This window comes from Agrobacterium albertimagni AOL15, from assembly GCF_000300855.1.
GTDB classification, from domain to species: Bacteria; Pseudomonadota; Alphaproteobacteria; order Rhizobiales; family Rhizobiaceae; genus Allorhizobium; species Allorhizobium albertimagni.
The window spans coordinates 56,405-171,261 of the sequence record NZ_ALJF01000010.1 but is presented as its reverse complement, the minus strand read 5'-3'; the positions used below and the strand labels follow the sequence as shown (position 1 = coordinate 171,261).

102 protein-coding genes, 1 tRNA gene and 1 other annotated feature (2 of these 104 running past the window's edge) are annotated in these 114,857 nt (G+C 62.0%); of the genes, 47 read left to right on the top strand and 56 right to left on the bottom strand.

Annotation, left to right across the window (positions count from 1 at the left end; genetic code table 11):
* Together QWE_RS12580 and QWE_RS12575 are read left to right on the top strand one after the other, a co-directional pair.
* Positions 1-653, top strand: the 3' portion of a protein-coding gene (locus QWE_RS12580; protein ID WP_040300183.1) for a hybrid sensor histidine kinase/response regulator. 2,512 nt of this gene lie to the left of the window's left edge; only the last 653 of its 3,165 coding nucleotides appear in the window; its start codon lies beyond the left edge, outside the window; its stop codon occupies positions 651-653.
* A gap of 155 nt (positions 654-808) precedes the next feature.
* Entirely contained in the window at positions 809-1,582 is a 774-nt protein-coding gene (locus QWE_RS12575) for a CPBP family intramembrane glutamic endopeptidase (protein WP_006726510.1), read from the top strand.
* 7 nt (positions 1,583-1,589) lie between these two features.
* Here the strand turns inward: QWE_RS12575 and QWE_RS12570 are convergent, their stop codons facing one another.
* Genes QWE_RS12570 through QWE_RS12540 form a run of 7 tightly spaced genes read right to left on the bottom strand, consistent with a single transcriptional unit; the run spans position 1,590 to position 9,464 of the window.
* Complete coding sequence (locus QWE_RS12570) at positions 1,590-3,377, bottom strand: ABC transporter ATP-binding protein (RefSeq protein WP_006726509.1); 1,788 nt, start codon at positions 3,375-3,377, stop codon at positions 1,590-1,592.
* Positions 3,374-4,333 carry an acetamidase/formamidase family protein gene (locus QWE_RS12565; RefSeq protein ID WP_006726508.1) on the bottom strand — a complete coding sequence of 320 codons (960 nt, stop codon included), beginning with the start codon at positions 4,331-4,333 and terminating at the stop codon, positions 3,374-3,376. Before QWE_RS12565 ends, QWE_RS12570 begins: the two co-directional genes overlap by 4 nt.
* 8 nt (positions 4,334-4,341) lie before the next feature.
* Positions 4,342-5,958 (bottom strand): ABC transporter substrate-binding protein, encoded by a 1,617-nt coding sequence (locus QWE_RS12560; RefSeq protein ID WP_006726507.1) that lies wholly within the window; start codon positions 5,956-5,958, stop codon positions 4,342-4,344.
* 27 nt (positions 5,959-5,985) lie between these two features.
* A complete protein-coding gene (locus QWE_RS12555; RefSeq protein ID WP_006726506.1) occupies positions 5,986-6,906 on the bottom strand; it encodes an ABC transporter permease in 921 nt (306 codons plus the stop codon).
* Complete coding sequence (locus QWE_RS12550; RefSeq protein WP_006726505.1) at positions 6,906-7,805, bottom strand: ABC transporter permease; 900 nt, start codon at positions 7,803-7,805, stop codon at positions 6,906-6,908. Before QWE_RS12550 ends, QWE_RS12555 begins: the two co-directional genes overlap by 1 nt.
* Positions 7,780-8,391: an ANTAR domain-containing response regulator gene (locus QWE_RS12545; RefSeq protein WP_006726504.1), complete on the bottom strand. Its 612-nt coding sequence runs from the start codon at positions 8,389-8,391 to the stop codon at positions 7,780-7,782. The genes QWE_RS12550 and QWE_RS12545 overlap by 26 nt, the downstream gene beginning before the upstream one ends.
* Positions 8,388-9,464 carry a transporter substrate-binding protein gene (locus QWE_RS12540; RefSeq protein WP_006726503.1) on the bottom strand — a complete coding sequence of 359 codons (1,077 nt, stop codon included), beginning with the start codon at positions 9,462-9,464 and terminating at the stop codon, positions 8,388-8,390. Before QWE_RS12540 ends, QWE_RS12545 begins: the two co-directional genes overlap by 4 nt.
* Before the next feature lie 396 nt (positions 9,465-9,860).
* On the opposite strand from QWE_RS12540, the gene QWE_RS24430 reads away from it, so the two are divergent.
* Positions 9,861-10,367: a phosphatidylglycerophosphatase A family protein gene (locus tag QWE_RS24430; RefSeq protein WP_006726502.1), complete on the top strand. Its 507-nt coding sequence runs from the start codon at positions 9,861-9,863 to the stop codon at positions 10,365-10,367.
* A 64-nt stretch (positions 10,368-10,431) separates the two neighbouring features.
* On the opposite strand, the gene QWE_RS12530 is transcribed toward QWE_RS24430, so the two are convergent.
* Positions 10,432-10,896, bottom strand: a complete 465-nt coding sequence (locus QWE_RS12530; protein WP_006726501.1) for a hypothetical protein — start codon at positions 10,894-10,896, stop codon at positions 10,432-10,434.
* A 305-nt stretch (positions 10,897-11,201) separates the two neighbouring features.
* Here QWE_RS12530 and mbhE point away from each other — a divergent pair, with 305 nt between their 5' ends.
* Genes mbhE through QWE_RS12485 form a run of 9 tightly spaced genes read left to right on the top strand, consistent with a single transcriptional unit; the run spans position 11,202 to position 20,513 of the window.
* Positions 11,202-13,520 carry a hydrogen gas-evolving membrane-bound hydrogenase subunit E gene (gene mbhE / locus QWE_RS12525; RefSeq protein ID WP_006726500.1) on the top strand — a complete coding sequence of 773 codons (2,319 nt, stop codon included), beginning with the start codon at positions 11,202-11,204 and terminating at the stop codon, positions 13,518-13,520.
* Positions 13,521-13,526: 6 nt separating this feature from the next.
* Complete coding sequence (locus tag QWE_RS12520) at positions 13,527-13,931, top strand: Na(+)/H(+) antiporter subunit B (protein WP_006726499.1); 405 nt, start codon at positions 13,527-13,529, stop codon at positions 13,929-13,931.
* Positions 13,928-14,314, top strand: a complete 387-nt coding sequence (locus QWE_RS12515) for an NADH-quinone oxidoreductase subunit K (RefSeq protein WP_006726498.1) — start codon at positions 13,928-13,930, stop codon at positions 14,312-14,314. Before QWE_RS12520 ends, QWE_RS12515 begins: the two co-directional genes overlap by 4 nt.
* Positions 14,307-15,812, top strand: a complete 1,506-nt coding sequence (locus QWE_RS12510; protein ID WP_006726497.1) for a Na+/H+ antiporter subunit D — start codon at positions 14,307-14,309, stop codon at positions 15,810-15,812. The genes QWE_RS12515 and QWE_RS12510 overlap by 8 nt, the downstream gene beginning before the upstream one ends.
* Positions 15,809-16,144, top strand: a complete 336-nt coding sequence (locus QWE_RS12505) for a Na+/H+ antiporter subunit E (protein ID WP_006726496.1) — start codon at positions 15,809-15,811, stop codon at positions 16,142-16,144. The genes QWE_RS12510 and QWE_RS12505 overlap by 4 nt, the downstream gene beginning before the upstream one ends.
* Positions 16,141-16,431, top strand: a complete 291-nt coding sequence (locus QWE_RS12500) for an MrpF/PhaF family protein (protein WP_006726495.1) — start codon at positions 16,141-16,143, stop codon at positions 16,429-16,431. The genes QWE_RS12505 and QWE_RS12500 overlap by 4 nt, the downstream gene beginning before the upstream one ends.
* Positions 16,431-17,672 (top strand): monovalent cation/H(+) antiporter subunit G, encoded by a 1,242-nt coding sequence (locus tag QWE_RS12495; protein ID WP_006726494.1) that lies wholly within the window; start codon positions 16,431-16,433, stop codon positions 17,670-17,672. The genes QWE_RS12500 and QWE_RS12495 overlap by 1 nt, the downstream gene beginning before the upstream one ends.
* A 59-nt stretch (positions 17,673-17,731) precedes the next feature.
* Positions 17,732-19,171 carry a sensor histidine kinase gene (locus QWE_RS12490; protein WP_006726493.1) on the top strand — a complete coding sequence of 480 codons (1,440 nt, stop codon included), beginning with the start codon at positions 17,732-17,734 and terminating at the stop codon, positions 19,169-19,171.
* Positions 19,172-19,175: 4 nt separating this feature from the next.
* The gene (locus tag QWE_RS12485) at positions 19,176-20,513 is read left to right on the top strand and encodes a sigma-54-dependent transcriptional regulator (RefSeq protein ID WP_006726492.1); all 1,338 of its coding nucleotides are present in this window, start codon (positions 19,176-19,178) and stop codon (positions 20,511-20,513) included.
* Positions 20,514-20,602: 89 nt separating this feature from the next.
* Here QWE_RS12485 and mnhG read toward each other — a convergent pair whose 3' ends face one another.
* Genes mnhG through QWE_RS12455 form a run of 6 tightly spaced genes read right to left on the bottom strand, consistent with a single transcriptional unit; the run spans position 20,603 to position 26,609 of the window.
* The gene (mnhG, locus tag QWE_RS12480; protein ID WP_006726491.1) at positions 20,603-20,968 is read right to left on the bottom strand and encodes a monovalent cation/H(+) antiporter subunit G; all 366 of its coding nucleotides are present in this window, start codon (positions 20,966-20,968) and stop codon (positions 20,603-20,605) included.
* Positions 20,965-21,246 (bottom strand): K+/H+ antiporter subunit F, encoded by a 282-nt coding sequence (locus QWE_RS12475; protein ID WP_006726490.1) that lies wholly within the window; start codon positions 21,244-21,246, stop codon positions 20,965-20,967. The genes mnhG and QWE_RS12475 overlap by 4 nt, the downstream gene beginning before the upstream one ends.
* The gene (locus tag QWE_RS12470; RefSeq protein WP_006726489.1) at positions 21,243-21,719 is read right to left on the bottom strand and encodes a Na+/H+ antiporter subunit E; all 477 of its coding nucleotides are present in this window, start codon (positions 21,717-21,719) and stop codon (positions 21,243-21,245) included. Before QWE_RS12470 ends, QWE_RS12475 begins: the two co-directional genes overlap by 4 nt.
* A complete protein-coding gene (locus tag QWE_RS12465) occupies positions 21,716-23,353 on the bottom strand; it encodes a monovalent cation/H+ antiporter subunit D (protein WP_006726488.1) in 1,638 nt (545 codons plus the stop codon). Before QWE_RS12465 ends, QWE_RS12470 begins: the two co-directional genes overlap by 4 nt.
* A 2-nt stretch (positions 23,354-23,355) precedes the next feature.
* Positions 23,356-23,688: a Na+/H+ antiporter subunit C gene (locus QWE_RS12460; protein WP_006726487.1), complete on the bottom strand. Its 333-nt coding sequence runs from the start codon at positions 23,686-23,688 to the stop codon at positions 23,356-23,358.
* A complete protein-coding gene (locus tag QWE_RS12455; RefSeq protein ID WP_338058788.1) occupies positions 23,688-26,609 on the bottom strand; it encodes a monovalent cation/H+ antiporter subunit A in 2,922 nt (973 codons plus the stop codon). The genes QWE_RS12460 and QWE_RS12455 overlap by 1 nt, the downstream gene beginning before the upstream one ends.
* Before the next feature lie 113 nt (positions 26,610-26,722).
* On the opposite strand from QWE_RS12455, the gene QWE_RS12450 reads away from it, so the two are divergent.
* Positions 26,723-26,983 (top strand): helix-turn-helix domain-containing protein, encoded by a 261-nt coding sequence (locus QWE_RS12450; protein ID WP_052018166.1) that lies wholly within the window; start codon positions 26,723-26,725, stop codon positions 26,981-26,983.
* Positions 26,984-27,022: 39 nt separating this feature from the next.
* Here the strand turns inward: QWE_RS12450 and secD are convergent, their stop codons facing one another.
* Together secD and QWE_RS12440 are read right to left on the bottom strand one after the other, a co-directional pair.
* Complete coding sequence (gene secD, locus QWE_RS12445; RefSeq protein WP_006726484.1) at positions 27,023-29,539, bottom strand: protein translocase subunit SecD; 2,517 nt, start codon at positions 29,537-29,539, stop codon at positions 27,023-27,025.
* A gap of 84 nt (positions 29,540-29,623) precedes the next feature.
* Positions 29,624-30,031: a hypothetical protein gene (locus QWE_RS12440; RefSeq protein WP_006726483.1), complete on the bottom strand. Its 408-nt coding sequence runs from the start codon at positions 30,029-30,031 to the stop codon at positions 29,624-29,626.
* 426 nt (positions 30,032-30,457) lie between these two features.
* On the opposite strand from QWE_RS12440, the gene ugpB reads away from it, so the two are divergent.
* From ugpB to QWE_RS12420, 4 genes are all read left to right on the top strand, one after another.
* A complete protein-coding gene (gene ugpB / locus QWE_RS12435) occupies positions 30,458-31,765 on the top strand; it encodes a sn-glycerol-3-phosphate ABC transporter substrate-binding protein UgpB (RefSeq protein WP_006726482.1) in 1,308 nt (435 codons plus the stop codon).
* Between the two features lie 77 nt (positions 31,766-31,842).
* A complete protein-coding gene (gene ugpA, locus QWE_RS12430; RefSeq protein WP_006726481.1) occupies positions 31,843-32,724 on the top strand; it encodes a sn-glycerol-3-phosphate ABC transporter permease UgpA in 882 nt (293 codons plus the stop codon).
* Positions 32,725-32,733: 9 nt separating this feature from the next.
* Entirely contained in the window at positions 32,734-33,582 is an 849-nt protein-coding gene (gene ugpE, locus QWE_RS12425) for a sn-glycerol-3-phosphate ABC transporter permease UgpE (RefSeq protein ID WP_006726480.1), read from the top strand.
* A complete protein-coding gene (locus tag QWE_RS12420) occupies positions 33,582-34,631 on the top strand; it encodes a sn-glycerol-3-phosphate import ATP-binding protein UgpC (RefSeq protein ID WP_006726479.1) in 1,050 nt (349 codons plus the stop codon). Before ugpE ends, QWE_RS12420 begins: the two co-directional genes overlap by 1 nt.
* Before the next feature lie 84 nt (positions 34,632-34,715).
* Here the strand turns inward: QWE_RS12420 and QWE_RS12415 are convergent, their stop codons facing one another.
* From QWE_RS12415 to QWE_RS12350, 14 genes are all read right to left on the bottom strand, one after another.
* Complete coding sequence (locus tag QWE_RS12415) at positions 34,716-35,924, bottom strand: MFS transporter (protein WP_006726478.1); 1,209 nt, start codon at positions 35,922-35,924, stop codon at positions 34,716-34,718.
* 149 nt (positions 35,925-36,073) lie between these two features.
* Complete coding sequence (locus QWE_RS12410; protein WP_006726477.1) at positions 36,074-36,928, bottom strand: universal stress protein; 855 nt, start codon at positions 36,926-36,928, stop codon at positions 36,074-36,076.
* 15 nt (positions 36,929-36,943) lie between these two features.
* On the bottom strand, positions 36,944-38,410 hold the full coding sequence (locus QWE_RS12405) for a SulP family inorganic anion transporter (protein ID WP_202802985.1): 1,467 nt from the start codon (positions 38,408-38,410) through the stop codon (positions 36,944-36,946).
* Positions 38,411-38,663: 253 nt separating this feature from the next.
* Positions 38,664-38,715: a sequence feature (sul1 is cis-regulatory element that is thought to sense ions involved in sulfur or methionine metabolism; They are found in Alphaproteobacteria), on the bottom strand.
* A gap of 172 nt (positions 38,716-38,887) precedes the next feature.
* Positions 38,888-39,706 carry a phosphonate ABC transporter, permease protein PhnE gene (phnE, locus tag QWE_RS12400; RefSeq protein ID WP_006726475.1) on the bottom strand — a complete coding sequence of 273 codons (819 nt, stop codon included), beginning with the start codon at positions 39,704-39,706 and terminating at the stop codon, positions 38,888-38,890.
* Positions 39,706-40,518, bottom strand: a complete 813-nt coding sequence (gene phnE, locus QWE_RS12395; RefSeq protein ID WP_006726474.1) for a phosphonate ABC transporter, permease protein PhnE — start codon at positions 40,516-40,518, stop codon at positions 39,706-39,708. Before phnE (QWE_RS12395) ends, phnE (QWE_RS12400) begins: the two co-directional genes overlap by 1 nt.
* A complete protein-coding gene (gene phnC, locus QWE_RS12390) occupies positions 40,515-41,354 on the bottom strand; it encodes a phosphonate ABC transporter ATP-binding protein (protein WP_006726473.1) in 840 nt (279 codons plus the stop codon). Before phnC ends, phnE (QWE_RS12395) begins: the two co-directional genes overlap by 4 nt.
* A gap of 75 nt (positions 41,355-41,429) precedes the next feature.
* Complete coding sequence (phnD, locus tag QWE_RS12385; RefSeq protein WP_040300170.1) at positions 41,430-42,383, bottom strand: phosphate/phosphite/phosphonate ABC transporter substrate-binding protein; 954 nt, start codon at positions 42,381-42,383, stop codon at positions 41,430-41,432.
* Positions 42,384-42,681: 298 nt separating this feature from the next.
* Positions 42,682-43,488, bottom strand: coding sequence for an inositol monophosphatase family protein (locus tag QWE_RS12380; protein ID WP_006726471.1), 807 nt, complete (start codon positions 43,486-43,488; stop codon positions 42,682-42,684).
* The gene (locus tag QWE_RS12375) at positions 43,488-44,336 is read right to left on the bottom strand and encodes a glycerophosphodiester phosphodiesterase (protein WP_006726470.1); all 849 of its coding nucleotides are present in this window, start codon (positions 44,334-44,336) and stop codon (positions 43,488-43,490) included. Before QWE_RS12375 ends, QWE_RS12380 begins: the two co-directional genes overlap by 1 nt.
* The gene (locus tag QWE_RS12370; RefSeq protein ID WP_006726469.1) at positions 44,326-45,372 is read right to left on the bottom strand and encodes an ABC transporter ATP-binding protein; all 1,047 of its coding nucleotides are present in this window, start codon (positions 45,370-45,372) and stop codon (positions 44,326-44,328) included. The genes QWE_RS12375 and QWE_RS12370 overlap by 11 nt, the downstream gene beginning before the upstream one ends.
* A 25-nt stretch (positions 45,373-45,397) precedes the next feature.
* The gene (locus tag QWE_RS12365) at positions 45,398-46,222 is read right to left on the bottom strand and encodes an ABC transporter permease (RefSeq protein ID WP_006726468.1); all 825 of its coding nucleotides are present in this window, start codon (positions 46,220-46,222) and stop codon (positions 45,398-45,400) included.
* A 5-nt stretch (positions 46,223-46,227) separates the two neighbouring features.
* Positions 46,228-47,067: an ABC transporter permease gene (locus tag QWE_RS12360; RefSeq protein WP_006726467.1), complete on the bottom strand. Its 840-nt coding sequence runs from the start codon at positions 47,065-47,067 to the stop codon at positions 46,228-46,230.
* Between the two features lie 35 nt (positions 47,068-47,102).
* Positions 47,103-48,254 carry an extracellular solute-binding protein gene (locus QWE_RS12355; protein WP_006726466.1) on the bottom strand — a complete coding sequence of 384 codons (1,152 nt, stop codon included), beginning with the start codon at positions 48,252-48,254 and terminating at the stop codon, positions 47,103-47,105.
* A gap of 263 nt (positions 48,255-48,517) precedes the next feature.
* Positions 48,518-49,549 (bottom strand): LacI family DNA-binding transcriptional regulator, encoded by a 1,032-nt coding sequence (locus QWE_RS12350; RefSeq protein ID WP_040300106.1) that lies wholly within the window; start codon positions 49,547-49,549, stop codon positions 48,518-48,520.
* Positions 49,550-49,875: 326 nt separating this feature from the next.
* Between QWE_RS12350 and QWE_RS12345 the strand changes: the two genes are divergently transcribed.
* On the top strand, positions 49,876-51,201 hold the full coding sequence (locus QWE_RS12345) for a hypothetical protein (protein WP_006726464.1): 1,326 nt from the start codon (positions 49,876-49,878) through the stop codon (positions 51,199-51,201).
* Between the two features lie 62 nt (positions 51,202-51,263).
* Positions 51,264-51,995 (top strand): COG3904 family protein, encoded by a 732-nt coding sequence (locus QWE_RS12340; protein ID WP_052018178.1) that lies wholly within the window; start codon positions 51,264-51,266, stop codon positions 51,993-51,995.
* A 29-nt stretch (positions 51,996-52,024) separates the two neighbouring features.
* Here QWE_RS12340 and QWE_RS12335 read toward each other — a convergent pair whose 3' ends face one another.
* Both QWE_RS12335 and QWE_RS12330 read right to left on the bottom strand, forming a co-directional pair.
* Positions 52,025-53,344, bottom strand: a complete 1,320-nt coding sequence (locus QWE_RS12335) for an ABC1 kinase family protein (protein WP_006726462.1) — start codon at positions 53,342-53,344, stop codon at positions 52,025-52,027.
* 29 nt (positions 53,345-53,373) lie between these two features.
* Positions 53,374-54,558: an FAD-binding domain-containing protein gene (locus QWE_RS12330; protein ID WP_006726461.1), complete on the bottom strand. Its 1,185-nt coding sequence runs from the start codon at positions 54,556-54,558 to the stop codon at positions 53,374-53,376.
* 256 nt (positions 54,559-54,814) lie between these two features.
* Between QWE_RS12330 and QWE_RS12325 the strand changes: the two genes are divergently transcribed.
* Entirely contained in the window at positions 54,815-55,714 is a 900-nt protein-coding gene (locus QWE_RS12325) for a helix-turn-helix transcriptional regulator (RefSeq protein ID WP_006726460.1), read from the top strand.
* A 48-nt stretch (positions 55,715-55,762) separates the two neighbouring features.
* Here the strand turns inward: QWE_RS12325 and QWE_RS12320 are convergent, their stop codons facing one another.
* Positions 55,763-57,913: a TonB-dependent siderophore receptor gene (locus tag QWE_RS12320; protein ID WP_006726458.1), complete on the bottom strand. Its 2,151-nt coding sequence runs from the start codon at positions 57,911-57,913 to the stop codon at positions 55,763-55,765.
* 316 nt (positions 57,914-58,229) lie between these two features.
* Here QWE_RS12320 and QWE_RS12315 point away from each other — a divergent pair, with 316 nt between their 5' ends.
* The 5 genes from QWE_RS12315 (at position 58,230) to QWE_RS12295 (ending at position 63,187) form a co-directional block, all read left to right on the top strand.
* Complete coding sequence (locus tag QWE_RS12315; RefSeq protein WP_006726457.1) at positions 58,230-59,225, top strand: iron-siderophore ABC transporter substrate-binding protein; 996 nt, start codon at positions 58,230-58,232, stop codon at positions 59,223-59,225.
* Between the two features lie 62 nt (positions 59,226-59,287).
* Entirely contained in the window at positions 59,288-60,265 is a 978-nt protein-coding gene (locus tag QWE_RS12310) for a FecCD family ABC transporter permease (RefSeq protein WP_006726456.1), read from the top strand.
* Between the two features lie 32 nt (positions 60,266-60,297).
* Positions 60,298-61,311 carry a FecCD family ABC transporter permease gene (locus QWE_RS12305; RefSeq protein ID WP_040300165.1) on the top strand — a complete coding sequence of 338 codons (1,014 nt, stop codon included), beginning with the start codon at positions 60,298-60,300 and terminating at the stop codon, positions 61,309-61,311.
* Entirely contained in the window at positions 61,308-62,138 is an 831-nt protein-coding gene (locus QWE_RS12300) for an ABC transporter ATP-binding protein (protein WP_006726454.1), read from the top strand. Before QWE_RS12305 ends, QWE_RS12300 begins: the two co-directional genes overlap by 4 nt.
* Complete coding sequence (locus QWE_RS12295) at positions 62,135-63,187, top strand: DUF2218 domain-containing protein (protein WP_006726453.1); 1,053 nt, start codon at positions 62,135-62,137, stop codon at positions 63,185-63,187. The genes QWE_RS12300 and QWE_RS12295 overlap by 4 nt, the downstream gene beginning before the upstream one ends.
* Positions 63,188-63,323: 136 nt before the next feature.
* Here the strand turns inward: QWE_RS12295 and QWE_RS12290 are convergent, their stop codons facing one another.
* Both QWE_RS12290 and QWE_RS24715 read right to left on the bottom strand, forming a co-directional pair.
* A complete protein-coding gene (locus QWE_RS12290; RefSeq protein ID WP_006726452.1) occupies positions 63,324-63,770 on the bottom strand; it encodes a pseudoazurin in 447 nt (148 codons plus the stop codon).
* A 180-nt stretch (positions 63,771-63,950) separates the two neighbouring features.
* Positions 63,951-64,283, bottom strand: coding sequence for a helix-turn-helix domain-containing protein (locus QWE_RS24715; RefSeq protein WP_040300099.1), 333 nt, complete (start codon positions 64,281-64,283; stop codon positions 63,951-63,953).
* A gap of 273 nt (positions 64,284-64,556) precedes the next feature.
* Between QWE_RS24715 and QWE_RS12280 the strand changes: the two genes are divergently transcribed.
* Both QWE_RS12280 and QWE_RS12275 read left to right on the top strand, forming a co-directional pair.
* Complete coding sequence (locus QWE_RS12280) at positions 64,557-65,492, top strand: FecR domain-containing protein (RefSeq protein ID WP_006726450.1); 936 nt, start codon at positions 64,557-64,559, stop codon at positions 65,490-65,492.
* Positions 65,493-65,531: 39 nt separating this feature from the next.
* Positions 65,532-68,366 carry an EAL domain-containing protein gene (locus QWE_RS12275; protein WP_006726449.1) on the top strand — a complete coding sequence of 945 codons (2,835 nt, stop codon included), beginning with the start codon at positions 65,532-65,534 and terminating at the stop codon, positions 68,364-68,366.
* Here the strand turns inward: QWE_RS12275 and QWE_RS12270 are convergent.
* Positions 68,335-68,703 (bottom strand): YbaN family protein, encoded by a 369-nt coding sequence (locus tag QWE_RS12270; RefSeq protein WP_006726448.1) that lies wholly within the window; start codon positions 68,701-68,703, stop codon positions 68,335-68,337. The genes QWE_RS12275 and QWE_RS12270 overlap by 32 nt on opposite strands.
* A gap of 165 nt (positions 68,704-68,868) precedes the next feature.
* Between QWE_RS12270 and QWE_RS12265 the strand changes: the two genes are divergently transcribed.
* The 4 genes from QWE_RS12265 to aguB all read left to right on the top strand — a co-directional run bounded on the left by QWE_RS12265 (position 68,869) and on the right by aguB (position 73,954).
* On the top strand, positions 68,869-70,122 hold the full coding sequence (locus QWE_RS12265) for an NAD(P)/FAD-dependent oxidoreductase (RefSeq protein WP_006726447.1): 1,254 nt from the start codon (positions 68,869-68,871) through the stop codon (positions 70,120-70,122).
* Between the two features lie 284 nt (positions 70,123-70,406).
* Entirely contained in the window at positions 70,407-71,765 is a 1,359-nt protein-coding gene (locus QWE_RS12260; RefSeq protein WP_006726446.1) for a glutamine synthetase family protein, read from the top strand.
* Positions 71,766-71,774: 9 nt separating this feature from the next.
* The gene (locus QWE_RS12255) at positions 71,775-73,073 is read left to right on the top strand and encodes an NAD(P)/FAD-dependent oxidoreductase (RefSeq protein ID WP_006726445.1); all 1,299 of its coding nucleotides are present in this window, start codon (positions 71,775-71,777) and stop codon (positions 73,071-73,073) included.
* A gap of 11 nt (positions 73,074-73,084) precedes the next feature.
* Positions 73,085-73,954 (top strand): N-carbamoylputrescine amidase, encoded by an 870-nt coding sequence (gene aguB, locus QWE_RS12250; protein ID WP_006726444.1) that lies wholly within the window; start codon positions 73,085-73,087, stop codon positions 73,952-73,954.
* A 10-nt stretch (positions 73,955-73,964) separates the two neighbouring features.
* Here aguB and QWE_RS12245 read toward each other — a convergent pair whose 3' ends face one another.
* The 3 genes from QWE_RS12245 to rirA all read right to left on the bottom strand — a co-directional run bounded on the left by QWE_RS12245 (position 73,965) and on the right by rirA (position 76,878).
* The gene (locus tag QWE_RS12245; protein ID WP_006726443.1) at positions 73,965-74,492 is read right to left on the bottom strand and encodes a gluconokinase; all 528 of its coding nucleotides are present in this window, start codon (positions 74,490-74,492) and stop codon (positions 73,965-73,967) included.
* A 50-nt stretch (positions 74,493-74,542) separates the two neighbouring features.
* Positions 74,543-76,207 (bottom strand): GMC family oxidoreductase, encoded by a 1,665-nt coding sequence (locus QWE_RS12240; RefSeq protein ID WP_006726442.1) that lies wholly within the window; start codon positions 76,205-76,207, stop codon positions 74,543-74,545.
* Positions 76,208-76,389: 182 nt separating this feature from the next.
* Positions 76,390-76,878 carry an iron-responsive transcriptional regulator RirA gene (gene rirA / locus QWE_RS12235; protein WP_006726441.1) on the bottom strand — a complete coding sequence of 163 codons (489 nt, stop codon included), beginning with the start codon at positions 76,876-76,878 and terminating at the stop codon, positions 76,390-76,392.
* A gap of 173 nt (positions 76,879-77,051) precedes the next feature.
* On the opposite strand from rirA, the gene QWE_RS12230 reads away from it, so the two are divergent.
* Complete coding sequence (locus QWE_RS12230; RefSeq protein WP_006726440.1) at positions 77,052-78,089, top strand: Fe(3+) ABC transporter substrate-binding protein; 1,038 nt, start codon at positions 77,052-77,054, stop codon at positions 78,087-78,089.
* Positions 78,090-78,186: 97 nt separating this feature from the next.
* Here QWE_RS12230 and QWE_RS12225 read toward each other — a convergent pair whose 3' ends face one another.
* The 4 genes from QWE_RS12225 to QWE_RS12210 form a co-directional block, all read right to left on the bottom strand.
* Positions 78,187-79,245: a M48 family metallopeptidase gene (locus QWE_RS12225; protein WP_006726439.1), complete on the bottom strand. Its 1,059-nt coding sequence runs from the start codon at positions 79,243-79,245 to the stop codon at positions 78,187-78,189.
* On the bottom strand, positions 79,235-80,305 hold the full coding sequence (locus QWE_RS12220; RefSeq protein WP_006726438.1) for a YjgN family protein: 1,071 nt from the start codon (positions 80,303-80,305) through the stop codon (positions 79,235-79,237). The genes QWE_RS12225 and QWE_RS12220 overlap by 11 nt, the downstream gene beginning before the upstream one ends.
* Before the next feature lie 219 nt (positions 80,306-80,524).
* A complete protein-coding gene (locus tag QWE_RS12215) occupies positions 80,525-82,021 on the bottom strand; it encodes a CoA-acylating methylmalonate-semialdehyde dehydrogenase (RefSeq protein WP_006726437.1) in 1,497 nt (498 codons plus the stop codon).
* A gap of 105 nt (positions 82,022-82,126) precedes the next feature.
* Positions 82,127-83,032, bottom strand: a complete 906-nt coding sequence (locus QWE_RS12210; RefSeq protein ID WP_006726436.1) for an NAD(P)/FAD-dependent oxidoreductase — start codon at positions 83,030-83,032, stop codon at positions 82,127-82,129.
* A gap of 139 nt (positions 83,033-83,171) precedes the next feature.
* On the opposite strand from QWE_RS12210, the gene QWE_RS12205 reads away from it, so the two are divergent.
* The 4 genes from QWE_RS12205 (at position 83,172) to QWE_RS12190 (ending at position 86,508) form a co-directional block, all read left to right on the top strand.
* Positions 83,172-83,633, top strand: a complete 462-nt coding sequence (locus QWE_RS12205; RefSeq protein ID WP_006726435.1) for an Rrf2 family transcriptional regulator — start codon at positions 83,172-83,174, stop codon at positions 83,631-83,633.
* A gap of 31 nt (positions 83,634-83,664) precedes the next feature.
* Entirely contained in the window at positions 83,665-84,546 is an 882-nt protein-coding gene (locus QWE_RS12200) for a LysR family transcriptional regulator (RefSeq protein WP_006726434.1), read from the top strand.
* Positions 84,547-84,641: 95 nt separating this feature from the next.
* On the top strand, positions 84,642-85,247 hold the full coding sequence (locus QWE_RS12195; protein WP_006726433.1) for a HupE/UreJ family protein: 606 nt from the start codon (positions 84,642-84,644) through the stop codon (positions 85,245-85,247).
* 157 nt (positions 85,248-85,404) lie between these two features.
* Entirely contained in the window at positions 85,405-86,508 is a 1,104-nt protein-coding gene (locus QWE_RS12190) for a branched-chain amino acid aminotransferase (protein WP_006726432.1), read from the top strand.
* Positions 86,509-86,604: 96 nt separating this feature from the next.
* Here QWE_RS12190 and QWE_RS12185 read toward each other — a convergent pair whose 3' ends face one another.
* From QWE_RS12185 to QWE_RS12175, 3 genes are all read right to left on the bottom strand, one after another.
* Positions 86,605-86,898: a PilZ domain-containing protein gene (locus QWE_RS12185; protein ID WP_006726431.1), complete on the bottom strand. Its 294-nt coding sequence runs from the start codon at positions 86,896-86,898 to the stop codon at positions 86,605-86,607.
* A 178-nt stretch (positions 86,899-87,076) separates the two neighbouring features.
* Positions 87,077-87,153, bottom strand: a tRNA-His gene (locus tag QWE_RS12180).
* 163 nt (positions 87,154-87,316) lie between these two features.
* A complete protein-coding gene (locus QWE_RS12175; protein WP_006726430.1) occupies positions 87,317-87,757 on the bottom strand; it encodes a phasin in 441 nt (146 codons plus the stop codon).
* A 246-nt stretch (positions 87,758-88,003) separates the two neighbouring features.
* On the opposite strand from QWE_RS12175, the gene QWE_RS12170 reads away from it, so the two are divergent.
* From QWE_RS12170 to QWE_RS12160, 3 genes are all read left to right on the top strand, one after another.
* Positions 88,004-91,744, top strand: a complete 3,741-nt coding sequence (locus tag QWE_RS12170) for an ATP-binding protein (protein WP_040300096.1) — start codon at positions 88,004-88,006, stop codon at positions 91,742-91,744.
* A gap of 35 nt (positions 91,745-91,779) precedes the next feature.
* Entirely contained in the window at positions 91,780-92,421 is a 642-nt protein-coding gene (locus tag QWE_RS12165; protein ID WP_006726428.1) for a LysE family translocator, read from the top strand.
* 154 nt (positions 92,422-92,575) lie between these two features.
* Positions 92,576-94,198 (top strand): ABC transporter permease, encoded by a 1,623-nt coding sequence (locus QWE_RS12160; protein ID WP_006726427.1) that lies wholly within the window; start codon positions 92,576-92,578, stop codon positions 94,196-94,198.
* A 251-nt stretch (positions 94,199-94,449) separates the two neighbouring features.
* Here QWE_RS12160 and QWE_RS12155 read toward each other — a convergent pair whose 3' ends face one another.
* Complete coding sequence (locus tag QWE_RS12155; protein ID WP_420804556.1) at positions 94,450-96,333, bottom strand: acetoacetate--CoA ligase; 1,884 nt, start codon at positions 96,331-96,333, stop codon at positions 94,450-94,452.
* Between the two features lie 222 nt (positions 96,334-96,555).
* On the opposite strand from QWE_RS12155, the gene QWE_RS12150 reads away from it, so the two are divergent.
* Complete coding sequence (locus QWE_RS12150) at positions 96,556-98,439, top strand: AsmA family protein (RefSeq protein WP_040300095.1); 1,884 nt, start codon at positions 96,556-96,558, stop codon at positions 98,437-98,439.
* A gap of 52 nt (positions 98,440-98,491) precedes the next feature.
* A complete protein-coding gene (locus QWE_RS12145; protein WP_085942934.1) occupies positions 98,492-98,764 on the top strand; it encodes a DUF6460 domain-containing protein in 273 nt (90 codons plus the stop codon).
* A gap of 18 nt (positions 98,765-98,782) precedes the next feature.
* Here QWE_RS12145 and QWE_RS12140 read toward each other — a convergent pair whose 3' ends face one another.
* The 4 genes from QWE_RS12140 to QWE_RS12125 all read right to left on the bottom strand — a co-directional run bounded on the left by QWE_RS12140 (position 98,783) and on the right by QWE_RS12125 (position 102,869).
* A complete protein-coding gene (locus tag QWE_RS12140; RefSeq protein ID WP_006726423.1) occupies positions 98,783-99,604 on the bottom strand; it encodes an ABC transporter permease in 822 nt (273 codons plus the stop codon).
* A gap of 10 nt (positions 99,605-99,614) precedes the next feature.
* Complete coding sequence (locus QWE_RS12135; protein ID WP_006726422.1) at positions 99,615-100,520, bottom strand: ABC transporter permease subunit; 906 nt, start codon at positions 100,518-100,520, stop codon at positions 99,615-99,617.
* A 10-nt stretch (positions 100,521-100,530) separates the two neighbouring features.
* Positions 100,531-101,685 carry an ABC transporter ATP-binding protein gene (locus tag QWE_RS12130; protein WP_006726421.1) on the bottom strand — a complete coding sequence of 385 codons (1,155 nt, stop codon included), beginning with the start codon at positions 101,683-101,685 and terminating at the stop codon, positions 100,531-100,533.
* 83 nt (positions 101,686-101,768) lie between these two features.
* On the bottom strand, positions 101,769-102,869 hold the full coding sequence (locus QWE_RS12125) for a polyamine ABC transporter substrate-binding protein (RefSeq protein ID WP_006726420.1): 1,101 nt from the start codon (positions 102,867-102,869) through the stop codon (positions 101,769-101,771).
* Between the two features lie 300 nt (positions 102,870-103,169).
* On the opposite strand from QWE_RS12125, the gene QWE_RS12120 reads away from it, so the two are divergent.
* Positions 103,170-104,216 carry a P63C domain-containing protein gene (locus tag QWE_RS12120; protein ID WP_006726418.1) on the top strand — a complete coding sequence of 349 codons (1,047 nt, stop codon included), beginning with the start codon at positions 103,170-103,172 and terminating at the stop codon, positions 104,214-104,216.
* 5 nt (positions 104,217-104,221) lie between these two features.
* Here QWE_RS12120 and QWE_RS12115 read toward each other — a convergent pair whose 3' ends face one another.
* On the bottom strand, positions 104,222-105,649 hold the full coding sequence (locus tag QWE_RS12115; protein ID WP_006726417.1) for a helix-turn-helix domain-containing protein: 1,428 nt from the start codon (positions 105,647-105,649) through the stop codon (positions 104,222-104,224).
* Between the two features lie 242 nt (positions 105,650-105,891).
* Here QWE_RS12115 and aceA point away from each other — a divergent pair, with 242 nt between their 5' ends.
* Both aceA and QWE_RS12105 read left to right on the top strand, forming a co-directional pair.
* Entirely contained in the window at positions 105,892-107,181 is a 1,290-nt protein-coding gene (gene aceA / locus QWE_RS12110; RefSeq protein ID WP_006726416.1) for an isocitrate lyase, read from the top strand.
* A gap of 162 nt (positions 107,182-107,343) precedes the next feature.
* Positions 107,344-107,592 carry an SMc00767 family acetate metabolism repressor gene (locus tag QWE_RS12105; protein WP_006726415.1) on the top strand — a complete coding sequence of 83 codons (249 nt, stop codon included), beginning with the start codon at positions 107,344-107,346 and terminating at the stop codon, positions 107,590-107,592.
* A gap of 113 nt (positions 107,593-107,705) precedes the next feature.
* Here the strand turns inward: QWE_RS12105 and QWE_RS12100 are convergent, their stop codons facing one another.
* Positions 107,706-108,581, bottom strand: a complete 876-nt coding sequence (locus QWE_RS12100; RefSeq protein WP_006726414.1) for a LysR family transcriptional regulator — start codon at positions 108,579-108,581, stop codon at positions 107,706-107,708.
* A gap of 88 nt (positions 108,582-108,669) precedes the next feature.
* On the opposite strand from QWE_RS12100, the gene QWE_RS12095 reads away from it, so the two are divergent.
* Positions 108,670-108,894, top strand: a complete 225-nt coding sequence (locus QWE_RS12095; protein WP_006726413.1) for a hypothetical protein — start codon at positions 108,670-108,672, stop codon at positions 108,892-108,894.
* Between the two features lie 54 nt (positions 108,895-108,948).
* On the opposite strand, the gene QWE_RS12090 is transcribed toward QWE_RS12095, so the two are convergent.
* From QWE_RS12090 to QWE_RS12085, 3 genes are all read right to left on the bottom strand, one after another.
* Positions 108,949-111,477: a methyl-accepting chemotaxis protein gene (locus QWE_RS12090; protein WP_006726412.1), complete on the bottom strand. Its 2,529-nt coding sequence runs from the start codon at positions 111,475-111,477 to the stop codon at positions 108,949-108,951.
* 281 nt (positions 111,478-111,758) lie between these two features.
* Positions 111,759-111,908, bottom strand: coding sequence for a hypothetical protein (locus QWE_RS25275; RefSeq protein ID WP_157790709.1), 150 nt, complete (start codon positions 111,906-111,908; stop codon positions 111,759-111,761).
* Positions 111,909-112,082: 174 nt separating this feature from the next.
* Positions 112,083-113,264: a BaiN/RdsA family NAD(P)/FAD-dependent oxidoreductase gene (locus QWE_RS12085; RefSeq protein ID WP_006726411.1), complete on the bottom strand. Its 1,182-nt coding sequence runs from the start codon at positions 113,262-113,264 to the stop codon at positions 112,083-112,085.
* Between the two features lie 122 nt (positions 113,265-113,386).
* Between QWE_RS12085 and QWE_RS12080 the strand changes: the two genes are divergently transcribed.
* Positions 113,387-114,823 (top strand): glutamine synthetase family protein, encoded by a 1,437-nt coding sequence (locus QWE_RS12080; RefSeq protein WP_040300092.1) that lies wholly within the window; start codon positions 113,387-113,389, stop codon positions 114,821-114,823.
* 13 nt (positions 114,824-114,836) lie between these two features.
* Positions 114,837-114,857 carry the beginning of an NAD(P)/FAD-dependent oxidoreductase gene (locus QWE_RS12075; protein WP_006726409.1) on the top strand. The gene runs 1,266 nt beyond the window's last position, so 21 of the gene's 1,287 nt are visible here — the first part of the coding sequence; it begins with the start codon at positions 114,837-114,839; its stop codon lies beyond the right edge, outside the window.

The window sequence follows — 114,857 nt, the reverse complement described above, 5'->3', positions numbered from 1 at the left end:
TCGCTCGCAAGGCCAAAGCACTCTTTCCGCACATGGCGATCCTCTTTACGTCGGGCTACACCGAAAACTCGATCGTGCATGGCGGGAAACTGGACGCCGGCGTCGAGCTCTTGTCGAAGCCCTACACGCGTGAGGCTTTGGCGCGCAAAGTCCGTCATGTCCTCGGCAATGCACAACAGCACCGTATTGCAGTGGAGCGCCTGGAGCGTCACGAGCAGGCGCAGACAAGCATCCCATCCGCGCCCGTACCGGCGCCCGCTCCCGCATCGGTGCCCGAACCGAGCAGCATGCAGAACGCACGCACGCGCATCCTCGTCGTGGAAGACGAACCGCTCATTCTGATGTCGAACGTGGACATGGTGGACGAGCTCGGACATGAGGTCGAAGAGGCGAGTTCTGCCGAAGATGCGCTGAAGATCATGGAGAAAGGACACATCGACATCCTGTTGACCGATGTGGGGCTTCCCGGAATGACCGGGATGGAGCTGGCACGGACCGTTCGGGCACGATGGCCTGATGTGAAGATCATATTCGCCAGCGGCGACAACACGGCCCAAACGACCTCGGGCATCGATGACGCCTTGCAACTGTCCAAACCCTTCACGCTCGATGCGCTCAAGACCGTCCTGATACAGGCGCAGGACAAGACCTGACGGATCTTGCTTTGGGCGCTCCGGCTTCCCGCGCAGTTGAAAACGCGGGGACCTGCCGCCCCGGTACGCGCCGCGGCTTGCGTGAGACAATGAAGATCCGCTTGTTCCCTGGGTGAATTGAAGTAGTCTCTACTTCAAGGCAATTGGGGGCACTCGTGGATCATTCGACGTCTGCAGCGGCGCGGCTGGTGCTGGAGCCCAAGGGGCCTGATTTCCCGTACTACTCCGACAAGCCTCCGACAATATCGGGGGCTGGCTGGCTTTCGGTGCTCCTCGCCGCCGTCGCCGGATTTGCGGCGCTGGCAACCCCGATGCCTTTCGAGGACACCATGGTCACGGGCTGGCTGCGGGCCGCTTTCCTCGTGGCTTTACCGCTGATCGCTCTCGCAATCGCCGCGCCTCGTCGCTGGCACGCGATCTTCCGGCGCGTCGGCATCCGCGAGGTGCTGTTGATGTTCGGCTTTGCGCTCCTCAACATCATCGTCTCGCTATCCGTCGGGGTACTGGTGCAGGCTTACGGCTCTGTCAACGCCAATGCGGCGATTGCAGATGCGGCCAACCTCGGCGGCGTGCAGCTAGCGAGCTTCTTTGCCAAAGTCGGGCTGCAGTTGCTCGGCGAGGAGCTGATCACGATCCTGCCGTTCCTCGCCATCCTTGCCTATCTGCACAACAAGATGGAGATGGGCCGCAACGCAGCGGTCCTGGCGGCGTGGCTGTTGTCGGCGGTCATTTTCGGGATGCTCCACTTGCCGACCTATGACTGGAACTTCGTGCAATGCTTCGTCGTGATCGGCTGCGCCCGGCTGGTGCTGACCTGGGCCTATGTCTGGACCAAGAATATCTGGGTCAGCACGGGCGCGCATATCATCAACGACTGGGCACTGATCGGTTCAACCGTCTTCCTGGCGCCGCTTGCAACGGCAGCCTGAAACGAGATCATGCTTCCTGGTGGCTGACTTCCGCGACGAGATGTCCGCCCCCGATGTCCACGAGATGCGCCCGCTTCGGGGCCTCTCCGACCTTCCACACCGGGCTTGGGATCTCCCCTGCCAGGCGCGGGACGGTTGATCTCTCGCGGCGCGGGTCCGGAACCGGGACGGCTTCGAGGAGACGCCTGGTATAGGGATGCTGCGGATTGCCGAAGAGTTGCGCGCGTGTTCCCATTTCCACGATCTGGCCGAGATACATGACCGCGACACGGTCGGAGATGTTCTCCACCACGGCCATATCGTGGCTGATGAAGAGATAGGTCACGCCGCTTTCCTTCTGCAGGTCACGCAGAAGATCAAGCACCCTGGCCTGGATCGACACGTCCAAAGCGGCAACGCTTTCATCACAGACGATCAGCTTCGGCTTCAGCGCCAGCGCGCGCGCGATGCAGATGCGCTGCCGCTGGCCGCCGGAAAACTGGTGCGGGTACCGGTTGTAGACGCTCGGCGACATCTCGACGCGCTCCAGCAGTTCGCGCACGCGCGCCTTCTGTTCGGCCGGCGTTCCAATCTTGTGGATGACCAGCGGTTCGCGGATGAGTTCGCCGACGGTCATGCGCGCATCCAGCGCTGCCATGGGGTCCTGGAAGACGATCTGCAGATCACGCCGGATCGCCTTGCGGCCGGCAGCACCGAGGTCTCCCATTGCCTGGCCGTTGATCTCGATGCGGCCTTCATGGGGCACCAGTCCGACCAGCGCCTTAGCCATGGTCGACTTGCCGCAGCCGGACTCGCCGACCAGAGACAGGGTTTCGCCACGGAATATCTCGAGCGAAACATGCTCGACCGCATGCACACGCGCCGCAACGCGCCCGAGAAGCCCTGTGCGGATCGGGAAATTCACTGAGACATCGTCATAGCGCACGAGCACATCGCGGGTCTCAGGAGCGGGACGCGCCGCCCCGCCGCCGATGCGCGGCACGGCTGCAAGCAAGTCGCGCGTATAAGGGTCCTTCGGCGCATCGAAGAGATCGACCGTGCTCGCGGCCTCGACCATCTTTCCCTTGCGCATGACGATGACGCGGTCTGCCATCTCGGCGACGACGCCCATGTCATGGGTGATCAGGATGACGGCGGTTCCGAGTTCCTTCTGCAGGTCGCGCAGCAGATCAAGAACCTCGCGCTGCACCGTCACATCGAGCGCCGTCGTCGGCTCGTCGGCGATCAGAACGGCCGGGCGCAGCGCAATTGCCATGGCAATCATGACGCGCTGGCGCATGCCGCCGGAGAGTTCATGCGGATATTGTTCGAGCCGCTTCTCGGGCTGGGAGAGACGCACCGCCTTGACCGCTTCGAGGGCTCGCGCTCTCGCCTGCGATACCGAAAGCGGTTCATGCGCGCGGATCGCTTCGACCAATTGGCGGCCGATGCTCATGACCGGATTGAGCGCAGTCATCGGCTCCTGGAAGATCATGGCGATGCGCGCGCCGCGCATCGCCTGCATCCGTTTCTCCGGCAGGGTGGTCAGTTCCGTCTCGCCGAAACGGATCGAACCGCCTGTCACCCGCACCGCAGGTTCTGGCAGGAGACCCATGCAGGCGAGCGAGGTGATCGACTTGCCCGAACCGCTCTCTCCCGCGATCGCAAGCGTCTCGCCTCGATGAAGATCAAAGCTCAGCCCATCGACCAGCGGCAGAAGCCCCTGGTCCGAGCGGGCAGAGACCTTGAGGTCGCGGACCGACAGGACGACGTCTCCTGTCGGCTCCACCACGGGAGAAAGCATGGATGCGGTCATTCGAAGACAGCCCTCGGGAAGTAGAAGCTCACCACGACATTCGGCATGTCGACGATTTCGGAAATCCGAAGATCGCCGCAGGTCGACACGAGCATATAGGCGTCGACCGGGTCCATCTTCTGCGTCGTCGCAAGAAGATCGACCATGCCGGAAACGGCATCCCGGGCCGCTGCCCAAAGGTCGGGACCGATGCCGGTCGTGACCTCATAGCCCTTGGCATCGAGGTGACGGGTGACAGGCCCCGGCGTCGTGAAACGTGGCATTTTCAGAGGCTGGTCCTTGATCAGGTCGAGTGTCAGAACGACATCGAAGGGGCTTTCGATGGCAGTGCCACACACCTCGCCATCGCCTTGGGCGGCGTGGGTATCGCCGACGGAAAACAGCGCACCTTCGACCTCGACCGGCAGATAGAGCGTCGTTCCAGCGGAAAGATCGCGGATGTCGAGATTGCCGCCGACGCGCCGCGGCGGAACGACCGTATGATGGCCCTTTTCGGCAAGTGCATTGCCGATGGTGCCCGCAAACGGCTTGAGTGGCACGCGCCCGTTCTTGCCGAACAGCGCGGGCTCCATGCTCGCCGCATCGAACTTCCAGATGTTGAGCGCTGGCACGGTGAACTGATCGGCCAGCAGCCCGAAGCCCGGGATATTCGCCGTCCAGCCGAAGCCTGCGCCGTCACGCAGCTGCGGCGTGAAGCTCTCGATCGTCACCTTCAACACATCGCCGGGCTTGGCACCATCGACGTAGATCGGCCCCGACACCGGGTTGATCTTGGCAAAATCGAGCGCCTGCACATCCTCGACGGTGGACTGGGGGCCAAGCTGGCCCCCAGAACTGTCGAGGCACTGGAACAGGATCGTCTCGCCCGGGGCAGCGATCAGCGCTGGAGCAAAGGAATTGTCCCAGCCGAAGTGATGCTGATGGGCGTGGATCGTGTGGTTGCAGTGCTTGCACATGGCTTCCATCACTCCTTGATGTAGACGTAGTCGTAGTTGACCGGGATCGACACCGGATCGACGAAAAGGGCGTCATCGCCACCCATGCGGGCAGACTTCATCGTGTAGCGCTGCTCGTTGAATACCGGCGCCCAGGGCGCGTCTTCCATCACCTTCATGTAGATATCGGACCACTTGGCGAGGCGTTCGTCGACCTTGGCAGGATCGACGATGGAATCGGCGTCTGCGGCCATCTTGTCGAGGTCGGCATTGCAGTATTTCGACCAGTTCCAGCCACCTTCGCCGGCACCGCCGCATCCGAGGATCGGTCCGTAGAAGTTTGCCGGATCCGGGAAGTCAGCAATCCAGGCCATGCCACCCGACCAGATCATCGGGGCATTGCCGGCGCCGCCAGCCTCGATGACGTTGGCCTGTGCCAGCGACTTGATCGACGCGTTGATGCCAACAGCCTTCAGGTCCTGCTGGATCGCCTGGGCAATACGCGGGTTCGGATCGGTGTTCATGACGAAAAGTTCGGTCTCGAAACCGTCCGCGTAACCGGCGTCGGCCAGAAGCTTCTTTGCGCCGTCCTGGTCGAACTTGTAGCCTTCATACCCTTCGGTATAGCCCGGCATGGACGGCGGAAGCGGCTGGGTTGCCGGAACGGCGCGACCGTTGATGACCTGGACGATGCGATCCTTGTTGATCGCCATGTTCACGGCACGGCGCACCTCGACCTTGTCGAACGGCGCCTTGGTGACGTTCATGGTGATGTAGCCGGTGTGCAGCTGGCCGCCTTCGACCACGAGGCTTTTCTGCGCCTCATCCTGCATCACTTCGACGAATTTCGCCGGCGGAATGCCGTCACCTGGAATGTCGACTTCACCATTCTGCGCACGTAGCAAGGCGACGACCGGCTCCTGACCGACTTCAACCGTGAAGCTGTCGAGATAGGGCACGCCGGAGATCCAATAATCGGCGTTCTTCTCGAACACGAGCCGCTGGCCGAGCGACCATTCGGTCAGCTTGAACGCACCGGTGCCGACCGGCTTCTTGCCGAAGTCTGCGCCGGCTTCTTCAACTGCCTCCTTGGGCACGACGAAGGAGAAATTGAGCGCCATCACGTGCAGGAAAGTTGCGTCCGGGCGCGAGAGCTTGAAGACGACGGTGCTCGCATCTGGCGCGGAAACACCCGAGACGGTCTCGGCCTTGCCCTCGGCGGCCGCGTCATAGCCGTCGATCATCGCGAAGAAACCCTGGCCCGGCGACTGCGTGGCCGGGTTGATCACGCGGTTGATCGAGTAGACGACGTCGTCAGCCACGAGTTCGCGGCCATTGTGGAACTTGACGCCGGGACGCAGCTTGAACGTATAGGTCAGGCCATCCTCGGAAATCTCATGGCTCTCGGCAAGACCCGGGCGCAGGTTGGTGGTGCCGGGCTCGTAGTCCATGAGGCCGTCGAAGACCGACTTGATCATCGACCAGTTCTGCCAGTCGTAACCGATCGCCGGATCGAGCGTCGCGACGTCGTCCTTGTAGGTCACCACCATATTGCCGCCGTGCTTCGGTTCCTGGGCCGTGGCCGGGGCAAAGGCCGGCAGGGCCATGAGGGTTGCGAGCGCAGTTGAAAGTATAAGCTTCTTCATTGGCCTTACTCCTGTGGGTTGACGGTTTCAGCGCAGCTTGATGCGCGGATCGATGAGCGGCGAAATCAGGTCGGCGATCAGATTGCCGATGACGATGCCGCAGGCTGAGACGAGCGTGACGCCCATGATGATCGGAATGTCGACGCGCTGGATTGCCTGCCAGGCGAGCTGACCGATGCCGGGCCAGCCAAAGACACTCTCGACGACGACGATGCCGGACATGAAGAGCCCGATGTCGATGCCGATCATGGCGATGATCGGCAGGATCGCGTTGGGCAGCGCATGGCCGAGAATGACCTTGCTGCGGCCGAGCCCCTTGGCGCGGGCGGTGCGGATGAAGTCGGCACGCAATACGTCGACCATGGAGGATCGCATGATGCGCGAGTACCAGCCGGATCCGAGAATACCGAGTGTCACCGCCGGCAAAACGAGATGGGCGAAAGTGCCGTAGCCGCCGATCGGAAACCAGCCGAGCTTGACCGCAAAGACGAAGAGCAACAACAGCGCAACGACGAACTGCGGCGCGGAGACCGTCAGGAAGCTGGTCAGCATCAGCCCGTTGTCGATCGCCTTGCCGCGATTGAGCGCCGCGACAATGCCGAGCGGCAAGCCGATCAGCAGCTCGCAACCAATCGCGGCGACGAGCAGGAGCAAGGTTGCCGGCAGACGCGAAAAGAGGAGTTCGGCAACTTCGGTCTTCTGCAGATAGGAGCGACCGAAATCACCCTGGACGAGGTTGAAGAGATAGTTGCCGTATTGAACGAGGAAGGGCTGATCCAGTCCGAGCTGCTGCCGGATGCTTTCGACGGTTGCCGCCGTTGCGGAACGACCGGCGATCTGGCGAACCGGGTCTGCCGGCAGCACGTAGAGCAGCACGAAGGTGATGAAGGATACGCCGAGCAGGATAAGCGCCGACTGAACGAGACGTCTGAGGATATAGGCAGCCATCAGTCACGCCCCTGCTGTGTCGGATCGAGAATGTCGCGCAAGGCATCGCCGACGAGGTTGAAGGCAAGCGCCAGCAGCAGGATCGCCGCCCCGGGGATGAAGACCAGCCAAGGTGCAGACTGGAAGTAGGTCTGGTTCTCGAAGATGATGTTGCCCCAGGACGGGATCGGCGGCTGAACGCCGATGCCGAGGAAGGACAAGGTCGCTTCCAAGAGGACCGTGGTCGAGATCCCGAGCGTGCCCCAGACGATCAATGTCGGGATCAGATGCGGCAGGATATGCTTGAATAGGAGGCGGCCATGGCCGGCGCCAAGCGTCTTTTCCGCAGCGATATAGTCGCGCTCTGCGAGGGACGAGGTCTGGGTGAAGATCACGCGTGCCGTCTGCACCCAGTTCACGAAGGCAATCACCATCGCAACGATCCAGAGGGATGGAGAGAAGATTGCGGCCAGGCAGATCGCCAGGAGCAGGGCCGGAAAGGCCATCATCAGATCGGTGAAGCGCATCAGCACGGCACCGATGATCCCGCGGAAGTAACCTGCGGTTACGCCCACCAGTGTGCCGATCAGCAAGGCGGCGCCGTTGGCAACCAGCCCGATCACGAGCGAGGTCTGCGCGCCGTAGAGGATGCGCGAGAACAGGTCTCGACCAAGAAGATCCGTGCCGAACCAGAACATCGCGTTCGGCGGCAAGGGGGCGCCTTCAATGGTAAGGCCGTCAAAGAACTGCTCGTAAGGATCGTAAGGCGCAAGCCACGGGGCAAAGATCGCGCCGCCGACGCAGACAAAGGTGATCAGGAGCCCCAGCAGTGCCAGCTTGCGTTCAGCCAGTTGCCGCAGCACGGATGGCCCGCTTTCCGGTATGACCAAGGGTTCAGGCGGGATCGATGCGTCTGCCATCGTCGGCACCCCTTTCATGCGAGTGGTTGGCGACCAGCCGCTCGGCGGCAATTTCGATCGTCACGCGCCATGCCATCGCGGTCTGGCGCAAGAGGTCATACGCCTCGGCTTCCGTCTTGCCCTTCATCACGAAGAGCATGACGGCGCGCACGATTGTCTGACGTGCCGAAAGGCGGCTCTGCAGATCGGCGATCAGGGCGTCAGAGGCATTGGCCCGATCGAAATTGCTGCGCGCGACGAGGAGGGCCGCATAGACGCCCTTGTCGCTCATCGGCTTCAGGAGCTGGGCGTGTGCGCCCATCTGCATCGCCCAGCGCAAGCGGCCCGGCGCTTCCGATCCGATCAGCGCAATCATCGGCATTGGTGACTGACCAGGCGCCCAGGGAAATTGTTCGTCGTGGCCCATGTCTGCATCGTAGAAGATGAAGTCAGCCTCGATCGTTTCGGCCGGCAGCTCCGGCCACGCCTTGTGGACCTCAAGGCCGATGACCCCGAGTTGGCGGACAAGCCCATTTACGGAGGGGTGAGGTCGGTGCAGAATCCATGCGGTTGCTCCACCCAGGTTTTCAGTCCTGATCCGCGTCATGACACCACCTTCAGGTGGGCGCCCGGATGCAAAGGCTGCGACCTTTGCGTGAGGTACGGATCGGCGCGCGTTACAGGCAATTGCCTGATCTCCTGGAACCGTCCATTTTCCAGACGCGCGATGATCGCCGGCTGGCGCGCATGCAGGTGCACCGGATCAAGCCGCGTGGAGCGGCCGGCTCTGAGTGCCGTGTGCAGCAGTTCCGCCAGGGGGAGCTCTTCTGCCTCGGGGCGACCATGAAGCAGCCGGGCCAGTTCGTGCACCGATTGGCGCGCCATCTCGTAAAACGATCCACCTTTCCCGCCGTCGGGCTCGAACCAGGGACCTGCCGAGACAAGCCCTTCTGCCGCCTCGCCTGCCGCCTCGATCTCGCATTCGGTGAAGTTGCACGACAGCACGGTCAAGCCATCGGCGAATTCGGCTTCCTGCTTCAACTGGGCCAGCCGCCCCAGAAAGGCGTAAGAGCTGTCGCCAACGAGCGAGTTCAGGATGAAGCTCGGCTTCAATGCCCTGATGTCGCTGATGATATGGTCGAGTTCCGTGTCCCCGATCGGCAGGTAGCGGTCCCCCAGAACCTGTCCGCCCGCGGCTGCGATCTTTTCGCGCGCGATTTGGGCCATTTCCCAGCCCCAGATGTAATTGGAGCCTACGAGATAAGCGCGTGTGCCGAGTGTCGGCAGCGCCCAGTCCAGAAGCGGCAGGAGATGCTGGTTCGGGCACGCATGCATATAGGCGACGCGCTCTGACGCCTCGAAGCCCTCATAGGGGACAGGGTACCATAAGACACCGTCGAACCGCTCGAGCTCGGGAATGACCTCCTTGCGGCTCGCAGACGTGATGCAGCCGAAGATATGGCGCACGCCGGAGCCACGCAGGATTTCGCGGCACAGCGGCGCATAGCGGTCTAGCCGCCCGTAGGGATCACGTTCCGTAACGCGGAAGGATAGATCGAGGCCCTGATCGGCATTCACCTCCGCGACGCCGCGCAACACGCCGTCGCGGCTAGCGCGCGACAAGGCGGCATACATGCCGCCGCGTGACAAGAGCACACCAATATCTACGATCCGCTTCATCAGATCCCCAATGCAAAAAGCCCCGCCGATGCACGTCGGTGACGCGATCGAAGCGGGGCTCAGGTGCCGAATATTTCTTTCAGCTTAGTGCCGGAAATCAGAGATTGGAAGCATAATTTCGAATTTGGGCCACGAAACTGCATGAATACGTTTCACAGACCCAACATCGCGCAACAAATGTGCATTTGCCGTTTTTTCACCCGCCGACGTCTGGAGTTCGCCGCTTGGTCACCTGCCCTCACGGGCCCGCGAAGCCCCGGCTGCGGCAGAGCCTGTGGGAGAAAAAACTTCCCGTTACCGTCTCGAATTGCAGGGGCCGGCGCATAAGTTGGGTGCTATGCCGCTCGCGTCCTGCGGGGGACGAGCGCTTATCGCGACAACCTCTCCGGGGAGCCCATGATCGAATTTCACATTCTCGAACCGCCAGGCATCGGTCTGGTTCCGACCTGGCAATGGCTGATGGCCACGTGGTTCGGCATGGGCCTGGTCGTTCCGCTCCGTGCGGGGCTTGCGGTCTTTGCGCTCTTGCCGCTGCTGGTCTTGGCGATCAAGTTGCCGAGGCTCGTCGTTCCGGTGTCTGGCGTGGTCATATTCGCCCTCGGCGTCCATGTGTCGTCAGCGATCGAACTGGCGACCGGTGTCAAGGATGACCGCCGCATCGTCATCGATGAAGTGGCGGCCTTTCTGATCGGGGCCTCAATGATCCGTCAGGCGGGCTGGCGGATGCTGGTCCCGTTTGCAGCGCTCTTCCTCTTCCTCGACCGGGTAAAACCGTGGCCGGTGGCCTATGTCGAGCAAATCCCATCCGGCTGGGGCGTCATGCTGGATGATCTGGTCCCGGCGGTCGCGGTCGGTCTTCTGTTTGCGGTTGCCCAGCATTTCTGGAACCGCCAATCGCGGTGAGGCCGACCACCAGCAGCTCGACCGATTTACCGAACGGGGCCGGTGCGCGTGGCGCATCCCCCCTTCACGGCGCGAGATAGATCGTCACTCGTTTTTCGGACGTCAGACCACTGTCTCCGTCTGCGAGATCCGCACCGATGACGTCGCTTGCCGCGACGCCCTCGCTTCGCATCGCCGTGTAGAACAAGGAGCTGCTCTCGACGGCTGCCTGCAGCTCCAAGACGTCGGATTGCCTCTTGGCAAGTTCCGGCTCAACAACCTTCATGCTGTCCGGCTTCAGCGCCACGAACTCGAAACGCGTGGCTCCGAAGACCATCTTGATTTCTTCAGCCGTCTCTCCGGCCCGCTGCACGGCCCGCAAAGCGTTCTCGGCGACACGCTCGCTATCCGTTTCACTGACCTCGATGTCGTATCCAAAGAGTTCGGCAGGGTCGTCCCCCGGGTATGGTGAGGATTGCGCCAGAGCTGGAGAGGCCGCAGCGCCGCAGGCGACCAGGGTCAGCACCGCGATGATCCGCTTGGATGTCATGATAGTTTCCTTCCGTTTCATAACCGCTTTCGTCATCCTGGTTTGATGTCTGGGGAATTGTCTCGGAAGGCAGATGGTTCCCTCGGCCAAGTCCGGACGGCGGTTCGGCACTGTCGCAATGCGTCGTCGGATTGGGACGCTTGCCGGAGGGAAAACATGTTCGGAATTCCGAATTCCGACAGGCAGCCATTCGGAAATCCGAACACGCCGAAAGGATGGCGCATCATAAGTTACTGATTTTCATATGATTTCAAACTGGCACACCTCTTGCTGTCTTAGAGTGGACAACAAGAGGAACTTGTACCGTGAACTTTGAGTGGACCATACTAATCGCACTGGCCGGGGCAATCATCGCCAAACCGGCCTCGTCGCTGCTCGGGCGATACACCGGCTGGGTGGTGAGCCTCATACCTCTGTTCATCTTCGCCTCGCTACTCATGCATGTCGCGCCGGTGGCAGACGGACAGGCCCTGATTGCCCAACTGGCGTGGGTGCCATCACTCGGTGTCGAACTCGCGTTCCGTCTGGACGGCTTTTCATTGCTGTTCGGCTTGCTGATCAGCGGCATCGGAACGCTGGTGGTAATCTATGCAGGGGCCTACTTTGCCGAAAAGCCGAGCGGCGAGATCGGGCGCTTCCTTAGCCTCATCATGCTGTTCATGACCGCGATGCTGGGAACCGTGCTCTCGGACAATCTCATCGTCATGTTCGTCTTCTGGGAGCTGACGAGCCTCGCCTCCTTCCTCCTGATCGGCTTCGACGGTCATAAGGAAGCCGCACGCAAGTCGGCGCTGCAGTCGCTGATCGTCACCGGTGGCGGCGGTCTCGCGCTGTTTGCCGGCATCCTTCTCATCGGCATGACGCTCGGCACCTTCTCCTTCACGGAAGTGCTGGCACGCTCGAACGAGCTGGTCGCCAGCAGCTGGGCTATCCCGATCGCGATCCTCATCATGATCGGCGCATTCACCAAGAGCGCGCAGTTCCCGTTCCACTTCTGGCTGCCCAATGCCATGGCCGCTCCGACGCCCGCCTCCGCCTATCTGCATTCGGCGACCATGGTGAAGCTCGGCGTCTTTCTGCTCGCCCGCTTCGACGGTGTGTTTGCCGGCATGCCGGGCTTCGGACACACGCTGGTGGTCTTCGGATCTCTGACGATGATCATTGCCGCCCTGCAGGCGCTTCGCGCTGAAGGTTTCAAGGCAGTTCTCGCCCAGTCCACCGTCGCCTCGCTCGGCATTCTCGTGATGCTGATCGGCCTTACGGGCGAAGTCGCCGCTGTGGCCACCGTCGGCTTTATCCTCAGCCATGCGCTCTACAAGGCGGCCCTGTTCTTCTGCGCCGGCACCGCCATCCATGCGACGGGCGAAACCCGTCTGCACAAGCTGGCCGGCCTCGCCCGCTTCCTGCCGGTTACCGCCGTCGCAGCAGTCCTCGCAAGCCTCTCGATGGCCGGCCTGCCGCCCTTTGTCGGCTTCATCTCGAAGGAATATCTGTTCGAAGCGCAGCTCGCCAATGACTGGAACATCCTGCCGATCGCAGCCGCGGTTCTCGTCAACGCCGTCATGGTCGGCGTGGCGGGTGTCGTGTCGATCCGTCCGTTCTACCTCAAGTCCGAGACCACACGTGAGATCCATCATGGCGAGACATCAGGCCTTCTGGCAGGACCGTTGCTGCTCGCAGCCGGCGGCATTCTGATCGGTCTCGTCCCCGCGCCAGCTGGACAGTGGATCATCGGTCCGGCCGCCTCGGCACTCCTCGGTCAGCCGGTCGACGTTTCGTTCAAGCTCTGGCACGGCCTGACGCCGATGCTGGTCCTGTCCATGCTCGTCGTCGCCATCGGCGCGGTCATCGTCATCCAGTGGACCCGGATCCACAACGCGCTCCGTCGTTACGACAAGCTGTATGCCTTCCTCGGCGATCGCTTCTACCACAAGACCCTCAACGGCGTTCTGGCGACGGCACGCCTGTCGACGAGGGTGCTCCAGAACGGCGATCAGCATCGCTACACCACACTCGTGGTCCTGGTGGTCACCCTGGGCCTTGCGATCGCCTTCCTGGCTGCACCATCGGCCGACTTCCTCGCCTCCGAGGGCAGCATCCGCATCTCGGTCGCACTCGTCCTGATGCTGACGGTGGTCGGCGCCTTGGCGACGATCATCGTCCGCTCGCTGATTGCAGGCCTTGTCTCCGTCGGCATCGTCGGCTTCGGCTCGGCCGTGATCTTCATGCTGAACGGCGCTCCGGACCTTGCTCTGACACAGATGGCGGTCGAAACGTTGATCGTGATCCTGATGACGGCGGTGCTCCTCAAGCTGCCATCGCGACGTCGTCATTCGCGCACGCTGTCCGAGCGGCGGCGTGACGGCGTGATCGCCGTAGGCTTTGCCGGGATGATGTTCATCGCGCTTGCCTCCATCGGCGTCACGCCCATCGACCTGCGCCTTTCCGACTTTTTCGGCGAGACCAGCTACCTCGAAGCTTACGGGCGCAACGTCGTGAACGTCATTCTCGTCGATTACCGCGCCATCGATACGCTCGGCGAGATCGTGGTCGTCGCCATTGCCACCATTGCCGCCTGGGGACTGCTGCGCGGCTCCCTCAAACCCGCCCGCAACAAGGAGTGACCGACCATGTCCGTCATCTTTTCCACCATGTCCCGCCTGTTCTTCGTGCTTCTGCTGGGCGCGGCTGTCTTCATGCTGTTTCGCGGCCATAACGAGCCGGGCGGCGGCTTCATCGGCGGGCTGTTCGCGGCTCTCGCCTTTGCCCTGCTTGCTCTCTCTGACAGCGTGGCAAAGGCCCGCAAGGCCCTGATCGTTCACCCGGTTGGCCTGATCGGGGCCGGCCTCGTGCTCGCCTTCGTCAGCGGCCTCCCCGGCCTCATCTCGGATCGATCGTTCCTGACGCATTGGTGGTTCGAGCTCGGCTCCACGCATCTCGGCACAGCAACCGCCTTCGATATCGGCGTCTTCATGGTCGTGATCGGCGGCGTGCTTTCCCTGGTTTTCCGTTTTTATGAAGGAGTAGAACAGTGAGCCTGATCTACGCGTTTGCCGTCGCCGCCCAGATGGGTGCCGGCATCTACCTCCTCCTGTCGCGCCATGTGATGCGCATCCTGTTCGGGGTCGTCCTGCTGTCCACCGCAGCGAATCTTCTGATCTTCGTCGCAGGCGGCCTGCAGTTCACAGCGCCCCCCGTCATCGAACAGGGATCACAGACGCTGGGCGAAGGGGCTGCAAACCCCCTGCCCCAGGCACTCATCCTGACCGCGATCGTCATTGGCTTTGCGCTCGTCTCTTTCGCCGCAGCCCTGGTGCTCAAGGCCTACTATACGCTCGGATCGGTCTTTACCGACGAGCATAACGATGCCGAAGACCTCGGCTCGCCCTTCGAAAAGGAGGCCATCCGCAATGGCTGACACACTTCTTCTGTGGCCCGTCGTCTTGCCGCTCATCGGGGCGGCACTGGCTGCCGCCTTTCATTCGCGGCCAGAGGTGCAGCGCATCATCGCGCTCACCGTCATGATCCTGACGCTCGGCGCCTCCCTTGTCCTCGCCAATGCGGTGATGGCAGGCGGCATCCTGACCAAGATATTCGGCAGCTGGATGCCCCCCTTCGGTGTCGTGTTCGTCGCCGACCGCTTCAGCGTCGCGATGGTGGTGATCTCCAGCCTTCTGGCACTTTGCGCGCTCATCTTCTCCGTTGCTGACCTTCGCCAGCGCCAGGTCCGTGCGGGCTTCTATCCGCTGTTCCTCGGCTTGATGATCGGCGTGAATGGCGCCTTTCTGACTGGCGACATCTTCAATCTCTATGTGTGGTTCGAAGTGATGCTGATCGCAACACTCGGCCTGATCACGCTGGATCGGACCCGCGCCCAGCTCGACGGGGCGATCAAATATGCCGTCCTCAACCTCTTTTCGACCATCCTCTTCCTGATGGCGATCGGGTTGCTCTACGGTGCGACCGGCACCTTGAACATGGCAGACCTGGCCATGGTGCTTCCGCAGACGGAGTCGTCAGCTGCGCTGACGCTGTCGGCGATGCTGTTCCTGCTCGCCTTCGGCATCAAGGCCGGATTCTTCCCGATGTTCTTCTGGCTTCCGGCCTCCTACCATACGGCATCGATCATCGTGTCGGCCGTGTTCGCAGGCCTCCTGACCAAGGTCGGTGTCTACGCACTCTTCCGCGTCTTCACGCTGCTGTTCGAAGTCGACAACGGGATCTTGAAGCCGCTGATCGCCTTGTTTGCCGCAGGCACCATGCTGTTCGGCGTTTTCGGGGCGGCCGTGCAATGGGATGTGCGCCGCATCCTGTCGTTCCACATCATCAGCCAGATCGGCTACATCATGCTGGGCCTTGCGATCGCCACGCCGCTCGCCATGGCAGGCGCTGTCTTCTACATCATCCACCACATCGTGGTGAAGGCGAACCTGTTCTTCATCGCAGGCGCCATCCACCGGGCGACCGGGTCCTTCGATCTGCGCAAATCCGGCGGACTGATGAAGTCCTCGCCGTGGCTGGCGGTGCTGTTCGCCATCCCTGCCCTGTCTCTCGCGGGCATTCCGCCGCTTTCCGGCTTCTGGGCGAAGCTGATGGTGGTCGACGCCTCCTTCCAGGGGGACGAGGCGTGGCTTGCGGGCATCGCGCTCTTCGTCAGCCTCTTGACGATCTTCTCGATGAGCAAGATCTGGATCGAGGCCTTCTGGAAAGAGCCCGTGCGCAAGACCCGGGTCCGCCGTGTGCCGGCTGCCATGATGGCGCCGATCGTGGTGCTTGGAGCCATCACGCTGGCCATCGGCATCAATCCGGAACCTCTGGTCGCGTTCTCCAACCTCGCCGCCGACAGCATCGGCAACCGTACCGAGCTGATCAGCGCCATCATTGACCAAAACACCACAGCAGGAGTGTCGCCATGACCATCGTCACGCGTATCGGCAGATCCATGACACTGGGACTGGTTTTCATCGGCGAACTCGTCCGTTCGTCCATTGCCGTCGCCCGTCAGGTGCTCGGCGACAGCTCGCAGCTCAAGCCCGCGATCCTCGCCGTGCCGCTTGATCTGCGCAGCAGAGCGGGCGTCACGACGCTCGCAAACTGCGTAAGCCTGACACCGGGCACGACCTCGCTGCATGTCAGCGAGGATCTGAGCACACTCTATGTTCACGTTCTGGATGCGCCACAGCCCGAGGCTGTGGTGGACAGCATCAAGAACACGTTCGAGACACGCATAAAGGAGATCGAGGGATGATTGCGCTTCTGGATGGGTTTCTATCAACATTCGCCGCCATCATGATCGCCGTCCTGATGGTACCGCTGCTGCTTGCCGCCGTTCGCATGGTGACCGGACCCGGCTATGCCGACCGCTTCATTGCGCTGGACATGCTGACCGGCATTGCAGTCGCGATCGCCGCCTTGACGATGATCGTCACCGGCCGACGCGAGTTCCTCGACGTCGCCTTTGGGATCGCCTTGATCGGTTTCCTGGCGACATGTTCGCTGTCGGCACTTCTCGAGAAGAAAAAGGAGGATTCGTGATGCTCGCGATCCTGTCCATTCTGTTCAAGCTTGCGGGCGTGGGGTTTCTCTGCATCGCCGCTCTCGGTGTGATCAAGCTTGCCGATCCGTTTCAGCGGATGCATGCCGCCACGAAAGCCGGAACGCTGGGTGCCGGCCTGGTGATCATCGGCAGCGTTATCGCCCACGGCGCGCTGGACGCGACGGTGATGGGTATCCTGACCGTCGTCTTCCTGCTGCTCACCGTGCCGGTCGCCGGCCATCTTCTCGGTCGCGCCGCCTATGTCTCAGGCGCGCAGCTGACGCTTTCGCATGATGACGCCCTAGACGGTGTTCTGACACGGGCCGACCAGTCGCTCGGCAAGCGAAGCGACTGGATTTCCGTGGCTCCGAAAGTGCAGACCGTCGACCACAGGGACAAGGCGCCCCAGCCGAAACCGGCGCCGCGCAACGACATGCCGGTGCTGCCGGCTCTCGAGGCTGTCCGGTTCGCCGTCATCGATGGACAGGTTGCTCACGTTGCGGAACGCGCTTGCGCGATTGCCCAGAGAAGCGGCGCCAGCCTTTCTGCACACACCATCATCGACACGCATGCGATCCATGCCGCAGCCGATCAGGCGCGACTGCGTCGGTTGATCCGGGAGCGGGCGAGCGACGCGATCAGCGATCTCAAATCCGCCACCGCAGGAACGGACGTGGCTTCGATCCTGCACTATGATGAAGGCGATCCGGAAGCCATTCTCCGCTGCGAGACGCAACCGGGCCAGACCCTCCTCGTTCTGCCCTGCCAGGGCTGGTTCCATCATCAGGTCGAAGCCCGGATGGACCGCACGACCTGGGATCCGGATGGTCTTTTGCGTCTGCCGAGCTGCCATGGCGGCCCGGTGCTCTTCGTCGGCAAGACACCATTGCCCGACACGGCACGCACGCTCGTGGTACGCGACTGCGGCGAAGATCACCTGGCCCCGCTCGTGGAATGGTCCCTTCTCAACAATCTCTGGGAGGTGACGGACATCGTCCATGTTGCGGAGAAGCAGATCAAGGATGGTGGTGTGCCCGAGGTCGCCGATCGTTTCGGCTGCGGCTACACGCGTCATGCAGCACCGGACAGCGTCTGCGGCATACCGCCCGGCATCGTCGGTCTGCGCGCCGTCGTCCTGGGGCGAACTCCAAGGCCGCTGCGGACGAACTGGTTTGGCGCGCCCTGGCTCAACCGCATCACACCGGACATGGCAGGTGAAGTCCTGATCATGGAAGGTTGAGGGCTCGCTCAAGAATTATGTGCTGGCAGGCAAAGCGCGACTTGGTCTAATCAGTCTGCATGTCCTCACTTTCGCGTCCCAAACTGCCTCTCTCCGTCGCGCTGCCACTGTTTGTGGCAGTCGCGATGTTCCTGGTGGCGGTCGGCACGACGCAGATCGGCATCATGGCTCTGCGGTCGAGCAACGAGACGGGTCTGCGCGATCAGGCGCTGGTCTTCCTCGATGCCGTCGCCGGCAACATCGCGGCCGAAATCAAGGAGACCGATGCTCGACAATCCGTGCAGCGGACCCTGGCGGCGTCGCTCGAGTTTCGCACCGCGCTTCTCGAAGAGAGCATTGCCGCAAGATGGACCGATCCATCGGGCCAGGCGATCACGGTGGCGCTCGCCGAGAGCGATGGAGATCTCCTAGACGCCGCCTTGACTGGGGCCCAAGCCAGCGACCCCGACGATGTCAGCGCGCAACTGGTTCCGGACAGATCCGTTCTTCTGGTCGCACGCAGTTATGGAATGGCCGAGGGACGTCTCTATCTCGCTGCGACATTCGACACGCAGCCGCTCGAGGCCGCCAGCGATGCAGCGTCCAACGCCGCACTGGGCATCGATATCCTGGTGGCCATCATCGCTGCGGCTGCGGCTTACGCCGTGACAAGGCGCTCGCTCAAACCGCTCGACGGGTTCATTGACCGACTGGCGGATGCGGCGGGCTCCTCGACGAACGGGGCCGACTGGCGCCGCGGCAACGAATTGCGCCAACTAGAAGCGGCTCTGGCGATGCGCGAGCAATCGGAAGCCCAAAGGGTCACCATCCTCGAACAGATGGCACAGCAGGAACGTGACGGGCTGCTGGCACGCATGGCAGCCAGCATCGCGCATGAGGTGCGCAATCCGCTGGCCGGGCTGAAGAACGGGATATCCACGCTCAAGCGCTTTGGCGACCGCGAGGATGTGCGGCAGGAAACGCTGGCATTTCTGGAGAACGGCCTCGACAGTATCGGCCGCGTGGTCGACGTGACGCTCTCCACCTATCGTCGGCGGTCCGGTTCCAGAATGATCACCGCTCAGGATATTCGCGACCTCGAGATCCTGATCGCTCCGGAAGCCGGCCGTGCCGGCGTTGGGCTTGCCTGGACCTTCGAGGAGCCGACCGAATTTTGGGTCGACGTCGATGCCCTGCGCCAGATCCTGATCAACCTGATGCTGAATGCGGTCAGGGCGTCGCCGCCCGGATCGACTGTCACCGTTTCTCTCACGCGCAAGGATGCCCAGACGGTGGTCCTCAGCGTCGCTGACGAAGGACCGGGGATGCCGCCCGAGATCGTCGCCGCGATGATTTCGGGCCGTGTCAACGATATCCCCGTGGAGCGCAGCATCGGGATCTGGATCGTGGCCTCCCTGGTGGAGCGAATGGGAGCCGATTTGTCGATCCGCAGCGACAGCACGGGAACCAATGTCCAGCTGACGCTGGTGACGGCGCAGAAGGGCGGAGCGGAGACATGACATCATGACGGCAGGTCGCATACTGGTGGTCGAGGACGACGCGACGCTCGGCGTGTCGCTGCAACAGAGGCTGGTCCTGGAAGGCTTCACCGTCAGATGGGCGCGCTCGGCAGCGGAAGCCGATGCAGCGCTGAAGGGCGCAGCACCCGACATCATCCTGTCGGATATCCGTCTGCCAGATGGCGACGGCGAGACCATCATGCGCCGGCATTTCGAACGTTTCGGACTGGTCCCGGTCATCTTCATGACGGCCTATGGCGATATCGACCAGGCCGTTCGGCTGGTGCGGGACGGCGCGGTCGACTACGTCAGCAAGCCCTTCGACCTCGACAGGCTTGTCGAGACCTTGCAGGGTATCAGCCGCCGCACGAGCAGCGGGCCACAGGTTGGTGCTGCGTTTTCCGGCAGCAATGCGATGCGCAAGATCGGCGCGACACTGCTACGTGCCGCAGACATCGATCTTCCGGTTCTGATCCTCGGTGAGACGGGCACCGGCAAGGAAGTTGCGGCCCGCTATGTGCATGAGGCCGGTTCGCGCAAGACCCTGCCCTTTGTCCCCGTCAACTGCGGTGCCCTGCCGGCGGAGCTCGCGGACTCCCTGCTTTTCGGTCACGAGCGCGGCTCCTTTACCGGCGCTTCGGGCATGCATCGCGGCTTTTTCGAAGAGGCGGACGAGGGCACGCTGTTTCTGGACGAGATCGGCGATCTTTCCCCAGTTCTGCAGGTGAAGTTGCTGCGCGTTTTGGAAACGCGGGAGTTCCGCCGGCTCGGCGGAAGCGAGACACGCAAATTCGGAGCACGCCTCGTCTGCGCCACCAACAAGGATCTCGGCGCCATGGTGGCAGATGGCCAGTTCCGCGAGGATCTCTGGTTCCGCATCAACGTCATTGCCTGCAAGCTTCCGCCGCTCAGGGAAAGACGGGAAGAGTTGCCGTCGCTGCTCGAGAGCTTCGCATCTGCTGCGGCAGCGCGGCTGGGACACGGCTGCATCGTCGTCGACGCGGCGGCGCATGAGGCTGCCAAGCGCCACCGCTGGCCCGGCAACATCCGCGAGCTGATCAACCGCGTCGACCGCGCCGTTGCCATGGGTGACGGTCATGTCTTGTCCGAGGCGGAGCTGTTCCCCGAAGGTCTGGTCGCAACGGACATGGGCTTTGGCAGCACTCCAGACGTGAATGCCACACTCGCGGACGTGCGTGACGCCGCCGAACGTGCCCATATCAAGGCTGCCCTGGCACGCGCCGACGGATCGCCCAAGGAAGCCGCCGAAACACTGGGCGTGTCGCGAACGACCTTGTGGGAAAAGATGCGGCGACTGAATATCGGACCGGACGACACCTGAAACGGCTTGCCTTGCTCTGACTTCGGGGCGGTCGAAGGCACCGTGCCGCTCTGCGCGCCAACGGTCGGGCATGTCTCTCAGGGGAAAGTTCAGGGCTGGTCTTGCGGGGGATTGGCCGATGGGACGGTGTCGTTGCCCTCAGCACGGTCGCGGTGCAGTGCGGCTCTTGCCAGCAGGATGAGGGTGACCGGCGTTGTCAGCGTCACAAAGACACCGATGAGGATCTCGTGCAAAACGGCGCGCGAACCGACGATCGAGAAATAGAGGATCGACGCCAGCATGATTGCGCCCGTGCCCCAACTCGTGCCGAGGGTCGGCGCATGGATCCGCTGATAGAAGGTGGGCAGACGCAACAGCCCGATGGCACCGAGCAACGTCAAGCCCGAGCCGAGGAGCAGAAAGGTGGAGACCGCGATCACCACCCACAGCGGAAGATCGGCGACTGGCATGGTCATTCGATCACCTCTCCGCGCATGAGGAACTTGGCGAGCGCCACGGTCGCCACGAAGCCCAACAAGCTAATCACGAGGGCTGCCTCGAAATAGACCGAGCGGCCGCTGCCGATCCCGAAGGTGACGAGCATCAACATGGCGATCACATAGCTTGCATCAAGGGCAAGGATGCGATCCTGGGCACGCGGGCCGATGAAGATGCGTACGGCCGCGATGATCAAGGCGAGCCCGAGCAGCACCAGGGTAATCGAGACGGCGGTGAAAAGAATGATGGCACTCATTCGATGATCTCCAGCAACAGGCGTTCGTATCGATGCTTGATGTTTTCGATCCATTGTTCCTCGTCGATCAGGTCCAGAACATGGATCAGGACGGTCTTCCTGCGTTCATCATAGGCGAGCCAGGCCGAGCCCGGCGTGCTCGTGAGGATGACGGCCATGATGGCAAGCGCGGTCGGATGCTCGATTTCGAGCGGGACCGTGATGAAGCCCGAGGTCTGTTTCCGGCGCTTGCCGCTGATCATCAGCAGGGCGACGGCAAGATTCGAGCGGATGATGTCGACGAAGACGATCAGAAAAAGCTTCGGCAGCAGATACCACTTCTTCATCTTCGGCTTGTCGGGTCTGAGCGAGGCCATGGCCCAGCCGCCGAAGATCGCCACGACCGAACCGAGGACAAGATGGCCGAGCGTGAAGTCGTTGAGCAGCAGCCACATCAGAAGCAGCGCCATGCTGAGAAGCGGATGAGGGATCATGGCGCGCTTCCTCCGTCAGCTTTGGCGTCGGAAGGGCTTTGGTCCTGTACCACATAGGCATCGCGCACCGCGTCGATGTAAGCGGACGGGTTGGAGAGTGTCCGGATCGTCGTGTCCATGTAGGTCATCGCCGGTCCTGCCTTGATGGTCAGCCCCAGTGTGATCGAGAGCAGCAGCATGACAGGAACCAGTTCCACCACGAGGACGCGCGGCACCGCCCCTTCGATCGATCCCCAGAAGGTTCGGATGCCCGCACGGGTCATGGAGATCAGGGCCGCGACACCTGAGAGAATGACCAGCACGATCAGGGTCCAGACGGCAATATCCGGTGTCGTCCCGATCGAGCCCGTGCCCATCATGGCAGACAGCATGGCGAACTTGGCGATGAAGCCCGACAGCGGCGGCAGGCCGGCAAGCAGGATGCCGCAGGCGGCAAAGCAGATACCGAGGATCGCCATGGTCCCGGGCATGGTCGTGCCCTCGCCGTCCTCCATGTCCGCCTCCTCGCCGTCGCCATAGGCCTCCATCGTGACGGCAAGGACGTTCGCGCCAGCATCCTGTCCGCGCTCCACCAGTTCGATCAGCATGAAGAAGGCGCTGATCGTCAGTGTGGAACTGACGAGATAAAGCAGGGCACCGGAGGAGACGACGCCATCATTGATGCCGAGCACCATCAAAAGCGTGCCCGACGAGACGAGGACCGAATAGCCGGCTAGACGCCCGAGGGCCTGGGATGCGAGAACGCCGATGGTGCCGAAGACGAGCGTCGCCATGCCGCCGAGCAGAAGGACCTCCGCCCCGAAACCGGCCGAGGGACCATCACCGAAGAGAAGCATGGTCAGGCGCAGGATAACGTAGATGCCGACTTTGCTCAGGATCGCGAACATGCCCGCCACCGGGGCGGAAGCGGCACTGTAGGCGGTCGGCAGCCAGAAGCAGAGCGGCCACATGCCGACCTTGATCAGGAAGGCGACGCCCAGCACCGCAGCGCCAGCTTCCATCAGGATCAATCGGTCTGGCTCCATTTCCGGCATGCGCAGGGCAAGGTCGGCCATGTTCAGCGTGCCGGCGGTTCCGTAGACGAGGCTGACCCCGATCAGGAAGAAGAGGGCAGCGACCAGATTGACGGCGATGTAGTGGAGCCCGGACTTGACGCGCAGCGTGCCCGTGCCGTGCAGCAGCAATCCATAAGAGGCTGCCAGCATGACTTCAAAAAAAACGAAGAGATTGAACAGGTCGCCGGTCAGCAGCGCGCCGTTGACGCCAACCAGCAAGAGCTGGAACAGGGTGTGGAAATGGGCTCCGACGGCATGCCACTTGGCCATGGAGAAAACCAGTGCGGCGATGGCGAGGACCGCGGTCAGCAACAGCATCATCGCCGAAAGCCCGTCGATGACGAGCACGACGCCGAAGGGGGCGGCCCAGTTGCCGAGCAGATAGACATTGTCGAAACTGTTCGGTCCGCTCTCGATCAGGAAGAGAACGAGTGCATTCGCGAGCAGCAGAACCGTCGCCGTCAGGCTGACCAGCGCCTTGGTCGTCCTGTTGCGTTCGTCGATGAACAGCAGGATCGCTGCCGTCATCATCGGCAGGAGGATCGGGGTGACGATGAGGTGGTGGCTCCAGGCGATCACGGTTACTCGTTCCTCCCGTCGACATGGTCATTGCCAGTCAGTCCGCGGGCGGCGAGCAGCACGACGAGGAAAAGAGCCGTTGTGGCAAAGCCGATGACGATGGCGGTCAGCACCAGGGCCTGGGGCACGGGATCGCTCAGCGTCGTCGACACGACGCCATCCTCGAGGATCGGCGGCATGTTGCTCTTCACCCCGCCCACGCCGAAGATGAAGAGGTTCACTGCGTAGGACAGCAGCGACAGTCCGATGATCACCTGATAGGTGCGCGGACGCAGGATGAGCCAGACGCCACAGGTGGTCATCAGTCCGATGGCGAGCGACAGGATGATTTCCATCAGCGCTTCTCCCCCTTGGCTTCCAGTGCTCTCAAGCGGTTGATGCGGATCGACTGGTGGGCGAGCGCCGTGAGGATCAGCACCGTCGCGCCGACCACCAGCGAAAAGACGCCGAGATCGAAGAGAAGCGCCGAGGCCGCGGGAACCTTGCCGATGAGGGGTATTTCCAGATAGCGGAAATGCGAGGTGAGGAAGGGATAGCCGAGAAGCCATGCCCCGATACCCGTGGCCGACGCCGTGAGAATGCCGGCTCCCATCCAGCGCAGCGGCAGGATGCGGATGCGATCTTCCGCCCAGCGCGTGCCGCCCGCCAGATATTGCAGCAGGAAGGCGATCGACAATGTCAGACCGGCCGAGAAGCCGCCGCCGGGCATGTCGTGACCACGCATGAAGAGATAGACGGAAAGCGTGATGATGACCGGGAAGAGCCACTGCATCAGCACCGAAGGCACGAGCAGATAGTCGCGCATCATGTCGCCCGGCGAGCGCTCCGGCTGGTCCGCATCGAAGCGGTTCTGGCTGACCTGCTGCTCGGGCAGCGCCATGCTGTCATCAGCCGGACGGAAACGGCGCAACAGGCCATAGACGGTCAGGCCGACGATGCCGAGCACGGCAATCTCTCCCAGCGTGTCGAAGGCCCGGAAGTCGACCAGGATGACATTGACGACATTGCGTCCGCCGCCCTGGGTGTAGGCGTTCTCAAGGAAGTAGGTGGCAATGGCATCCGGCACCGGCATGGTCATCACCGTGAAGGCAACAACCGACATGCCGATGCCGCAGGCGATCGCCAGTGAAAGATCGCGGAAACGCCGGAACCGACTTTTCAGGGTCATGATCTCGCCTCGGTCGGGGCTGCGCTTCGGCAACCAGCGCAAGCCGAGAAGGATCAGAACCGTCGTGACGATCTCCACCAGCAACTGGGTGATCGCAAGGTCAGGCGCAGACAGCCAGACGAAGGTCATGCAGACGATCAGCCCCACCCCGCCGAGCATGATGAGGGCTGCTAGACGATGGTATTTGGCGGAAACCGCAGCGCCGATCGCAAGCGCCATGCCGACCAGCCAGAGAAGGCCGAAGGCCGGATCGATGGCGGAAAAGACGATCGGCCGGCGTTCGAAGCCCGAAAAGTAAAGCGGCAGGGTTGCCGCGACAAAACCGCTGACCACGATCCAGCGCAGTTGCGGCTGCAGATTGCGGGTGCCGAGCCGGCTTTCCGCGAGACGCGCCCAGCGCCATGAGACTGTGACCAGGACCCGTTCGAACAGGCGCTGGCCACGCAGACGACGGAGATAGGGGGGCCCATCCTCGCAACGCGACAGATAATCCCGCATCGCGACATAGAGCACGATACCACCAAGCAGAGCGACCAGGCTCATCAGCAGCGGTACGTTGAAGCCGTGCCAGACGCTCAAGCTGTATTCCGGGGTTTGGTCACCCAGCACGCTCTCAACGGCCGTCTGCAGGAACGGGCCGATGGAAAGGGCGGGCACGATGCCGACGATGAGGCAGACCACCACGAGGATCTCGATGGGAACACGCATCCAGCGCGGCGGCTCATGCGGCGTCTGTTTGGGGAGATCCTTCGGCAGGGGGCCGAAGAAGACCGTGTGGATGAAGCGGAGCGAATAGACGACGCTGAAGACGCCGGCGAGCGTCGCGACATAGGGCAGGATCACATCGAGCCAGGAATCCGCATGGGTCTCGACGGCTTCCGCAAAGAACATCTCCTTGGAGAGAAACCCGTTCAGCAGAGGCACGCCGGCCATGGCAGCACTCGCGACCATGGCCAGTGTGGCCGTTGCCGGCATGAAGCGGTAGAGGCCGCTCAGCCGCTGCATGTCACGCGTGCCCGTCTCGTGATCGATGATCCCGGCCGCCATGAAGAGGGAGGCCTTGAAGGTCGCGTGGTTGAGCATGTGGAAGATCGCCGCCACCGTCGACAATGGACTTCCGAGACTGAGGAGCGTCGTGATCAGACCGAGATGGCTGATTGTCGAGTAGGCGAGCAAGCCCTTCAGGTCCCGCTGGAACATTGCCAGGAAGGCGCCGAGCAGCAGGGTCGAGATGCCGGCCAGGCCGACGATAATGAACCACTCATAGGTCCCCGACAGCACCGGCCAGAAGCGCACGAGCAGGAAGACGCCCGCCTTCACCATGGTTGCGGAATGCAGGAAGGCGGAGACCGGCGTGGGGGCTGCCATCGCATTGGGCAGCCAGAAATGGAACGGGAACTGGGCGCTCTTCGTCAAGGCACCGAGCAGGATGAAGATCAGCGTCGGCAAATAGAGCGGATGCTCGCGCACCAGCTGGCCCGAGGCGAGGATCTTGTCGAGATCGTAGCTACCGACGATCTTGCCGAGGAGGAGCATGCCGATCAGCAGGCAGAAGCCACCGATCCCGGTGATGGTCAGGGCCATGCGCGCACCGTCGCGGGCTGCGGCATTGGTGTGCCAGTAGCTGATCAGCAGGAATGAGAAGATGCTGGTCAGTTCCCAGAAGATCGAGAGCAGGATGACATTGCCGGAGACGATGATGCCGAGCATCGCCCCCATGAAGGCCAGCAGAAAGGAGAAGAAACGCGGGATGGGGTCGTCCTTGCCCATATAGTAGCGGGCATAAAGGATGACGAGAAAGCCGATCGACGTGACCAGCATGGAAAAGATCCAGGCGAAGCCATCGAGCCGCAGCGAGAAATCCAGCCCGACCTGCGGCAGCCATACGGCCGTGAACCGCAGGACGCCGTTCTGCGTCACGAAGGGATAGGCCGATGCCGTGAGGATCAGGGTCAGGAGCGTCGTGGCGCCCGCGACGAAGACCGGAAGATCACGGGACGTCGTGTTCAGAATGAAAGCCGAGCCAAGGCTGCCGACGAACGGAAGGACCAGCAGCAGAAGCAAAAGGCTCGAAGCGTCCAGCGTTATCCCAAATCCATATCCCCCGACGAAATCTGCTCGGATGACAAAAAGCGCAGACTGGAAAACCCGCTGCAATCACCCTAAATGGTCAATATCCGCTTATATGGTCAGTTATGATGATGGTTCAATCCGCTCACCACATTGTTTTTTCGCCTGCCCTCTGTCGTGCGGCCCGTGGTTACCTGGGCTGGACGCAAGAGGAGCTGGCACTGCAGTCGCTTGTCTCCCGCAGCACCATCCGTGACTACGAAGGCCAGCGCCATGGCGTGCACCGGTCGACCGAGGCGCAGCTTAAACTGGCATTCGAGAAGGCAGGCCTCCGCTTCACCAGCGAGAATGGTTTTCCCGGCATCTTCTGCTCTTCTCAGCCTGAAGCCTAGACGAGGCGGGCTATAAAACCAGCCCGCCTCGTGTCTTGATCAGACAGGCTCTACCTGCAGAGCCTCCTGATTGCGGATCTGTCTGCGGCTCCGCCAGTCTCCGAGGAACGACACGATCGGCGCGGCAATGAAGACCGAAGACGATGCCGCGATGAAGATGCCGAAGACCATTGGCACCGCAAAACTCTCGACCGCACTACCACCCCAGATCGCCATGGGCAGCATGGCGAGGAAGGCCGTCGCAGACGTGTAGAGGCTCCGGGCCAGCGTCTCGTTGATCGAGAGATTGATCAGGTCCCGGAAGGGCATCGCCTTGTAGAGGCGCATGTTCTCGCGCATTCGGTCATAGACCACCACCTTGTCGTTGACGGAATAGCCGACCAGCGTCAGCAATGCCGCGATCGCCGTCAGGTTGAAGTCGAGCCCTGTCAGCGCAAAGAAGCCGATCGTCTTCGTAACATCGAGGATCAGGGTCGCGATCGCACCGACGGCGAACGGCCAGTCGAAGCGCACCCAGATGTAGACGAGCATCGCCAGCGACGCGAGGATGACCGACGTCAGTCCCGCCGTCGCCAGTTCGCCGCTGACCTTGGGGCCAACCACCTCGGTCCGCTCAATCCTGGCCGAGGCGTCGATCGTCTGGATCGTCTGGCGGACCTTGGTGACCGCGTCCGTCTGGGCCTGCTCTCCCCCCGGCTGCCGCTCGAGGCGCAGCATGACGTGGTTGCTGTCGCCGAATTCCTGCAAGGCGACTTCGCCGAGGTTCAGCCCTTCGATGCCGGAGCGCAGACGGCCAAGGTCGGCCGGCCCGGTTGTCGAGAGTTCGAGCTGGATGCCGCCCTTGAAATCGACGCCGTAGTTGAGGCCGGGCGTGATGAACAGGATGATCGACGAGATCGACAGGAAGGCCGAAACGCCAATGCCGAACATGCGCGCCTTCATGAAGTCGATCCTGGTGCCGTCCTTGATCAGCTTAAACGGCAACAGCGGCTTGATGGTGATCGTCTTCAGCTTCCAGCGGCGAGCGATGGCGACCATGGCGACGCGGACGACCGAGACAGCGGTGAACATCGAGATTGCGATGCCGAGGCCCATGGTGACGGCAAAGCCCCGGACCGGGCCCGAGCCGAACCAGAACAGGAGCACGGTTGCGATCAGCGCCGTGACATTGCTGTCGATGATCGTCGAATAGGCCTTGGCAAAGCCGTGGTCGATGGCCGCGAAGGCCCCTCGCCCCTTGGCGGCCTCCTCGCGGATACGTTCGTTGATCAAGACGTTCGCATCGACCGCAAGACCGATGCCAAGCACGATCCCGGCGATCCCGGGCAAGGTGAGCGTCGCCCCGACGATGGTCAATCCTGCGAAGGTCAGGATGACGTTCAGCGTGAGAGCCAGGACGGCGAGCAGGCCCCAGGCGCCATAGAGCGCGACGATGAAGGCGACGACGAGGCCGAAGCCGGCAAGACCCGATGCGATGCCCATTTCGATCGCATCGCCGCCGAGGTCGGCGCCGACGGTGCGCTCCTCGATGACGGTGAGCTTGGCTGGCAGCGCACCGGCGCGCAAGAGTGCCGCGAGCGTATTGGCCTCATCGACCGAGAAGTCGCCGGAGATCTGCCCGGCGCCGCCGGTGATGGGTTCGCGGATGACCGGTGCGCTCAACACCTTATCATCGAGGACGATGGCGAAGGGGCGGCCGACATTGTCACGGGTGATCCGGGCGAAGCGGTCGGCACCGACGCCGTCGAAGCGGAAGGAGACCACGGGCTGGCCGCCACCCTGCTGGTCGAACTGGACGCGCGCATCGGTGAGCCGGTCACCGGCCAGCAGGACCGTTGCCTGTACCGGATAGCTGCGACCTTCGTCATCCTTCAACGTCTCGACCCCTGCGGCACCCGGTTCGCCGAGCAGATGAAAGCTCATCTTCGCGGTGGTGCCGAGAAGCGCCCGCAGCCGTGACGGATCCTGCTCTCCGGGAAGCTGGACGAGAACACGATCGCCGCCGACGCGCTGGATGGTGGGTTCGGCCACCCCGACCTGGTCGACACGCTGGCGGATGACTTCGAGGCTCTGGTCGACCGCATGGCTGAGGCGCGCGGTGATACCCTGTTCGGTCGGCGCCATGCGCAGCTTGTCGCCGCCGCTTGTGGAAACGTCGAGCTCCGGCAGACCGTGTCCGGTCACCGTGACGGCAGGGTTATTGAGCACCGCCAGCGCTTCTCTCGCTGCCGCAAGTTGGGCTGGATCAGCCAGCGTGACATTGAGGGCCTTGTCCTCCCGACGGATGCTGCGCGTCTGGATGCGGGCTTCGAGCAGGGTGGTGCGCGCTTCCTGGGCGAGGCTCTGGAGCCATTCATCGACCATGGCAGGACGATCCACCTCAAGAACAAGATGGGAGCCGCCGCGCAGGTCGAGACCGAGAGAGACGCGCTCGTGGGGCATGAACGAAGGAAAACGGGACAGGGTTGCGTCGGAAAGCACGTTCGGCAGAGCCACGAGCAGGCCGAGCACGATGACGAGCATATAGCCCATCACCTTGGCGATAGAGTTCTTCATTGGACAATCCAGCATAATGCGGCCGCTGCTTGACGAGCAGTGGCGCAAACGGTTCGAGCCATCACGAGGATGGCGGCAAAACGGTCAGGCGAAGGGCTGTATCGTCGGGGGTGCGCGCGACCGATAGGCAAGCGGCGGGCGAATGACGGCGCGGTCGGAAAGGAGCCGTTGAACGAGATCGCCGTGACGGCTCGTCTGGAAAGCGTGGATCTCGGTGACAACAAAGCCATCACCCGCCTCGCCGGGCTTCAGCTTCGGTCGTGAAGACCGTTCGGAGGCGCTGACATAGCGCGTGTCGCTCACGGCGCCGGCGACAAGCTGCCCGGCATCCGAGAGGGTCAGGACCCTCGCGTTGGAGGATCCGTGGTGAAGACGACCGAAAGCATCGCCGCCGAACACCAGGAGCAGCGAGGCAAACAGACTTGCAATGACGGCTTTGAGGTGAGCGCGGTGCCGAAGCGGCACATGATGCCTCAAGTCTTGATCGTCCATGACCATCCTTCCGGGGATGGATGTGACACATTCGAAAGCACATTTCCAGCCGGCAAGCTCGAGGCTAGACAATGGCGGAGGGGTAGTCGTCAGCCGCGATGAGGACGACGACCCGCGCTTTCACGTGTAAGTGATGGGAGTGCCGCAGACCCGACGCCCGCGAAAGTGGTCATGACGGCTGGAGAGAACCCGACACAAGTCTCGCCGAACCGCTCTTCGCCCGCCTTTTCAATATCATCCAATCACGATCTTTGATTGTGCACAGCTCGAGACAACCGACTGTCACAATTTCGTTGCGGGTTCATATGTTTTCGTTTTGAATGCGGGACGCTTCAAACGAAGCACGCTCACGCAGATCTGGGAGGATCTTCGTAGGGCTAGTCTGGCCAACCTGTCGTTGGCCAGGTGGAACATCAGGGAGGCACCATGTCCACGAAACGTTTCGCTGCATCCGCGGCGACCCTCGCCCTTTCGCTTTCTTTCGGCTCTTCTGCCTTTGCCGCCACCGAGCTGCAGTGGTGGCATGCCATGACCGGCGCCAATAACGAAGTTGTCGACCAACTGGCCAAGGAATTCAACGAAAGCCAGAGCGAGTACAAGATCACGCCCGTCTTCAAGGGCACCTATCCGGAAACGCTGAATGCCGGCATCGCCGCATTCCGTTCCAAGCAGCCGCCGGCCATCATTCAGGTCTTCGACGCTGGTTCGGGCGTGATGATGGGCGCTGAAGGCGCTGTCGTTCCGGTCGCAGAGGTGCTGCAGAAGGGTGGCTTCGAGTTCAACAAGTCCGACTATCTGGCCGGCATCGTTGCCTATTATTCGAAGCCGGACGGCACCATGCTGTCCTTCCCCTACAATTCGTCCTCGCCGGTTCTCTACTACAACAAGGACGCCTTCACGAAGGCCGGCCTCGACGCTGAAAACCCGCCGAAGACCTGGCCGGAAGTCTTCGAAGCCGCACGCAAGATCAAGGACAGCGGTGCTGCTCCCTGCGGCATGACGTCGACGTGGCTGACCTGGATCCAGACCGAGAACTTCGCCGCCTGGAACAACGTTTCCTACGGGACCAACGAAAACGGTCTTGCCGGCGGCACCGTCGAACTGAACGTCAATTCTGATCTCTACGTCCAGCACTTCCAGTCGATCGCCGACCTGGCCAAGGACGGCGCGTTCCGCTACGGCGGCCGCACCTCGGAAGCCAAGCAGCTGTTTCTCTCGGGCGAATGCGCGATCATGACCGAGTCCTCCGGTGGCCTCGGCGACATCGTGAAGTCCGGCATGAACTACGGGATCGGCCAGCTTCCCTACTACGAAGGCAATGGCCCGCAGAACACCATTCCGGGCGGCGCCAGCCTCTGGGTCTTCGGTGGCAAGAGCGACGAAGAATACAAGGGCATCGCCCAGTTCTTCAACTTCCTGTCGCAGACGGAAATCCAGGCACGCCTGCACCAGGTTTCCGGCTACCTGCCGGTGACCAATGCAGCCTACGAGGCGACCAAGGCCTCGGGCTTCTACGAAAAGAACCCGGCGCGTGAAACGCCGATCCTGCAGATGACCGGCAAGGCACCGACCGAAAACTCCAAGGGCGTGCGCCTGCCGAACCTGCCGCAGGTTCGCGACATCATGAACGAAGAGTTCGAAGCCATGCTGGCCGGCTCGCAGGATGCCAAGACGACGCTCGACAAGATCGTCGAGCGTGGCAACGCCGCCATCGCTTCCGTCTCCAGCAACTGATCTGACCGACTGACGACACTGCCCGCATCTGATGATGCGGGCAGTGCTTTTTCTCTGGCCGGCTGAGGAGCTTCACCTTGCACACGGTTCACTTCCCGAACAAAATCCTGCCCTACCTGCTGCTCGCACCCCAGATCATCCTGACGCTGGTCTTCTTCTTCTGGCCCGCAAGCCAGGCGATCTACCAATCGATGCTGCGGGAGGATCCGTTCGGGCTCAAAAGCACCTTCGTGGGCTTTGCCAATTTCTCCAACATCCTGTCGGATCCGAATTACCTGCACGCGTTTCAGGTGACGATCGTGTTCAGCGCGCTGACGGCTCTCGTCTCGATGGCGGTCGCGCTGCTTCTGGCGACGGCTGCCGACAAGGTGGTCCGCGGTCAGACCTTCTACCGCACGCTGCTGATCTGGCCCTATGCCGTGGCACCTGCCGTTGCCGGCATGCTGTGGCTCTTCATGTTCAACCCGGCCATGGGAACGCTTGCCTATCTCTTGCGCTCGACGGGCTTCGACTGGGATCCGCTTCTGAAGGGCGATCAGGCCATGGCGCTCATCGTCTTTGCCGCCGCCTGGAAGCAGATCAGCTACAATTTCCTCTTCTTCGTTGCCGGCCTCCAGGCGATCCCGAAGTCGCTGATCGAAGCGGCCGCCATCGACGGGGCCCGCGGCAGCCGACGGTTCTGGACCATCATCTTCCCGCTTCTGGCACCGACGACCTTCTTCCTGCTTGTCGTGAACACCGTCTACGCCTTCTTCGACACCTTCGGCATCATCCATGCCGTCACCGGTGGTGGTCCGGCCAAGGCGACCGAAACGCTGGTCTACAAGGTTTACAACGACGGCTTCGTCAACCTGAACCTCGGCTCATCCGCAGCGCAGTCCGTGATCCTGATGATCATCGTGATCGGCCTGACTGCCTTCCAGTTCCGCTTCGTCGAGAAGCGGGTTCATTACGGCTGAGGACCGGACATGATTGAAAAACGCCCCATCGCCAATCTGATTGGCCACCTGATCCTCGTCATCGGCATCATCGTCGTTGCCTTTCCGATCTACTACACCTTCATCGCGTCCTCGATGAGCTCGCAAGAGATCATCCGGCCGCCGATGTCGCTGCTGCCCGGCGACCATCTGGTCGAAAACTACACGGAAGCCATGTCCGGCGGCGTCGAGCGCGTCGTCGGCGTGAGCCTCGAACGGTTGCTGTTCAATTCCTTCGTCGTCGCGATCGCGATCGCCGTCGGCAAGATCATCATCTCGTTCCTCTCGGCCTTCGCGATCGTCTTCTTCCGCTTCCGGTTCCGGATGTTCTTCTTCTGGATGATCTTCATCACCCTGATGCTACCGGTCGAGGTGCGCATTCTGCCCACCTACAAGGTGATCGTGGATCTCGGGCTAATCGACACCTATGCGGGGCTCACACTCCCGCTGATGGCGTCGGCGACGGCAACCTTCCTGTTCCGACAGTTCTTCCTGACGATACCGGGCGAGCTGGTGGAAGCCGCGCGCATCGATAATGCCGGGCCGTTCCGCTTCATGAAGGACATCCTGTTGCCGCTGTCGACGACCAACATCGCAGCTCTTTTCGTGATCCTCTTCATCTATGGTTGGACCCAGTATCTCTGGCCGCTTCTGGTCACGAACGATGCCAAGATGAACACCATCATCATCGGCCTTCGCCGCATGGTCGATTTCACCGACGCCTCCACGCCCTGGAATTACGTCATGGTTACGGCGATCCTCGCCATCATCCCTCCCATCATCGTTGTCGTTCTGATGCAGCGATGGTTCGTCAAAGGTCTTGTGGAGACAGAAAAGTAATGGCCCAGATTGTTTTGAACGATGTCCGCAAGATGTATGGCAATGTCGAAGCCATCAAAGGCGTGTCTCTGGAAATCGCCGATGGCGAGCTTGTGGTTCTCGTCGGGCCATCCGGCTGCGGCAAGTCCACGCTGTTGCGCATGATTGCCGGCCTTGAGAGCATCTCAGGCGGCGAGATCGCGATCGGCGACCGGGTCGTCAACCAGCTGGAACCATCCGAGCGCGACATTGCCATGGTGTTCCAGAACTATGCGCTCTATCCACACATGACCGTCCGCCAGAACCTGGCCTACGGTCTGAAGAACCGCAACACGCCGAAGGACGAGATCGACCGCCGCATCGAGCAGGCGGCTAAGGCACTGGAGATCGAGCAGTTCCTGGAGCGCAAGCCCCGCCAGCTTTCCGGCGGCCAGCGTCAGCGCGTTGCCATGGGCCGCGCCATTGTCCGCGAACCGGCGGCCTATCTCTTCGACGAACCGCTGTCGAACCTCGATGCGAAGCTGCGCGTGCAGATGCGCGTCGAGATCAAGCGGCTGCAGCGGTCGCTCGCCACAACCAGTGTCTACGTGACCCATGACCAGATGGAAGCCATGACCCTTGCCGACCGGCTCGTGGTGCTGAATGCCGGGCGTATCGAACAGGTGGGCACGCCGATCGAGCTTTACGAGCGTCCGGCGACGACCTTCGTGGCAACCTTCATCGGTTCACCCTCGATGAACCTGATGCAGATGACGAAGGCAACCGACAGCTGGTCGATGACGTCAGATGCGTCGGTCCCGTCAGGCACTGCCACCCTCGGCATTCGCCCGGAAGACCTCCACCTGATCACGGCCGGCTCGGGGGACGAGATCTTCACCGCCAGCGTCAAGGTCGCCGCAGTCGAACTGGTCGGCGCCGAGAGCTACGTGCATGGAACGCTTGCCGACGGCAGCGACATCGTCTTCCGCGTGGCGGGTCGCTCGCGGATCGAGATGGACGACATGGTGCAGATCGGCGCGAAGGCATCGGACCTGCACTACTTCGATGCAGACGGCGCGCGCCTCAATTGAGGCCACCCTTCGCAACCTCAGCGGGGCCTTTCGGCCCCGCTCGAGTGGGCGATGAACCGGCGCAGATCCGGATTGCCCGTGCAATCAGAGCTCGGTGCTCGAAGTCCGCTTGACCGTCGATGCCATGAGCGAGGCCAGCAAGGCATAGGCGAAACATCCGAGCGCCTGGCTTTCCAGCGAAACGCCTGCATCGATCAGCAGACCCATGATGATCGGCGAGGCGCCGCTGGCAACGACCGTGCCCGCTTCGACGAAGGAGCGCACCCGTGCAAGTTCCAGCGGACCGAAGAGGTCGACCCACAAGGCGGTGGCCAGCGTCGAGGCAAGCGCCATCGAGGTTGCCATGAGCAACATGTAGAGGGGCGCGATCCAGGGGGCGCTGAAGAAGCCCAGAACCAGCATGGCGAGCGCCTGCGGCAGCAGGAAGAAGGGCAATAGTCGCCTAGGGCCGAATTTGTCGATGACCGGGCCGACGACGACGGAGGCGATCGCCTGGACGATCGCGAATACCGCAAAGCTGGCCGCTACCGTTGCAAGATCCCATCCCTTCTGCTCGGCCAGACGGGCCTGGTGGAAGAAGAAGCCGGTGACGATGAAAGGACCTGCCAGGATCGCCGGAAGGGTGAGCAGAAGGCGGGCATCGCGCCAGACCGGTGGGCTCTTCGAAGCGCTGCCTTCAGAGCGGTCTTTCCGGCTTCGGATGGCGTTGTCTCCCTGGCGCGGCAGAAAGATGAGCGCGACGGAGACACCAGCCAGAACCAACAGCGCATTCACGCCCCAGGCCGTGCGCCAGCCGAGATGTTCCATCATGGTGACGCCGGCAATCGGAAACAGACCCTGAGCGACGGACAGACCAAGCGCGATCACCCCAAGAGCCTTGCCGGCATCCTGGGGAAAGGCGCGCGCTGTTGCGGTGAGCGCCGTGTGGGTCATGAGGCCCTGTCCGCCGAGGCGCAGGAAATAGAATGCGAAGGCGAGCATCACGAAATTGGCGCTGACCGCCACCAGGAGGCAGGCGGTGGCGAGCAAGACGGCCACGCCCCAGGTGAAGCGCCGCACGGTCGTATAGTCGATCAGCCTCCCCGCCCAGGTGAGCGTCAAGGCGCTGGCGAAGGTTCCGGCGGCATAGGTCGCACCCAGCCCACCATCGCTGAGCTGAAATGCCTCCCGGAAGTAGGAGCCGGATACCGATACGAAATAGGTCTGCCCGAAGCTCGAAAGTGCCATCAGGAGGGCACCGAAAAGAAGCTGCTGCCAGTTGGTGCTGGCGAATTGGAGATAGCTGCGAACCATTGGCATTTCCAAGGGAGAGGCGCCCGAGGCAGGGCCTGGACGATGACAAGACGTGATCGAAACGGGTGAGCATGGTCTGTTTGGCGCAGCAAGTTCCAGGGCGCCATCTTGCATTGAAAGGGCGGGCAACCTGCCCGCCCCAGCCGTTCTCAGCGGAAAATGACGACCGGCACCTTGCAGGAGCGGATCATCTCGGTCGTGGTCGAGCCGATGAAGAGGGACCGCAGCCGCGAATGGCTGTAGGCGCCCATCGCGAGGAGATCGAAACCTTCCTTCTCGACCATGTCCGAGATCACCTTGTCGGCAGAGCCCTGAACGAGTGCTGTTTCAGGTGCATAACCGGCGGCCTTCAGGATCACCGCTGCGTCGTCGAGCTTCTTGCGGTTCTCGCTCGTGTCGGTGCCGGCCATGACAACCTTTACGCCAAGACCATCGAGGATGGGGCTGCGGGACACATGGTCCACCGTCTTCATCGCCATGCTGCCACCGTCATAGGCGATCAGCAGCTTGGCCACCGGCTTGAAGGCGCGGGACGCAATCACGATCGCCTTTTGCGTCGAGCGCACGACGCGCTCCAGATTGGAGCCGAGATGGCCCTTGGCGAAATCAGCACCCTCGCCGCGCTTGCCGATGACGATGATGTCGGCATTGGCTTCGAATTCGAGCACGGTGTCGACGAGATCGCCATTGCGAAGCCTGGTTTCGACATTCGCAACGCCCGCTGTCTGCAATCGCGCCTTTGCCTCATCGAGCAGGAGACGGCCGCGCGCCTGGGCAACCTTTGCCTTCTGGGCGTCGAGTTCTGCGAGTTCCTGGAGCAAGGCGGTGCGTGCGCCGAGGCCGATATTGCCGCTGAGGTTGACCGGTTCGCTCGAAAGATCGCGGCGACCGATGACATGAAGCAGTTCGACGGTCACGTCGGTCTTGGCCGCAATCCAGGCGATGTGATCACAGACGCTCTGGGCATAGGCGGAGCCGTCGATCAGTCCAAGTATTCTTGTCATTCTTCTATCTCTCCCTCAGTGACCCATCAGGCGTTCCATGGCGCCGGGCTTATCGTGAATGGCAAGCTTGTCGACGATCGTCTCGCTGGCCTCGTTGAGGCCGATGATCTCGACATCGGCGCCTTCACGGCGGAACTTGAGAACGATCATGTCGAGGGCTGCAACACTGGAAATGTCCCAGATATGAGCATGGGTGACGTCGATCGTGACCTTCTCGAGCGTTTCCTTGAAGTCAAAAGCCTTGTTGAAGTCTTCGACAGAGGCGAAGAACACCTGCCCCTGAACCGTATAGGTTCTGTGCATTCCGTCTGCCGACAGGATGGAGGTGATGCGGAAGATCTGCGAGATCTTCCAGGCGAAGAACACAGCAGAGAGCAATACGCCGATCAGTACGCCGATCGCCAGATTATGGGTGTAGACGACGCCGACGACGGTGGCGATCATGACGATCGACGACGAGCGCGGATGATCCTTGAGGTTCTTGATCGACGACCAGGAGAAGGTGCCGATCGAGACCATGATCATGATGGCGACGAGGGCAGCCATCGGGATCTGGCTGACGAGATCGCCCAGCACAAGAAGCAGGAAAAGCAGGAAGACGCCGGCGCAGAAGGTGGAGAGACGTCCGCGACCGCCCGACTTCACGTTGATGATCGACTGGCCGATCATCGCGCAACCGGCCATGCCGCCGATGAAGCCGGTCGCCGTGTTGGCGATGCCCTGGCCGATGCATTCCCGGTTCTTGTTGCTCGGCGTATCGGTCAGATCATCGACGATCTGCGCCGTCATCAGCGATTCCAGCAGGCCGACCGCTGCGACTGCGACGGAATAAGGCAGGATGATCATCAGCGTTTCGAGATTGAACGGGATCTGCGGGATCAGGAAGATCGGTAGCGTCGACGGCAACTCGCCCATGTCGCCCACGGTGCGGATATCGAAGCCGAACCAGAGCGAGAGCGCCGTGAGAACCACGATGCAGACGAGCGGCGACGGCACTGCCTTGGTGACATATGGGAAGAGATAGATGATCCCGAGACCGGCTGCGACCATGATATAGGTCAGGACAGGCACGTCGATCAGTTCCGGCAACTGCGCCATGAAGATCAGGATCGCCAGCGCATTGACGAAGCCGGTCATCACCGATTTCGAGACGAAGCGCATCAGGTAGCCGAGCTTCAGCAGACCGGCGACGATCTGCAGGAGACCGGCGAGCACCGTGGCTGCCAGCAGATATTGCAGGCCGTGATCACGCACCAGCGTGACCATCAGAACGGCGGTTGCGGCCGTGGCCGCCGAGATCATGCCCGGACGACCGCCGACGAAAGCAATCAGCACGGCGATCGAGAAGGAGGCGTAGAGGCCCACCTTCGGATCAACGCCGGCAATGATCGAAAAGGCAATCGCCTCTGGAATGAGGGCGAGCGCCACGACGAGACCGGCCAGGACATCCGCCCGGATGTTGCCGAACCATTCGGCTTTCATGGTTCCAATAAAATCGCGATTCAAGTTTCTGTTCTCCATGCCGGTGACGCCTGGGAGACCGTCCGACCGGCGGGTTCAAGATCGAAATGGTGAGTGACGTCGCGCGCACGGATCGTGAGCGTGTGGGCGCGGCAGGCGCCGCGCGGCCATCAACGTCCGTTCTATGGCGTGGTCAGGCCGTCTTGGTCATTGGGAAGGTCCAATCGGAAGACTCGCGGCAGTGATATCGGGAAAGATATGTGCAGGAGTTAGCTGGTTGCCGGGGGATAGGCGCCCGGAGAAGCCACCCGCGCCGCGGGTCCGGTTGATCGCGGCTATATTGCGGCAAAAGCCTTCAAGATCAAGCAGAAAATCCCCCCGGGGGAATCCAGCCCTTCGCCTCTAGAACATACATCAGGCTCAACTCAGGCCTGAGCCTTGCTCTGAGGCTCAGGCTCTCTTCACGAGTACAGGTGCTGCGCTGGAGCACGCAAAGGATCAGGTGATCGCCTTGCGCACCTTGGCGGAGACCCATTCCGACACGACAACCGTTCCCAGAATGACGATGAAAATCATCGTCACCTGCGGCCAGGCGAGCATGTTGAGCGACGATTGCAGCTTGAGGCCAAGGCCACCCGCGCCGACCAGACCGAGGATCGCGGATTCGCGGATATTGATGTCCCAGCGAAACACGGTGATGCCGAGGAAGGACGGCAGGACCTGCGGCACGATCGCATAGTCGATGACCTGCAGCCCGCTTGCACCCGTGGCCGAGACGGCCTCCACCTGTTTCTCGTCGATTTCCTCGATCGCCTCATAAAGCAGCTTGCCGACGAAACCGATCGACCGCAGCGCGATCGCGATGATGCCGGCCAGCAATCCGGGGCCGAGGATCGAGACCAGCAACAAGGCCCAGATCAGCGAATTGATCGAACGCGAGGCAACGATCAGGAACAGGGCGACCGGCCGGACAAAGACCCGGCTCGGCGTGGTGTTGCTGGCAGCCAGAAAGGCGATCGGCACGGCGATGATGGTCCCGGCCAGCGTGCCGAGCGTTGCCATGTTGAGCGTGTCCCAGAGCGGCACGAGCAGTTCCGGCAGATATTCGAAGCGCGGCGGAAAGGCACGAGCCAGGAGATCGCCGCCCTGCTTGGGCGCGTCATAGACAAAGGCCCAGATCGTGTCCTTGGTCATCACCTGCCAGCAGAAAATGAACAGCGCAACGAGCACGAGCCAGCCGGCCCATTGCAGGATTTCAGCCCGGGTCGTCTGATGCTGCCAGACCTTGCGGCCGTCGGAATTCGTTGAAATGGGCATCACTGGATCCGTTTGCGTATGAGGCCGGAGCCGTATTCGGCGAGCATCACGATGACGATGATGAGGATCAGTACCGCGCCGGCGCTGTCATATTCATATCGATCGATCGAGGTGTTGAGCGTGGCGCCAATGCCGCCGGCACCGACGATGCCGATAACAGCCGATTCCCGGAAATTGATGTCGAAACGATAGAGCGACAGGCCGATCAGGCGCGGCATGACCTGAGGCTGGACCGCGTAGTTGACGAGTTGCAGCCAGGAGGCACCGGTGGCGCGCACGGCCTCGGCCTGGGCTTCGTCGATCTCCTCGATGTCTTCGGCGAGAAGTTTGGCGATGAAGCCGATGGTGGCGAAGGTGAGCGTCAGGAACCCGGCGAAGGGGCCGAAACCGAACATCGTGACCAGCAGAATGGCGATGATGATTTCCTGAAAGGCGCGCGATACGGCGATGATCGAGCGGCAGACATAATAGACGGGTGCCGGCGCCATGTTGCGGGCCGCGCCGACGCCGATCGGGATCGAGATCAGGATGCCGACAATCGTCGAGCAGAGCGTCATCGTCAGGCTTTCCTGCAGCCCGGACACGATATCACGCCAGCGCGAGGTGAAGTCCGGCACCAGGAAGCCCTGGAGGAAACGCCAGCCACGGTCGAGACCTTCATAGGCGCGGGCCCAATTCACCTCGACCGTCGAGGCGGCGAGGATCAGATAGACCAGAAACCCACCGTAGATGAACCAGCGCAGGGTCCGATCCTTGATGAACAGGGGCGGCCGACGCCACTGCGTCGGATAGGTGCGAACCGAGGCTGTCACACGACACCTGCCATGCGCTCGTCGGCGCGCAGACGCTCCGCATGGGCCGCACGTTCTTCCTCGGCATCGTCGGAGGCCTGCTTGCGCATGGCGTCCCAATCTTCCTCGCCATAGATGCGGGTCAGGGCTGCGGTGTCCAGCGCTTCGGGCGGACCGTCAAAGACGACTTCACCGGCCCGCAGACCGATGATCCGCTCGACGAAGGCTTGTGCGAGGAGAACGTCATGAATGTTGATGATCGCCGGTAGCTCGCGTTCCCGGCAGATCTCGACGATCAGGCGCATGATCTGGCGCGACGTCTTCGGATCGAGCGATGCGGTCGGCTCGTCGATCAGCAGCAGCTCGGGGTCCTGCTCGAGCGCGCGGGCAATGCCGACACGCTGGCGCTGGCCACCGGACAGCGCGTCGGCGCGCTTGTCGGCATGGTCGGTCAGGCCGACGCGGTCGAGAAGGGCAAAGGCATTGGCGACATACTCTTCCGGATAGCGCCGAAAGAAGCTGCGCCAGAAGGGGACATAGCCAAGCCGGCCGGACAGCACGTTTTCCATGACCGTCAGCCGCTCGACCAGAGCGTATTCCTGGAAGATCATGCCGATGCGGCGACGGGCGAGCCGGAGGTCACCGCGCGACAGACCGGTGACGTCGAGCGAGTTCAGGAACACCTTACCTTCGCTCGGCTCGATAAGCCTGTTGATGCAGCGGATCAGGCTCGACTTGCCGGCGCCCGACGGACCGATCAGCCCGACGACCTGGCCGGCCGGCACTTCGAGCGTGACGCCTTTCAGGGCCTTATCCCCGGTCCTGTAGGTCTTGGTCAGTCCCTGAATCCTGAGCATCCGGCATTCTCCATTTCAAAAACAGGAAAGGCACCGACCCTTGGGCAAGGGTCGGTGCCTGGCACGGCTAAGCGCTTACTTGCACTCGTAGGAAACGCCGTTGGCTTCGTCGATCTGGCGGATGACCGCCCAGTTGTCCTTGAAGGAGATCGGGATGAAGCTTTCCTGCGGCGGCTCGGAGGTTTCGAACTCCTTCAGGAGTGCCGAACCTTCCCAGTTGAACGAGAAGAAGGCGTCCTTGATCTTTTCCTGCAGTTCCGGCGTCAGGTTGTGGGCAACACCGTAACCGGTGGTCGGGAAGGTCTGTGACTTGAAGATCGAGACGATCTGGTCTGCCTTGACGACGTCACGGGCAATCATGCGATTCATGACGGAGTTGGCGACGGCTGCCGCCGGATAGTCCTTGTTGGCGACGCCGAGCACGGAGTTGTCGTGCTTGCCGGAGAAGACCGGTTCGAAATCGGTACCGGCTTCCAGCTTGTATTCAGACTTCAGAAGCGCCGACGGCGCCTTGAAACCGGAATTAGAGGTCTCGGAGGTGAAAGCGAGCTTCTTGCCCTTGAGGTCTTCGATCTTTTCGACGCCGGAGCCCGGATAGGTGATGATTTCCATCTCGTAGCCGAACTCACCTTCCTTCGACGCCATCATGGCAAAGGGGCGGAAGCCGGCACAGGCGACGGCGATCGGGTTCGAGCCGGTGTTGAAGCCGGAGACATGCAGACGACCAGCGCGCATGGCTTCGATCTGAGCGGCATTCTCCTGGACGGGGAAGAACTGAACCTTCTTGCCGGTCTTTTCGGCGAGGTGGTCGAGGAAGCCCTTCCAGACATCGGCATAAACGGCCGGATCTTCAACCGGCGTGTAAGCAAAGACCAGCGTGTCGGGATCGACGAGCTGGCTTGCATCGGTCGGGATATCGGCAACCATATCGCCATCTGCATCGGCGTAGCGGGCGTCCAGCTTGAATTCGGCATGGGCCGGCAGGGTGAAGGCCACCGAAATGGCGAGGGCTGCGATAAGCTTCTTCATGGCAATCTCCAGATTGGGCATTGTTCGGTCCAAGTGTCCGCAGCCTTATTCGACATTTCCGCAAAGGTTTTGTGACAGGATTGAAACAAGTCACGGATGCGCCAAAGGTTTTTGCCTTCAGCCACCTTGCGCGGCGCTCCCGGAAACAGGCGAGGTTCTTGTGTTTAGTCGGCGCGCCAAGGCTGCGCCGCCAATCCGGCGGCGCCTTACAAGGAGCCGTGTGCCACAATCATATGTCCGTGATCAGCTTGAGAGCCCTACGGGAGAACGCAGGGGGCGCCGTGCCTTTGTCTGAAGCTCAGTCCGGCCGTTCGACCTTCGACAGGTGGCTGAGCAGAAACCCGTGCGTGCCGGGATTGGCGACGATCAGCAAACCGGATTTCTCGAAATACTCCGGTCCCCGCCCCCACCAGTCGGTCACGACCCCGCCGGCTTCTTCCACCAGGAGAATGCCGGCTGCCGTATCGACGAAACCGGTCTGCTCGAAGTAACCGGTGAAACGACCGCAGGCGACATAGGCGCAACAATTGGCGGCACTGCCGAGAACGCGGACAGCACCGATCGGTGCACGGATCGCATCCAGTCGCGCATAGGCGCCGGGATGCATCGAGAGGTTCGGGGTGGGAAGGCCGGTTCCGACCACCATCTGGCTGACATCGGCGCTGTCGCGCATTTCGAGCCGCCTGCCGTTGAGATGAGCACCCTGCCCCTTCTGGGCCGTGAACATCTCGTCCGTCACCGGATTGTAGATGAGGCCACAGATCGTCTCGCCGGCCCGCCGCAAGGCGATCGTGATCGTGTAGTCGAGACCCCAGAGGAAATTGGTGGTTCCGTCGATCGGGTCGACGAGAAAGCGGTAGGTGTCATCCACGCCCTTGACCGGGGGGAACTCCTCCCCGCTCAGGCTCCAGTCGGGATAACGGGTAAGCAGGTAATCGCGGATCAGGGTCTCGGACTGCTCGTCAGCAATGCTGACGAAATCGCCCGGTCCCTTGACGCCGATTTCAAGCGTCTCCCTGCGATGAAAATGCTCGAGCGTCAGCGCGCCGGCGCGCCGCGCGGCCTCGATCATGTCGGCCAGAACGATTGCGGGATCGATGGACATCAAGCGGCTCCTTCGGCCAATGCAAGAAGGAGACCCTCGGGGTCATCCGTGGTGATCTGATCGACCCGCAGGTCGAGGAGACGGCGGACCTTTGCAAGCGTGACAGGCGTGATCGCCCGGATCGTCCAGGCGTCGACATGCCGGTTGTCGTCGTGGACGGCGCCGATGAGATCGACGCCCGCTGCATCCGCCGCCAGAATGAGCTCGTACTCGAGATAGATCATCGCCGCTTCCGGTGTCGTCTTCAGGGCAGCTGCGATAAAGCGCAAGAAGTCCTCCCCGGATTGCAGGTCGTCGAGCACGCCGACATAGGTCGGGTCGTAGCCGGTTCTGAGTCCCGGCGTGGCGGCAGCCAGGGATGCGACGGCGGCGCTATCGCCACCCGAAAGGATCATCGTATGCGCCACCTTGGAGACGGTCGCCGCGAAATTGGCGATGACGGCCGGCGACAGGCGCGACAGGTCTTCCTTGTAGTCGAGTTGCAGCAGGGCATCGGGATGGGCAGGGTTTGCAGCTAGAAGGTCACAGAGATCCTCGAGCAACATCACCCGGTCAGCGATCGGCTCCCCGTCATTGCCGCGCAGGAAAAGCTGGCGCAGCGTTTCGGCTGATGTCTCGCAGACCAGGCCGGATCCGGTGGTCCCGTGATCGAGTTTGAGATCATGCAGGATCGCAAAACCCTTGTCGGCATGGACCACGAGATCCACCTCGACACTTGCGCCGAGACGCATGGCGTCGAGGATGCGGGTCGGAGTGAATTCGGCGTCGGACGCCTTTCTCCGCGCCCGGTGCCACTTGATGAGGGTCCGCTGGCCTTGGTGGTCGATGAAGATCGGATCAGGCTGCATCGGAGGACCGGTAGAGTTTGACGTTGTCGCGGAAGGCGGCAAAGGCGCGAGGGCGCAGATCCACCGCGTGGCCGGAACGGAAGGGTTCGGGGCTGCGCACCAGGGATTTGAGCCGGGTGCCATCGGAGAGATGCAGATCGACGAGACCATGGGTTCCGAAATCGGTGACGCGGTGGACGACTGCCGCGCCGTCTTGCGTGCTGACCAGGTCAAGTGCCTCCGGCCTCACGGCCAGAGTGACCGGGCCATCCGAGACGGGCATGTCGACAGACAGGTCGGGATGCACGAAACGGCCGTTCTCGACCCTACCGTCGACGAAGTTCATCGTGCCGATGAAGCCAGCAACAAACGGTGTTTGCGGATCACGGTAGATGATCTCCGGCCGATCGGCCTGCTCGGTCCTGCCATTTTGCATGACCACGATCCGGTCCGCCATGGAGAGCGCCTCGTCCTGCCCGTGGGTGACGAAGAGCGTCGTGATCTTCAGGCGAAGCTGGATGTCGCGCACCTCTTCGCGCAACCGCTCCCGAAGGTGCTGGTCGAGGCTTGCGAAGGGCTCGTCCAGCAGCAGGATCTTCGGCTCGAGAATGAGAGAGCGTGCGAGTGCGACGCGCTGCTGCTGGCCGCCTGAGAGCTCGTTGGTCATGCGTCGGTCGTAGCCCTTCAGGCCGACCAGCTCGAGCACGCCCTCGACCCTGTCACGGATCTCGGCAGCCGGACGCTTGCGGAGCTTGAGGCCGAAGGCGAGGTTGTTGAAAACGTTCATATGCGACCAGAGCGCATGGCTCTGGAACACCATGCCTGTCGGACGCTGCTCCGGCGGCAGACGCGTCACGTCCTGACCGTCGATCGCGATCGTTCCCGATGTCGGCTGCTCAAAGCCGCCCACCAGGCGCAGCAAGGTCGACTTGCCGGAACCGGAAGGGCCGAGCAGGCAGACCAGCTCGCCATCCGCCACATCGAGCGAGACGCTGTCGACGGCGGTGGTTCCGGCCCCGAAGACCTTGGAGACCGCCCGTATGCTCAGTTTGGACATCTTGGTATTCCTGTGAGGCTGTTGTTCATCCCCCAAAACCCTTGGCAAAGGCGTTGCCGCCGATCACCCGGCGGGCGAACATCAGGGCGATGAAGGACGGGACCCAGAGCATGACGGACAGGACCGCACCGAACTGGATGACCATCTGGTTGTTGATGAAACTGATCATCAGCACGGGCATGGTGCGGATGCCCGGCGCGCCGATCAGCCAGGCGCCTTCCGTCTCGTAGAATGTGCCGACGAATGTCAGGAGAAGGGCCGCCGCAATTGTCGGCGCGGCCTGGGGCAAGGTGATCGACCAGAAGACACGGAACGGGCCGGCACCCACGTCGCGGGCGGCCTCTTCCATGCGACGATCAACGGCCTGGAAGGCCGCAACCGGGATCCAGATCATGAACATCAGCGTGTTGACGAGCTGGATAAGCGCCACACCCCAGAAAGTGCCGATCAGGTCGAGCTGCAGAAAGATCGCGGCGATGGCGACGAGGAGACCGAATTTCGGGAAGGCATGGCCTGCGAGGAACGAGAAGAACAAGAGGTCACGACCGGGAAAGCGCATCCGCGCAAAGGCATAAGCCGCCGGCAGGCAGATGACCGCGGAGGCAAGCGTCACCACGGCCGAGAGCGTCAGGCTCAGCCATAGCGCGTTCCACACGTCCGCGCGGTTCAGCGTCTGCTCCCAGAACCGCAGACCGAATTGCTGCGGCAGGACGTTGGGATAGCGCCAGACCTCGGTAAAGGCCCAGACGCCGACCACAAGCAAAGGCAGGACGACGACGATCGAAAGCACGAGCGCAAGCAGGATGCCAGTGCCATCGATCCGGCGTGGTGGGGCAATGGGTAGGTTCATGGGCCTCATCTCCCCTGGTTGCGGGCGACGGAGCGCACGTAGAACAGGCCAAAGACGATGCAGAAGCCGAAGGTGATCACAGCCTGGGTAATGGCGCTGACGGGGTCATTCAGATCCCTGAACGTTCGCTGCATGAAGGGTCCCATCATCTCCGGCGAGGCAGGCCCCAGCAGATAGGGCAGCGTGAAGGCGGAGAAGATGCCGAGCACGGCAAAGGACAGTGCCACCAGAATGGAATTGGTGATCTGCGGCAATATGATGTGCCGGAGAACCCGAAGCCGGCTTGCGCCGACATCACGCGCCGCCTCGATCGCCATGTTGCTCACCGAGCCGAGACCCGAGAGCAGGATCAGCACCGTCAGCGGAATATTGTCCCAGACCAAGCCGATCACCGGCCCCCAGGGCGTGAGATACGGTGTTCTCAATTTCGGCAGGCCGGCGAAGTTCAAAAGCAGGTCGACCATGCCGTTCGGCCCGAGCACGCGGATCAGGGCATAGGCGAGAATGATCGACGGCACGAACATCGGCAAAATCGCGAGCGCCTGCACATAGGAGGAGATGCCGCCTCGGGCAAAGCGCAGATAAAGCGCGATCGGAAGCGACACGACCAGGAGCAGCAAGGCACAAACCGCCGTGGTCCAGAGTGTCAGGCTGAGATTGTTGAGACTGTAGGCGTCGGAAAAGAAGAAGATATAGCTCGACAGGTCGAAGCCCGCCTCACCATCCGGCGACGTCCGCCACACCGTGCGCAGGACGGCACTGATGATCGGCCAGATGACCAGCCATCCGACGAGCGAAACCGGCAAGGCGACGAGCAGGAGGCCAACAAGCCCCCTGCCCGCCATGGTTCTGGATATCGCAGACGATGTCACGCCTGAACTCACGACTTCCGGTCGATGGTCGGCGCGACGTTGCGGTACCAGCCGTCATTGACCGCAACTTCCCAGGCGCCAGCCGGGAAGGTCGGAATGCTGTTCGGGATAATGTCGGCGAACTTCTCGCGCAGATCAGCGGAGACATGTTCCCAACTGACACCGGGGAAGCCGCCAAGTTCGGAAAGAATGGCACCCTGGATCTCTTCGGTCAGAATGAAATTGGCCAGCTTCAGGGCTGCGTCGCGGTTCTTGCCGTTGGCGAGCACCACGGCGCGCGAGAAGTTGCCGCAGAGAGCCAGATCCTGAAGCTGTACGATGCCGGTCGTTTCCGGCAAGACGCCCTGATCGATCGCCTGGAGAACCTGGTCGGACCAGACCGGGGTCATGGTTACAACGCCTTGGGCGAGCAACTGGATCGACTGTGTGTTGCCGGAGGAGTAGGCGCCGTTGTCGTAGAGCGACGGGGCGATGTCCTTGAGCAGCTCCCAGGCCTTGCCGAGGGCCTCGTTGCCGAAGGCTTCGGTGTAATTGTCGACCGTGAAGGCCTTGGGGTCGAGGCCGTTTGCCTGATGGATGGCACGACGCACGAAGTTTCCGCCCGAACCACCCTTGTCAGGGCGGTTGTAGACGAACTGGCCGGGGCTGGCCTTGATCCAGGCGACGAGCGCATCCCAGGTCTTCGGCGCATCGGCAGCCGACAGCTTGGTGGTGTCGTAGGCGAGCAGCACCTGGCTGCCGCGATAGGGAAGCGAGTAGTCGCTGTCGATGGCGAGCGGGTTGACCTTCGAATAGTTCGACAGGCCAGCTTCCTTCATGTTGACGTAGAGGCCAGCCTCGATGGCGCCCTTCGGCAGCCGCGGATCGGTATGCTCGAAGTAATCGGCCTGCGGGTCGGTGTTCGTCTGCATTGCCGCGATGGCGCGCTCGGCGATCGACTGGATGCCTGCATTGTCGCCGGCATCGACGAGATTGAGCTTCACGCCCGCATTCGCTGCTTCGAAAGCCGGCTTGACCGTGTTGGTCCAGAAATCGAGGACATTGGCATCCGAGCCGGTATACCAGTCGATCTGACCTTCGGCTGCAAAGGACAGCTTCGGTAGAATCATCATTCCGGCAACGGTGCCGGCCGTGGAAATCAGGAATGCGCGACGCTTCATCGTCTTCTCCCTTGGCTGCCGCGCCACCCGGCGTCGGCTCACAATCAAACCCCGAGACACAGCGACATTGACCCCGACGGGCCTGCAGCCTGCATCTCTCGAAATGCTTGCCCGGGCACGCCTGCAGAGGGACCGCCGCCTCGGCCCCTCTGCAGACTTGCACCATGCGCTTGCACATGCGTGCAACGCGCTTAATCGGGCATTTCCGTCCTACAGGGATTAGACGAAGGTTTGATGACACCGGGAGAATGCACACGCGTGCATCAGGTCGACCCGGGATGGGGACGAACGGAACGGCGCCAGACGGCGACCGGCTCGAAGACGGCTCCGTCCGGCTGAGAAGTTCCAGTCGGGTCTTCTGCTTCCGTCAGGAGGGTGACCACATGCTGTGCGATCCGATCGAGCGGCTGCTGGAAGGTTGTGAGCCGATAGGCTTCCCAGGATGCCTGTTCGATATTGTCGAAGCCGATGACGCAGAGATCCTCCGGGATCCTGAGGCCGAATTCGAGGCGTGCCCCATCCATGAAGCCGATCGCGAGCAGATCGGTGACGGCAAACACACCGTCTGGAGGCTCCGACCGGGCATAGACGCGTTTGGCAGCTTCGAAACCGGCGCGATAGCTGGTCGCGTCCGCCTCGACGACGGTCACCGTAATCGCTTCAGCGGCGGCCGCCTCGAGGAAGCGCTCTTCTCTCTCCACCAGGCTCGGGGTGCGGGCCGCCGAGGTCACGATCCCGAGACGCCGGCACCCGGCCCGTTTCAGGAGGAAATGCGCCTCTCTTGCTGCCGTCGCATTGTCCAGCCCGACATTGTCGCAGCCCTCCAGACCGTCGTCGCGGTTGATCAGGATGACCTGCTGGCCGTTGGCAAGCGCCGTTTTCACCAGTCCCGTCGATGGCGTTCCCGACAGGACCACCGTCGCATCGGCACGGTAGTGCAAGGTGAGCTTCAAGGCGTGATTGACGCTTGCCTCGTCACTCTCCGTGTTGAGAACCACAGTGATCTTGCCTGCCGCCTGAAGCTTGCGGGTCAAGCGGTCGACCATTGCCGCTCTGACGGGCGTGGTCAGATCCGAGACGATCAGACAGACGATGTTGCTACGCTCGCGCAGCTGGCGGGCCAGATGATTGACGTGATAGCCGAGCGCCTCGGCCGCTTCGACGACCTTTCGACGCGTCTCCTCCGAAACGCTCGCGCCGTCGGTAAAGGTGCGCGATACAGCGGAACGGGACACGCCGGCGCGCTCGGCCACCATCCTGGCACTGACAAAAAGCGGCGAGCCATTCTTACGCATGCAGCAAAACCAACAGAGAATGAGGGCTCGTACCGAGGGGCCTGATTGCGGGCCTCACGGTACGCGACAGAGGGCGCATTACGCTTCTAGTGTGACACAAATTCGTGAGAGGGGTGAAGAAGACGGCTCATCCACCGCTCCTAAATATGTGCTCATCGCGGCTAGACGCATCCGGCAAGCCCGAATTGGTTGCAAATCACACCGATTATGGGTGTTTTTGCATGAACGACAACGTCCTTCGCCGAAGGAAAGGCAACTCAGCCTCAGCCTTCATTTCGCCCGCTTCTTAAGAGCTTGTTAAGAATTCATTCCTGTCGGAGGTCTCCATGGCGCTTGGCGCATCGCATCGTTTGCAGGATGGCGTCCTTGCCGTCGAAACCATGACCCGCTTTGCGCTCGCCGTTCTGGCCCTTGCGTCCGGTGTCTACACCTATCTGGGGGTCCGTAGCCTTCTCGACGGCTCACCGACCGCGGTCTTCTTTGCCGCCATCATCTATTCAGCCTCGGTCTCGGTGGCGATCTATGCCTTCTGGTCCTACATGGCGCGTTTCTACCCCCATGTGACCGGCGCTGCGGCACGCGGGGCCCTGATGGGCGTGATGGCGCTCGGCTGCGCCATGATCATCGCCATGTCGAGCTGGCTGAATGCGGCGGCGCTTGCAGGATCTGCCGCACTCGAACAGCATCTCGCGGAAACGGTGCAGGACTACACGGCGGATCTCGATCAGGCGCATCAGAACGCACTTGCCGCCCAAAGCCTGCTGCCCGACATCCAGCGGACATCGGAGCGCTTTTCGCGGCTTGCCGAGGACGAACGGCAAAATGGCGCGCTCACAGGCACCACGGGTGCGGGCAGCGTCGTCCAGCTTCTGACGCAGATGTCCGCCCAACTCGACGAGTTGGAAACCGGCATCACCGCCTCGCGCGAGCGGGTGACGACGCTCTTCGACCAGGGGCGCGCTCATCTGGCGACCATGCGCACGCTGGTTTCGGCGCCCGGTGCAATTGCACCCCGCAGCGACGAATTCTCCGCCGAAGTCGTCGCCCTTTCCGGCGTCATCACGTCACTGGAACAGACCTCGATTGCCCCCTCCGTCAAGCGGGCGGCCGACGACCTCTCCCTCGGCTTTATCGCGCCTGTTGCCGATGGTCGAGCAGCCGATCTGGCCGAGCGCCAGGACCAGGTCATGCAGACGATCCGGACCTCTGTTTCCGCCCAGTCGCAGGTTCTGTCGCAGGCCGCCGACGAAATCCTCGCACGCGAGCCGGTCGCCGAACGGCGCTTCGTCCCGCTCTCCTCGGCAGAGGCTGTCCTGCGTTATGCTGCGGATTTCATTCCGGCCTGGGCGGGGGCGATTTCGATCGATCTCCTTCCTGCCGTCCTGGTCTTCATCCTGACCGTGGTGCACGGAGCGATCCGGCGACAGGAGGAGCAAATGCCCTTCGCACAGCGGATCACCGCAGCCGAACTGCTGGAGGCGCTCGAAGTGCAGCGGGCGCTCGAAGTGCAGCGGGCGCTCAATCGACAGGGGATCGATGTCGAACAGGCGCTCCACTCCGCAGAAGCGGAAGACGAGCGCGGGCGGATCGATTCCAACATCACCAGCCTCGACATGGCCGCCAAGGCGCCACGCAAGGGACCCCCGGCGTGAAACCATCTTCGCTCGCCCTGCGCCTGAAGACTGCCATTGTGCGTGCCGATGACGGGCTCTTGATGCGTAGCGCCTTCTTCGGGCTGCTGGCGGCTGCGGGTGCTTTCCTGTTCACGGACCTCCGGGAGATGAGCCTCGCGCAGGCTCCCCTTCCCGGCCATGATCCGATGACGACGGACGCACCCGTCCTTCCGCCAGCGCTGACGGACGGTACTCCCCAGGCGCCTCCGGTGGACCCTGACAGTTCTCCGGAAATCCTGCGCCAACCGATGCGGTTCGAATTGCTGACGGGCGGCGTGCTCAAGGCGGAAGGTTCGATCGACCTTGGTGCTGCAGAGCGATTTGCCGAGGAGATCGCTGCTCGCGGCGAATATGTTCAGGCGGTGTCGCTGAATTCGCCGGGTGGCTCGGTCAACGATGCCCTGGCCATGTCGAAGCTGATCCGGGAAAAAGGCATCAACACCAAGGTGGCGAGCAAGGCGCTCTGCGCCTCCTCCTGTCCTCTGGTGTTTGCCGGCGGTGTGGCCCGCGAGGCAGAACAGGATGCCATTCTCGGCGTGCATCAGGTCTTCAATGCCGGGCAAGACCGCCCCTCACCCGAGCAGGCGATGTCCGGCGCACAGAGCACCACGGCACGCATTGCCCGCCATCTCGAGGAAATGGGCATCGGCAACGGGCTTTGGATCAACGCGCTGGAAACGCCTCCGGACCGGCTCTACTACCTGACGCCGGAAGAGATGGCTGAGTTCAAGCTGGTCACGGCCCCGGTCGCAACCGCGAAGCAGGCAGACTGAAAATTACTGCAGTAGCCCTGCGATACGCGTCAGGCATAGTCTCGAAGCATGGCCGAAAGCGGCATGCGGACGCGCAGCTTCATGCTGAGAAGCGCAAGCCCGGTGATCTTGCGTTGCAGGAACATCTTGTCCGGAGCCGGCAGCGCCCAGAGCGCGCGATCGGCAAAAATCGGCACTGCGCGCTCGCGGATTTCCACGAGCGGGCCACGGTCGCTGAAATCGACGAGCCCCTCCGGCGCCTTCAGGACATGGTCGAGGACGACGCGTGTCATTTCATCCAGCGTCCGTCCGTAGCGCTCCGTCTGCGCCCGGGACAGATAGCGCATCTGCATCAGCGCATCGCGCACGGCTTTGGGATCTCCGCCGAGAGTCGCCTGCAGGAGGAGATGGTAGTCTCTGGCGCTTTCCGGGGAGACCGGTCGTACCGCGCCGAAATCGAGAAGCGCGACCCGCCCATCCGAAGGCCTCCAGAGATAGTTGGCGAAGTTGGGATCCGTCTGCATGTGACCGAAGACGAAAAGCTCGCGCAACGCCAGCTCGGAGATCGCCTGCATGGCCGCATCTCTTTGCGTCTGGGGTGCATGGGCCAGGGTTTCGAGCGGAGCCCCCTCGACGAAATCCATGGGCAGGACTGTCGGCCGCAGGAGATCCTCCACGGGGGCCGGCACCACGAAGCGGTCGTCATCGGCGAGCAGGCTGCCGAAGCGACGCATTTCCTCCGCCTCGCGCAGATAATCTGCCTCTTCCCGCAACTGCCGCTTGGCTTCCGCCAGATGCGGCGCAATGTCGAGACCTGCGGGAAGAAGGCCCGACAGACGCAGGAAGGTCGCGACATTGTCGATGTCGGAATCGATGCTCTGGAGCACGCCTGGATATTGAACCTTGACGGCAACCGGACGGCCTGAGGACAGAATACCCCGATGGACCTGCCCGATCGAAGCGGCTGCGATCGGTGTCGTCTCGAACTGGCTGAAATGGCGTCGCCAGTCCGGGCCCCAGGCGCTGGACAGTGAGGCGGAAAGCTGGCTCGGCGGCATGAAATGCGCCGAGGACCGGAGCTGCGCAAAGATCGACTGGAGCTCGGGCGGCAGGAATTCGCCGGGTTCCAGCGAGATCATCTGGCCGAGCTTCATCGCCGCGCCGCGCATGCGCGACAGCTGCTCTGCAGCCTTCAGCGCGTTCGATGGCGTCAACAGCAGATCTCTTAAGTGCGGACGTTCCCCTTTCGCCAAGCGGCTCAAGCCTTCCGCGACCATGCCCGAGGCGACACCACCGGCAATCTGGCCAAGTGCCGCAAGCCGGCTGAGACGCCCCTGGGGCACGGGCCTGTATCGATCACGATCACTCATCACTATCCTTCCGAGGATTGGAGCGCATGTCAGCGGTGCTCAGCCTGCAGGAGAGCCGGAATCTTCTCCTTCAGCCCGAAGAAGCCCTTCCGGCAATGTGGCCAAGCCATCCGATCCCAATCGCGCAGATATTCCGTGAAGGCGATGCCGAACCTGTCGACCTCGGCGCGTAGCGGGGCGATGGAGGACGCAACCGGGCCGACGGGCAGGAAAGCAGTTGCGATCTGTTTGCAGCCTGCCGCCTTGGCTGCTGCGGCCAGTTCGCCCGGGGCGAGAGCCCCGCAGACTTCCGCATCCGGCCACACCTGTGCGGCACGGGCAAGACCATCAGCAAGCGCAGCGTCATCCCACTTGTTGCGACCCCTAAGGAACGCGATGGCCTTGACCGGAAGCGCACGCATCGTGCCAACCTGCTCGACCGACAGATCCTCCGTGGTCAGCAGGAACAGAGTGGCCGCGGATGGATCCGGCGAAGAGGCCAGCCGAATGGATGAAGGTGAAGGGGTACGCACACTGTCTGCGGGAATGCGGGCCGTGCGCGCCAGGCCGGCGGGCGAAAAGCGGCCATCTGTCATGGAACGGATGCGCTCGGCATCGGCGAGATAGGCCTTGCCGGCCGTGTGCAGCCCCGCCACCCAACGCCAGGACAGGGTGTTCGATGCCGGATCGGCGTCGATCAGGCGCTCGAACATCGAGGCGGCGCCGAGTTCCCAGGGCAGGCCGAGCGTGAAGATCCAGATCGAGGCAAACTGCATGCGCGCCCAGTTGTGCAGATAGCCCGTCTCATTCAGTTCTCTTGCCCAGGCGTCGAAACAGTCGATGCCGGTCGATCCAGCGATCGCCGAGGCATAACGCTTGCGCAGTCCCGACAGTGCGTCCAGCTGCTCCAGCGCCCGTTCGACGGCTGCGTTATAATCCTCCCAAACGGTTGGACGCTGCTCGAGCCAGCCCTTCCAGTAGGTGCGCCAGAACACTTCGCTGACGAATTTTTCGGCGGCCGACAGGCCATGCCGTGCCAGTACTGCATCGACCACCTCCTGCTCGGAGATCAGCCGTCTGCGCAGCGCAGCGGACAATCGCGATACATGCACATGCTGTCCCTGCCCCTGTTCCTTGTTGCGCAAGCGTGCATAGGCAGCCCCCGCATGCGGCAGAAAATCGTTAAGGCGTTGAAGGGCGTCGCTGCGGGTCAGGGGGAAGTCGAAGTCTGCCATCGTTACTCCAGATGCGTTCAATCCGGCTGGCACTGACTGATGCCCACCGAGCAACACTACGGCTCAGCGTCGAAGGCGGACCTGCGCTCCTTCGTCACGATCCAAGCCGTGGGCAGAACAGCCACAGCAAAAAAGTCGAGATCAAAAATATGATTTATCAAGTCATCTTTATTGACCCGGCGCCAGCATCCGGCCAATAGTGCGCCGCGCCATGACGCATGTGCAGGTCACCGAAACCGGGTGAGAGGCCAGTGGTTTGACATATCTCCATTCGATGCAGTCCGAAATCGAGGGTATCCGCGCCCTCATGCCGCCCAAATGGCGTTCCCTCGACGGCGTCGTCGGCGTCCACTGGGAAGCGGAAGGCCATGCTGGGGCAAACGGCTATTATCTCTCGCCGGATCCACGGATCGTCTTCTTCTTCAACGACGTCAGCACCCAGATCCGGGTGGCGGACCGGGCGGAGGAACTGGACCGGGGCGAGCGGGGCATGGCGCGGGCCATCTATGTGCCAGCCGGCATGCCCATGTGGACGAAGTTCAGCAGCCGCCACCGCTTTTCCCACCTCGACCTGCATCTGCACACCGAACGCCTGATGCGCTATCTGACGCCGGCTGTCGGCTCATCGGCGGCACGCGCCATCATCAAGCAACCGGTCGAACTGCAGGATCCCGGTCCACTGGCCAGCCTTGCGACACTTGTTGTCGACGAGCTTTCGACGGATGGCAGGCATCCCGCCTTTGCCGAGAACCTGGTGGGCAGCATCGTCACCGGACTTCTCGATCTGCGGATCAGCGACGATCGAACGGCGGCGCATGCCGGGCATCTCACCAAGGCGCAACTGAACCGGCTTTCGGGATATTTCGCCAATTGCGGCGGGCGTCGTTTGAGCGTTCGAGAAATGGCAGATGTCGTCGGCCTGTCGGAGAGCTGGTTCGCCACGGTTTTCCGTCAGACCACGGAGATGACGCCGCTGCAGTGGCAACTGTCACGCCGGATCGACATGGCGCGGCAGATGCTTTCGGAAACCGAGATGAGCATCGCTGACATCAGCGCGCAACTCGGCTTTTCCGACCAGGCGCATCTGACCAAAGTGTTCCGCAGCATCACCGGGGATACCCCGGCCGTCTGGCGACGCAAACACCATTCCATCTAGATGGCACGAGGGCTCGCCACGCTTTGCGCTGCGAGCCCTCGCCGTTTCTCACCAGGTCTGGCGGAGGGTCGCGTAGATGGCGCGACCGGGGTTGTAGTAGAGCGCACCGCCATCATTGTTGGCGACATGCTTTTCGTCGAACAGGTTGCTGACGTTCAGCTGGAAGCTCGTGTTCTCCTTGATCGCATAGGTGAAGGAGGCATCGAAGATCACTGCGCCGTCAGATTTGCGGGTGTTCGCGTTGTTGAAATAGTAGGAGCCGACGAAGCGCGCGCCTGCCCCGAAGGTCATGTCGCCGCGATCGCCGTTGCCTTCGAGCGTGTACGTGCCCCAGATTGATGCCATGTGCTCGGGGACCTGGGCGAAACGCTTGCCATCGACCGAACTCGAAGTGGTGCTCGTGTCCTCGATCTTCGAGTCGATGTAGCTATATCCCGCAATCAGCCCGAAGCTCGGCGTGACCTCGACCTTTGCTTCAAAATCCAGACCGCGATGGCGCACCTTTTCGACCGTGGCCGCAAGGTAGAACGGCCCCTCGGATGTGGTGATGTTTTCGAGCGTGAGGTCGTAGATCGAGGCGGTGATCAGGCCGGGGAAGGCGTCCGGACGATATTTGACGCCCACCTCGTACTGCGAGCCGTAGAGCGGCTCGTTGCCCGTGCTCGGCGGGGCGACGGACTCGGCATAGCTGACATAGGCCGCCAGTTCCTCGGTAACCTTGTAGCTCAGACCGACGCGCTTGCTGAACTCGCTGTAGTCTCGCGACTTGGACACCCGGGTCGCCAGATCGGTCTCTTCGAGATCCAGCCAGTCGTTGCGCAGGCCGACACTGGCCGTGACGCGGTCCGAGAAGATCAGATCCTGCTGCAGATAGATGGCCCGGGTGCTGCGGTCGTTGCTCTTGCGGGTCGTGAGCGGGATCGCCGACGGCAGACCTGCATAGACGGGATTTTGCCAATCGATTGATGGCGTCCCTGCGCCCCAGAGATAGCCGGACTCGTTGCTGGACTCGATGCTGTTGTAGTCAACGCCAGCCAGGGTTCGGCTTTCAACCTGGTCGAAATTTGTCTCGTACAGCAGATGGGCATCTACAATGAACTGTTCGCTCGAACTGGAGCCGACAGAATAGATGCGGTCTGCCCTGGTGTCAGCAAGGCTGGAGGCGCCGGCTGAATCATAGATATAGGCAAAGCCGGTGTCGCGGTTGGCATTGCTGTAGCGCGCACTGGAATTGAAGCTCAGGCCGTTGCCGAAATCGTGGTCGAACAGCATCGTATAGGTGTTGCGGTTCGTCGCATCATAGTTGAAATCCGGCTCTCCGAAGAACCGATCCCGGTCAAAGTCGGTGTAAAGCGGATGACCGCCACCGCTCGGGGTCGCGTTGCGATCGAGGTGATCGAAGACGAATGTCAAACTGGTCATGTCGGTGGGACGCCAGGTCAAACCGCCCATGATGAAGTTCTCGTCGTTCTCCGAGAAATCATACTCGCCATCGGCCCGCTGGAACTTACCGGTCAGGCGATAGGACAGGGTGTCGTCTTCCGTCAGATTGTCGCCGAAGTCGAAGCCCGTCTCCTTGTGGGCGAAGGATCCGGTCGTGCCATAGACTTCGCCAAAACGCTCGCTGCGCGGCGTCTTCGTCACATAATTGATGGCACCACCCGGATCGGAAACGCCGAAGCCGGTGGAATTCGCGCCCTTCAGGATCTCGAGCCTCTCAAAGGCATAGGGTTCTTCCTTCACACCCAGCCAGGTTCTGCCGAGGGCCAGACCGTCGCGGTAGGTGTAGGGCGAGAAGCCCCGAATGGTGACGTAATCGAAACGATCGTCCGATCCGTAGAAATCGGTGGTTACGCCGGCGGTGTACTGCACCACCTTCTCGACGCTGTCGGCACCGCGCTGCTCGATTTCCTTGGATGTGACGACGGAAACGGTCGCCGGTGTCGTCAGGATTTCGCCGGGCATCTTGCCGACGGCGCTCGATTGGGTCGCGACGATCGATCTGGAATCCGCGTCGGCCTTGCCGGCCCCTTCAACGGTGATCGTCTGCAGAACGGTCGTGTCCCCTTCGGTATCGGCGTCCTGAGCGACGGCAAATACCGGCACCAGGGCCACGAATGCCGTGCAGCCCAGAAGGATGCTGATGCGATGGCGAAGGGACACACGCGTGGCGCCCCGGGCGGGAATGGCTCTGATCATGTTGTTTCCAGAATTTGACGTTCCGACATTCCCGCACGATGAACAGAGAGGATCATCGTCGGGCGCCGACCGACACCGGATTTAGGCCTGCAGTCTCTTGCGGCCCTATCCCTGAGCCCCGGCCGCTGCAGTCCAAGATCGGATCGGTCTGCACGCCTTTAACTGGATAATTTTCATCCAGTATTGTAGATTTCTCTTTTTTGTAAGATTCCCCGGAAAATCAAGAGCCGATGTCGTCAGCTCGGTCCAAATTGCTTGACCCCATGAATTGAAGCTGAGAGGGAAAGTCAACTTAACCAAGGGATGATTGGGACCCATGCGGATCAATTTGCATCACCTGGCGCCTCTTGCAGCCGTCTTCCTCTCTGTCTCCGGCTCGATGGCCTTCGCCGCCGAGGAGGCTCGTTTTCCCCTCGAGCTCAGCCATGCGCTCGGGCAGACGACTGTTCCTGCGAAACCGCAGCGGGTTGCCACCGTGGCCTGGGCCAATCACGAAGTCCCGCTTGCCCTCGGCATCGTACCGGTTGGCATGGCGGCTGCGAATTTCGGTGATGATGACGGCGACGGGCTGCTGCCTTGGGTGTCGGAGCGTCTGAAATCCCTCGGCGCCGACGCGCCTGTGCTGTTCGACGAGGGGGACGGGATCGACTTCGAGGCGGTTGCCGGGACGGCACCAGATGTCATTCTCGCCGCCTATTCGGGCTTAAGCCAATCCGACTACGACACCTTGAGCCAGATCGCTCCCGTCATCGCCTATCCGCAGGCGCCCTGGTCGACGGATTGGCGTGAAACGATCCGCTTCGACAGCGCCGGCATGGGCATGTCACCTGATGGCGAAGCATTGATTGCCGATATCGAGCAGAAGATCGCAGCCGAGGTCGCCAAGTATCCTGAACTCAAGGGCAAACGGGCGATGTTCGTCACCCATCTCGACGCGACCGACCTCAGCATTGTCAATTTCTACACGACCCAGGACACCCGCGTTCGGTTCTTCGCCGATCTCGGGCTTTCGATGCCGAAAAGCGTGATGCAGGCATCGACGACCGGCAGCTTCGCTGGTTCGATCAGCGCCGAGCAGATCGATCTCTTCGATGACGTCGATATTCTCGTGACCTATGGCGACCAGGCCTTGATCGAGGCGATGAAAGCCAATCCTCTTCTGTCCCACATGCCGGCCGTGAAGCATGACGCGATCGTCACGCTCGGCCGGGATCCCGTAGGGACCGCAGCCAATCCCACGCCGCTGTCGATCACCTGGGTATTGCCTGCCTATGTGGAGAAGCTCGCAGAAGCGGCGCGAAAGACGGAATGATATCCGCCCCTTCCCTTTCCTCCGCCCACCGACCGTCTCTTGCAAAGACAGGTAGAGGTGGATTGGTTTGGCTGGCCGGGGCGATCGTGGTCTGCATCGGCGTCGCCTTGCTGTCCCTCACCATCGGCACTCGCGATGTGCCGCTCTCGGAGGTGCTGGCGGCTCTTTCCGGAGACGCAACGACGCTGGACCGCGCCGCCGTGGCCACGCGCGTGCCGCGCACCGTTCTGGCACTGCTTGCCGGTGCGGCTCTCGGCCTTGCCGGGGCCGTGATGCAGGGCGTGACGCGAAATCCGCTCGCCGATCCCGGAATCCTCGGCATCAATGTCGGCGCATCGCTTGCCGTTGTGGTGGGCGTGGCGTGGTTCGGCATCAGCTCGGCCCATGTCTTCATCTGGGTTGCCATCGCGGGTGCCGGCGCCACGGCCGTCTTCGTCTATGTCATCGGCTCGATGGGACGCGGTGGCGCAACGCCGCTGAAGCTTGCACTTGCCGGTACGGCAACCGCGATCGCCTTTTCATCGCTGGTGATTGCCGTCGTCTTGCCACGTGCAGACATTGCCGGCGGCATCCGCTCCTGGCAGATCGGGGGCGTCGGGGGTGCGACCTTCGAGCGGATGGAACACATCTATCCGTTCCTTCTGGTTGGGTTCTTGCTCTGCCTGCTTTCAGCCCGACGCCTGAATGCCCTGGCGCTCGGTGACGAACTTGCCGCGGGGCTTGGCGAGCGCGTGGCATTGGCGCGCGGCATGGCCACGCTCGGTGCTGTCGTGCTGTGCGGCGCGACGACGGCCGTCTGCGGCCCGATCGGCTTCGTCGGCCTCGTCGTCCCGCATGCCTGCCGGCTGCTGGTTGGCGTGGATCATCGCTGGCTTCTGCCATTCTCCGCCATTGGCGGGGCCATCCTTCTGACGGCGAGTGACATTCTCGGTCGCCTTGCGGCCCGCCCGTCCGAACTCGAGGTCGGCGTGGTGACCGCCCTTATCGGCGCGCCGGTCTTCATCTTTATCGTTCGTCGGCAGAAGGTGAGAGATCTGTGACCCTTCTTCGATCCGATGCCTCATTGGCAGCAATGGTCGCGACAAACCGCAAACACCGGACGCGCCGGCGGCTGATCAAGCTAGCCCTTATTCTGGTCCTCATCCTTGCAGGCTTCACGCTGACGCTGATGGCCGGTCGCACCTTCACGCCTTTGGGAGACGTCATCCGCGTCCTCATCGGAGAACAGGTTGCCGGCGCGGATTTCACGGTCGGGCAGCTGCGCCTGCCGCGCGCCGTGCTGGCCATTGCCGCCGGCATGAGTTTCGGCCTCGGAGGAGCTGCTTTCCAGACGCTCTTGCGCAATCCGCTCGCCAGCCCCGACATCATCGGCATCACCTCCGGCGCCAGCGCGGCAGCGGTCTTTGCCATCGTGGTGCTCTCACTCAGCGGGCCTGTCGTCTCTCTTCTGGCCGTAGGTGCCGGCCTTGCAATCGCACTTCTGGTGCATGGCCTCTCCTCGAAGAACGGGGTTGCCGGACCGCGGCTGATCCTTGTCGGGATCGGCGTCTCTGCCATGCTCGAAAGCATGATTGCCTACATCCTGTCGCGCGCGCCCGCCTTCACGCTACAGGAAGCCATGCGCTGGCTGACCGGGAGCCTGAACGGCGCCAAGCTCGATCAGGCCCTTCCGCTGATCGTTGCCCTCATTGCGCTGGGCAGCCTGCTTCTGGCCAAGGCGCGCGATCTCGATGTCATGCGGGCAGGCGACGAGACGGCGACCGCGCTCGGGGTGCATGTCTCCTCGACCAAGCTCATGGTTATCGTCTGCGCCGTCGGGCTGATCGCCACCGCGACCGCGGTCACGGGCCCGATCGCCTTCGTCGCTTTTCTTGCAGGCCCGATCGCGAGCGGCGTCTTCGGACGACGCAGTTCGATCCTTCTGCCGGCCGCCGTGGTCGGCGCCTTGCTGGTGCTCACCGCAGATTTCGTCGGCCAGTTTCTCTTGCCCAGCCGATACCCGGTCGGCGTGGTGACCGGAGCGCTGGGAGCACCCTACCTCATCACCCTGATCATCAGGAGCAATCGGCGGGGAGCCGCGACATGACCGATCACCGCCTCGAAGCAAAAGCTCTTTCGGCCGCTTACGGTGACAACCTCGTCCTTAGCGATCTGGACCTCATCCTCCCATCCGGCCAGATCACTGCCATTGTCGGCGCCAATGCCTGTGGCAAGTCCACCCTACTCAAGGCACTGTCGCGGCTGATCGAGCCCAAGGCTGGCGAGGTTCTGCTCGACGGCAAGGCGATCCACAAGGTCCCGACCCGCGAACTCGCGCGCCGGCTGGGACTTCTGCCACAATCCCCGATCGCGCCGGATGGGATCACGGTCATGGATCTGGTGAGCCGCGGCCGCCATCCGCATCATGGCCTGTTTCAATCCTGGACCAAGGGGGACGATCAGGCGGTTGCCGATGCCCTGGCGGCCACACAGACCGCAGAGCTTGCAGACCGGCCGGTGGATGAGCTGTCGGGTGGCCAGCGGCAGCGGGTCTGGATCGCGATGGCTCTTGCCCAGGAGACCGAATTCCTGCTGCTCGACGAGCCGACGACCTTTCTCGACATCAGCCACCAGATCGACGTCCTCGATCTCCTGACGGACCTCAACCGCAGCCGCGGCACGACCATCGTGATGGTCTTGCACGACCTGAACCTTGCGGCTCGTTATGGCGATCATCTCGTCGCGATGCTGGGCGGAAGCCCCTTCAAAAGCGGCAGCCCGGAAACCGTCCTGACCGAAGACATGGTCCGCCGGGTGTTCAACCTCGAGGCCCGGATTCTCACCGATCCGACATCCGGCCGACCGATGATGCTCCCGATCGGGCGGCACCACATGCAATCCTCGTCCTCCCTCACGCGACTGGCACAATCATGACCGATCTTCAGCCCACCAAACTCACCGGTATTGCCCGTCCTGCCGATGTCGGCGCCATGCTTGCTGAAATCTGCGAACACTTCGTCGAGCACTCGGACGTGGCTCACGCCGATGGCGTTGCCACGCTGAAATCGGAGGACTGGACGATCCACATCGTGACGGCCGAGGACGTGCTGCAGATCGAAATCAGCACCTTGGGGGAAGAGGCGCTCGCCGTCACGCGCACCATGTTCGCCGAACATCTCTTTTACTTCGCCGGGGATGAGCCCTTCTCGCTCGAGTGGTCGAAGCCGGCCGCGAAGGTGAAACCGCCGGGTTTCCACGAGGCGACCGTTGTCGGCGTCGAGGATGTCACCCCAAGGATGCGGCGGGTGACGCTCTCCGTCGCCGACGTCTCGCCCTTTCTCGTGCGCAACATGCATGTGCGGCTGCTGGTGCCGCCGCAGGGTCAGACACCTGTATGGCCTCACCTGCAGGAAAACGGACGCATCGGCTGGCCCGACGAGTTGCTTGTGCGGATCTACACGATCCGCTGCGTCGACGCGCAAGCACGCCACATTGCCCTTGATATCCTGCAGCACCCGGCCGAGGGCGTGGCGACACCTGGCGCGGATTTCGCACGGGACGCTGAGATCGGCCAGCAGGTGGCGATCATGGGACCGGGCGGCGGCGGCTTGCCCGATGCGCAGAACATCTTCTTTGCCGGCGACGAAAGTGCGCTGCCAGCCATCGCCCGGATGGTCGAGGAAGCGCGGCCTGGCGTCGCGATGCGGGCGATCATCGAGGTCGAAGATGCCAGCGAGGAGCAAGCCTTGCGCGGTCAGGCTCCAATCCATGTCGAATGGCTGCACCGGTCATCCTATACGGGCACCGATGCCCATCCTCTGGTGGACAAGGTGAAGGCTGCACTCGAGGATGTGAACGCCGAAACCTTTGTCTGGTTTGCCGGCGAAAAGGCTGATGTGCGGACGATCAAGCGGCATCTCGCGCAAAAAGGTCGCGACCGCCGGAAGCAATACGTTGCCTGGTATTGGGAAAAAGAGAGCTGAGAGCCGCCGCGAATTGCGCAGTGCGTCCGAGATGAGAGAACTCGGGGAGCGGGCGTCAATCCATGCCGCCCGCTCCCCGGTACTGTTGCCCCTGTGATGCGGTCGATCGCGACCCCATCACAGGCAGAGTGCCTTGTTACTGCGCGGCAGCGACGGCAGCGTCGATGCGCTCGCGGGCCTTCTTCGGCAGCTTGGCTGCGTTGAAGGCGTCGAGATTGGCGGCCGGCGCATCACCGACGAGGATGGCGGCGACCATGCCCATGCCGACATGCGGCGCGCATTTGATGCCGTAGAGACCCGGCACGTCAAAGGTCACCTTGATCTCCTCGTTCATCTTGCCCTTGAACTCGGCCGCACCCTCCGGGATCATGCCCTTGATGGCTTCGGCATTGTGGCCCTTGTCGGTGGGGATGAAGGTGACGGTATCGCCGGGGGCGATCTTCAGGCCGGCCGGTTCGAAGACCATGGCGCCTTCCGCCCCCTTGTTGAGCATCTTGACCTCGAAATCGGCCGCTGCGGCAAAACCAGGAAGGGCAAGAGAAAGCGCAGCGATAGCGGCAAATTTCGTGAAGCGGCGTGTCATTGTCTGTCTCCTTGAATCGGGAACGTCAGCATTCCCTTGCCGAAGACTTATGCTGAGCTGTGCACCGCTTCTTTGAGCAAAATCAAATCGGCAGAAGGAAGATCAGACGACGGCGGTCACGCGCTGATGGCCAGGAAATCCGCGCGGCATGGCCGGTCTCCCGGCTAACGGACGATCGTTTCAGCCTCCGGCACCGAATGGACCGTTCTTCGCCATCTCTGGATATTGGACGGTTTCGTCGTCGTCGGTATCGAGCGATTGGGAAGCGGGTACGGACAGGCGGACACCAAATCCACCGGCAGCGCTTGTTGTCCGCTCATCAATGAAGGTGACGCCCGCATCCTCCAATGCCGCCCTCACCCCAGCGAGCACACCCGCTTCATCCTCGCTGCCCGGAGCCGAGTTCTCCAGTCGCTCGACCGTTGACACAGAAAGGCCGGCGCGCTCGGCGAGCTGCTCTTGCGTCATGCCGAGCAGCATTCTGGCGGCTGAAACCTGTTTTCCGGTGTGCACGGGAAATCCTTTCGGGTTCGGTTGATGCAAGCGCCGACATCACTCGCCCTACGCTAACTAGAACCGGGCGACCGCCGATCAAGCTTCGCCGCAGCCGCTGAGCGGCGGGTAGCCACATAGGCGGTGCAATCTGAACTGGTCATGCCGACCGGGGCACGTCAGGCTTCGTGCGTTTTCCGTCCAATAAACAGGCGTTTGATAAAACCGGCACAGCAAATTCAGAAGAATCTTAAGGAACGCGTGCTGAATTAGGTGCTCAAGGGAGCACCTATCATGCGCTTTATCGTTTCAACCATCCTTTGTCTTTTCCTGACCTGCCTTGCCGGAGCGGCATCGGCCGCGGGCGAGGCATGGACGGCCGCGAAAGCGACGGCACAGGTCGCCTACACCGTCGACAAGAAGACCTGGATTCCGCTGCAGAAAGGCATGGAGGTGCCCAACAAGGCCTGGATCTCGACCGGGCCGCGGGGGCGACTGCAGCTGGTGCGCGGTAAGGAAAGCATCGCCTTTCAGCCCAATACGCTGGCCGCGATCATTACCCGGGGCCAGGACATGAGTCGCAAGACCGAAGTGGTCCAGCAGGTGGGCGAGATCAGCCTTGAAATCGAAAAGCGGCAGCGACCGCATACAACGGTGCAGACGCCGTTTCTGGCAGCCGTGGTCAAGGGTACGCAATTCACCGTCAAGGTCGGCAAAACCAACGCGGCCGTCGCTGTCGACCGAGGTCTGGTCCAGGTGACCAGTTTCAGTACCGGTGAACGTAGCGACCTCGGTGCCGGCCAGGGTGCCCAGGTAACCTCATCCGGGATGACGGTCGCCGGTCTTTCCGGAAAGCCGCAGATTACGCGTGTGGCGCCCTCGAACGCCAAGGTCCCGGCCGCCGGCGCCGTGAACAAGGCGACATCGAGACCCGAAGAAGCCAAGGGCGCCATGGGCGCGAGCAAGTCCAAGGACACGGCTGGCGGCAACAGGGATACTGGGGGCAATGCCAGTGCCGGCGGCAACGGCAACAGTGGCGGGAACGGCAACGCCGGCGGCAATGGCAATGCTGGCGGAAACGGCAACGCTGGTGGCAACGGCAATGCCGGCGGGAACGGCAACGGCGGCGGAAACGGAAACGCTGGCGGCAACGGCAATGCCGGCGGCAACGGCAACGGCGGTGGTAACGGCAACGCTGGCGGGAATGGCCGCGGCAGAAACGGCGACTGATGATGAGAGCGTTCGCCACACCACCGCCAGGATGCGCGCATGACGGATAGCATTCGCCCGGCATCCGGTTTCCTGGCACGGCTGGTATCGCTTCGGGTCGCCATGATCGCCGTGATCATGGCGCTTCCGCTGTTGTTGCCCTCCTTGTCGGTGGTGCAGCATCTCGACAACGATCTGATGGCCTATCGTGCCGCTGCGGCTCCCAGGGCTGCCAGCGGCGACTTCGTATTCGTTGCCATCGACAAGAAAAGCCTGACCGAGATTGGCACCTGGCCCTGGCCGCGCGCCGTGCATGCCGAGCTGATCGACAGACTGGTGGCGGCCGGTGTTCAGGACATCTTTCTCGATATCGACTTCAGCACGCCCTCCCAGCCGGAACACGACTCGCGGCTTGCGAAAGCTCTCGAAGAGGCCGGTGGCGGTGTCATCCTGCCGATTTTCCGCCAGCAGTTCGGTGCCAGATCGGCAGATCCGCTGACCGTGACTGCACCTTTGCCGATCTTTGCGGACCATTCCTGGCCGGCTCTGGTCGATGTTGCGCTGGATGACGATGGCCTGCTGCGCTCCTTCCCGGTGACGGAGATAATCGACGGCATCCCGACGCAGTCGGCGCCCGCAGTCCTTGCCGGCTATAGCGACGCTCGGACCGGCAGGCTCGAGATCGACTTCTCCATTCGACCGGAAACGGTACCCACCTATTCGGTCGCCGATATCCTCTCCGGCTCCATCGGACGCGATGCCATCGATGGCAAGTCGGTTGTGGTCGGCGCCTATGCGACGGAGTTGAAGGACCTGTTTGCGGTGCCCGTCTATGGTATCCTCAGCGGCCCGATGCTGCATGTGATGGCGACGGAGACGCTGGTTCAGGACCGAATTCTGCGGCCGCTGCGCACCAAACCCATCGGCCTGCTGCTCGCGGCCCTGATCATTGCCTATACCCTCACCTTCCACCGACAGTCCCTGGGCGTGCCGCTCGCAGCATCCGCGGCCCTGTTGACGATTGCCGAGGCGGTCTCATTCCTGTTCTACAAACACGAGGCCCTGGTCTTCCACACCGCCAGCCTGTGGCTGGTGTTCGCCTTCGGCTTTTTCTTGCTGATGGCCGAGAAGGTGGGGCTGAGCGGATGGCTGGCAGAGCTCGCCGTGACGGAAAACCGCGACATTCGCCGTGTCCTGAAACGCATCATCAATGACAGCATCGACCCGGTCATCGTGCTTGATCAAAAGCGCAACCTGCTCGATGCAAGCCAGACCCTGAGCGGCGTGCTCGAACGCGACGAAGCGGTTGTGCGCGGCAGCAATCTGAGTGCGTTCGCGCCCCCTGCCCTGACCGAGGCTTTGCTCTCGCTTGAAGCGATCCACATCACAGAGCCCCAGCAGATTCACAGCAAGACCGTTGCACTCGATATTCCGGGCCGAAAGGGCCGGCGCCATCTCGAAGCCGTTATCACGATCTCGCCCTTCGAAAGCCGTGGCGGCCAGGGGCTGTCATCGGTCGGCTCGCATGTGACCTGCATCAGCCTGCGGGACGTGACGGCCCGCCGCCTCTACGAGACCAAGCTCGAAGAGATGACACGGATCGACGACCTTACAGGGCTTTTGACCCGACGTGGTCTGATCGACGCGATGGCGGCCACCGGGCGCGGTTTTTCCGTCTTTGCCATCGACCGCCATCGCTTCGGTCATCTCAATGAAATGCTCGGCCGGGAAAAGGGCGACGGCGTTCTGCAAGCCGTCGCGGCCCGACTGCGGCGCCATGCGGGCATCGACGGGCTGACCGCCCGGCTCGCGGGCGACGTTCTCTGTTTTGCCACCCCCGGCATCGAGGGTGAGGACGCGCTTGCCGACAGTGCGGCTGACTTGCTCGCGCTCTTCGACACGCCCTTCGGCATCGACGGGATCAAGATCGAACTCAACGCCCGCATCGGCGCCTGCAGCGGCTCGGACAATCTCGGCCACCCCGGGAAATGGGTGGAAGCGGCGGAACTTGCGCTCTTAGATGCAAAGCGGGTCGGAGGAAGTGGCTGGCGGGCCTATGACCCGGCCTCGACGCTGCGCAGGGCTCGCTCAAGGCTTTTGGAAGCAGAGTTGCGCACCGGGCTCGATCAGGGCCAGTTTTTCCTGCTCTTTCAGCCACAGGTCTCCCTCACCTCCGGGCGGCTCGCGGGAGCCGAGGCGCTTTTGCGGTGGCAGCATCCAACACTCGGCATGATATCGCCGGCAGAATTCATCAGCATCTCGGAAGCCAACGGCTTCATCTGCGATCTCGGCCAGTTCATGTTCCGGGAGGCCTGCAAGGCCGCCACGAGCTGGCCCTCGCATGTGAGCGTTGCCGTCAACATTTCTCCGGTCCAGTTTTTGCGCGGCGATCTGCTTTCCGACATCCGTGCGGCGCTGGCTGCGAGTGGCCTTGCGCCGCATCGGCTGCATGTCGAAATCACCGAATCCATCTTCGTCGAGCGCTCCGAAGAGCTCTTCTCCAAACTGGATGCGCTGCGCGATCTCGGCGTGACGATTGCGCTCGACGACTTCGGCACAGGCTATTCATCGCTCAGCTACATCTCCAGCCTGCCGCTCGACAAGCTGAAGATCGATCAGTCCTTCGTCCGCGAGATGGTCAGCGATCCTGCGACCCAGAGCATCGTTCAGGCTGTCATGACGCTCGCCCATGGTCTCGGGCTCAAGGTGGTCGGCGAGGGCGTCGAAAATGCGCTGCAGTCGGAAATGCTCGCGGCCATGGGCTGCGAAGAAGGACAAGGTTATCTCTTCGGCCGGCCGCAGTCGGCTCGACAGATCCAGGCTCTGTCGGCCGCCCACTCGCTGCTTTCCGGCGGCCATGACGTCAGCCTTGGCGCCCTGGCGCAGGCCGGGTGAGCACGAAGGCGGCAGAGCAAAGCAGGATGAGGCCGATCAGAGCCTTCAGCCAGATCTGCGGCGGTCCGAAGAATAGCACGATGCCGAAGCTTGCCGCCATCGCCGACACTGAGGCGATCTTGGCCCTGCGCGAAATCGCTCCCTCCCGACGCCAGTCGATGAGGGGCTGGCCATAGCGCGGATGGTCGATCAGCCACTGCTCGAAACGGGGCGAGGAACGCGCGAAGAGCGCAGCGGCGAGGATCATGAAGGGAGTCGTCGGCAGAACCGGCAGGAAGATGCCGATGACGCCGATCCCGACCATCAGCCAGGCGCAGCCAAGAATGAGCAGGCGCATCAAGTCCCCTTCGTTGGCTGCCTTCGCTTCGACTGGAGATATGGCATGATTCGGGATCGACAAGGATTTTGAGGATTGCGGCAAATGCGGCGATTTTTCGTTTGCGCCGCAACAGGCTGAAATGCATCCTTGCCCAGCAATCCCACCTTCAGGAATTCAACTGACATGTCCAAGGTTACCCTCGTGCTCGGCGCCGGCATTATCGGCGTTTCCACAGCCATCCATCTCGCCCGTCGCGGGCGCTCGGTGGTGCTGGTGGACCGCCGCGGCGCCGGCGAGGAGACCTCTTTCGGCAATGCGGGCCTGATCCAGCGTGAGGGCGTCGTGCCCTATGGCTTCCCGCAGGAACTCGGGATGCTGATCCGATACGGCTTCAACAACCGGATCGACGCGCATTATCATGCAAGCGCCATCCTGAAACTCGTGCCGTTCCTGTCACGCTACTGGTGGCATTCGAACAAGAGCCGGCATCAGGCGATTGCACGCGCCTACGCGCCACTGATCGAAAACTCGATCACCGAACACCAGGACCTTATCCAGGCCGCAAATGCCGACCATCTGATCCGTCGGGACGGCTGGATGGAGATCTTCCGCACCACCGGCAAACGAGACACGGAATTGGCCGAGGCCGAGCGCCTGGCGCGCGAATACGGCGTCAGCTACCGGGCGCTGAGCCGCGAGGAACTGGCCAAGGAAGAGCCGCATATCCGGGGCGATTTCGTTGGCGGGCTGAAGTGGAACGATCCCTGGTCGGTCACCAGTCCGCATCGGCTGACGATGGCCTACCTCGCATATTTCCAGTCGCTTGGCGGTCGTTTCGTCAAGGGCGATGCAACGACGCTTGAGACCGGTGCCTCCGGCCGCGGCTGGAAAGTGAAGACCGATGACGGCATGGTCGAAGGCTACGATGTGGTGCTTGCACTCGGGCCGTGGTCCGAGGAAGTGACCCGCAAGTTCGGCTATCGCTTCCTGCTCGGCGTCAAGCGCGGCTATCACATGCATTACGCGCCGGAAGGCAATGCCGTCCTCAACAACTGGACCATGGATGCCGAGCGCGGCTATTTCCTGGCACCGATGGAAAAGGGCATCCGCCTGACGACAGGTGCGGAATTTGCCAATCGAGACGCGCCGAAGTCGCCCGTCCAGCTCGCCCGGGCGGAAAAGGTGGCACGCGAGATCTTCCCGCTGGCCGATCGGCTCGATGCCGAACCCTGGATGGGTGCACGGCCCTGCACGCCCGACATGATGCCGGTCATCGGCAAGGCTCCGCGCCACGAGGGCATGTGGTTCGCCTTCGGGCATGCACATCACGGGCTAACGCTCGGTCCGGTGACGGGTCGTCTGATCGCCGAAATGATGGACGGGGAGAAGACATTCCTCGACGCAAAGGCCTGGAGCCCTGAGCGTTTTCGCCCCTGAAAACCCAAGCTTTTCTAGCCCCTCCCCAGGGGGCTAGCCTTTTTGGCGCCGAGATGGTACTCAGTCTCGCATAATTTGATCAAATTGTTTCGCGGTGGAAACAGGCCGGAACGCAGCACGCGTTGCAAGAACGCCGCCGGTCGAGGGGATCAGGAAAAGACGGACAGTGGCATGCGCCGGTGTTTGATCCATAACGCGAAAAGCGTCTATCGTTAGCGGACCAGCATCCGTTCGCGCACTATCGCGCGTTTCGAACCCGATCGACATCAGCCACACGGTGATCCATGGACATGGCCGAAGAGGCACGCGAATTCTTCGCGGCAAATCCCGATATTGAAGTACTTGAAGCCTTCGTCATTGACGTGAACGGCGTGCCTCGCGGCAAGTGGATCCCGCGGGAACGCGCGATCGATGTGTTGACCAAGGGCATGGCCATGCCGCGCTCGGTCTATGCACTCGACGTCTGGGGCCGCGACGTGAATGCCGCAGGCCTTGCCGAGGGAACCGGCGATCCGGATGGCATCTGCTTCCCGGTGCCCGGCACGCTGTCGCGCGTGACCTGGCTGTCGCGCCCGACGGCGCAGGTTCTCCTGCAGATGCATACACAGGAAGGCGAGAGCTTCTACGCCGATCCGCGTCAGGTGCTCGGCAATGTGCTGAAACGCTTCACGGCGGCCAAGCTCACGCCCGTCGTTGCCACAGAACTCGAATTCTACCTCATCGATCCTGTGCGCTCGGCGCTCGACCCGGTGCGTCCGCCAAACACGCGCGACGGTCGCTGGCATACCGGCCAGACGCAGGTTCTGTCGATCTCGGAACTGCAGGACTTCGAAGAGGTCTTCCACGGCATTTCGACGGCCGCCCGCGCCCAGAAGGTGCCGGCCGATACGACGTTGCGCGAAAACGGTCCCGGTCAGTACGAGATCAACCTCAACCACGTGCCGGATGCACTGGCGGCTGCGGACTACGCGGTATTGCTCAAGCGCATCGTCAAGGGCGTGGCGCGCGCCAGCGAACTCGACGCCACCTTCATGGCCAAGCCCTATGGCACCCAGGCCGGCAGCGGCATGCATGTGCATTTCTCGATCCTGAACGAAAAGGGCGAGAACATTTATGTCGGCGAGGATGGCCCCTCGGACGCCCTCTTCCATTCGGTCGGTGGGCTCCTGGAAAGCATGGGCGAGAGCATGGCGATCTTTGCGCCGCACCAGAACTCCTATCGCCGCCTGCGCCCCTCTGAACATGCGCCGACCTATGCATCCTGGGGCTTCGACAACCGCTCGGCTGCCGTGCGCGTGATCACCGCGTCGAAGCCTGCGACCCGCATCGAGCATCGCGTCGCCGGATCCGACACCAATCCTTATCTGGTTCTCGCCATGATCCTGTCGGCGGCGCTCGCCGGCATGAAGGAGAAGCTTTCGCCGGGTGGCGCGATCTCCGGCGACGACCATGCCGTCAACCACGAGCCCCTGCCGACCAACTGGGACTATGCGCTTCAGCGCTTTGGCAAGTCGAGCTTTGCCTATGCGGCGCTCGGGCCGAAATATCGAAGCCTTTATACCGCCTGCAAGCAGCAGGAACTCTCGGAGTTCTCGCTGCGAGTGACCGACGTCGAATACGACGCCTATATCCGGACCGTGTGAGGTGAAGCCATGACGAAGTCGATCGGACCCAATCCCGGCCATGCGGCCACCTATTATGCAGCCTCTGCGCGCGACAAGCGCGTGCGCCCGAAGCTTGATGGCCAGCACACGGCCGACATCTGCATCATAGGCGCCGGCTTTACCGGCATTTCGGCGGCACTCGAGCTTTCGGAAAAGGGCTATGCCGTGATCGTGCTCGAAGCCGATCGCATCGGCTTCGGCGCCTCGGGCCGCAATGGCGGCCAGATCGTCAACGGCTATAGCCGCGATCTCGAGACCATTGCCAAGCGCTACGGCCAGGAGAAGGCAGATCGGCTCGGTGAGATGTCGCTCGAAGGAGGCCGGATCATCCGCGAGCGCGTGGCCAAATACGGGATCGAATGCGACCTCGTTAACGGCGGCTTCTTCGCAGCCTTCACCGACAAGCAGGTCAAGGAGATGGCGGACGTCCGGGCAAACTGGATGAAGCATGGCCATGACGGGCTGGAGATGGTCTCCAAGGCTGAAGTTTCGAAATATGCCAAGACCGACCGTTATGTCGGCGGCATGATCGACCGTCACGGCGGCCACATCCATCCGCTCGATCTGGTGCTCGGCGAGGCGGCAGCGGCCGAGAGCCTCGGCGCCAAGATCTTCGAAAAGTCGAAGGTCGTGCATCTCGACACCGGCCCGCAGCCCTTCGTGTGCACCGAAGGCGGGATCGTCCGGGCCAAGCACATCCTCGTCTGCGGCAATGCCTATATGGCCGGCATCGCGCCGAAGGTGACCGAGAAGATGATGCCGGTTTCCAGCCAGGTGATGGCGACGGAGCCGCTCGACGCCAAGCTGATCGAGGAACTGCTGCCGGCCAATTACTGCGTCGAGGATGCCAATTACGTGCTCGATTACTACCGCCGCACCGCCGACAACCGCCTGCTCTATGGCGGCGGCATTGGCTATGGCGGCCAGGATCCGAAGAACCTGACGGGCGTCATCCGCCCGAACATGCTGAAGACCTTCCCGCAGCTGAAGGACGTGAAGATCGACTATGCCTGGAGCGGCAATTTCGCGCTGACGCTGACGCGCATCCCGCATATGGGCAAGCTGTCCGACACCGTCTACTTCTCGCATGGCGACAGCGGCCATGGCGTGACCACCACGCATCTGCTCGGCAAGATCCTCGGCGAGGCCGTGCATGGTCAGATGAGCCGCTTCGACGTCTGGTCGTCGCTGCAGGCCTATCCCTTCCCCGGTGGGCGCATGTTCCGCGTGCCGTTCACCGCACTGGGCGCGTGGTATTACGGCCTGCGCGACAAACTTGGCGTTTGAGGAGAGAAAAGATGACCCGCACCGTCACCGTCGCCGCCACCCAGATGGCCTGCACATGGGACCTCCCCGCCAACATCGCCCGGGCTGAGAAACTCGTGCGCGAGGCTGCGTCCAAAGGCGCGCAGATCGTCCTAATCCAGGAGCTGTTCGAGGCACCCTATTTCTGCCAGGACCAGATCGCGGAGTTCTTCGATCTCGCCAAGCCTGCGCATGACAATGCGTTGATCGAGCATTTCTCAGCACTCGCCGAAGAGCTCAACGTCGTCATTCCCGTCAGCTTCTTCGAAAAGGCGGGGCAGACCTTCTTCAACAGCGTGGCGATCGTCGATGCGACCGGCGACGTGCTCGGCATCTATCGCAAGAGCCATATCCCCGATGGCCCCGGCTATACCGAGAAGTTCTACTTCTCGCCGGGCGATACCGGCTTCGAGGTCTGGGAGACGCGGCATGCGGCGATCGGCGTCGGGATCTGCTGGGACCAGTGGTTCCCGGAAGCCGCACGCGCCATGGCGCTGCAGGGCGCCGAACTTCTGTTCTACCCGACCGCGATCGGCTCGGAGCCGCAGGATGCGAGCCTCGACAGCGCGGGACATTGGCAGAGGGTAATGCAGGGCCACGCGGCCGCGAACATCATGCCGGTCGTCGCCTCCAACCGCATCGGCAAGGAAGACGGTCGCAAGGGCACGTCGCTAACCTTCTACGGCTCGTCCTTCATCTGCGACCAGACCGGCGCGATGGTGGCGACCGCCGACCGGGAGACGGAGACGGTGCTGACCGCGACGTTTGATCTCGACGGCATTGCAAGGCAACGCGCCAGCTGGGGCCTGTTCCGAGACCGCCGGCCGGAGCTTTACGGTCCACTCCTGGGCTACGAGGGCTGAGGCTCAGGCTTTATCTTTTCAGACCTTCGAGCGCGTCGGCGACGATGCCCTCGACCGGCTGGTCGATGGAAACGGTGACAACGCCGGACTCGCCGGTCGGCACTTCGAGTGTGGCGAGCTGACTGTCGAGAAGCCCAAGCGGCATGAAATGGCCAGTGCGCGCGCCCATGCGGCGGCCGAGCAGTTCCCGTGAACCATCGAGATAGACGAACGAGAGACGACCGCCGGTCGCGGCACGCAAGTGCTCGCGATAGATCTTCTTCAGCGCCGAGCAGGAAACGATAATCCCCTCCCCGCGTGCCAAAGCGTCCGCCATGCGCTCGCCGATCACCGTCAACCAGGGCCAGCGATCCTCATCGGTCAGCGGCGTACCGGCGGCCATCTTCGCGACATTGCTTTCGGGATGAAGCACATCCCCCTCGATGAAGGGAAGCCCGAGACGGGCCGCGAGCGCCTCGCCGACCGACGACTTTCCGCAGCCGCTGACGCCCATGACGATCACCGCCTGCGGGGCGGTCAGCTTATTGTCCTGCGGCATGTTCTTCCTCTTGCCTAACCCTCATCCAAGGGTCGCGACAATAGGAAGGTTCAGGCGAAATGCAATCCGCTCTTGCTGGCGGCCTCATTGCCTGAGCGTCGCTCCCTGGTGGCCCGGAGTTCGGACCGGATGGATGCCGCAGTCTTTTCCGCCATCATGATGACAGGAGCATTGGTATTGCCGCCGATCAGGCGCGGCATGACCGAGGCATCGACGACGCGCAGTCCCTCGATGCCCTTCAGCCTGAGATCGGGATCGACCACCGCATCGACATCCGAGCCCATGCGGCAGGTGCCGACGGGGTGATAAATCGTATCGGCCCGGGCGCGGATGGCCGCGTCCAGCTCCGCATCCGAGTTGCCTGCCGGATAGAGTTCCGGTCCGCGATAGCGATCGAATGCGGGGGCAGCCATGATCTCGGCCATCATGCGGGCGCCCTTGCGCAGGGTTTCCAGGTCGCGCGGATCGGAGAGAAAAGCGGGATCGATGAGCGGCGCGGCGGACGGATCGGAACTTGCAAGCCGAACGGCCCCACGCGAATGCGGGCGCAGCACGCAGACATGGCAGGAATAGCCATGGCCCCAGTGCATCTTGCGCACGTGGTCGTCGACCATGGCGACGAGGAAATGTAGCTGGATGTCAGGCCGATCGAGCGACGGATCGGTCTTCAGAAAAGCACCCGATTCCGCGCAGGTCGATCGCAGATGGCCCATGCGCTCCGTGCGCCATTCATTGGCCGCCCGCATCAGATCGCGCGTCGCCATAACCCCCATGCCGAACATGTCGGTGTCCGGCGAGCGGAAGATCATAGTGTAGTCGAGGTGATCCTGGAGGTCGGCGCCTACCTGCGGCCGATCGAGCACCACGGGAATGCCGAGAGAGGTCAGATGATCGGCCGGCCCGATCCCGGACAACATCAGGATCTGTGGCGACTGCAGCGCCCCTGCCGACAGGAGCACCTCGCGTCCCGCACGGACGGTCCGCTCTTCCTTGCCGAAGCGATAGGAGACGCCGACCGCCCTGCCCTGCTCGACCAGGATGCGCGACACATGGGCTTTGGTGATGACAGTCAGATTGCGCCGCGCCATCACGTCGTGGAGATAGGCGGCCGCCGCCGAGCAGCGTTCGCCGCGCTTCGGGCCGTTCCAGAACTGGGTGCCCTGATAGACGCCGGCCCCCTCCTGCGTCGGGCCGTTGAAATCGTCGTTTTGCCGATGCCCCTTCTGCTCGCAGGCCTTCAGGAAGGCCTTGTTGATCGGGCGGGTCCAATTCTGGTCACAGACCTGCAGCGGGCCGCCTCGGCCATGCAGATCGTCGGCGCCACGAATGTTGTCTTCCGACTTCTTGAACCAGGGGAGAACATCGGCCCAGGACCAGCCGTCACAGCCGAGGGAGGCCCATTCGTCGTAATCGCTGGAATGGCCACGGACATAGAGCATGGCGTTGATCAGGCTGGAGCCGCCGAGCCCGCGACCACGCGGCTGGTAGCCGCGGCGACCGTTGAGGCCCGCCTGCGGCACGGTTGAAAAACGCCAGTTGCCGCTCTTCACATGGCCCGGCACGACAGCGGCTGCCGCCATCGGCACTCGGGCGAAAACGCTATCACCCCGACCGCCGGCTTCCAGCAGGCAGACGGTGACCGAAGGATCTTCGCTCAGCCGCGCCGCGAGGACGGAGCCGGCCGATCCGCCGCCGATGATCACATAATCGTACATGCTCCCCCCAGAGACCTGCACCCCGCGGCCCGCCCGCCCCAGACCAATCAGGCAGACTTAAACTGCCGTGTACGTAAACGTAGCAGAGTGTCGAAAGGAAGCAAGACCGGCGCCAGCGACCCCACCGGCAACAAAAAAACCCGCCTTCCGGCGGGTTTGATCAAGTGCAGAATTGAAGATCTTCAGGCGGCCGGTGCGGCAGCCGGTACGCCGGCGACACGGCGCGGCTGCAGATCGTCGATGCCGAGCAGGAAGTTGATCTGCGGACGCGCCTTCACCAGGTCGTCGATCGTGTATTCGGAAAGCACGTCGAAGAAGGCGTTCAGCGCCTTGCGCAGGGCCGAGTTCAGGCCGCAGCTGTCGATCAGCGGGCATTCGACGTCACCGTCATCCTCAAAGCATTCTGCCATGGCGAAGCTGTCTTCCGTCACCTTCACCACATCGAACAGCGTGATCTTTTCGGCCGGGCGGCCAAGGCGCACGCCACCGTTACGACCGCGGACCGTCTCCACCAGACCCGCCTTGTTGAGCGGCTGCAGGATCTTGAACAGGAAGAGTTCCGACACGCCATAGGCCTTGGCGATCTCCGGGATCCGGCTCAGCTGGTCGCTATTGGCTGCGCAATACATCAGCATGCGCACGGCGTAATTTGTCTGTTTTGTCAAACGCATGCACGATTCCTCTGTTTTCTTGCGGCTTATATAGCGCCTTTTGCAGTTTTGAACAATTCCAAAATACTCAAGTTCTGCGACTCACGTGTTGGTGAATAAACTGGACTGCAATTGACAGCTTATCCTATTTCATGAATATGCCCCTCAACAATCCGCGAAGAGGGAGGCCTACCATGACATCCATCCGTACCATCGCACTCGGCGCAGTTTCCGTGCTGGCCCTTTCGGCCGGCTCGGCACTGGCCGACGGCGAAGTCAACATCTATTCCTATCGTCAGCCGGAACTGATCCAGCCGCTGATGGACGCCTTTACCAAGGAAACGGGCATCAAGACCAACGTGCTGTTCCTGGACAAAGGCCTTGTCGAGCGCATCACGGCCGAAGGCGCGAACTCGCCGGCCGACGTCATCCTGACCGTCGACATCGCTCGCCTCACGGAAGCCAAGGATGGCGGCGTGACCCAGCCGTTGAACGACGACGACATCAACAACCAGATCCCGGCGCAGTATCGCGATACGGATGGCAACTGGTTCGGCCTGACGACCCGTGGCCGCGTGCTCTACGCTTCCAAGGATCGCGTCTCCGAAGATGCCATCACCTATGAAGAGCTTGCCGATCCTAAGTGGAAGGGCCGTATCTGCATGCGCGACGGCCAGCACTCCTACAATATCGGCCTGTTTGCCTCGATGGTCGCCCATCACGGTGCCGAATACACCGAGAAGTGGCTCGCTGGCCTGAAGCAGAACCTGGTCAAGAAGCCCGACGGCAATGACCGCGCCCAGGCCAAGGCGATCCATGCCGGCGAATGCGATCTGGGCCTTGCCAACACCTACTATCTCGGTCTGATGAAGACCAACGAGAAGGAGCCGGAAGAAAAGGACTGGGCGGCTTCCGTCAAGGTTCTGTTCCCGAACGCTGCCGACCGCGGTACGCATGTCAACATTTCCGGCATGGCACTTGCCAAGAACGCTCCGAACAAGGACAACGCCGTCAAGCTGATGGAATTCCTGGCTTCCGACGAAGCGCAGACCATCTATGCCGAGCAGGTCTTCGAATATCCTGTTGGTCCCAATGCCAAGGTCTCCGAGATCGTTGCTGGCTTTGGTCCCCTCAAGGCCGACACTCTGCCGCTCGTCGATATCGCCGCAAACCGCAAGACCGCTTCCGAGCTGGTCGACAAGGTCGGTCTGAACGACGGCGCAACGCAGTAAGCTTCGTCAGACTGGTCAAAACAGAAGGGGCGGTCTCGAACCGCCCCTTCTTGCATTTCGGCATATATCATCAGCCGCCTGCCGCTTGGCCTCCGCCTCAGGAGCCGCCGGCCTCTACAGTTTTCGCGTGATTGTCGATCGCCTCGCGGCGCTCACTGGTGCCCGGGTGGGTGGACAGGAAGGAGGAGTCTCCATCGAGACCGAGCTTTTCCTCCAGCCGCGCGAAGAAGCGGCCGATGGCGCGCGGATCGCGGCCGGCCTTGGCCATAAGCTCCACCGAAATGCGGTCGGCTTCGTTTTCCGCATTGCGCGAATGGGAGAGTGACATCAGGGCGGCGCCGTTCGTCAGTATGTCCTCGCCGGCCGCACCGATGTCACCAGCAATCAGCATGATGAGACCCGCCATGCCGGCGGCGCGATAGAGCTGGCGGAGCGAGTGCTCCTCCTCGACATGGCCGATCTCGTGGGCCAGAACCCCGATGATCATGTCCATGTCGCCATCGGCCAGCTCGATCAGTTCGTCGGTGATGACGAGCGTTCCGTCGGGAAGGGCAAACGCGTTCGGGCCGATCGGGCCGCCGTAACGGAAATTCAGGTTGTAGCCGGCAGTGCCCCGGGAGGAAAGCGACGCTACCTGATTGAAGGCCTCGAGGATCTCCGTCTGCCGGGCTTCGGGCAGTCGGCTTTCGCTGAACACCGCCTGGTCGAGCGACAGTAGCGTGCCGCTTGCCATCCACTGGGTGACCGCCGGCGGCGTGACCAGAACGGCGACTTCGACCAAGGCAGGGACCGCATAGCGGTAGATCAGGCCTGCAAGCACGACGACGGCGATGACGAAGGCGACCAGACGGGGGTGAAACCGCTCCATTTCATGAACGCCCCCCTTCTTGCCATGCTTCCTCAGCCAGAGATCAATGGCATCGTTGTCATCGGTCTCGAAGAGCGAGCCGTCTGCGAAAGTGATCCTGCGGGGAACGCGACCGACGCGGGCGGATATTTCCGTCCGCGCCAGGTCTCCCAGCGACACCGGATCGCCTCCGGCGTCGAGCCGGACAAAGAGGGTCTTGCCCTCCGCCAGGAGGACCGCCGGCTCCGACCGGCTTGAGCCGGGAGGATGCCAGCGACCGGAGGCGATGCGCTTGTCGTCAGAAGCCAAAGTCGAACCCTTCGAGATCGAGATATTCTGCCGTCACGGCGGAGCCGGACGCCTGCATCGAGGATACCACATCACCGAGTTCGCCATCGACCACGATGCCGGAATGCTCGATCACATAGCGATGCTCGCGGACCGCTGCCCAGGGCCGCATCAGGCTGAGCGTGAGGACCGTGACAACGAGGTTGGAAACTACGATCCAGAAATAGCGCAGACGGCCGAGGTCGGAAAACAGATGGTGACGTCCGTCAAAGCGGGCAGCATTCATCACCACGTTGCGAACCCCGATGCGGTAGAAGATCGCAGCGATCCCCCAGAGCACCAAGAGCGGGATCAGGGCACCGTAGATGGCCATGATGATCTGCATTTCCAGATCGTTGAAGGCCTCACTTGCTCCTTCGACGGCGCTGTAATAGCCGAAAATGGCGATCCCGCCGCCGATCGCAGCACCGACCAGCATCAGCAGGAAGGCCGGCAGCCAGACGCGGTAGAGCGCACCGATCTTCGGATCCGTCTCGAAGGCCCGGTCGCCGTAGCGAAGGTTGTTGAAGATGTAGCGATAGAGCCAGCGGCTGGCGAAGGGCGCCAGGATACCGAGCGAGAAGAAGGCGATGAGCCCGCCGAAGATGATCGCGACGAAAGCGCCCCAGGTCTTGCCGACGAAATCGAAGCGAATGTTGCGATAGCTCGTGACGCGCGCATTGAAGCGCAGGCTGCGCATGGCGATCCACGGCAGAAGCACGAACATCAGAAGCGCCAGGATACCGCCCGCGATCGGGCTGAAGGTGAGGAGAATGTTGTAGCCAATGATGTAGCCGAAAACGATGGCACGGCCGATGAAGATCTGCAGACCACGGGCGTGGTAATCGAAGGAGTGGCCGTCGATGAACGAATTGCCGTAGAAATAGCGATTGCGCCGGACCTTGGCCCAGGCCGAATAGATCCCGAGCGTCACGATGGTCAGCAGGATGTTGACGATCCAGATCCCGAAATACTCACCGGCGCTGCCGCGAAATTCGCCGCGCCGCAAATTAACCGCACGGCCAAAAACTGCCTCTTGCATGAAATGTCCCTCATAAAATCAAAACCTGCACGTCGCTATCCCCCGCGACGCGCGCCTGAACATTGATCATGAGAGGAACACGCACTCAAGTGCGCTAGGACACTTCCTGTGGCCTTCGGAGATCCCGATCCCAGAGCGTCGATTGCGCTGCCTCACCGCATGCAAACGCCACCCCCTCTTTCGAACGGGTGGCGCTGACATAACCCAAAGCAGGTAGGCTTACTTCATCGTCGGCATGACGAATTCGGCGCCGTCCTTGATGCCGGACGGCCAGCGCGAGGTCACCGTCTTGGTGCGGGTCCAGAACTTGATCGAGTCCGTGCCGTGCTGGTTCAAGTCGCCGAAGGAGGACGACTTCCAGCCACCGAAGGAGTGGTAGGCGAGCGGAACCGGGATCGGCACATTGATGCCGACCATGCCGATGTTGATGCGGCTGGCGAAGTCGCGGGCAGCGTCGCCGTCGCGGGTGTAGATCGCAACACCGTTGCCGTATTCATGCTTCATCGGCAGGTCGAGGGCTTCTTCATAGGTCTTGGCGCGCACGACCGAGAGGACCGGGCCGAAAATTTCTGTCTTGTAGATGTCCATGTCGGGCGTGACGTGATCGAAGAGGCAGCCACCGACGAAATAGCCGTTCTCATAGCCCTGGAGCTTGAAATCGCGGCCATCGACCACGAGCTTGGCGCCGGCTTCGACACCGCTGTCGATCAAACCACGGATGCGCGCCTGGGCTTCCTTGGTGACGACGGGACCGAGATCTGCCTTGTCATCGGTGTAAGGGCCGATGCGCAGGCTTTCCACCATCGGGGTCAGCTTTTCGATCAGGCGGTTGGCGGTTTCTTCACCAACCGGAACGGCGACAGAGATCGCCATGCAGCGCTCGCCGGCCGAGCCGTAGCCGGCGCCCATCAGCGCCTGGGCGGCCTGGTCGAGGTCGGCATCCGGCATGATGATCATGTGGTTCTTGGCGCCGCCGAAGCACTGGGCACGCTTGCCGTTCATCGCCGCCGTTCCATAGACATAACGGGCGATCGGGGTCGAGCCGACGAAGGAGACGGCGGAGATATCCGGATGGGTCAGGATGCCGTCGACGGCCGACTTGTCGCCGTTGACGACGTTGAGGATGCCGGCCGGGAGACCTGCCTCGATCATCAGTTCGGCCAGACGTATCGGAACGGACGGGTCACGCTCGGAAGGCTTCAGGATGAAGGCGTTGCCGCAGGCGATAGCAGGCGCAAACATCCACATCGGGATCATGGCCGGGAAGTTGAACGGCGTGATGCCGGCGCCGATGCCAACAGCCTGGCGGATCGAGTACATGTCGATGTTCGGGCCAGCGCCTTCGGTGAATTCGCTCTTCGACAGATGCGGGATGCCGATGACGAATTCGCAGACTTCCAGACCGCGGACGATATCACCCTTGGCGTCTTCGATGGTCTTGCCGTGTTCGCGCGAGAGAGTCTCGGCGAGTGAATCCATATTGTCGTTCAGGAGCTGAACGAACTTCATGAAGACGCGGGCACGGCGCTGCGGGTTCGTGGCGGCCCACTTGGCCTGGGCTTCCTTGGCATTCTCGACGGCAGCGTTGAGTTCCTCGGCGCTTGCGAGCGACACTTCGCCCTGCACTTCGCCGGTTGCCGGATTATAGATGGGCTGCTTGCGGCCCGAGGTGCCGGCGACATGCTTGCCGCCGATGAAATGACCAACCTGATACATGGGTGTCCTCCTCAATTGTTATGGAGGCAGTATGCGCTTTGATTTCTACAAATCAACGCGATGATTTACGCATCTGTTGTGCAAAAATTAAAGTCACTAAGCTTTTCATGGCCAGAGCGAGGCCTCGATCAGGGCGCGATGGGCGGCGATCCCGGCCATGACGCCGGATGCGCTTGCGAGCGTCGCATTGTGCATTGGACTGGTCGCATCGCCGGCAGCGAAGACACCCGGCTGGCTGGTCACGCCCATCTGGACCTTGATGTGCAGACCCTGCGGCCCTTCTTCGAGCTCCAGGCCGAGTTGCGACGCAAAAGGCGACGAGATCGAAACCTTCGACTGAGCGAACAGGGCATGGATTTCAACCACTCTGCCGTCGGCAAGACGAACAGCCTCCAGTTGCTCTCCTTCACCGATCAGTTCCACCACGCGCTCGGTCTCCATCACTACGCCTCGGGCGAGCAGCATGGCGTGCTGCTCCTCGTCAAAGGTAATTCCGGGTTCAACGAACATGGTCGTCCGGCCCCAATCCGGCAGCATGCTTCCCTGATGGGCTGCAAGCGGCGACGAGGCGAGGATGCCGATCGGACCGCCACCGATCTCGTAGCCGTGGCAATAGGGGCAATGCAGGACCGTGCGGCCCCAACGTTCGGCAAGTCCGGGAATGGATGGCAAGGTGTCGGTCACGCCCAGGGCCAGGACAAGGACGGATGCCTCGATCACTGCGCCGTCAGCCATTGCAAGCCTGAAGCCGCCCAAGCATCGCTCGGCCAAGGCTGCCTCCCCTTCCAGAAGAGTGAAGTTCGGGTAGCGCGCGAGCTGCTGGAGCCCGAGCTGAAGAATGTCTGCGGGGGCGACGCCATCCTGCCCCAAAAAGCCATGCGAGGCTTCGGCAAAGCGATTCCGCGGCTTGCCGGCATCGACCAACAAGACGCGCCGGCGCGCCCGGGTGAGCTGCATGGCGGCCGAGAGACCCGCGAAACTCCCACCCACAACGACTGCATCATACTTCATCGTGCATTCCATCATGTAACTTTCAAAGTCATGTATCTTATTAAGTTACATGACGGAGCCCTGTCAAGTGATGTAACTCGACTTGTTGCGAGAGCTGGCATGGGCTACCGGTGTATGAAAGCAAACCAAGGAGAACCCGATGCGCGGGGATAGCCGCCTGTCCCGCATGCTGCATGTGCTGATCCATCTTGGACGGCGCAGCGAGCCTGCGACCTCCGAGCTGATCGCCAAGATGCTGAACACCAATCCCGTGGTCGTGCGCCGCACCATGGCAGGCTTGCGCGAGCGCGGCTATGTGCAGTCCGAGAAGGGGCATGGCGGCGGGTGGACGCTCACCAAGAGCTTGGACGAGATCAGCCTGCTCGACGTGTATGAAGCGCTCGAGCGACCGGAACTCTTCTGCCTTGTCAGCGCGTCGGACCACGCAGGTTGTCTCGTCGAGATATCGGTCAATGAAGCGCTTGAGGATGCACGGCGGGAGGCCGAGGCGCTGTTGCTTTCCCGGTTTGCAACGCTCAAACTCTCGGACATCGCTGATAACTTCGACCGGCGGTTAGAGATGCTGGGCTTGAGCAGCGGCGCACAAGGTTTCGAAACATGATGCCTCGACCTCAAGCCGAGGAGGCCCGGGCATGAACTGGGATGACGTTCGCATCTTTCTGGCCGTCGCCAGAACCGGCCAGATTCTGGCGGCGTCGCGGCGGCTCGGCCTGAACCATGCGACGCTTTCGCGGCGGCTTACGTCGTTGGAAACCGCCCTCAAGACGCGGCTCTTCATCCGCCGCACGAATGGCTGCGAACTGACCGCCGAGGGCGAGGCCTTTCTCGGATCTGCCGAGCGAATGGAAACCGAAATGCTGGAGGTTCAGGCCCGGCTCGGGCGGACGGACACCCAGGTGGCCGGCACCGTGCGGATCGGCGCGCCCGATGGCTTCGGCGTCTTCTTCCTTGCTTCCCGGCTCGGCACGCTGATCGAGCGCCATCCGGAACTGAAGATCCAGCTCGTGCCTGTGCCCCGCTCCTTTTCGCTGTCACAGCGCGAGGCCGATATCGCGGTCACCCTGGAGCGCCCGGATCAGGGTCGCCTCATCTCGTCCAAGCTCGTGGATTACACGCTCGGCCTCTATGCCTCGAAGCGTTATGCCGAAACAAACGGCCTGCCGGCATCTGCCGAAGACCTCAAGGCCCATCGACGCATCGGCTATGTCGAGGATTTGATCTTCACCCCGTCTCTGAATTTCACCGGCGAGGTGATGCGCGACTGGAATGCCGGCTTCGAGATCTCGTCTGCGATCGGCCAGACGGAGGCGGTGCTGGCGGGTGCGGGCATCGGCATCCTGCATAGCTATATCGCCCGGCAGCATGACGACCTCGTTCGTGTCCTGCCCGAAATCACCATCCGGCGGGCCTACTGGACGACATTCCACGAAAGCGCCCGCGAACTCGTTCGGGTCCGGGCGGTGGTGCAATTCCTGCAGGATGCCGTGGACGAAGATCGCGCGATCTTCAGCTGACAAGGCTCTTCAGCCACAGTGCGTTTTTGAGGACGCTTTTCCGTTGTGATCGACGCAGCTAGACTGCGCTGATCTGATCACCCATGGATACTGACATGCGCCAGCCCTTGCTTCATCTCGGCCTTCCCGCCTTTCTGTTTGCACTCCTTTCGGCACTGCCGGCGAGCGCCCATGTGATGGACGGACCACTCGGCGGTTTTGGATCGGGCTTCGGCCATCCGCTGGCCGGTTTCGACCATCTGCTTGCCATGCTGGCCGTCGGGCTCTGGGGCGCGCAGATGGGCGGGCGATCGGTCTGGACGCTGCCGGCAACATTCCCGATGATCATGTGCATCGGCGGACTGATCGGCATGACCGGCATTTTGCCCGGCCAACCGATCGAATACGGGATCGCCTTGTCGGTCATCGTGCTCGGCGGCGCGATCGCAGCCGCCTGGCGGGCGCCGGAATGGGTGGCGCTGGCGCTGATTGCAGCCTTTGCGCTGATGCATGGCTATCCACATGGCGTTCTGGCACCCCGCGCCAGCGATCCCGCGGCCTTCACCGTCGGCTTCGTCGTGTCGACCGGTGTCATCCACGTCGTCGGCATCGCGATCGGGGCCGCCCTCAGGCCGATCGCCGGTGGAAAGCTGGTCCAGGGCCTCGGCGCAGGCATAGCGCTTGCGGGCTTCTGGTTCCTGTTCGGGCTCGTGACGGGCTGAACCGCCTTTGGCCCTGCAGACCAAGCGTTTTGCTGCATCGCGATAGCACGGTTTCTGTTGACAAACCGGGATCAAACCGCACAAACGACGGCACCGGCTGCGACCGCTCCATCGGCGTGGCCATCGCAACCGTGAACAGCTCAGGCACAGGCTCTCCATGACCACGAATCCCGCACTTCTCGACTTCCAGATCGTTCCGAATGCCTCGCCCATGCCGGAAGCCGAGCGGCTCGCGGCTTTCGAAAACCTGGGCTTTGGAACACTGTTCACCGACCACATGGCGGTTGTGCATTGGCATGTCGACAAGGGCTGGCACAGCCCGGAAGTTTCGGCCCGCAAGCCGTTCCAGATCGATCCGGCGGCAAGCGTTCTGCACTACGCCCAGGAAATCTTCGAGGGCATGAAGGCCTATAAGGGTGCCGACGGTCGCATTACGCTCTTCCGCCCGGAAGAGAATGCCCGCCGCTTCAACAAGTCGGCCGAGCGCATGGCCATGCCCGACGTGCCGGAAGAGCTTTTCCTGAAGGCGGTCGAAGAGCTGGTCAAGATCGACGCCAAATGGGTTCCGGAGGGTGAAGGCAGCCTCTATCTGCGCCCCTTCATGTTCGCCAGCGAAGCCTTCCTCGGCGTCCGCCCTTCGCGCGAATACATCTTCTGCGTCATCGCTTCTCCCGTCGGCCCCTATTTCAAGGGCGGCAGCAAGCCGGTCACGCTGTGGGTCAGCGAGCATTACACGCGCGCAGCCCCTGGCGGTACCGGTGCTGCCAAGTGCGGCGGCAACTATGCGGCCAGCCTTCTTGCCCAGAAGGAAGCGGCAAGCCGCGGCTGCGACCAGGTCGTTTTCCTCGATGCCGCCGAGCACAAGTGGATCGAGGAACTCGGCGGCATGAACGTCTTCTTCGTCATGGACGACAACACCGTCGTCACGCCACCGCTCTCGGGCACGATCCTGCCGGGCATTACGCGCGCCTCGATCATCAAGCTCGCCAACGAGAATGGTTTGAAGGTTGTGGAACGTCCCTATTCCTTCGACGAATGGATGGCGGATGCCCGTAGCGGCAAGCTGCGCGAGGCCTTTGCCTGCGGGACGGCTGCCGTCGTTGCCGCGATCGGCACCGTGCGCCATCCCGGCGGCGAGTTCGTCATCGGCAATGCCGGCACCGGCATCGAAACCGAGAAGCTGCGCAACCAGCTGACCGGCATCCAGCGCGGCTCCGTCGCTGACGTCAATGGCTGGGTAAAGGAAGTCACGCGCGTCTGAGCCCAGAGCGCGCCTGCGCATCTTCGGAAACCCCGTCATGTCAGCATGGCGGGGTTTTTCATGACTGGATCAATGCGGATGGACAGACAGAGCGGCCTAGTCGTGAAGGCCCAGGAAATGGTGTCTGTCGGCCACCGCCGCCGTTCGCCAATTGCGGATGCGAGCCCCGACCTCTTTATCTCGCCTCCAGATCACCTGCGCGTGCAGCACGCCGAAGCGCCCGGAATGCAGGACGAAGGCCTCGCGATCGCCGAGCATCAGCCCGTCTCTCAGTTCCAGTCTCAGTCCCTTCGGGCTCCAGTCGGAAATGAAGGCGCGGAAGTGGCAGCCGAACATCAGCACCAGCGAACTCAGTTCGCAGCACCGCCGCATCTCATTCCGTCGTTCCATCTAGGGCCTCCATTCAGACGCAGAGGACCAGAGCAGGAAGTCGCAGCCGGCGAAAGGACCAAGTGTTAGAGGCCTTTCATTCGGGTAAACGGAATCGATCGCATTTGAGCGATGCCGGATGGCGCCAAAACGCAGTGCGTCTCTCAGGAGCAGATACCAGATAGATATGTGGAGAAAATGGTACGGTTGGGGGGTCTCGAACCTCCGACCTCAGGTGCCACAAACCTGCGCTCTAACCAACTGAGCTACAACCGCACATGACCGCGTCGCTGACGCCGTCGAGGGGTCACATACGAGCAGATGGATTTTTTTTCAAGCCCTTTCTGCGCATTGCGTGAAAAGGCTCTGGAAATGAAAAAGGCCGGGCGCTGTGCCCGGCCTCTAGATCCTTGGGAGGATTTTCACCAATCGCGGTCGATCAGGCGACCTTGAGCGAGGACATGACCTTTTCGGCAGCTTCCTTGCCCGGCTTGGTCATCGTTTCGGCAACCTTCTTGGCGGTTTCCTGGATCGACTTGGCCTGTTCGATCGTCACTTCAGCCTGCTTGCGGATGAAGGCGGTCTGGAGTTCGACCAGTTCAGCCATGGACTTCACGCCGAGAAGCGCTTCCATGTGCGAGAGCGAGAGATCGGCATTGGTGCGCATCGCGTCGATGGCCTTGAGGCCGAGTTCGACGGTGCCGGCCTGGGCCGTCTGGACAGTCGCTTCCACGGTCTTCGTGGCTTCTTCCGTGGCAGACTTCATCTTGGCATAGGCTTCCTTCGACTGAACTGCGCCCTTTTCGGCGAAGTCACGGAAGCTTTCCTGCATCTTCGAAGGATCGAAGGAGGAGAAAGAGAAGATATCCTTGGTGTTCATGATGCATTTCCTCTTGTCGCGGGATCTCGGCGACCCCTTCGTTTCATTCATGAACCCTATATAGCACCTCATATTGTGCATTGCAATATCATTGTGCACTGCACAATTAGATTTTCTGCATGTTGAAAACCGCGGCGGATTAACCTTATCAATCGAAAGGGTGCCGACTTTCTGGACCCAAAGGCACTGCCTAGCTATTAAAAATCTGTTAATTTGCTTGCAGGTCATGAAGCGACAGGTCCCGAAATGCCCGCTCAATACCCATTCATCGATGTCGCCGTGCACGACCTCATCCGACCGCGTCTGGCGCGGGGCGAGGCGCTCGTGCTGTTTGCGCCGGGACTGGAACGGGTTCTCTGGTGCAACGGCGCCGGTGCGCGCTTCTTCGGCGCCGACTCGATCTACGACTTTCTCGAGGAAGGCCCTAACCGTTCCGACATCACCTTCCGGCAGCTCGAAACGGTTGCCCGCCAGCTGTCAGCGCCGGGCGACAGCCGCAGCCTGATGCTGCGCATCACCTCGGGCTTCCAGAAGCTGCCGATCACGGCCTCTGCCGACTGCATCGAGATTCGCAAGAGTGAGCCGGTGATCCTGCTCTCGCTGCCGGCCCTCAAGCGCGCGAGCGGGGACAAGCAGCTGGCCCAGGAGCTGATGAGCGGCTTTGACGATCCGGACACGCATATGGCGGTGCTCGATGGCGAGGGCGGCCTGGTTGCAAGCTCCAACGGCTTCCCGAGCCTCGGCATTACGCCGCAGACGGCGCGCATGCTGATCAACCTGGTCGAGGCGGATGGAGACCGGCTCGTCAAGCGGCCGATCCCGACGGGCCGGGGCTATCTCCCGGCCGCTATCGGCAAGATCTCGGACGCGCCGGCGCTCCATCTTCTGTTTGCCGTCGAGACGATCCTCGGCCAGATGGACCCGAGTGACGACTTTGCGGAAGACAAGGAGCAGGATCTGCCGACCGCGATCGCCGAGCCTGTCCGGGCCGACGACACTGTCGAAGACGAGACCGAGACGGAGACGGAGACGGAGACGGAGACGGAGACGGAGACGGAGACGGAGACGGAAGACTTCGCAATCTCCGCGGATCAGTCAATGGCAGAAGCGGCCGAACTCCCCTCGCCTGCGGCCCCCTTCGAGAGCGTGATTGCCGCCCTTGGAGATATCGAGGAGATCGAACCGGAAACCGACGCATTCGACGAGCAGGACGAAACGGTGGACGAGGATGTCGAGCTCGCGGATGAGACCGAAGATGCGCTCGCAAGCGAGCCGGATCTGCCCACCTCAGAGACGACCGAACAGTCCGACGAACCGCCTGTGATCGCGGCAGCGGACATGTCCGCGACCAATGAAATCGTTGAGCCCGTTGAGCCCCCCGCTGCGGCGACCGTCGCGCCGACGAGCAGGCTCGCGGACGAACACATCGACGGCGAAGGCTTCGCGTTTCGTCAGGATCGGCGCGCCACACGCTTCGTCTGGAAGATCGATGCTGAGGGCCGCTTCAGCGAAGTTTCCGCGGAGTTCGCCCAGGCGGTCGGTCCGCGTGCGGCCGATATCGAGGGCGTCGCCTTCTCCGATCTTGCAGCCCTTTTCAACCTCGATCCGGACGGCAAGATCGGCGAGCTTCTCAAGAAGCGCGACACATGGTCCGGCAAGACGATCTACTGGCCCGTCGAAGGAACCCGGCTGGTCGTGCCCGTCGATCTGGCGGCCCTGCCGACCTATACGCGCAATCGCGAATTCGACGGTTTCCGCGGCTTCGGGATCGTCAGGGTCGCCGACGCACAGGACGATCCGGACGCGATCGGCATGACCTTTGTCGAGCAGCAGCCTACCGTCGATACGCCTGAGGAACTGCCGACCGGTATGCATAGCGACCGGGACGAGGAGCTCGCGGAGTTCCTGAGTGAACTCAGCGAAGGCGAGATCCATCCCCCGGAAGACTATGTCGAAGAGCAGATAGCCGAAGCTGGCGAACAAATCCTCGATGACCTAATCGATGCGGATGATGAAAACGACGTTATCGACGAGGTTCAGCCGAGTGTGGAAGCAGAAGGCACCGAGGAGCCTGCGCCCTCACGCCCTGTTGACTTCGAGCCACCGGTGCTGCGGATCATGGAGCCGCGAAAACCCAGTCTGCCGGACAAGGTCGTGCAGTTGCAGGATCATCGCGTCCGTCAGCGCGACAGCCTGACACCCGGCGAACAGGCGGCATTCCAGGAGATCGCCCGTAAGCTCGATCCGCTGAGCCTCAGGGCGAAGGTCGAGCAGTCGCTTGCGCCTTCCGAACCGCCTGTATTGCGGGAGCAGCCGTCCACGCCTTCACCGAAAACGCCAGAGCCCAGCCAGCCGGAGCCTGCAAGCGCGGTCACGCCGACCGAGCCGAGCGCATCCGTTTCCGAACTGGCTGTCGAAGCGAGCTTGCCAGCTTTCGCAACGGATCGGCCGGCCGGAAAACGCGAACGCAGCCTGACCGCCGATATCATCGACCTGATGCCTGTCGCGCTTTTGGTGCATGTCGGCGATCGGCTGATCCACGCCAATCCGGAATTTTTCGCGCTGACGGGCTACAAGACGTTGGGCGAACTTGACGAGGCCGGCGGTCTCGACACGCTGATCCAGCGTCGTGATCTGGAAGAGCCCGGTGACGAGGCAGGCCAGGTCGTGGCGCTCTGTGCCGATGATCGCCTGCTGCCGGTCACCGCACGGCTGCAGTCCGTGCGCTTCGCGGAAACCACCGCCCTGATGCTGGCACTGATCGCCCAGCCTGAGGAACAGGTCCGGCCGGACGTGCCAGCCGAGCCCGAGATGGAGATTGTTGCCCCTGTCGCGACACCGGCGCAGGCGGGCGAAGTCGCGCGTCTGAAGGTCGAGATCGACGAGTTACGTTCGATCCTGGAAACCGCGACCGACGGCGTGGTGATCCTCGATTCCGACGGAGACATCCGTTCGATGAACCGTGCGGCAAGCGCGCTCTTCAACTTCGACGACATGGAAACGCGCGGCAAACCCTTCGTCATGCTGTTTGCGCATGAGAGCCAGAAGTCGATCCTCGACTATCTGAACGGGCTTTCCGGTCATGGCGTCGCCAGCGTCCTCAACGACGGGCGCGAAGTGATCGGCCGCGAGGCCTCGGGCGGTTTCCTGCCGCTGTTCATGACCATTGGCAGGCTCAACTCGTCCAACGGCTATTGCGCCGTCATTCGCGACATCACGCAATGGAAGCGGACCGAGGAAGAGTTGCGCAATGCAAAACGCGCAGCTGAGACGGCCAACGCCCACAAGACCGACTTCCTGGCCCGTGTCAGCCACGAGATCCGCACGCCGCTCAACGCCATCATCGGCTTTGCCGACATGATGGCCAACGAGCATTTCGGTCCCGTCGGTCATCCGCGCTACGGCGAATATGCCCATGACATCGTGCGCTCGGGCCGACATGTGCTCGACATCGTCAACGACCTGCTCGACATTTCCAAGATCGAGGCGGGCGAGATGGAGCTCGACTTCTCCTCTGTGGGTCTGAACGAGGCCGTGCAGGCGGCGGTATCGATCGTGCAGCCGCAGGCGAATGGCCAGCGGGTGATCATCCGGACCGCACTGTCGCAGGCCGTGCCGAATGTCGTGGCCGACGGGCGATCGATCAAGCAGATCGTGCTCAACATCCTGGCGAATGCCATCCGCTTCACGCCGTCCGGCGGGCAAATCATCGTTTCGACAGCCTATGAGGCGAATGGCAGCGTCGTGCTTCGGATCCGGGACACCGGGATCGGCATGTCGCGCAGTGAACTCGAGCAGGCGATGAAGCCTTTCCGGCAGGTTTCGACCGGCACGCCGCGCAATCGCGGCGACGGCACCGGTCTCGGCCTGCCGCTGACCAAGGCCATGGTCGATGCCAACCGGGCCCAGTTTGCGATCTCGTCGACGCCGAACGAAGGCACGCTGGTCGAGGTGACCTTTCCGTCGCCGAGGGTCTTGGCAGACTGACATCATGAAATGACCGCGAATTCGGGGAAAACAGCATGACGGCATTCGGTATTCTCCTTGGCATTGCCGTCGCCATCGCGATCGGCGCGATGAGCCCAGGGCCAAGCTTCGTGCTGGTGTCGCGGATCTCGCTTTCCAATACGCGATTGCATGGACTTGCGGCAGCTATCGGGATGGGGCTTGGCGGGGCTCTCTTTGCGGTTCTGGCGCTGGCTGGCCTGATTGCCCTGCTCGAACGGGTAGAATGGCTCTATCTGGTTCTCAAGGTCGCGGGCGGGCTCTATCTCGTCTATCTGGGTGTGATGATCTGGCGCGGCGCAGCTGCGCCGCTCTCGGTCGGATCGGCAGAGGGGAGGAGCATGCGCTCGCTGCCCGGCTCTCTGGCGCTCGGCTTCGTCACGCAGATCAGCAATCCGAAGACTGCCGTGGTCTATGCCAGCATCTTTGCTGCCCTGATGCCACAGAACCCGCCACTCATGGTAGTTCTGGCACTGCCGCCAGCGATCTTTCTGATCGAGGCCGGGTGGTATGCCATCGTTGCGATCGCCTTCTCGGTGCCGCGATCGCAACGCGCCTATCTCAACGCAAAACTCTGGGTCGATCGCCTCGCTGGCGCCGTTATCGGTGCACTTGGGCTGCGATTGATCGGCGAAAGTCTGACACATCTGCGGCGCTGACTGCACCGCGACAGTCGGGCCGGTTTTCATCGCCCTCGCTTTCCGCTAGAGGAAAGCCATTCCCGCATTCGCAAGGGCCGACCGTTTGTCCACATTGCCGCGCACGGGCACAGCCCACTCCGTTTCGCCCAAGGGCACGCATGCCAGCAGACGCATGGGATCGGCAACATTGGCTGCGCTGATTGCCGCGGCGGTCGTCGTCATGCCGATCGTGGCGATCTTCGTCATCGGCTTCTCGGCCGAGCCCGACAACTGGCAGCACATGATGTCGAATGTCATCCCGCGCGCCGGTGTCAGGACCTTCTGGCTACTGCTGTTTACCGGCCTCGTAACAGCGGTGGTCGGGGTCGGCACGGCATGGCTGGTCACGGCATGCGATTTCCCGCTCCGCCGCCTCCTCTCCCCCGCCCTCGTTCTGCCACTCGCCATTCCCTCCTATCTGGCTGCCTATGCCTTCGGGGAGTTTCTGGATTTCACGGGACCGCTGCAGACAACCTATAGGGCAATCTTCGGCTTCACGTCGTCGCGCGAATACAGCTTCTTCGATGTGAAATCGCTGTCGGGCGCCGTGCTGGTCATGTCGGCGGTGCTCTACCCTTACGTCTACCTCGCCTGTCGGTCGATGTTCCTGATGCAGGGACGCGCGGCAGCCGATGTCGCCCGCACGCTTGGCTCCAGCCCCTTCAGGGTGTTTGCCCGCATCCAAGTACCGATGGCACGCCCAGCGATCATGATCGGCCTGACGCTTGTTATGATGGAGACGCTGAACGACATCGGCGCGGTGGAATATCTCGGCGTGCAGACACTGACTTTTTCGGTCTACGACACCTGGCTCAACCGCGGCAGTCTGGCGGGTGCAGCGCAGATCGCCTGCGTCATGCTGGTGATCGTTGCGGGGCTGCTGATCGTGGAGCGGATGGCCCGCCGTCAACAGCGTTTCACCAGCCACAAGACGACGGCCATCGTCCCAGATGCCATCCGGCTGCGGCTAAAGGGATTGAAAGCGGGGCTTGCGGTGGTCTTCTGCCTTCTGCCCATCCTCGTCGGCTTCGCCGTGCCGGTCTTCGTGCTCGGCAGGTTTGCGCTCCGTCGTCTCGACGATTTCCTCGAGCCCCGTCTGCTTGATGCCCTCTGGAACTCGACGCTCGTGTCTTCGGCTGCTGCGCTAATCACGGTCATTCTGGCCTTCGTGCTCTCCTATGCCGCGCGGACAGACCGTTCGCGCCTGGCGAAGGGTGCGGGACGACTTGCCTCGCTCGGCTATGGCATTCCCGGCACGGTGCTGGGCATCGGGGTCCTGATCCCGTTTGCGAGCTTCGACAATGCCGTAGACGGCTGGCTGCGTGTCAATATGGGCATTTCGACCGGCCTTCTTCTGTCCGGCACCGGCTTTGCGATCGTCTATGCCTATACCGTCCGCTTTCTGACGATGGCGGAAGGCACTGTTGATGCGGGCTTCCAGAAGCTCTCGCCGCATCTCGACATGGCGGCACGCACGCTTGGCCGCTCTGGCCTGCAGACGTTGCGCCAGGTGTTGCTTCCCAACCTGCGTCCGGCCGTTCTGACTGCGGCCCTGCTCGTTTTCATCGAGACGCTGAAGGAACTCTCAGCCACGATCCTGCTCAGGCCATTCAACTTCAATACGCTGGCCACACTGGTCTATGAAGATGCCTCGCGTGGCATGGCACAGGATGCCTCGGTGGCTGCGATCATCATTATTGCTGCCGGCCTGATCCCGGTGATCCTGGTTTCCCGATCGCTCGACGAAAGGCGTTGACCCGGCTTCGCAGAACAAAAAAAAGGGCGGCCGAAGCCGCCCTTGAGTCAATGCTGTCGAACCGGAGTACTCGAGCGATCGACATTTTGTCGGAGGCTTGTCTTGAGGCCTCACTGCGTCTGATCGCGCATCTCCAAGTTGCCCCTAGTCTTGCCGAATGCCAGTTAAGAGATCCTTACCTGGCCGCGCTGTGAGCTACCCCACATTTGAGGTATTGCTCTGATATTGCTGCGTTTCGGGACACTTTTTCGTCAGGAGCGCAGCTGTGGCAGATCGGCGAAGAGGGCAAGCGCTTCCGGATTAGCGAGCGCTTCCTTGTTCTTGACAGGTCGTCCGTGCACCACCTCGCGCACAGCAAGCTCGACGATCTTGCCGGACTTGGTGCGGGGAATGTCGTCCACCTGAATGATCTTGGCCGGGACATGACGCGGCGAGGCGCCGGTGCGGATCTGCGTCTTGATCTTCTTGTCGAGTTCTTCCGTGAGAGACAGGCCTGGCGCAAGGCGCACGAAAAGGACGACCCGGACATCGTCATCCCAGTCCTGGCCGATGCAGATCGCCTCGACCACTTCGTCGAGCTTTTCGACCTGGTTGTAGATCTCGGCCGTTCCGATCCGGACACCGCCAGGATTCAGCGTCGCGTCCGAACGCCCGTGGATGACGATCCCGTCATGCTCGGTCCATTCGGCAAAGTCACCATGGCACCAGGTGTTGTCGAAGCGTTCGAAATAGGCGGCGCGATACTTGGCGCCGTCGGGATCGTTCCAGAACATCACCGGCATGGACGGGAAGGCCTTGGCACAGATGAGTTCGCCCTTCTCACCGCGCACTGGTTTGCCGTCGTCATCCCAGACTTCGACCGCAAGGCCGAGACCCGGCCCCTGGATTTCGCCGCGCCAGACGGGCTTCAGCGGATTGCCGAGCACGAAGCAGGACACGATGTCGGTGCCGCCGGAAATGGAGGCAAGCTGGATGTCGTCCTTGATGCCCTCATAGACGAAGGAGAAGCCCTCCGGCGACAGTGGCGAGCCGGTCGAGGTCATCAGCCTCAGGCTCGACAGATCATGCGAGGACTTCGGCACGAGGCCGCCCTTGCGGACGGCATCGATGTATTTGGCCGATGTGCCGAAGATCGCGAATTTCTCGGTCGCGGCATAGTCGAAGAGGACATTGCCGTCGGGATAGAAGGGCGAGCCGTCATAGAGGCAGAGGGTCGCGCCGCAGGCCAGGCCCGAGACGAGCCAGTTCCACATCATCCAGCCGCAGGTGGTGAAGTAGAAAAGCCGCTCTCCGGCCTCAAGCCCGCAATGGAAACGATGCTCCTTCAGATGCTGCAACAACGTGCCGCCGGCCGAATGAACGATGCATTTCGGCACGCCGGTCGTGCCGGAGGAGAAGAGGATGTAGATCGGATGGGAGAAGGGCAGACGACGATATTCGATGTCCTTGACCGAGAAATCCGTGATGAACTGTTCGAAGCTGCGGCCATCGGCCAAGCGCTCGATCAGCGTTGCCGTGTCCCCGGCATAGGGCACGACGAGTACGGGGACATCGAGCTTGGCGGCGACGGCGACGATCTTGTCGGAGACGTCCTGCCGCTTTCCGCTATACCAATAACCGTCACAGGCGACGAAGAGCTTCGGCTCGATCTGGCCGAAACGGTCAAGCACGCCCTGGTCGCCGAAATCTGGCGAGCAGGATGACCAGATCGCGCCGAGCGAGGTGACGGCCAGCATCAGGGCGACCGTCTCCGGCATGTTCGGCATCATCGCCGCCACACGGTCACCTTCACCAATCCCCATGGCGGACAGCGCCTGCTGCAGGCGAGACACCGTCGCAGTCAGTCGCGACCAGGACCATCGATCAGCGACCTTGTTTTCGCCACGGAAGATCAGCGCATCGCCCTCGCCTGCATGGGCGAGCAGGTTCTCGGCGAAATTCAGTCGCGCTTCGGGAAAAAAGCGGGCCTTGAGCATGTCATCGCCGTCAGACAGTGCCACATCGCCCTTGTCGCCGATGACGCCGCAATAGTCCCAGACGGCAGACCAGAATGCGGCGCGGTCCTCGACGGACCAGCGATGGAAATCATCATAGTCCGCAAAGCTCCTGCCAAGGCGTTCGGCGCACCACTGCATGAACAGGGTGAGCGGCTGCTTCGCCTTGAAGTCTTCAGACGGTGTCCAAAGGGCTTTTTGTCCGGTCATGCTGATCCTCCTTGCAAGCATGGTCTTTCTATAGCATGCGGCAATGCAATATACAGACGCGAGCGGCTTGGAATATGGTCTGACATTTGCACCAGAGGGCAAATTCCTATATCCGCGCAGGAGTTCACGAAACCTCAGGACCTTCAACAGGGCATGCGCAATCCAGGACGTGGCGATCATCCTTCACGCCCCTCCTCCCGCTGGCCGCGTGGCCGCCGCAGGGGCATGATCAAGCTCGCCTTGCTGGTCGCCGCCGTCATCCTGACGGCATCGATCGTCCTTCGGCTCAGCGCCCCCTATCTCGTGTCGAGTTCCGTGGTGCGGTCGGCCATCGCCTCGTCGATCGCAGCCTGGGTCGGACACGAGGTCACGATCGACGATGTTGCCGATATCGGCTTCTGGCCGCAGCCCGAAATCACTTTGACTGGCATCAAGGTTACGCGCGTCACCGACGGTCAAACGGAGACGCTCGGGGAGGTTGACCGGCTTTCGGCACGCTTCGGCCTGATCTCGGCGCTTGCCGGCCGGCCGGACTTCAGCGCCTTTCGCCTGGTGCGCCCGCGTATCCAGGTCTGGCGCGGCGTCGATGGCGGGCTCGACTGGAGCGATCAAGGCGTATTGAGCGATGCCGTCCGCGCGGCAGTGGCCGCCACGTCTGGCGGGCAGACGAACATTCCGGCCGACAAGGCAGAAATCGGAACGGTCGACATTATCGACGGCGAGGTCACGCTGACCGATGTCGCCAGCGGCGCATCTTTCATTGCAAGCGGCGTCAATGCGAACATCGATTGGCCGGGTCTTGCAGCACCTCTGTCCGGCCAAGGGACCTTTCGGCTGGGCGATACTCCGGTTTCGGTCAAGCTACAGACGCCGACACCGCTGGTTCTGATCGGCGGAGCGGCGAGCAGGGTTGACGCCTCCGCCACGATTGCCGACTCAAGCGCAGAGGTTCGGGGAACCGTCAGCCTGCGGGAGGCGAGTGCTGAGAACACTGACATCAATCTTCGCATCTCCGATGTTCCCAAGACGGCTGCGGCCCTTGGCCTTCGCCTTGCCGGCACCGAACGTTGGCGGACCGCCGCCATCAAGGCGCGGGTGACACATGCCGAAGACGAGTGGCGTTTCGAGAATCTCGACTTCGAGATCAACGGCAGCCGCGGTGACGGCATCCTGACACTCAGAAACCGCCCCGGCGACCGGCCCTTGCTGAGCAGTACGCTTGCCATCGACCATCTTCAGCTGGACGATCTGCTTCAGGCCCTGTCTATCAATGTCGGCGACCGGGCGAATGTTCGCCTGCCCGGCCTCACCCGTTGGCTCGACATCGACCTGCGCCTTTCTGCGGCAACGGCTACCTTCGGCGTCTTTCCCATGACCGACCTTGGGGCAAGCCTCATCGGTCGCGGCGACGCGCTGAACCTCGTGATTGCCGACACACGCTTCCTCGGTGGGACCATTGCCGCCCGACTGAGCGGCACCGGTGAAGGTTTCGACAAGGGCGCCGATGTCGCGGTCACCATGACCCGCGTCGATCTCGGAAGTCTGATGTCGCGGCTTTCGCTGGAAGGGGGCCCTTCACTCAAGGGGACCGGATCCGTCGGCTTCAATGCGAAATTGGTCGGCACCGGCTGGCAGCGCAATATCGAGGCCATGTCCGGCAGGCTGACAATCGCGTCGGACAATGGCGTCATTTCCGGCTTCAGCGCGGACGGATTGCGGCGCCTCGCGGCAGACCGAGCCTATTTCCAGCTGAGCGCCACGGGCAATGAGGGCTTCGACTACCGCACGCTGGACATTGCCGTGCGCTTTTCGGACGGCTCAGCCGAGGTCGAGCGGGCTCAAATCGTTGGTGAGCGGCACATGCTCGAGCTGACGGGGATCATCCCTTATAGCCGGCAGGCACTGGCGCTTACGGGCGCGCTTGCGGCTGGCAGCAAGGGCGACCAGACCCCGCCTCCCCTCAGGTTCTTCATTGGCGGCGCCTGGAGCGATCCCGTCATTTCGCCTATCCCCGCTCGGCCCGCCCCAGGACAATAAAGGTCGAAAGCGTCGCTGCCTGACTGTTCCATTCGAAAACTCAAATACTAGAATGGACGAATCACAGGTTGGGGGACGGCTGGTGCACACAGTGCTGTCGGGTTTTCTGAAACTGGCTCTGGCATCGTTGCTGGCCGGCAGCCTGTTGTCCATCTTCGGCATCACGCCCAAATCAGTCATGGACTTCCTGGGGGTGACGGCCGAGGAGCTTCACAATGGCATGGTCTTGGCCTTCGCCTGGGCAGCACCGCGCATGCTGATGGGAGCCGTGGTCATCCTGCCGATCTGGCTGGTCACCTATATCCTGATGCCGCCGCGGGGCTGACGAAGAACCGCTAAACGTTCAGGCCAGTGTGCCTCGTGCGGCGACATGTTCGTCGCGCTGTCGCTGAAGCTCACGCTGTTTCGTCCCGATGGAGGCAATGATGACGCCGATCGTGACGATGCCGATCAGGATGGTGCAGATGGCGTTGATCTCGGGCGTTACGCCGAGGCGGACCTGCGAGTAGATCTTGATCGGCAGTGTCGTGGCGCCCGGCCCCGTGGTGAAGCTCGCGATGACAAGATCGTCCAGGGAAAGCGTGAAAGCCAGCATCCAGCCGGAAATCACGGCCGGAAGGATTAGCGGCAGCGTGACCTTGAAGAAGGTCTTGACCGGCGGGCAGCCGAGGTCCTGCGCTGCCTCTTCCAGGCTCGTGTCGAAGGTGAGCAGACGCGACTGCACGACGATTGCCACATAACACATGGTGAAGGTCGTATGGGCGATGACGACGGTCATCAGGCCGCGATCGACACCGACAGCAACGAAGAGCAAAAGCAGCGAAAGGCCAGTGATGACTTCAGGCATGACGAGCGGTGCATAGACCATGCCGGAGAACAGTAGCCGCCCCTTGAAGCGCGTGTAGCGAACGAGTGTGAGGGCGGCGAGCGTACCGAGGACCGTGCCGAGCGTCGCGCTCAAGAGACCGACCTGGAGTGTCACCCAGGCGGCGCTCATCAGGCCGGCATTGCGCCATATCTCGCCATACCACTTGAGCGAGAAGCCGCCCCAGACTGTCACCAGCTTCGACTCGTTGAAGGAGTAGACCACCAGGATGAGGATCGGGATGTAGAGGAAGGCGAAGCTGAGCGTGAGGATGGTCGCGTCGAATTTTCCGGGTTTCATCGCCGCGCCCTCACACTTTCTGCTGCTGGTTCTGGAAGATCGCGATGGGCACGACCAGAATGAGCAGGAGCAGGACGGCGACGGCTGATGCCAGCGGCCAGTCGCGATTGCCGAAAAACTCCGTCCACAGCGTCTTGCCGATCATTAGCGTATCAGCACCACCCAGCAGATCCGGGATGACGAATTCGCCTGTTATCGGGATGAAGCAGATCATCGAGCCGGCGATCACGCCCGGGATCGAGAGCGGAAAAGTGATCTTCCAGAAGGCCTTCCAGGGCGGGCAGCCGAGATCGCTTGCCGCCTCGAGCAGGGTACTGTCCATCTTTTCCAGAGCCGCATAGAGCGGCAGGACCATGAAGGGCAGATAGGAATAGACGATGCCTATGAAGACGGCGATCTCGGTGCGGAAGATCTGCACCTGACTGCCTTCGTCCATCAGCCCAAGCGACTGCAAAAGCACCGTCAGCAACCCTTCCGGCTTCAGGATGCCGATCCAGGCATAGACGCGGATCAGGAACGAGGTCCAGAAGGGCAGGATGACGAGCATGACCAACGTCGGGCGAATGGTCACGGAAGCGCGCGCCATGGCGAGCGCCATGGGGTAGCCAATCAGCAGCAGAAGCAGGGTCGAAATCAGCGCAATGCGCAGCGACGACAGGTAGGCGTTGACGTAGAGCGGGTCTTCGGTAAGGAAGATGTAGTTCTCAAAATCGAGCTGACTGATGAAGTCGCCGATCGCTGCAAAGCCTTCCAGGACCGGCGTATAGGGCGGCATGGCGATCGCCGTATCCGACAGCGAGATCTTCACGATGATCAGGAATGGCGTCAGGAAGAAGAGTATCATCCACAGATAGGGGATGATCACGACCAGCCATTTCGCTGATCCGGGCTTCGAGGGTGTGACGGTTTCGGCCATTCTTGCCCCCTCAGCGTGTCAGGACAAGGCCGGCATCGGCCGACCAGGACAGCCAGACCATGTCACCGAAGGTGATCGGGCGATCGACGAGGCGCGCGACATTGGCCTGGGCAGCGCGGAACATACGGCCATCGTCGAGACGGACGATGAAGACCGAGAAGTCGCCGAGATAGCCGATGTCCCAGACCTCGCCATGCAAAGCATTTGCCACCGCACCTTCCGGCTGGGTGGTGGAGATGCGCACCTTTTCGGGTCGGATGGCAAAGGCGACGGCGTCGCCCTTGTTCGCCTCACAAGTCTGCTCGACGGTAATTTTCACGCCATCGCTGTCGATGCGGACAAGGTCTTCGCTCCCCTGGCTCTCCTTGGCCTCGACCCGGGCTTCGAGAATGTTGATGTCGCCGATGAAGTCGGCGACGTAACGCGAATTTGGGGCCTCGTAGATTTCCGCCGGTGTGGCGACCTGGACGAGAATGCCCTTGTCCATGACCGCGATGCGGTCCGAGACGGTCATCGCCTCTTCCTGGTCGTGGGTGACGATCAGAAAGGTGAGGCCGAGCTTGGTCTGAATGTCCATGAGCTCGAACTGGGTTTCTTCGCGCAGCTTGCGATCCAGAGCGCCGAGCGGTTCGTCGAGCAGCAGGACCTTCGGACGCTTGGCGAGCGAGCGCGCGAGTGCCACACGCTGGCGCTGACCACCGGAGAGCTGGTTGGGCTTGCGCTTGGCAAACTGTTCGAGCTTGACCAGCTTCAGCATTTCTTGGACGCGCGCGTCGATCTCGCCCCTTGCCAGATTGTCCTGTTCCAGACCGAAGGCGATGTTCTTTTCCACCGACATATGCGGGAAGAGCGCGTAGGACTGGAACATCATGTTGGTCGGGCGCTTGTAGGGCGGCACGCCTGACAGGTCCTGTCCCTGCAGGAGGATGCGACCGGAGGTCGGCTCTTCGAAGCCGGCCAGCATGCGCATCAGCGTGGTCTTGCCGCAGCCGGACGGGCCAAGAAGCGAGAAGAATTCGCGCTCGTAGATATCGAGGCTGAGATCATCGACGGCGACGAAATCGCCGAAGCGCTTCGTGACGTTTTCGAAGCGGATGAATGGAACGGCATCCGGATCGGTCCAAGGAGAAAATTTACGCTTAACAGGCCCCAGTGTCTTCGCCATTACCCGATCCCAGCCGTCTGCTTGTTGCCCCTACACCTAAGCAATTCGCCGGGCGTTTGCGGCGCCCGGCGAATGGTCTTTCATCAGCGACCGGTCTTGATCTGTGTCCAGACCCGGTTCAGCACGCGTTGTTCACGCGGCCCGTAAGGCGAAATCGTGAAGAGCTTGGCCATGACCTCTTCCGGCGGATAGACGGCCGGATTGTCCTTGACCTCAGGATCGAGCAACTCCTTCGAAGCCAGGTTGCCATTGGCATACTGGACGTAATTGGAGGCCTTGGCGATCACGTCGGGACGCATCAGGAAGTTGATGAATTCATGCGCCTCGGCGACGTTCTTGGCATCTGCCGGGATCGCCATGTTGTCGAACCACATGTAGGTGCCTTCCTTCGGGATCACGTAGTTGATCTCGACACCGTTATTGGCCTCCTCCGCACGGGCCTTCGCCTGGAGGATATCGCCCGACCAGCCGATGGTCATGCAGATGTCGCCATTCGCCAGGTCATCGATATAGGCGGAGGAATTGAAGGTGCGGACCGAGGGGCGGATATTCATATAGACTTCGCCGCCGGCCTCGAGGTCAGCCGATTCCTTGCTGTCCGGGTCCTTGCCGATGTAGTTCATCGCGATCGCGAAGGTCTCATCCGACGCGTCGAGGATGTTGACGCCGCAGGACTTCAGCTTCTCGGCATTCTCCGGCTTGAAGATCGCATCCCAGCTGTCGACGGTGAAGTCGGCGCCGAGCGCTTCCTTGACCTTGGCGACATTGTAACCGATGCCCGTCGTGCCCCACATGTAGTTGACGGCATATTCGTTGCCGGGGTCGTATTTTGCGAGGCGCTCGGAGACCATCGGCCAGAGGTTTTGCAGGTTGGTAAGCTTGGACTTGTCGAGCTTCTGGAAGACGCCGGCCTGGATCTGGCGCGCCAGGAACGGCGCCGTCGGGACGACGACATCGTAACCGGAGCCGCCGGCGAGCAGCTTGGTCTCGAGCAGTTCGTTGGAATCGAAAACGTCGTAGACAACCTTGATGCCGGTTTCCTTGGTGAAATCGGCAAGGACGGACTCGTCGATATAGTCGGACCAATTGTAGACGTTGACGACGCGTTCCTGCGCCTGGACAGCCGATGCGATGAAGATCGTCGCCAGGGCCACTGACGCCGTACGAATGAAATGAGCCTTCATTTTTTCTCCTGTTCCAGCCTTGGGGAGCGGAGAGCCCCCTATGCCATTCCCGTTATTTTTTAAGAGACTAGAAAGGAATTGGACGGGCCACAAGCGAAATTCTTCGCAGTCGCGAATGCTTTATCGGGTGTATCAGTTTCATTGGAAATCGAAGGCAGAGAGCCCCGTGACCATCTCATCAAGACCAAGCGGACGGGTGAGCGGCGGCTCGGCGCGCATCAAAAATCATTTTTGCACGCATGCCATTGTCATGCGTGCAAAAATGAGCAACTATGCGTGCAAACAACAGAGGAACTTTCCATGGCTGATGAGCAGCAAGGCAGAGCGAAGGGCGGTCACGCCAGAGCAAATGCAATGACGAAAGAGGAAAGAGCACTCAGCGCAAAGAAGGCCGCAGAAGCCCGCTGGAGCAAGACAATCTCACCCTTAAGCATAGACGACGAGGATCTTCTACCACCTGAGGCAGCGATGCCAATCGCCAGATGGCGAGGCAGCCTAAACATCATTGGCCTCGAAGTTCCATGTTACGTTCTAGACAATGGAGAAAAGATCATTGGCCGAACCTCCGCAACTGAGCTGCTTACAGGAATCAAAGGAGGTGGAGCGCTAGAAAAATACCTAGGGGTTAAAGCACTAGAGCCATTCATAAGCCCTTCCCTAGTCTCGAGCAGAATGGTTCCCTTCCGCCTCCTAGAGGTTGAAGGGCTCGAGAAAGCGGTTAAGGGACTACCAGCGGATCTCATGATCGAGGTGTGCCAAGGATTTGTAGCCGCACTGCAGGCCTCGATGGATCCGGATTCCCCCTTTCCCCCAATGACCGACCGCCAAAAGCAAATGGCCATAAAGGCCAGCATGTTCCTCTCTGCATGCGCGAAGCTGGGCTTGGAGGCGCTGATCGACGAAGCCACCGGGTACCAGTACGAAAGAGCGGAGGACGCCCTTCAAGTAAAGCTACGCGCATTCATCGCAGATGAATTACGCGCGTGGGAGAAAACGTTTCCGGATGAACTTTGGAGTGAGTTTGGACGACTTACAGGCTGGAAAGGTTCCTTGAATAGTCGCCCTAAATGGTGGGGTAAGCTGGTCATCGAAATGATCTACGACACACTCGACCCAGATGTGGCTGAGTATCTAAAAAACAATAAGCCTCCCGCCGGGATTCGCTGGCACAGACAATTAACTGAAAACTTGGGAGTGCGGGCACTGGTATCGAGGTGCTATGAGGTTATCGGAATGGCCAAAACTTGCGACAACATTAGGGACTTAAGAGAGAAAGTCGCCCAACACTACGGACGAACCATGGTGCAGTTTTCGCTGCCACTACCGATGCCACCAGTTCGCAGATAATCGCCCTATTGAAAGTCAAAGGCCGACAGCCCCGTGACCATCTCATCAAGACCGAGCGGACGGGTGAGCGGCGGCTCGGCGCGCGCCAGACAGCCCGACCTTTCGCAGAGCCGACAGGCCGGGCCGATGGCGATTGCCGGCTGCGATCGATCAGGCAAGGCCGCGGCATAGGCCACCTCGTCGCGGCTTGCGGCGTCACAGCCGACCAGGAGTGCCGTGCGCCTTATACGCTCGCCGAAACCGGCCTGCGGACCTTCGAGGGTCCGCGAAATTGTCACGAAGCCGCTGCCATCCGGCATTTCCACCTGCTCGACCAGGACCTGGCCCGGCTGGGCAAAGGCAGCGTGGACATTGAGCTTCGGACAGCCACCGCCGAATTTCGCCTGCGGGAAGCCTGTCGCACCGGCGCGGCGGAAGCGGTTTCCGGCATTGTCGATCTCCATCATGAAGAAGGGCACCCCTGTCGCGCCCGGGCGCTGCAGCATGGTCAGGCGGTTGGCGGCCTGCTCGAAGGAGACATTGAAACGCGCGCGCAGCACGTCGATGTCGTAGCGGGCGCGGATCGCGGCCGAGAGGAAGGCGCCGTAGGGCATCATCAGCGCATGGGCTGTGTAACGGGCGAGTTCGAAGCGAGCAATGCGGCGCGCCTCACCGGAAGACAGCTCCAGCGCATCGAGCTCCGCCTGAACAAGGTCGCTCAGCGCCAGCAGCACGACCTCCATCGCCACTTCGCGCAACTGGTCGAAGGGAGACAGCCGCTCGGAGAGGAAGAGACGCATGGAATGGCGGTCGTATCGGCGGCGCAGCGACGGCATGGTCTGGACCGGCAAGGCGCGAACCACGATGCCATGGGTGGAACGCAGCCAGGCCTTGAGGGCTACGGCGAGATCATCACCGGGCGCGAGGCTCAAGCCCGCATGGAAGGTCTCGGCGGCTTCATCAAGGCGTGCGAAATAGTTGGGCCGGCGTTCGAAGACTTCTCTCACCTCATCGATCGGCAGGCGGGCGCCCGACAGAGAGGTCTCGTGCCCCTCTCTGGCCAGGAGATCAGCGAGGTCGGAAAGCCGGGCCGCCTGCTCACGATAGGCGCGGTAGAGCTTGACGATGCCGCTCGCGGCATTGGGCGCGGCTTCCGCCACTTCGATCAGTTCCTGATCGCCGGGCAGCTCGCCCGACAGCAAGGGATCGGCAAAGACCTCGCGCAGCTGGCTCGTCGATCCACCGGCCTCGCCCTGCAACTCGTCGAGATCGACCTTGTATACGGAGGCCAGCTTCAAGAGCAGCTGGACCGTGAGTGGTCGCTGGTTGCGCTCAATCAGATTAAGATAGGAGGGCGAGATCTCCAGCGCCTCGGCCATAGCCGTCTGAGTGAGACCAAGGCCGTTTCTGATACGGCGGACGCGGGGGCCTGCAAAAATCTTGCGCTCTGCCAATTTACAGCTCCTTTACAAGATTAGACGGGCCAGGCTCGCGCCGGCGCATTGACTATTTTTACAAATTTACACGGGACTTCTGTCAAAGACAAGACAGCCTAACCTCTTTCATCCCGTTGTTTTATCGAATTTTCTGGCCGTCTTTTGCAGTGCGGTGTAAATCTAGTCACATCAGAAGCGGCCAAGCGGCACCCCGAAATCCGGTTGCCCTCCGCTTCCTGCAGTGAACAGGGAGACCCGACATGACTGAATTTTACAATCTTATTCCGAATGCACCCAAGGGCCGCTATGACGGCATCGATCGCCCCTACACTGCAGCCGACGTACAGCGCCTGCGCGGCTCGGTCGAGATCAAGTATACGCTGGCCGAAATGGGCGCCAACCGCCTGTGGCAGCTGATCAACGAAGAGCCCTTCGTCAACGCACTCGGCGCGCTCTCCGGCAATCAGGCCATGCAGATGGTTCGCGCCGGCCTCAAGGCCATCTATCTGTCCGGCTGGCAGGTTGCTGCCGACGCCAACACGGCGTCTGCCATGTATCCCGACCAGTCGCTCTATCCGGCAAATGCCGCACCGGAGCTTGCCAAGCGCATCAACCGCACCCTGCAGCGCGCCGACCAGATCGAGACCCAGGAAGGCAAGGGCCTTTCGGTCGACACCTGGTTTGCCCCGATCGTTGCCGATGCTGAAGCCGGTTTCGGCGGTCCGTTGAACGCCTTCGAGATCATGAAGGCCTTCATCGAAGCCGGCGCAGCGGGCGTCCACTTCGAGGACCAGCTGGCGTCTGAAAAGAAGTGCGGCCATCTCGGCGGCAAGGTTCTGATCCCGACCGCTGCCCATATCCGTAACCTGACGGCTGCCCGTCTGGCTGCCGACATCATGGGCGTCCCGACGCTGATCGTTGCCCGTACCGATGCGGAAGCTGCCAAGCTTTTGACCTCCGACATCGACGAGCGCGACCAGCCCTTCGTCGACTATGATGCCGGCCGCACGGCGGAAGGCTTCTACCAGGTGAAGAACGGCATCGAGCCCTGCATTGCCCGTGCAATCGCCTATGCGCCCTACTGCGACATGATCTGGATGGAGACCGGCAAGCCGGATCTCGAACAGGCCCGCAAGTTTGCCGAGGCCGTGCACAAGGTCCATCCGGGCAAGAAACTCGCCTATAACTGCTCGCCTTCGTTCAACTGGAAGAAGAACCTGGACGACGCGACGATCGCGAAGTTCCAGCGGGAACTCGGTGCGATGGGCTACAAGTTCCAGTTCATCACGCTTGCCGGCTTCCACCAGCTGAACTTCGGCATGTTCGAACTGGCCCGCGGCTACAAGGATCGCCAGATGGCCGCCTATTCGGAGCTGCAGGAGGCGGAGTTCGCCGCTGAGGTCAATGGTTACACCGCGACCAAGCACCAGCGCGAAGTCGGCACCGGTTACTTCGACGCTGTTTCGCTCGCCATCACCGCAGGCCAGTCCTCGACGACCGCGATGAAGGAATCGACCGAGACCGAGCAGTTCAAGCCGGCTGCTGAGTAAAGATCGCACCCTCCCCTTGAGGGGGAGCGTCGGCACGCAGTGCCGGGGTGGGGTGACCACCGCAGTCATCAGAGGTTCACCCCCACCCGCAGCTACGCTGCGACCTCCCCCCTCAAGGGGGAGGTGACTTCAAGAACCCCCAACACCAAGAGGAGAAATGCCATGACACCCCAGACCCGAGTCAAGGAACGCGCCGAAGAACAGTCCTCGGCCATGAGCGCCGATCAGCAGGCGATGATCCGCATGCTGGCCAACGACCTGCACCGTCTCAACCATTCGATCATGAAGGCCGTCGATGCCGGCGTTTCGGTCGAACTCGTCCGCTCCGCCCGCCATCACGGCGGCGACGGCAACTGGGGTGATCTGCTGATCCCCGTCATCGTGACCCAGGGCAGCCATCAGGCCGCCTGAGCAACCAGACATCCCCCGTCCGGCCCCTGACCTCCGGACCGGTTCCCGCACGATGATCGCCTCTGGGGAGGAGTGCCGGTCGTCGTGCGGGTCTTTTCGTTTTGACGCCGAGATCAGCCGCTGGTGCTCGGTCGCCTGCCCGCCAGAATATCCCGATGGGATTTGAGAAGCCTGGCCAGCCGATCGGCGACAGCGCGAATGTCACTTCGATGACGATCGTCGCTGTTCATCACGATCCACTGGCGATGGCGAAGCTCCGGGATCTCCTCGCCGACCCGCTCGAGCGTCGGATCCAGATCACCGACGAAGCAGGGAAGCACGCCGACACCGGCCCCTGCCCTCACCAAATCCCTCAGTGAGCGCGGGCGATTGACCGTCGCGACGATGCGCTCGGGCGCGTGCTGGCGTGGCCAACGCAGATAGGCAGAGACGGCATTCTCGTCATCAACCGCAACCCAGGGCTCTGGCCCCATCCATTCCCTGTTGCGTGCCTTATAGGCGGCATAGGCGACCTCGCCCGCGGGGATCGCGGCCAGGTTGGGCTCTTCAGGTTCAAAGGCGCGGATGCCGATATCGCTCTCCCGATGCGACAGCCTGGCGCGCTGCTCGGCGACATGCAGGTCGATGCGGAACTCGTCGCGCGGGGTGCGGATGACCGCCATGTTCTGGCAAAGCAGCCAGGCGATCCAGGTGCCGAGACTGATGCGGACCAGGGACTGGCCGGCCTTGCCACGTCGCCACTCCTCCACCCGCTTGCTGCCGACTTCGAGCTCAAGGAGGTGTTCGAGAAGCTGGCTGCCATCGCTGGTCAGGCGATAACCGGTCTGACTGCGCAGGAAGAGCTCCCGGCCCAAAGCATGCTCGAGCTCGACCATGCGCCGGCCGAGGGTCGCAGCACTCAGACCCGTGGCTTCTGCTGCGGCCGAAAGTCCGCCATGCCGCGCCACGGCCAGGAATAATTGATAGGCGTCCCAGGTGATGTCTTTCATAGATGAAATACATAACACGATCTTGCGCGTATTTCCCTCCAAAAATGATGGGTAAAAGAGGAGACGGCATCACAACAGGAGATCCGTCATGCACGAAGTTTATGCAGCCCTTGCCATCGCCGCACTGAAACAGGAACGAGGGCAAAACGACAGGTTATCCGAAGACGAGTTCTATGCGCAGTACGGCGAAGCGCCGTGGGAACGCCTTCGGCGCCTCGTTCGAAGAGTGCGCAAAAATCTGGCGCGCGGTGCAGACAAACCGGTCGATCGCGAGACCGATCCGGGCGGGTCTTGTCGTCTGGCCGAGGCCTGATGCAAAAAAGCCCGGCGCGATGACCGGGCTTTTCCGTTTGGCTAAGATGGGACCTCAGGCGGCGCGGTCGACAGACCGCTGACGATCGGATTCGATGCGGAACTGCTGGAGCAGATCGCGAAGGGCATCCGTCTGGGCTGAGAGATCCTGGGTGGCCGCGGTCGCTTCCTCGACCATCGCGGCATTCTGCTGGGTCATCTGGTCCATGCGCCCGACGGCACCATTGACCTCCTGCAGCGCGCCAGACTGCTCGCTGCTTGTCTCGGCGATCTTTTCGATATGCTCGCTGATCATCGCGATCTGGCCGCCGATGCGCGAGAGCACGGTTCCCGTCTGCTGAACGTGGGTGGAGCCGTTTGCCACCTCTTCGGCCGAGCGGTTGATGAGCGCCTTGATTTCCTTTGCGGCACCGGCCGAGCGCTGGGCAAGTTCGCGTACTTCCTGGGCGACGACGGCAAAACCCTTACCGGCTTCACCGGCGCGGGCCGCTTCGACACCGGCATTGAGGGCGAGCAGGTTGGTCTGGAAGGCGATCTCGTCGATCACGCCGATGATGTTGGAGATCTGCCGCGAGGCCTCCTCGATGCGGCCCATGGCGGAAATCGCGCTGCCGACGACGACGACGGATTCGTCGGCGTTCTTCTTGGCTTCACGGACAACGCCGTTCACCATTTCGGCGCGCTCCGAGGACGAGCGGACGGCGGCCGTGATCTCATCGACGGCAGCGGCGGTCTCTTCGAGCGAGGCTGCCTGCTGCTCGGTGCGACGGGCGAGATCGAGCGCAGACTGCGCCATCTGGCGGCCGTTGTTCTGGATCTGGTCAACATTGCCGGAGATCTGATGCATCGTATCGCGAAGGCGCGACAGCGACAGGTTGAAGTCGTTGCGAAGCTGTTCCAGACGTCCGTGGAATCGGCCTTCGATCTCGAAAGAGATATCGCCATTGGCAAGGCGTTCCAGCGCCTGGGCGAGCTTGCCGACGGCATGTTCGATCTCGCGGTCGAGCGCCTGCTTTTCCTCGTCGTTGCGGCGACGCTCGGCTTCCGCTTCCATCTGCTCGCGCTGCCGCTCGGATTCGATTTCGAGCTTGGTGCGGGCATTGGTCTTGAAGACGGCGAGCGCCCGGGCCATGGCGCCGATCTCGTCACCGCGCTTGTCGCCGGCAATACCCGCTTCGAGATCACCTTCCGCAAGGCGCTGCATGGTTGTGGTGATGCGGGTGATCGGACGCTGCAGGGTCAGGACCAGCGCGATACCGCCGATGACGGCGAGCATGACGCCAGCGATCATGGTGCCGATCGACAGGCGGTTGGCTTCCTGGCGCTCGGTGCCGGCAACATCCTTCTGGAGATCGGCAAAGGAGGTGAGCGACGCCCAGATCGCATCCATCGCGCGGCTCGCCTGATCGAAGCTCGCGATACGGTCGGCGCTGGTCTTCACGAGGGCTTCGGTATCGGCGGTGAGCGCGGCAAGCAGCGGCGTGATGGCTGCCGTCAGGCTGTCGTAGAAGGCTTTGTCGGCGATGCTGCCGCCAAGGACGGCGAGGTTGTCGCCGATCAGCTTGATCTGGCGCAGGATCGGTTCGCGGGTCTTGTCGTCCTTCACATTGAGGAAGGTGGCGGTCATGATGCGCAGATCGTAGACGTCAGCGATCAGGGTGCGGCTGCCGACGAGAACATCGGCCGCCTGAACAGCACCGGTTTCGACAGCGGCGAATTTCTGCACGGATTCTGCGTATTTGACGGCGGCACCGGCGCTGAGCGTCGTTTCGAAGCCGCGGAAGCCGGAAATGATCGAGCCAACGGCGCGGCCGTTCTCGAGGCTCATGTCGCCGGTCGCGACTTTTGCCTTGATCTCGTTGATCGAAGCCAGGAGGGCCTTGCCCATGTCCCTGCTTTCAGCGGGCAGTGCATTGGCGATCTTGCGCTGGGTCTTCACCAGCTCAGGCAATTGTTTCTGCAGGTAGGGGAATTGCTCTTCCGGAATACCTGCCGAGAAGAAGCCCTTGAAGACTTCCGAAAGGTGCTTGGCACCCGAAGACAGGCGCTCGGCTTCCTTGAGCGCGCCCTTGGCATCGTTTTCACCACCGACGACGGCGCGCTGCAGTTTCTGCGCTTCGTCCGACACGCGGATCTGCTGCGCCATCAGGCCCGTCAGGTGATCCTGGATCGATGCGGCGAGCTTCAGCTCCGCTTCATGCAGCTGCCAGAGCGCATCGATCTTCTCGTTGACGGCGCCCGTGCCAGCGATCGCCTCGTCGAGGAAGTTGCGCCCCGTGCCGTCGGCACCGATTTCGGAGATGTTCTGCGTGAGCGTCGACTGCTGGGACGCAAGCTGGTCCAGCACGGCGCTGCGCGTTTCCTCAGAGGTCTGATCGAGGAAGTGGGTCATGGCGGCGTTGACGTTTCGGAAGCCGTTCAGCGAACGCATCGTGCCGTTGGAAATTTCCATCCGCTGCTGCAGGAGGCCGGATGCGTAGAGGCCCATGAGACCGACTGCGGTGATCGACAGGACGAAGGGCAGCACAAAGGCCAGGACCTTGGTCGAAATCGAAAAGCGCGACAGTATTTGATCGATCAACATTGTTCCTCCAAACGAAGACGGCATCATTCCTGCGCCGAAACCTTAAAATATGACGGCGCAAACTGTCGCCTTCGCCGTCTACACTCCTACCCAGCAGGAACAGTTGCAGTAAAAGTCTCAAGACGGAGTTAAGGCCAAGGTCAGGCATCCCGAAGCGGGACGGAGATCGGTAATCGAGGAAAAACGGCCACCACCGAAGTGCCGGGGGGCGACAGGGTGGCTGTCGTCAAACCGCGAAAAAGCGATTGGCTGCCACTGACAAGCAGGACCGCAGAGGTGCCTTAGCTAAGGAGACCGAAGGCAAGCGCAGCGAGGGCGCTGGCGGCATAGAGGCAGACGATGCTGACATGGCGCAAACGGGCGCGCTCTTCGTCACGGCTGCGCGTGACGGCAATGGCGATGGCACGGGGCTTGCGGGTCTCATGGTTCATGGGGCGCGGTCCTTGATGCGGCCAGGGAAGTCATGCCCTTGCGGGGCCTTTGGCCGGCCAGACCTCATGTCGCGATATCTGAGGATATCACACCGGCATTCAGGCAGGATGACCGACGCATGTTAACAAGCCCTGAATTACCCGCATAAGCTTGTCCGGAGCGTGAGACTTTGCTCAGACGGCCTCGCCGGCCGCATGGCCCGAGGCCCAAGCCCACTGGAAATTATAGCCTCCCAGCCAGCCGGTGACGTCGACGCACTCCCCGATGAAGTAGAGGCCCGGCACGGTTTTCGCCTGCATGCTGCGACTGTCGAGCGCGTCGGTGTCGACGCCGCCGAGCGTCACTTCGGCCGTGCGGTAGCCTTCCGATCCCGCAGGCTTGATCGGCCAGCGGCGGATGCGCTCGGAAAGCGATGACAAGGCCTTGTCGGGGAGATCAGCGAGCGGACGTTCCAGCTTGGCGGTCTCCGCGAGATATTGAGCGAGGCGCTTGGGCAGATGTTGGGCAAGCACGGTCTGGACCTGCTGGCGGCCGTTTTCGCGCTTTGCCGCCTTCAGGAGTTCCACGAAATCGGTCTCGGGCTGCAGCGAGAGCAGGATCTCGTCGCCTTCCCGCCAATAGCTGGAGATCTGCAGGATGGACGGGCCGGACAGTCCGCGATGGGTAAAGAGGAGCGCCTCATGGAAGCGGGTCTTGCCGCAGGCGACATCGGCATCGACGGCGACGCCCGAGAGCTCCGACAGTTCGCCCAGGAGATTGGGCTCGAGCGTGAGGGGCACGAGAGCGGGCCGTGTCTCGGTGACGGGCAGGCTAAACTGCTCGGCGATGCGATAGGCAAAGCCGGTCGCGCCCATCTTGGGGATCGACTTGCCGCCTGATGCCATCACCAGGCTGGTCGCAAGGATCGGGCCTTCGCTGGTGGAGAGCCGGAAACCGTCCGGTCCCTTCTCCAGTTCGGAGATCTCGCAGGAGAGTTTCAAGTCGACATGCACCGCGCGCATCTCCTCTAGAAGCATGCGGATGATGTCTTTCGCGCTGTCATCGCAGAAGAGCTGGCCGAGGGTCTTTTCGTGCCATGCGATCTTGTGGCGGTCGACCATGGCGATGAAGTCTGACGGTGTGTAGCGGGCCAGCGCCGACTTGGCGAAATGCGGGTTCTGCGAGATGTAGTTCTTCGGCGTGGCATGGATGTTGGTGAAGTTGCAGCGGCCGCCGCCTGAGATGCGGATCTTCTCGCCCGGGGCCTTGGCGTGGTCGAGGACGATGACGGATTTGCCACGCCGGCCGGCGGTAAAGGCCGCCATCATGCCGGCGGCACCGGCTCCGATGATCGCGACGTCGTAGTTGCTGGCCATGCTGATGCTCCCGGGGATCTGCCGCCTGTCTCGACAAACTTATGATCAAAGTCAACGCGTCCGGCTGGCCAAAGGCCAAAGTCTGGCTATGATGACCCGCATCAACAACCAACCGGTGAGACATGCCCGCGAAGAAATCCATGATGAGATCCCACAGTGCTCCCTCCAAGAAGGCGGTGATCCCGCCGGATCCCGGATCCAAGCGCGGCGTCTCGAACTGGAAGGAAGCGGCCACCTGGCTGAGAGCCCGCGGCATCGAGGATATCGAATGCATCACGCCTGACTTAGCCGGCGTTCCGCGCGGCAAGATGATGCCGTCGTCGAAATTCACCTCGAACACGTCGCTGGCTCTCCCCTCGGCGCTCTATCGCCATACGATCTCCGGCGAATATCCTGACGAAACGGCGAATTTTCGCTACGAGCCGCGCGACAGCGATCTGAAGCTCTTGCCGGATCTTTCGACGCTTTCAGTCGTGCCGTGGGAAACGGATCCGACCGCACAGGTGATCTGCGACATCGTCAATGTGGACGGGGAGAACGTCTCCTACACGCCGCGCAATGTCTTGAAGAACGTGCTGCGCCTTTACGACGAAAAGGGCTGGAAGCCGGTCGTTGCGCCGGAAATCGAGTTCTATCTCGTCGCGATGAACGACGACCCGGACTATCCGCTGCATCCGCCGAAGGGTCGCTCCGGTCGTTCGATCATCGGCGGCCAGGGGTATTCGATCGCCGCGATCAACGAGTTCGACGAGTTGATCGACGACATCTATCACTTCTCAGAGAAGCAGGGGCTGGAGATCGACACCCTAATTCATGAGGAGGGTCCGGCACAGCTGGAAATCAACCTGCGACACGGCAATCCGATCGAGCTTGCTGATCAGGTCTTCATGTTCAAGCGCACGATCCGCGAAGCGGCGCTCAAGCATGGGATCTATGCGACCTTCATGGCAAAGCCCATGCAGGGCCAGCCGGGATCGGCGATGCATATCCACCAGTCGGTGGTCGACGCCAAGACGGGCAAGAACATCTTCTCCAACCCCGACGGCTCTGCCTCGCCGGAATTCTTCCACTTCATCGGCGGCATGCAGAAATATGTGCCGAGCTCGCTTGTCATGCTGGCGCCTTACGTGAATTCCTACCGTCGCCTGACGCCTGACATGGCCGCGCCCGTCAACAACGCCTGGGGTTACGACAACCGCACGACGGCCTTCCGCGTGCCGGTTTCGGATTCCGCGGCACGGCGCGTCGAAAACCGCCTGCCGAGTTCGGATGCCAATCCGTATCTCGCGCTCGCGGCGTCGCTTGCCTGCGGCTATCTCGGCATCGTCAAGGAAATCGAGCCGACGGCTGCGGCAGAAGGTTCGGCCAATGAAGGCTCCGTCGACCTGCCGCGCGGCCTCCTGGAAGCCGTCGCCCTGCTCGAGGGTGAAACCGACTTCCACGAGGTCTTCGGTTCGGAGTTCGTCGGCCTCTATGCCGGCGTGAAGCGCGGCGAGTTCGAGACCTTCATGCAGGTGATCAGCCCGTGGGAACGCGAATTCCTCCTGCTCAACGTATGAGGGAGGCGAACCCATGACATGGCAAAGCCCGATC

What these genes read in the sequence shown, in the direction of transcription:
- QWE_RS12570 (WP_006726509.1), bottom strand. Translation starts at nt 3,377, where the DNA reads ATGACCGCATCCATGCTTTCTCCCGTGGTGGAGCCGACAGGAGACGTC.
- QWE_RS12565 (WP_006726508.1), bottom strand. Translation starts at nt 4,333, where the DNA reads ATGTGCAAGCACTGCAACCACACGATCCACGCCCATCAGCATCACTTC.
- QWE_RS12560 (WP_006726507.1), bottom strand. Translation starts at nt 5,958, where the DNA reads ATGAAGAAGCTTATACTTTCAACTGCGCTCGCAACCCTCATGGCCCTG.
- QWE_RS12555 (WP_006726506.1), bottom strand. Translation starts at nt 6,906, where the DNA reads ATGGCTGCCTATATCCTCAGACGTCTCGTTCAGTCGGCGCTTATCCTG.
- QWE_RS12550 (WP_006726505.1), bottom strand. Translation starts at nt 7,805, where the DNA reads ATGGCAGACGCATCGATCCCGCCTGAACCCTTGGTCATACCGGAAAGC.
- QWE_RS12545 (WP_006726504.1), bottom strand. Translation starts at nt 8,391, where the DNA reads ATGACGCGGATCAGGACTGAAAACCTGGGTGGAGCAACCGCATGGATT.
- QWE_RS12540 (WP_006726503.1), bottom strand. Translation starts at nt 9,464, where the DNA reads ATGAAGCGGATCGTAGATATTGGTGTGCTCTTGTCACGCGGCGGCATG.
- QWE_RS24430 (WP_006726502.1), top strand. Translation starts at nt 9,861, where the DNA reads ATGATCGAATTTCACATTCTCGAACCGCCAGGCATCGGTCTGGTTCCG.
- QWE_RS12530 (WP_006726501.1), bottom strand. Translation starts at nt 10,896, where the DNA reads ATGACATCCAAGCGGATCATCGCGGTGCTGACCCTGGTCGCCTGCGGC.
- QWE_RS12520 (WP_006726499.1), top strand. Translation starts at nt 13,527, where the DNA reads ATGTCCGTCATCTTTTCCACCATGTCCCGCCTGTTCTTCGTGCTTCTG.
- QWE_RS12510 (WP_006726497.1), top strand. Translation starts at nt 14,307, where the DNA reads ATGGCTGACACACTTCTTCTGTGGCCCGTCGTCTTGCCGCTCATCGGG.
- QWE_RS12505 (WP_006726496.1), top strand. Translation starts at nt 15,809, where the DNA reads ATGACCATCGTCACGCGTATCGGCAGATCCATGACACTGGGACTGGTT.
- QWE_RS12500 (WP_006726495.1), top strand. Translation starts at nt 16,141, where the DNA reads ATGATTGCGCTTCTGGATGGGTTTCTATCAACATTCGCCGCCATCATG.
- QWE_RS12495 (WP_006726494.1), top strand. Translation starts at nt 16,431, where the DNA reads ATGCTCGCGATCCTGTCCATTCTGTTCAAGCTTGCGGGCGTGGGGTTT.
- QWE_RS12490 (WP_006726493.1), top strand. Translation starts at nt 17,732, where the DNA reads ATGTCCTCACTTTCGCGTCCCAAACTGCCTCTCTCCGTCGCGCTGCCA.
- QWE_RS12485 (WP_006726492.1), top strand. Translation starts at nt 19,176, where the DNA reads ATGACGGCAGGTCGCATACTGGTGGTCGAGGACGACGCGACGCTCGGC.
- mnhG (WP_006726491.1), bottom strand. Translation starts at nt 20,968, where the DNA reads ATGACCATGCCAGTCGCCGATCTTCCGCTGTGGGTGGTGATCGCGGTC.
- QWE_RS12475 (WP_006726490.1), bottom strand. Translation starts at nt 21,246, where the DNA reads ATGAGTGCCATCATTCTTTTCACCGCCGTCTCGATTACCCTGGTGCTG.
- QWE_RS12470 (WP_006726489.1), bottom strand. Translation starts at nt 21,719, where the DNA reads ATGATCCCTCATCCGCTTCTCAGCATGGCGCTGCTTCTGATGTGGCTG.
- QWE_RS12460 (WP_006726487.1), bottom strand. Translation starts at nt 23,688, where the DNA reads ATGGAAATCATCCTGTCGCTCGCCATCGGACTGATGACCACCTGTGGC.
- QWE_RS12450 (WP_052018166.1), top strand. Translation starts at nt 26,723, where the DNA reads ATGGTTCAATCCGCTCACCACATTGTTTTTTCGCCTGCCCTCTGTCGT.
- secD (WP_006726484.1), bottom strand. Translation starts at nt 29,539, where the DNA reads ATGAAGAACTCTATCGCCAAGGTGATGGGCTATATGCTCGTCATCGTG.
- QWE_RS12440 (WP_006726483.1), bottom strand. Translation starts at nt 30,031, where the DNA reads ATGGACGATCAAGACTTGAGGCATCATGTGCCGCTTCGGCACCGCGCT.
- ugpB (WP_006726482.1), top strand. Translation starts at nt 30,458, where the DNA reads ATGTCCACGAAACGTTTCGCTGCATCCGCGGCGACCCTCGCCCTTTCG.
- ugpE (WP_006726480.1), top strand. Translation starts at nt 32,734, where the DNA reads ATGATTGAAAAACGCCCCATCGCCAATCTGATTGGCCACCTGATCCTC.
- QWE_RS12420 (WP_006726479.1), top strand. Translation starts at nt 33,582, where the DNA reads ATGGCCCAGATTGTTTTGAACGATGTCCGCAAGATGTATGGCAATGTC.
- QWE_RS12415 (WP_006726478.1), bottom strand. Translation starts at nt 35,924, where the DNA reads ATGGTTCGCAGCTATCTCCAATTCGCCAGCACCAACTGGCAGCAGCTT.
- QWE_RS12410 (WP_006726477.1), bottom strand. Translation starts at nt 36,928, where the DNA reads ATGACAAGAATACTTGGACTGATCGACGGCTCCGCCTATGCCCAGAGC.
- QWE_RS12405 (WP_202802985.1), bottom strand. Translation starts at nt 38,410, where the DNA reads ATGAAAGCCGAATGGTTCGGCAACATCCGGGCGGATGTCCTGGCCGGT.
- phnE (WP_006726475.1), bottom strand. Translation starts at nt 39,706, where the DNA reads ATGCCCATTTCAACGAATTCCGACGGCCGCAAGGTCTGGCAGCATCAG.
- phnC (WP_006726473.1), bottom strand. Translation starts at nt 41,354, where the DNA reads ATGCTCAGGATTCAGGGACTGACCAAGACCTACAGGACCGGGGATAAG.
- phnD (WP_040300170.1), bottom strand. Translation starts at nt 42,383, where the DNA reads ATGAAGAAGCTTATCGCAGCCCTCGCCATTTCGGTGGCCTTCACCCTG.
- QWE_RS12380 (WP_006726471.1), bottom strand. Translation starts at nt 43,488, where the DNA reads ATGTCCATCGATCCCGCAATCGTTCTGGCCGACATGATCGAGGCCGCG.
- QWE_RS12375 (WP_006726470.1), bottom strand. Translation starts at nt 44,336, where the DNA reads ATGCAGCCTGATCCGATCTTCATCGACCACCAAGGCCAGCGGACCCTC.
- QWE_RS12370 (WP_006726469.1), bottom strand. Translation starts at nt 45,372, where the DNA reads ATGTCCAAACTGAGCATACGGGCGGTCTCCAAGGTCTTCGGGGCCGGA.
- QWE_RS12365 (WP_006726468.1), bottom strand. Translation starts at nt 46,222, where the DNA reads ATGAACCTACCCATTGCCCCACCACGCCGGATCGATGGCACTGGCATC.
- QWE_RS12360 (WP_006726467.1), bottom strand. Translation starts at nt 47,067, where the DNA reads ATGGCGGGCAGGGGGCTTGTTGGCCTCCTGCTCGTCGCCTTGCCGGTT.
- QWE_RS12355 (WP_006726466.1), bottom strand. Translation starts at nt 48,254, where the DNA reads ATGAAGCGTCGCGCATTCCTGATTTCCACGGCCGGCACCGTTGCCGGA.
- QWE_RS12350 (WP_040300106.1), bottom strand. Translation starts at nt 49,549, where the DNA reads ATGCGTAAGAATGGCTCGCCGCTTTTTGTCAGTGCCAGGATGGTGGCC.
- QWE_RS12345 (WP_006726464.1), top strand. Translation starts at nt 49,876, where the DNA reads ATGGCGCTTGGCGCATCGCATCGTTTGCAGGATGGCGTCCTTGCCGTC.
- QWE_RS12340 (WP_052018178.1), top strand. Translation starts at nt 51,264, where the DNA reads ATGCGTAGCGCCTTCTTCGGGCTGCTGGCGGCTGCGGGTGCTTTCCTG.
- QWE_RS12335 (WP_006726462.1), bottom strand. Translation starts at nt 53,344, where the DNA reads ATGAGTGATCGTGATCGATACAGGCCCGTGCCCCAGGGGCGTCTCAGC.
- QWE_RS12330 (WP_006726461.1), bottom strand. Translation starts at nt 54,558, where the DNA reads ATGGCAGACTTCGACTTCCCCCTGACCCGCAGCGACGCCCTTCAACGC.
- QWE_RS12320 (WP_006726458.1), bottom strand. Translation starts at nt 57,913, where the DNA reads ATGATCAGAGCCATTCCCGCCCGGGGCGCCACGCGTGTGTCCCTTCGC.
- QWE_RS12315 (WP_006726457.1), top strand. Translation starts at nt 58,230, where the DNA reads ATGCGGATCAATTTGCATCACCTGGCGCCTCTTGCAGCCGTCTTCCTC.
- QWE_RS12305 (WP_040300165.1), top strand. Translation starts at nt 60,298, where the DNA reads ATGGTCGCGACAAACCGCAAACACCGGACGCGCCGGCGGCTGATCAAG.
- QWE_RS12300 (WP_006726454.1), top strand. Translation starts at nt 61,308, where the DNA reads ATGACCGATCACCGCCTCGAAGCAAAAGCTCTTTCGGCCGCTTACGGT.
- QWE_RS12295 (WP_006726453.1), top strand. Translation starts at nt 62,135, where the DNA reads ATGACCGATCTTCAGCCCACCAAACTCACCGGTATTGCCCGTCCTGCC.
- QWE_RS12290 (WP_006726452.1), bottom strand. Translation starts at nt 63,770, where the DNA reads ATGACACGCCGCTTCACGAAATTTGCCGCTATCGCTGCGCTTTCTCTT.
- QWE_RS12280 (WP_006726450.1), top strand. Translation starts at nt 64,557, where the DNA reads ATGCGCTTTATCGTTTCAACCATCCTTTGTCTTTTCCTGACCTGCCTT.
- QWE_RS12275 (WP_006726449.1), top strand. Translation starts at nt 65,532, where the DNA reads ATGACGGATAGCATTCGCCCGGCATCCGGTTTCCTGGCACGGCTGGTA.
- QWE_RS12270 (WP_006726448.1), bottom strand. Translation starts at nt 68,703, where the DNA reads ATGCGCCTGCTCATTCTTGGCTGCGCCTGGCTGATGGTCGGGATCGGC.
- QWE_RS12265 (WP_006726447.1), top strand. Translation starts at nt 68,869, where the DNA reads ATGTCCAAGGTTACCCTCGTGCTCGGCGCCGGCATTATCGGCGTTTCC.
- QWE_RS12260 (WP_006726446.1), top strand. Translation starts at nt 70,407, where the DNA reads ATGGACATGGCCGAAGAGGCACGCGAATTCTTCGCGGCAAATCCCGAT.
- QWE_RS12255 (WP_006726445.1), top strand. Translation starts at nt 71,775, where the DNA reads ATGACGAAGTCGATCGGACCCAATCCCGGCCATGCGGCCACCTATTAT.
- aguB (WP_006726444.1), top strand. Translation starts at nt 73,085, where the DNA reads ATGACCCGCACCGTCACCGTCGCCGCCACCCAGATGGCCTGCACATGG.
- QWE_RS12245 (WP_006726443.1), bottom strand. Translation starts at nt 74,492, where the DNA reads ATGCCGCAGGACAATAAGCTGACCGCCCCGCAGGCGGTGATCGTCATG.
- QWE_RS12240 (WP_006726442.1), bottom strand. Translation starts at nt 76,207, where the DNA reads ATGTACGATTATGTGATCATCGGCGGCGGATCGGCCGGCTCCGTCCTC.
- rirA (WP_006726441.1), bottom strand. Translation starts at nt 76,878, where the DNA reads ATGCGTTTGACAAAACAGACAAATTACGCCGTGCGCATGCTGATGTAT.
- QWE_RS12230 (WP_006726440.1), top strand. Translation starts at nt 77,052, where the DNA reads ATGACATCCATCCGTACCATCGCACTCGGCGCAGTTTCCGTGCTGGCC.
- QWE_RS12220 (WP_006726438.1), bottom strand. Translation starts at nt 80,305, where the DNA reads ATGCAAGAGGCAGTTTTTGGCCGTGCGGTTAATTTGCGGCGCGGCGAA.
- QWE_RS12215 (WP_006726437.1), bottom strand. Translation starts at nt 82,021, where the DNA reads ATGTATCAGGTTGGTCATTTCATCGGCGGCAAGCATGTCGCCGGCACC.
- QWE_RS12210 (WP_006726436.1), bottom strand. Translation starts at nt 83,032, where the DNA reads ATGAAGTATGATGCAGTCGTTGTGGGTGGGAGTTTCGCGGGTCTCTCG.
- QWE_RS12205 (WP_006726435.1), top strand. Translation starts at nt 83,172, where the DNA reads ATGCGCGGGGATAGCCGCCTGTCCCGCATGCTGCATGTGCTGATCCAT.
- QWE_RS12200 (WP_006726434.1), top strand. Translation starts at nt 83,665, where the DNA reads ATGAACTGGGATGACGTTCGCATCTTTCTGGCCGTCGCCAGAACCGGC.
- QWE_RS12195 (WP_006726433.1), top strand. Translation starts at nt 84,642, where the DNA reads ATGCGCCAGCCCTTGCTTCATCTCGGCCTTCCCGCCTTTCTGTTTGCA.
- QWE_RS12190 (WP_006726432.1), top strand. Translation starts at nt 85,405, where the DNA reads ATGACCACGAATCCCGCACTTCTCGACTTCCAGATCGTTCCGAATGCC.
- QWE_RS12185 (WP_006726431.1), bottom strand. Translation starts at nt 86,898, where the DNA reads ATGGAACGACGGAATGAGATGCGGCGGTGCTGCGAACTGAGTTCGCTG.
- QWE_RS12175 (WP_006726430.1), bottom strand. Translation starts at nt 87,757, where the DNA reads ATGAACACCAAGGATATCTTCTCTTTCTCCTCCTTCGATCCTTCGAAG.
- QWE_RS12170 (WP_040300096.1), top strand. Translation starts at nt 88,004, where the DNA reads ATGCCCGCTCAATACCCATTCATCGATGTCGCCGTGCACGACCTCATC.
- QWE_RS12165 (WP_006726428.1), top strand. Translation starts at nt 91,780, where the DNA reads ATGACGGCATTCGGTATTCTCCTTGGCATTGCCGTCGCCATCGCGATC.
- QWE_RS12160 (WP_006726427.1), top strand. Translation starts at nt 92,576, where the DNA reads ATGGGATCGGCAACATTGGCTGCGCTGATTGCCGCGGCGGTCGTCGTC.
- QWE_RS12155 (WP_420804556.1), bottom strand. Translation starts at nt 96,333, where the DNA reads ATGCAGTGGTGCGCCGAACGCCTTGGCAGGAGCTTTGCGGACTATGAT.
- QWE_RS12150 (WP_040300095.1), top strand. Translation starts at nt 96,556, where the DNA reads ATGCGCAATCCAGGACGTGGCGATCATCCTTCACGCCCCTCCTCCCGC.
- QWE_RS12145 (WP_085942934.1), top strand. Translation starts at nt 98,492, where the DNA reads ATGGACGAATCACAGGTTGGGGGACGGCTGGTGCACACAGTGCTGTCG.
- QWE_RS12140 (WP_006726423.1), bottom strand. Translation starts at nt 99,604, where the DNA reads ATGAAACCCGGAAAATTCGACGCGACCATCCTCACGCTCAGCTTCGCC.
- QWE_RS12135 (WP_006726422.1), bottom strand. Translation starts at nt 100,520, where the DNA reads ATGGCCGAAACCGTCACACCCTCGAAGCCCGGATCAGCGAAATGGCTG.
- QWE_RS12130 (WP_006726421.1), bottom strand. Translation starts at nt 101,685, where the DNA reads ATGGCGAAGACACTGGGGCCTGTTAAGCGTAAATTTTCTCCTTGGACC.
- QWE_RS12125 (WP_006726420.1), bottom strand. Translation starts at nt 102,869, where the DNA reads ATGAAGGCTCATTTCATTCGTACGGCGTCAGTGGCCCTGGCGACGATC.
- QWE_RS12120 (WP_006726418.1), top strand. Translation starts at nt 103,170, where the DNA reads ATGGCTGATGAGCAGCAAGGCAGAGCGAAGGGCGGTCACGCCAGAGCA.
- aceA (WP_006726416.1), top strand. Translation starts at nt 105,892, where the DNA reads ATGACTGAATTTTACAATCTTATTCCGAATGCACCCAAGGGCCGCTAT.
- QWE_RS12105 (WP_006726415.1), top strand. Translation starts at nt 107,344, where the DNA reads ATGACACCCCAGACCCGAGTCAAGGAACGCGCCGAAGAACAGTCCTCG.
- QWE_RS12100 (WP_006726414.1), bottom strand. Translation starts at nt 108,581, where the DNA reads ATGAAAGACATCACCTGGGACGCCTATCAATTATTCCTGGCCGTGGCG.
- QWE_RS12095 (WP_006726413.1), top strand. Translation starts at nt 108,670, where the DNA reads ATGCACGAAGTTTATGCAGCCCTTGCCATCGCCGCACTGAAACAGGAA.
- QWE_RS12090 (WP_006726412.1), bottom strand. Translation starts at nt 111,477, where the DNA reads ATGTTGATCGATCAAATACTGTCGCGCTTTTCGATTTCGACCAAGGTC.
- QWE_RS25275 (WP_157790709.1), bottom strand. Translation starts at nt 111,908, where the DNA reads ATGAACCATGAGACCCGCAAGCCCCGTGCCATCGCCATTGCCGTCACG.
- QWE_RS12085 (WP_006726411.1), bottom strand. Translation starts at nt 113,264, where the DNA reads ATGGCCAGCAACTACGACGTCGCGATCATCGGAGCCGGTGCCGCCGGC.
- QWE_RS12080 (WP_040300092.1), top strand. Translation starts at nt 113,387, where the DNA reads ATGCCCGCGAAGAAATCCATGATGAGATCCCACAGTGCTCCCTCCAAG.